The 102,025-nt window shown below is 45.2% G+C and carries 82 protein-coding genes and 1 pseudogene; 38 read left to right on the top strand and 45 right to left on the bottom strand.

The genetic code is table 11. From position 1 onward, the window contains the following. A partial coding sequence (locus tag VF412_RS15980; RefSeq protein ID WP_331340262.1) for an amino acid--tRNA ligase-related protein occupies positions 1-764 on the bottom strand: 764 nt, incomplete at its 3' end. A 57-nt stretch (positions 765-821) separates the two neighbouring features. Further along, positions 822-1,745, bottom strand: a complete 924-nt coding sequence (locus VF412_RS15985; protein WP_331340263.1) for a class I fructose-bisphosphate aldolase — start codon at positions 1,743-1,745, stop codon at positions 822-824. A gap of 195 nt (positions 1,746-1,940) precedes the next feature. On the opposite strand from VF412_RS15985, the gene VF412_RS15990 reads away from it, so the two are divergent. The 5 genes from VF412_RS15990 to VF412_RS16010 all read left to right on the top strand — a co-directional run bounded on the left by VF412_RS15990 (position 1,941) and on the right by VF412_RS16010 (position 9,161). Further along, complete coding sequence (locus tag VF412_RS15990; RefSeq protein ID WP_331340264.1) at positions 1,941-2,489, top strand: NifU family protein; 549 nt, start codon at positions 1,941-1,943, stop codon at positions 2,487-2,489. Next, entirely contained in the window at positions 2,470-3,837 is a 1,368-nt protein-coding gene (locus VF412_RS15995; protein ID WP_331340265.1) for an MATE family efflux transporter, read from the top strand. Before VF412_RS15990 ends, VF412_RS15995 begins: the two co-directional genes overlap by 20 nt. A 32-nt stretch (positions 3,838-3,869) precedes the next feature. Then, positions 3,870-4,433, top strand: coding sequence for a hypothetical protein (locus tag VF412_RS16000; RefSeq protein ID WP_331340266.1), 564 nt, complete (start codon positions 3,870-3,872; stop codon positions 4,431-4,433). Next, positions 4,430-7,834, top strand: coding sequence for a tail fiber domain-containing protein (locus VF412_RS16005; RefSeq protein ID WP_331340267.1), 3,405 nt, complete (start codon positions 4,430-4,432; stop codon positions 7,832-7,834). The genes VF412_RS16000 and VF412_RS16005 overlap by 4 nt, the downstream gene beginning before the upstream one ends. Positions 7,835-7,976: 142 nt before the next feature. After that, complete coding sequence (locus tag VF412_RS16010; protein ID WP_331340268.1) at positions 7,977-9,161, top strand: hypothetical protein; 1,185 nt, start codon at positions 7,977-7,979, stop codon at positions 9,159-9,161. A gap of 10 nt (positions 9,162-9,171) precedes the next feature. Here VF412_RS16010 and VF412_RS16015 read toward each other — a convergent pair whose 3' ends face one another. The 3 genes from VF412_RS16015 to VF412_RS16025 all read right to left on the bottom strand — a co-directional run bounded on the left by VF412_RS16015 (position 9,172) and on the right by VF412_RS16025 (position 13,692). Beyond that, positions 9,172-10,593, bottom strand: a complete 1,422-nt coding sequence (locus VF412_RS16015) for an MFS transporter (protein WP_331340269.1) — start codon at positions 10,591-10,593, stop codon at positions 9,172-9,174. A 107-nt stretch (positions 10,594-10,700) separates the two neighbouring features. Beyond that, on the bottom strand, positions 10,701-12,782 hold the full coding sequence (locus VF412_RS16020) for an AarF/ABC1/UbiB kinase family protein (protein ID WP_331340270.1): 2,082 nt from the start codon (positions 12,780-12,782) through the stop codon (positions 10,701-10,703). 118 nt (positions 12,783-12,900) lie between these two features. Beyond that, a complete protein-coding gene (locus tag VF412_RS16025; RefSeq protein ID WP_331340271.1) occupies positions 12,901-13,692 on the bottom strand; it encodes an MOSC domain-containing protein in 792 nt (263 codons plus the stop codon). Between the two features lie 277 nt (positions 13,693-13,969). Here VF412_RS16025 and VF412_RS16030 point away from each other — a divergent pair, with 277 nt between their 5' ends. From VF412_RS16030 to VF412_RS16040, 3 genes are read left to right on the top strand one after another with little or no spacing between them, the layout of a single operon-like run. Further along, positions 13,970-15,634, top strand: a complete 1,665-nt coding sequence (locus VF412_RS16030; RefSeq protein WP_331340272.1) for an alpha/beta hydrolase — start codon at positions 13,970-13,972, stop codon at positions 15,632-15,634. Further along, on the top strand, positions 15,624-16,724 hold the full coding sequence (locus VF412_RS16035; protein ID WP_331340273.1) for a DUF6765 family protein: 1,101 nt from the start codon (positions 15,624-15,626) through the stop codon (positions 16,722-16,724). Before VF412_RS16030 ends, VF412_RS16035 begins: the two co-directional genes overlap by 11 nt. A gap of 8 nt (positions 16,725-16,732) precedes the next feature. Further along, on the top strand, positions 16,733-18,418 hold the full coding sequence (locus VF412_RS16040; RefSeq protein WP_331340274.1) for a GMC family oxidoreductase: 1,686 nt from the start codon (positions 16,733-16,735) through the stop codon (positions 18,416-18,418). A 50-nt stretch (positions 18,419-18,468) separates the two neighbouring features. Here the strand turns inward: VF412_RS16040 and VF412_RS16045 are convergent, their stop codons facing one another. The 7 genes from VF412_RS16045 to VF412_RS16075 all read right to left on the bottom strand — a co-directional run bounded on the left by VF412_RS16045 (position 18,469) and on the right by VF412_RS16075 (position 24,786). Next, on the bottom strand, positions 18,469-20,160 hold the full coding sequence (locus tag VF412_RS16045; RefSeq protein WP_331340275.1) for a thioredoxin family protein: 1,692 nt from the start codon (positions 20,158-20,160) through the stop codon (positions 18,469-18,471). Positions 20,161-20,201: 41 nt separating this feature from the next. Next, on the bottom strand, positions 20,202-20,627 hold the full coding sequence (locus VF412_RS16050) for a hypothetical protein (protein WP_331340276.1): 426 nt from the start codon (positions 20,625-20,627) through the stop codon (positions 20,202-20,204). A 193-nt stretch (positions 20,628-20,820) separates the two neighbouring features. Further along, positions 20,821-21,792 carry a deoxyhypusine synthase family protein gene (locus tag VF412_RS16055; protein WP_331340277.1) on the bottom strand — a complete coding sequence of 324 codons (972 nt, stop codon included), beginning with the start codon at positions 21,790-21,792 and terminating at the stop codon, positions 20,821-20,823. 57 nt (positions 21,793-21,849) lie between these two features. Further along, entirely contained in the window at positions 21,850-22,911 is a 1,062-nt protein-coding gene (locus tag VF412_RS16060) for a class I SAM-dependent methyltransferase (protein WP_331340278.1), read from the bottom strand. Then, positions 22,889-23,017 carry a hypothetical protein gene (locus VF412_RS16065; protein WP_331340279.1) on the bottom strand — a complete coding sequence of 43 codons (129 nt, stop codon included), beginning with the start codon at positions 23,015-23,017 and terminating at the stop codon, positions 22,889-22,891. The genes VF412_RS16060 and VF412_RS16065 overlap by 23 nt, the downstream gene beginning before the upstream one ends. Beyond that, positions 23,014-23,934, bottom strand: a complete 921-nt coding sequence (locus VF412_RS16070) for a tRNA threonylcarbamoyladenosine dehydratase (RefSeq protein WP_331340280.1) — start codon at positions 23,932-23,934, stop codon at positions 23,014-23,016. Before VF412_RS16070 ends, VF412_RS16065 begins: the two co-directional genes overlap by 4 nt. A 24-nt stretch (positions 23,935-23,958) precedes the next feature. After that, a complete protein-coding gene (locus tag VF412_RS16075; protein ID WP_331340281.1) occupies positions 23,959-24,786 on the bottom strand; it encodes a TatD family hydrolase in 828 nt (275 codons plus the stop codon). Between the two features lie 104 nt (positions 24,787-24,890). Between VF412_RS16075 and VF412_RS16080 the strand changes: the two genes are divergently transcribed. Next, positions 24,891-25,949 (top strand): hypothetical protein, encoded by a 1,059-nt coding sequence (locus VF412_RS16080; protein ID WP_331340282.1) that lies wholly within the window; start codon positions 24,891-24,893, stop codon positions 25,947-25,949. A gap of 73 nt (positions 25,950-26,022) precedes the next feature. On the opposite strand, the gene VF412_RS16085 is transcribed toward VF412_RS16080, so the two are convergent. Next, positions 26,023-26,685, bottom strand: coding sequence for a DedA family protein (locus tag VF412_RS16085; protein ID WP_331340283.1), 663 nt, complete (start codon positions 26,683-26,685; stop codon positions 26,023-26,025). A gap of 98 nt (positions 26,686-26,783) precedes the next feature. On the opposite strand from VF412_RS16085, the gene VF412_RS16090 reads away from it, so the two are divergent. Further along, complete coding sequence (locus tag VF412_RS16090; RefSeq protein WP_331340284.1) at positions 26,784-27,644, top strand: RluA family pseudouridine synthase; 861 nt, start codon at positions 26,784-26,786, stop codon at positions 27,642-27,644. Here VF412_RS16090 and VF412_RS16095 read toward each other — a convergent pair. Beyond that, positions 27,641-28,585 carry a hypothetical protein gene (locus VF412_RS16095; RefSeq protein ID WP_331340285.1) on the bottom strand — a complete coding sequence of 315 codons (945 nt, stop codon included), beginning with the start codon at positions 28,583-28,585 and terminating at the stop codon, positions 27,641-27,643. The genes VF412_RS16090 and VF412_RS16095 overlap by 4 nt on opposite strands. A gap of 150 nt (positions 28,586-28,735) precedes the next feature. Between VF412_RS16095 and VF412_RS16100 the strand changes: the two genes are divergently transcribed. Further along, positions 28,736-29,932 (top strand): endonuclease/exonuclease/phosphatase family protein, encoded by a 1,197-nt coding sequence (locus VF412_RS16100; protein WP_331340286.1) that lies wholly within the window; start codon positions 28,736-28,738, stop codon positions 29,930-29,932. A 77-nt stretch (positions 29,933-30,009) separates the two neighbouring features. Here VF412_RS16100 and VF412_RS16105 read toward each other — a convergent pair whose 3' ends face one another. The 5 genes from VF412_RS16105 to VF412_RS16125 form a co-directional block, all read right to left on the bottom strand. After that, a complete protein-coding gene (locus tag VF412_RS16105; protein ID WP_331340287.1) occupies positions 30,010-30,972 on the bottom strand; it encodes a hypothetical protein in 963 nt (320 codons plus the stop codon). A gap of 83 nt (positions 30,973-31,055) precedes the next feature. Continuing rightward, the gene (locus VF412_RS16110; RefSeq protein ID WP_331340288.1) at positions 31,056-32,243 is read right to left on the bottom strand and encodes an RNA methyltransferase; all 1,188 of its coding nucleotides are present in this window, start codon (positions 32,241-32,243) and stop codon (positions 31,056-31,058) included. Then, on the bottom strand, positions 32,243-33,313 hold the full coding sequence (locus VF412_RS16115) for a hypothetical protein (protein WP_331340289.1): 1,071 nt from the start codon (positions 33,311-33,313) through the stop codon (positions 32,243-32,245). Before VF412_RS16115 ends, VF412_RS16110 begins: the two co-directional genes overlap by 1 nt. Before the next feature lie 15 nt (positions 33,314-33,328). After that, entirely contained in the window at positions 33,329-35,629 is a 2,301-nt protein-coding gene (locus tag VF412_RS16120; RefSeq protein ID WP_331340290.1) for a hypothetical protein, read from the bottom strand. Further along, positions 35,619-36,977 carry a hypothetical protein gene (locus VF412_RS16125; protein ID WP_331340291.1) on the bottom strand — a complete coding sequence of 453 codons (1,359 nt, stop codon included), beginning with the start codon at positions 36,975-36,977 and terminating at the stop codon, positions 35,619-35,621. The genes VF412_RS16120 and VF412_RS16125 overlap by 11 nt, the downstream gene beginning before the upstream one ends. A gap of 124 nt (positions 36,978-37,101) precedes the next feature. On the opposite strand from VF412_RS16125, the gene VF412_RS16130 reads away from it, so the two are divergent. Genes VF412_RS16130 through VF412_RS16140 form a run of 3 tightly spaced genes read left to right on the top strand, consistent with a single transcriptional unit; the run spans position 37,102 to position 40,057 of the window. Next, complete coding sequence (locus VF412_RS16130; protein WP_331340292.1) at positions 37,102-38,142, top strand: glycosyltransferase family 9 protein; 1,041 nt, start codon at positions 37,102-37,104, stop codon at positions 38,140-38,142. Next, a complete protein-coding gene (locus VF412_RS16135) occupies positions 38,139-39,428 on the top strand; it encodes a 3-deoxy-D-manno-octulosonic acid transferase (protein ID WP_331340293.1) in 1,290 nt (429 codons plus the stop codon). The genes VF412_RS16130 and VF412_RS16135 overlap by 4 nt, the downstream gene beginning before the upstream one ends. Beyond that, positions 39,428-40,057 carry a hypothetical protein gene (locus tag VF412_RS16140; RefSeq protein ID WP_331340294.1) on the top strand — a complete coding sequence of 210 codons (630 nt, stop codon included), beginning with the start codon at positions 39,428-39,430 and terminating at the stop codon, positions 40,055-40,057. Before VF412_RS16135 ends, VF412_RS16140 begins: the two co-directional genes overlap by 1 nt. On the opposite strand, the gene VF412_RS16145 is transcribed toward VF412_RS16140, so the two are convergent. Beyond that, entirely contained in the window at positions 40,054-40,350 is a 297-nt protein-coding gene (locus VF412_RS16145) for a helix-turn-helix transcriptional regulator (RefSeq protein WP_331340295.1), read from the bottom strand. The genes VF412_RS16140 and VF412_RS16145 overlap by 4 nt on opposite strands. 271 nt (positions 40,351-40,621) lie before the next feature. Here VF412_RS16145 and VF412_RS16150 point away from each other — a divergent pair, with 271 nt between their 5' ends. The 4 genes from VF412_RS16150 to VF412_RS16165 all read left to right on the top strand — a co-directional run bounded on the left by VF412_RS16150 (position 40,622) and on the right by VF412_RS16165 (position 48,666). Continuing rightward, positions 40,622-42,376, top strand: coding sequence for a hypothetical protein (locus VF412_RS16150; RefSeq protein ID WP_331340296.1), 1,755 nt, complete (start codon positions 40,622-40,624; stop codon positions 42,374-42,376). Positions 42,377-42,526: 150 nt separating this feature from the next. Then, positions 42,527-43,687, top strand: coding sequence for a hypothetical protein (locus VF412_RS16155; RefSeq protein ID WP_331340297.1), 1,161 nt, complete (start codon positions 42,527-42,529; stop codon positions 43,685-43,687). Beyond that, entirely contained in the window at positions 43,674-46,988 is a 3,315-nt protein-coding gene (locus tag VF412_RS16160; protein WP_331340298.1) for a hypothetical protein, read from the top strand. The genes VF412_RS16155 and VF412_RS16160 overlap by 14 nt, the downstream gene beginning before the upstream one ends. Before the next feature lie 13 nt (positions 46,989-47,001). Continuing rightward, entirely contained in the window at positions 47,002-48,666 is a 1,665-nt protein-coding gene (locus VF412_RS16165; protein WP_331340299.1) for a beta-sandwich domain-containing protein, read from the top strand. Between the two features lie 67 nt (positions 48,667-48,733). Here VF412_RS16165 and VF412_RS16170 read toward each other — a convergent pair whose 3' ends face one another. Continuing rightward, complete coding sequence (locus tag VF412_RS16170) at positions 48,734-49,474, bottom strand: helical backbone metal receptor (protein ID WP_331340300.1); 741 nt, start codon at positions 49,472-49,474, stop codon at positions 48,734-48,736. A 122-nt stretch (positions 49,475-49,596) separates the two neighbouring features. Here VF412_RS16170 and VF412_RS16175 point away from each other — a divergent pair, with 122 nt between their 5' ends. Continuing rightward, positions 49,597-50,889 (top strand): enoyl ACP reductase FabMG family protein, encoded by a 1,293-nt coding sequence (locus tag VF412_RS16175; RefSeq protein ID WP_331340301.1) that lies wholly within the window; start codon positions 49,597-49,599, stop codon positions 50,887-50,889. A gap of 6 nt (positions 50,890-50,895) precedes the next feature. Continuing rightward, positions 50,896-51,738 (top strand): MBL fold metallo-hydrolase, encoded by an 843-nt coding sequence (locus VF412_RS16180; RefSeq protein WP_331340302.1) that lies wholly within the window; start codon positions 50,896-50,898, stop codon positions 51,736-51,738. Positions 51,739-51,772: 34 nt separating this feature from the next. Here the strand turns inward: VF412_RS16180 and VF412_RS16185 are convergent, their stop codons facing one another. Further along, entirely contained in the window at positions 51,773-52,480 is a 708-nt protein-coding gene (locus VF412_RS16185) for a hypothetical protein (RefSeq protein ID WP_331340303.1), read from the bottom strand. A gap of 72 nt (positions 52,481-52,552) precedes the next feature. Between VF412_RS16185 and VF412_RS16190 the strand changes: the two genes are divergently transcribed. From VF412_RS16190 to VF412_RS16200, 3 genes are read left to right on the top strand one after another with little or no spacing between them, the layout of a single operon-like run. Next, positions 52,553-53,692 (top strand): phosphatidylserine/phosphatidylglycerophosphate/cardiolipin synthase family protein, encoded by a 1,140-nt coding sequence (locus VF412_RS16190; protein ID WP_331340304.1) that lies wholly within the window; start codon positions 52,553-52,555, stop codon positions 53,690-53,692. A gap of 42 nt (positions 53,693-53,734) precedes the next feature. After that, positions 53,735-54,337, top strand: a complete 603-nt coding sequence (locus tag VF412_RS16195) for an ATP-binding protein (protein ID WP_331340305.1) — start codon at positions 53,735-53,737, stop codon at positions 54,335-54,337. Continuing rightward, a complete protein-coding gene (locus VF412_RS16200) occupies positions 54,337-56,109 on the top strand; it encodes a hypothetical protein (RefSeq protein WP_331340306.1) in 1,773 nt (590 codons plus the stop codon). The genes VF412_RS16195 and VF412_RS16200 overlap by 1 nt, the downstream gene beginning before the upstream one ends. Positions 56,110-56,157: 48 nt before the next feature. Here the strand turns inward: VF412_RS16200 and VF412_RS16205 are convergent, their stop codons facing one another. From VF412_RS16205 to VF412_RS16220, 4 genes are all read right to left on the bottom strand, one after another. Further along, a complete protein-coding gene (locus VF412_RS16205) occupies positions 56,158-57,600 on the bottom strand; it encodes a response regulator (RefSeq protein ID WP_331340307.1) in 1,443 nt (480 codons plus the stop codon). Positions 57,601-57,605: 5 nt separating this feature from the next. Then, a complete protein-coding gene (locus VF412_RS16210) occupies positions 57,606-58,082 on the bottom strand; it encodes a response regulator (protein ID WP_331340308.1) in 477 nt (158 codons plus the stop codon). A 111-nt stretch (positions 58,083-58,193) separates the two neighbouring features. Further along, positions 58,194-58,667: a hypothetical protein gene (locus VF412_RS16215; RefSeq protein WP_331340309.1), complete on the bottom strand. Its 474-nt coding sequence runs from the start codon at positions 58,665-58,667 to the stop codon at positions 58,194-58,196. 33 nt (positions 58,668-58,700) lie between these two features. Beyond that, positions 58,701-60,497: a SpoIIE family protein phosphatase gene (locus VF412_RS16220; protein ID WP_331340310.1), complete on the bottom strand. Its 1,797-nt coding sequence runs from the start codon at positions 60,495-60,497 to the stop codon at positions 58,701-58,703. A 150-nt stretch (positions 60,498-60,647) separates the two neighbouring features. Here VF412_RS16220 and VF412_RS16225 point away from each other — a divergent pair, with 150 nt between their 5' ends. Together VF412_RS16225 and VF412_RS16230 are read left to right on the top strand one after the other, a co-directional pair. Then, positions 60,648-62,801 (top strand): FecR domain-containing protein, encoded by a 2,154-nt coding sequence (locus VF412_RS16225; protein ID WP_331340311.1) that lies wholly within the window; start codon positions 60,648-60,650, stop codon positions 62,799-62,801. A 1-nt stretch (position 62,802) separates the two neighbouring features. Continuing rightward, positions 62,803-64,743 (top strand): ATP-binding protein, encoded by a 1,941-nt coding sequence (locus VF412_RS16230; protein ID WP_331340312.1) that lies wholly within the window; start codon positions 62,803-62,805, stop codon positions 64,741-64,743. Positions 64,744-64,746: 3 nt separating this feature from the next. Here the strand turns inward: VF412_RS16230 and VF412_RS16235 are convergent, their stop codons facing one another. Both VF412_RS16235 and VF412_RS16240 read right to left on the bottom strand, forming a co-directional pair. After that, on the bottom strand, positions 64,747-65,154 hold the full coding sequence (locus VF412_RS16235) for a response regulator (protein WP_331340313.1): 408 nt from the start codon (positions 65,152-65,154) through the stop codon (positions 64,747-64,749). Positions 65,155-65,214: 60 nt separating this feature from the next. Continuing rightward, complete coding sequence (locus VF412_RS16240) at positions 65,215-66,141, bottom strand: ChaN family lipoprotein (RefSeq protein ID WP_331340314.1); 927 nt, start codon at positions 66,139-66,141, stop codon at positions 65,215-65,217. Positions 66,142-66,331: 190 nt separating this feature from the next. On the opposite strand from VF412_RS16240, the gene rpmG reads away from it, so the two are divergent. From rpmG to VF412_RS16255, 3 genes are read left to right on the top strand one after another with little or no spacing between them, the layout of a single operon-like run. Next, complete coding sequence (gene rpmG / locus VF412_RS16245) at positions 66,332-66,511, top strand: 50S ribosomal protein L33 (protein ID WP_331340315.1); 180 nt, start codon at positions 66,332-66,334, stop codon at positions 66,509-66,511. Positions 66,512-66,514: 3 nt separating this feature from the next. Beyond that, a complete protein-coding gene (gene dcd / locus VF412_RS16250) occupies positions 66,515-67,051 on the top strand; it encodes a dCTP deaminase (protein ID WP_331340316.1) in 537 nt (178 codons plus the stop codon). Continuing rightward, entirely contained in the window at positions 67,033-67,695 is a 663-nt protein-coding gene (locus VF412_RS16255) for a hypothetical protein (protein WP_331340317.1), read from the top strand. Before dcd ends, VF412_RS16255 begins: the two co-directional genes overlap by 19 nt. Positions 67,696-67,784: 89 nt before the next feature. Here VF412_RS16255 and VF412_RS16260 read toward each other — a convergent pair whose 3' ends face one another. From VF412_RS16260 to VF412_RS16275, 4 genes are all read right to left on the bottom strand, one after another. Continuing rightward, positions 67,785-70,859: a hypothetical protein gene (locus VF412_RS16260; protein ID WP_331340318.1), complete on the bottom strand. Its 3,075-nt coding sequence runs from the start codon at positions 70,857-70,859 to the stop codon at positions 67,785-67,787. After that, positions 70,849-72,285, bottom strand: a complete 1,437-nt coding sequence (locus tag VF412_RS16265) for a transposase (protein WP_331340319.1) — start codon at positions 72,283-72,285, stop codon at positions 70,849-70,851. Before VF412_RS16265 ends, VF412_RS16260 begins: the two co-directional genes overlap by 11 nt. A 170-nt stretch (positions 72,286-72,455) precedes the next feature. Then, on the bottom strand, positions 72,456-73,193 hold the full coding sequence (locus VF412_RS16270; RefSeq protein WP_331340320.1) for an alpha/beta hydrolase: 738 nt from the start codon (positions 73,191-73,193) through the stop codon (positions 72,456-72,458). Beyond that, on the bottom strand, positions 73,180-74,196 hold the full coding sequence (locus tag VF412_RS16275) for a M14 family zinc carboxypeptidase (protein WP_331340321.1): 1,017 nt from the start codon (positions 74,194-74,196) through the stop codon (positions 73,180-73,182). The genes VF412_RS16270 and VF412_RS16275 overlap by 14 nt, the downstream gene beginning before the upstream one ends. 115 nt (positions 74,197-74,311) lie before the next feature. On the opposite strand from VF412_RS16275, the gene VF412_RS16280 reads away from it, so the two are divergent. Further along, entirely contained in the window at positions 74,312-75,115 is an 804-nt protein-coding gene (locus VF412_RS16280; RefSeq protein ID WP_331340322.1) for a DUF1338 domain-containing protein, read from the top strand. 53 nt (positions 75,116-75,168) lie between these two features. Here VF412_RS16280 and VF412_RS16285 read toward each other — a convergent pair whose 3' ends face one another. Beyond that, positions 75,169-75,816 carry an HD-GYP domain-containing protein gene (locus VF412_RS16285; protein WP_331340323.1) on the bottom strand — a complete coding sequence of 216 codons (648 nt, stop codon included), beginning with the start codon at positions 75,814-75,816 and terminating at the stop codon, positions 75,169-75,171. A 145-nt stretch (positions 75,817-75,961) separates the two neighbouring features. Between VF412_RS16285 and VF412_RS16290 the strand changes: the two genes are divergently transcribed. Continuing rightward, positions 75,962-76,525 carry a hypothetical protein gene (locus tag VF412_RS16290; RefSeq protein ID WP_331340324.1) on the top strand — a complete coding sequence of 188 codons (564 nt, stop codon included), beginning with the start codon at positions 75,962-75,964 and terminating at the stop codon, positions 76,523-76,525. 12 nt (positions 76,526-76,537) lie between these two features. After that, positions 76,538-77,218 (top strand): hypothetical protein, encoded by a 681-nt coding sequence (locus tag VF412_RS16295; RefSeq protein WP_331340325.1) that lies wholly within the window; start codon positions 76,538-76,540, stop codon positions 77,216-77,218. 103 nt (positions 77,219-77,321) lie between these two features. Here the strand turns inward: VF412_RS16295 and VF412_RS16300 are convergent, their stop codons facing one another. From VF412_RS16300 to VF412_RS16320, 5 genes are all read right to left on the bottom strand, one after another. Next, entirely contained in the window at positions 77,322-78,227 is a 906-nt protein-coding gene (locus tag VF412_RS16300; protein ID WP_331340326.1) for a hypothetical protein, read from the bottom strand. Positions 78,228-78,257: 30 nt separating this feature from the next. Then, complete coding sequence (locus VF412_RS16305; RefSeq protein ID WP_331340327.1) at positions 78,258-81,359, bottom strand: S8 family serine peptidase; 3,102 nt, start codon at positions 81,357-81,359, stop codon at positions 78,258-78,260. Then, the gene (locus VF412_RS16310) at positions 81,356-84,709 is read right to left on the bottom strand and encodes a hypothetical protein (RefSeq protein ID WP_331340328.1); all 3,354 of its coding nucleotides are present in this window, start codon (positions 84,707-84,709) and stop codon (positions 81,356-81,358) included. Before VF412_RS16310 ends, VF412_RS16305 begins: the two co-directional genes overlap by 4 nt. Before the next feature lie 263 nt (positions 84,710-84,972). Continuing rightward, positions 84,973-86,022 (bottom strand): hypothetical protein, encoded by a 1,050-nt coding sequence (locus tag VF412_RS16315; protein WP_331340329.1) that lies wholly within the window; start codon positions 86,020-86,022, stop codon positions 84,973-84,975. A gap of 102 nt (positions 86,023-86,124) precedes the next feature. Next, entirely contained in the window at positions 86,125-88,221 is a 2,097-nt protein-coding gene (locus VF412_RS16320) for a hypothetical protein (RefSeq protein WP_331340330.1), read from the bottom strand. Positions 88,222-88,451: 230 nt separating this feature from the next. Here VF412_RS16320 and VF412_RS16325 point away from each other — a divergent pair, with 230 nt between their 5' ends. Further along, entirely contained in the window at positions 88,452-89,174 is a 723-nt protein-coding gene (locus VF412_RS16325) for an FAD-binding oxidoreductase (protein ID WP_331340331.1), read from the top strand. After that, on the top strand, positions 89,167-90,063 hold the full coding sequence (locus VF412_RS16330; RefSeq protein ID WP_331340332.1) for a DMT family transporter: 897 nt from the start codon (positions 89,167-89,169) through the stop codon (positions 90,061-90,063). Before VF412_RS16325 ends, VF412_RS16330 begins: the two co-directional genes overlap by 8 nt. On the opposite strand, the gene VF412_RS16335 is transcribed toward VF412_RS16330, so the two are convergent. Continuing rightward, positions 90,005-91,033 carry a DUF475 domain-containing protein gene (locus VF412_RS16335; RefSeq protein WP_331340333.1) on the bottom strand — a complete coding sequence of 343 codons (1,029 nt, stop codon included), beginning with the start codon at positions 91,031-91,033 and terminating at the stop codon, positions 90,005-90,007. The genes VF412_RS16330 and VF412_RS16335 overlap by 59 nt on opposite strands. Positions 91,034-91,408: 375 nt before the next feature. Between VF412_RS16335 and VF412_RS16340 the strand changes: the two genes are divergently transcribed. After that, positions 91,409-92,347: a hypothetical protein gene (locus tag VF412_RS16340; protein WP_331340334.1), complete on the top strand. Its 939-nt coding sequence runs from the start codon at positions 91,409-91,411 to the stop codon at positions 92,345-92,347. Between the two features lie 20 nt (positions 92,348-92,367). Here the strand turns inward: VF412_RS16340 and uvrA are convergent, their stop codons facing one another. The 3 genes from uvrA to folE2 form a co-directional block, all read right to left on the bottom strand. Next, positions 92,368-94,968 carry an excinuclease ABC subunit UvrA gene (uvrA, locus tag VF412_RS16345; protein WP_331340335.1) on the bottom strand — a complete coding sequence of 867 codons (2,601 nt, stop codon included), beginning with the start codon at positions 94,966-94,968 and terminating at the stop codon, positions 92,368-92,370. A 70-nt stretch (positions 94,969-95,038) separates the two neighbouring features. After that, a complete protein-coding gene (locus VF412_RS16350) occupies positions 95,039-95,536 on the bottom strand; it encodes a Fur family transcriptional regulator (RefSeq protein WP_331340336.1) in 498 nt (165 codons plus the stop codon). Between the two features lie 78 nt (positions 95,537-95,614). Then, on the bottom strand, positions 95,615-96,526 hold the full coding sequence (gene folE2, locus VF412_RS16355; protein ID WP_331340337.1) for a GTP cyclohydrolase FolE2: 912 nt from the start codon (positions 96,524-96,526) through the stop codon (positions 95,615-95,617). 82 nt (positions 96,527-96,608) lie between these two features. Between folE2 and VF412_RS16360 the strand changes: the two genes are divergently transcribed. Both VF412_RS16360 and VF412_RS16365 read left to right on the top strand, forming a co-directional pair. Beyond that, positions 96,609-97,178 carry a nucleoside triphosphate pyrophosphatase gene (locus VF412_RS16360; protein ID WP_331340338.1) on the top strand — a complete coding sequence of 190 codons (570 nt, stop codon included), beginning with the start codon at positions 96,609-96,611 and terminating at the stop codon, positions 97,176-97,178. 21 nt (positions 97,179-97,199) lie between these two features. Then, positions 97,200-97,604, top strand: a complete 405-nt coding sequence (locus VF412_RS16365; RefSeq protein ID WP_331340339.1) for a cytidine deaminase — start codon at positions 97,200-97,202, stop codon at positions 97,602-97,604. 61 nt (positions 97,605-97,665) lie between these two features. On the opposite strand, the gene VF412_RS16370 is transcribed toward VF412_RS16365, so the two are convergent. The 3 genes from VF412_RS16370 to VF412_RS16380 all read right to left on the bottom strand — a co-directional run bounded on the left by VF412_RS16370 (position 97,666) and on the right by VF412_RS16380 (position 100,599). After that, entirely contained in the window at positions 97,666-98,748 is a 1,083-nt protein-coding gene (locus tag VF412_RS16370; RefSeq protein ID WP_331340340.1) for an endonuclease/exonuclease/phosphatase family protein, read from the bottom strand. Positions 98,749-98,924: 176 nt separating this feature from the next. Continuing rightward, a complete protein-coding gene (locus VF412_RS16375) occupies positions 98,925-99,491 on the bottom strand; it encodes a hypothetical protein (RefSeq protein ID WP_331340341.1) in 567 nt (188 codons plus the stop codon). 73 nt (positions 99,492-99,564) lie between these two features. Continuing rightward, positions 99,565-100,599: a SurA N-terminal domain-containing protein gene (locus VF412_RS16380; RefSeq protein WP_331340342.1), complete on the bottom strand. Its 1,035-nt coding sequence runs from the start codon at positions 100,597-100,599 to the stop codon at positions 99,565-99,567. Between the two features lie 189 nt (positions 100,600-100,788). On the opposite strand from VF412_RS16380, the gene mreC reads away from it, so the two are divergent. Together mreC and VF412_RS16390 are read left to right on the top strand one after the other, a co-directional pair. Beyond that, complete coding sequence (gene mreC, locus VF412_RS16385) at positions 100,789-101,820, top strand: rod shape-determining protein MreC (RefSeq protein WP_331340343.1); 1,032 nt, start codon at positions 100,789-100,791, stop codon at positions 101,818-101,820. Continuing rightward, a pseudogene (locus VF412_RS16390) lies at positions 101,817-102,025 on the top strand (hypothetical protein); the annotation flags it as partial. The gene mreC and the pseudogene VF412_RS16390, both read left to right, overlap by 4 nt.

The following is a 102,025-nucleotide window of genomic DNA, read 5'->3' on the forward strand; positions in this document are numbered from 1 at the left end:
TCGTTACGGAAATTTTTAGAGATCTCGTAAACTTTTTCGAAACCGCCTACCAAAAGACGTTTCAAATAAAGTTCCGGCGAAATTCTCATGTAAAGCTTCATATCCAAAGCTTTGTGATGAGTCGTAAATGGAGTCGCAGACGCACCACCATAGATGGGCTGAAGTGTCGGCGTTTCAACCTCCATGAAACCACGAGAGTCCAAGAATCTACGAATTTCAGAGATGATTTTAGAACGAGTTTGGAAAACCTTGCGAGAGTCCGCATCCGTCATCAAATCCAAGTGTCTGTGGCGATATTTAATCTCAACATCTTGAACGCCGTGGAATTTCTCTGGCAATGGTTCAATCGACTTCGTCAAAATTTGGAAGTGCTTCAAGTAAATTGAAAACTCGCCCTTTTGCGATTTGAACACATAACCTTCAACACCTACGATATCACCTAGGTCTACCAATTCAAAAGCAGCACGCTCTTGCTCTGGAAGCTCTTCCGTTTTTACATAGACTTGTACAGAACCTGTTTGATCTTGCACGTTGAAGAAGCAAGCTTTACCCATCGCACGCAAAGTCATCAAACGACCCGCAATACGGTAAACATTTTCTGGCTTCTTTTCGCCCGCTTGCAGACCTGCCGCATGCTTTTCTACGATTTCAGCAATCGCTGTCTTGTTTTCAAAAGCATAGGGATAAGGGTTGATGCCTTTCTCGCGAAGGGCATGAAGTTTTCTGCGTTTTTCAGCGCGTAGCGGATTCTCTTGGATCGACATTTACAATTACTCCAGTTGCGGGGGCCAGGCCCCCTTCACACTGTGCCCAGGGGCACCTTACAATTTTTTACCAGCGAATGCTTCCATAACACCGTGAAGAAGAGCCATGCCCTCTTTCTTAGAACGCTGGAAGGCGTTACGGCCCATAATAGAACCGAATGCGCCACCTTGAGCAAGCTCGCCCACTTCTTTAAGAATCTCTTCAGTGCCTTTTGCTTCGCCACCAGAGAAAATCACGATACGTTTACCATTGAAGCAAGACTGAACAACGTGACGAGTGCGATCCGCCAAAGTGCTGATTTTGATACCTTGTTCTTGGTAAACTTTTGCAGCGGCAGCTTGTTCGATGTGAGCTGTTGGTGGTTTTACTTTTACGATGTGCGCACCCAATTGGCAGGCAATGTGAGCGGCGTATGCGATCACGTCGATAGCTGTTTCACCTTCTTTAGAAAGTTGTTCACCACGGGCATAAGACCAGATGATCACAACAAGACCCGCTTCTTTTGCCAAACGAGATGCTTCGGCGATCTCTTCGTACATTTGCTTACGTTCGCCAGATCCTGGATAGATAGTGAAACCAATACCTACGCAACCCAAACGAAGAGCGTCGTCGATATAAGACGTCAGCGCAGAGATAGGACGCTTGTCGCCATAAAGAGTGTCCGAGTTGTTGATTTTCAAGATCAAAGGAATTTCACCAGCATAGTCACGAGCAATCGCTTCAATCGCACCCAATGGAGCTGCATAAGCATTGCAACCAGATTCAATCGCAAGCTCAACGTGGTAAGCCGGATCGTAGCCATCTGGATTTTTCGCGAATGAACGAGCAGGACCGTGTTCGAAACCTTGATCCACTGGAAGGATCACAAGTTTACCTGTACCCGCCAATTTACCGTGGTTCATCATGCGCGCTAGGTTTGTCAAAACGCCTGGGTTGTCTGCTCCATACCAGTTCAAGATCTCTCTAACTCTAGGTGTCATCGCGTTCTCCTGTCTACTTTCGGGTTTTTCCCGAGTCCGCCGTTTAGAATGTGAAATATATAAGAATTTCGGTTTTTAAAAGCCTGTCTAACGTATTGAACTTTTAGATGATAATCAAGTGCGACGCAGAGATTAACACGCTTGGCAGAAAGAAGCCTGTGATATACTGTGCGAGTCGCTCACAGAGAGGTTCCCATGAGTAAAATTACTTTCGAAACGACTCCAAATCCATCAACTATGAAGTTCTTGTTGCACACTAAAGTAGCAGATCAAGGGTTTGATTGTCCAACAGCTCAGGACGCAGAACGCTCTCCCCTGGCGGCTAAGATCTTTGGCTTCCCTTGGACTAGCGCTGTTTATGTGGGAACTGATTTTATCACTGTGACAAAACAAGACTGGGTCGACTGGGAGCTTTTAGCTCACCCGCTGAGCGGCTTGATTCAAGAACACATGGACCGCAACGAGCCTGTGGTCGTGGAGATGGTCACGACTGACGAAGAATACAACGAAAATGATTCGACGATTGTTCGCAATATCAAGTCTGTTTTGAACCGCGAAATTCGCCCGGTGGTTGCCCTTGATGGTGGCGATATTTTATTCCACAAATTTGAAGGCAATACTCTTTATATTCACATGAAGGGCGCATGTGCGGGTTGCCCAAGTTCCAGTGTTACTTTGAAAGAGGGCGTTGAAGTTCGCATGAAAGAACTCTTCCCGGAAATTCATGAAGTCGTTGCAGTCTAAGACCCTTCACGAATCAAAACTTCTTTTAAAACTTGCAGGCCCCATCATTGTTGGTCAGGTTGGACAAAACCTGATCCAGCTGGCTGACACTTTGTTGGTCGGCGCTTTGGGCCCTGTGGCTTTGGGTGCTTCTGCATTTGCAGGCAGTTTATTCATCGTCTTTTTGATTTTCGGTTTGGGTATTCTTGCACCGACGACAGCATTGTTTGCAAAGATGCAAGGCCAAGAAAATTTCCCTCACGGTGGCGTTTTGCTTCGTCATAGTTTGGCCGTCGCACTTGGCATCAGCGCCGTCTTAATTGCCGCTATTTACCTGCTGATTCCGCATTTAGCTTGGTTCGGTCAACGTGCTGAAATTTTATCTTTAGGAATGCCCTTCTTAAAAATCATTACGTGGTCCATTCTGCCTTCGATGATTTATCAATGTTACAAGCAGTTCACTGACGGCATTGGAAAAACCAAAGTTGGTATGTACGTGATGATTGCCGGCGTGATCATCAACGTGGCTTTGAACTATGTCTTGATTCACGGCTCTTACGGCTTTCCGCGTTTAGGCTTGAACGGTTCTGCGTGGGCCACTTTGATTGCTCGCACCCTGATGGCTTTCGGAATGGTTTTGTATGTCCACTTACATCCAAAATTCAAAGTCTATATGGCAGAACGTTGGATTCACAATTTCGATCATCAAATTTTAAAAAGCATGCTTCGCTTGGGAATCCCAACGGGCTTTACTTATTTCTTTGAGGTTGGTGCGTTTTCATCCGCTGCGGTGATGATGGGCTGGTTCGGAGCTATCCCATTGGCCGCTCACCAAATCACGATCAGTCTAGCTAGCACAAGCTTCTTAATCACATTGGGCATTGGCATTGCCGCCAGTATTCGCGTTGGATTTGAAATGGGTCGCGGAGATTATTCTTTGGCTCGTCATGCGGGCTTCACCGCAATAAAAATCGGTGGCTTTTACATGGGACTTTGTGCCTTGGGATTTTTCTTCCTTCGTCACTGGTTCCCGACTTTTTATGTGACAGATCCCGATGTTATCGAGTGGGCGGCACGGTTCTTTGTCGTGGTGGCTATTTTTGAGATTTTCGACGGCGTCCAGGCTGTCTCAATCGGAGCTCTTCGCGGCATGAGTGACACTCAATGGCCTGGCATTATCGCCTTCTTTGCCTACTGGGTGATGGGTTTGCCCGGAGGCTATCTTTTGGCGTTCCATTTAGGAGCAGGACCTGTGGGTATTTGGCTCGGACTCTTGATCGGTTTGATCTTCGCGTCGGTATTTTTGTCTTGGCGTTTCCACCGGTTAAGTCATCGTTATCTTTCGTCCAGTTCCAGTCCTGAGACTTAAGAAAAGTCCTCTTTTTACCGATATTTCACTCGATGTTTCAAAAAACCATCGGGCACTTTTGTCTTCTTTTGAGTCTGCTATTTTTTGTGGGTTGCTCAGACGCAACTCCACATGTGTCAGCATTGCGTGCCTTAGACCAATTCGAATTCAAAACAACCAATGTTGTCTCTGCGGATTTAAGTGTCGTTCCTCTTCAAGCCACTTGTTCTAAATTTATCTCTTCCGTGGATGTAAGCTTTGATGGCGGAACAACCTGGCAGGCCTCCACGTCTTATGATTCCGCCTCGCAGCCATGCTCGACGGCTGGCAATTACACTTTGACACTTTCAAATTCTAAATCTCCGTGGAGCAGCGAAACCTTCACCAATGGGCAAAATATTTCAGTGAAGTTCCGGGCGTTTTCTCGTGCGGGATATTACGTGTATCGCGAAGTGATTGTGAAATACACTCCCTCAGCGACGATCCGCCAAGAGGTTCTTGCTGGTATGGGTTCATCAAGCAATGGCAGCGTGAAATTAAAAGGCCGCTTGCGCGCTCAACGCCAGGTGAGCTCTTCAGGTTCAGGCTACATTCTTAAAGGAAGGATTGCCGAATGAGATTCAATGCAATCCTAACCTTGATGTTCATAAGCTTCTTGTCGTGTGCGGCGAGCGCGGGTTCTGCGGTGGGCTCACTTTTCACTTATGAGGGCGTTCTAACGGATTCCAGTGGCAATCCGATCACAACTTCGCAAACCGTGACGTTTGAAATTCTTTACAGTTCTTGTGTTTTGTATTCGGAAACTCAATCGATCACCCCAGGATCTAGTGGTGAATTCAGCGTGATCGTTGGTGCTGGAAGTCGCACGGATTCAACAAACAATACGGCGGATTTGATTTTCACGGCTTCTGATACAGCAACTTGCAGCGATGGCTCGACAGTGAATCCGACATCTGCGACAGGCCGATCTTTACATATTGCCGTTAACGGAACTGACTTAACTCCTGATGTGACTATCACGAATGTGCCTACGGCCATTTATGCAGCAAAGGCTTCTAAACTTGGAAGTTATGCTGCGACTGATTTCTTATTGAAAGCGGGTCTTCCAACTTGTACTGCGGGAACTTATTTAACTTATAATGGCTCAACCCTGAGCTGTTCTGCCGTTAGCGGCGCCACAGGAGGCACCGTCACAAGTGTGACAGCAACAGCGCCTTTGAGTGTAGCGACAAGTTCAACAACACCGGCTCTTTCCATCACACAAGCCTCATCCAGCAGTTCAGGTTATTTAAGTTCATCTGATTGGAATTCATTCAACTCGAAGTTAGGCACGTCTTTAACTGCGGGACAAATTCTAATTGGTAACTCTTCGAATATTGCGACGGCAACCTCCCTGAGCGGTGATGCGACTCTTGGTTCTTCTGGAGTCTTAACATTGGCATCCACTGGTGTTTCTGCCGGCACTTATCCGAAAGTCACTGTCGATGCAAAAGGTCGTGTCGTTGCTGGCACAGCTGCTTTGACTGCGGCAGATATTCCTGCCTTGGATTGGTCAAAAATCACCTCTGGCAAACCAACAACTTTGAGTGGTTATGGCATCACGGATTCTTTAGTCTCTAACGGTGGTGGCACTCCGTCGATTACTACAGGAAATGACACTGCCAAGCCTACTTCACCGACGACGGGCGCAATTTATTTTGCCACGGATACGAAAGCTATCTATCAATACAACGGGACAAGCTGGCTTGCGATGGGCTCGTCAGGTTCTGGTACTATCACTGCATTGACAGGCGATGTGACCGCATCTGGCTCTGGATCTGTGGCTGCCACCGTAAATTCTGTGGGTGGATCTACAGCAGCAAACGTTCATACAGCTGAATTAGCCGCTAATGCTGCAACGAACTCAAACGCAGCTTCAACGATCGTCAAGCGGGATGCCTCTGGTAACTTCACAGCGGGAACTATAACAGCAAATCTGACTGGAGCAGCTTCCCTCAACGTCCTTAAAGCCGGTGATACTATGTCTGGAAATCTGACTTTCGCTGGCAATGTCGGCAACATCTACACAGCTGGCAGCGGTGCCAATACTGTGACTTTAGAAGGTCCTTCGAGTGTCATCTCCACAAGCTATATTCTTCGCCTACCGAGCACTCAGGGTTCCTCCAACCAAATCATGATCAACGATGGCGCCGGAAATCTTGCTTGGAGCAACCTCTCAAACTTAGGTGTTACGAATGTTTCTGTGACTTCACCGATTTTGAATACAGGAACAGCGGCGGCTCCTAATATTGGAATTCAAGCAGCCTCTGGATCACAACCGGGTTACTTAACCGCCAGCGATTGGACTACTTTTAACACCAAAATGACAGCGAGTCTGAACTCGGGAAATATTTGGGTCGGCAACGCTTCGAATGTTCCCACCCCTGTCACTCCTGCCGGTGACGTGGCAATGACCAATGCGGGCGCCTTCACCGTAACTAAAATTCTTGGAACCTCCATCGGTGCGACACCGACTAGCACAGGACAGGTCCTACGATATAATGGAACTACCTGGACTCCAAACTTTGTCAGCATGAGTGATTTACGATCTACTGTCACGGGCGCTCAAGCTTTGACCACGGGATGCACTGCTGGTCAAACCCTGGTGTGGACTTCCGCCACAGACAATCTGTCTTGTACAAATATTTCAATTTCTGACTCACAAATTTCTTATTCTTCAAAAACGGCTAACACATTCTTTGCGGCTCCGAGCGGTTCTGCGGGATCGCCAACATTCCGTGCGATCGCTTCTACTGATTTGCCGATAACGGTTTATCAAAATGGCGGGAATTCACTTGGCGCCTCTGCGACAATTGGTACTAACGACAATTATCCTTTGACTGTAAAAACAGCCGGTGCTTCGCGCATGACATTGGATGCAAGCGGTAACGTCGGTATTGGAACAACAACACCGGCGGCACCTCTGGAAGTTCTGGGTACGGCATCTCCGAACATTCTTAACACTCAAGCCTCTGATACTTCACTGGGCGCAAGTTTCTACGGTCGTAAATCACGCGGTACATACGCTTCACCGACAACCGTTATGAGCGGAGATACTCTTTTGGGAATTTACGGCCTCGGCTATAACGGTTCCGCCTACGCCACATATCCAAGTGCGAGCATCGATTTCACCGCCGCTGAAAGCTTTACGACTTCTGCCAATGGCGGACAAATCAATTTAAGAACAACATTGACAGGTGGAACTGTGCCGGCAGTTCGCATGATCATTGGATCTTCAGGACGAGTTGGCATCGGAACAACCACGGCCCCGACATCGGCGATGCTTCATGTTCAATCAAATTCATCTTCTTATTCTGGTTCGTTATTCATGGCCAATTCAGATTTCGCCCTAGGAACTGCAGGAAGCCACTTGGCATTTGGAATGGGAGCCGCCACTGGCTCAACTTATGGACTGATTAATTCCTATACCGGCGGCGGCACGTCAGCTGGAAATCTTATTTTAGAAACTAACGGCGGCTCTGTCGGCATTGGCACGACGACTCCAGCTTACACTTTGCATGTCAATGGTACTGTCGCGGGAACTTCTGCTTATACCAACTTGTCAGATGCCCGTCTGAAAATGAACATCACAACTATTCCAGATGCTTTGACCAAAATCGAATCAATTCGCGGTGTCACTTTCGATTGGAATCATGAAGTCCATCCAGAACTTAAATTGAGCAACAGGCAAGAAATGGGGGTCATTGCTCAAGAGGTTGAGAAGACCTTCCCTCAAGCCGTTAATCAAGAGCCACAAACAGGAATTAAATCCGTCGCTTACTCGATGTTGATTGCGCCACTGATTGAGGCCGTTAAAGAGCTTTCAGCAAAGTGGTCTCACCAAGATCAGGTCATTCAATCACAAAGCCGCGAGATCGCCTCTTTAAAAGAGGAGAATGCAGCGGTAAGAAAGCAACTCGAAGATCAACGTAAAGAGATCGACGAAATTAAAAAGACCCTTAAGGATTCCGCTCGTTAGTGAGATCTTGACAGATCCTTATCTGCTCTATTCTAAGAAATCATCTAAAACTGACTCATCTGTAAACACAATCTTGCAGATTTGTTTTCTGTAACGTCAGAAAAGGTTAATCTAATTCTATATTCACACTGAGGTACGTAAAATGAACACACGCTTATTGCTTTCCGCAATTCTATTGGCGCCGGCCATTTCAATGGCGATGTCCAAGAATATCAAAAGCATTGATCAAAGCCATACTCCTGGCTTGATGGGCAAAATCTCTTGCAAGTATTCCGGAAGAAACAATTCTTCAGCAGCTGTTGGTTCTTACGACTTCAATTCTATTGATAGCAAGAACGTGGTTTGCGATCCCCTTTCGGGCTCCACAGCGACTTCTTCAGATCAAGGGCTGCTAGGTCGTATCATCTTGAGAACTTCCGATATGGGTTCAACAGTGAACAGTGTGATCAGTTACCTCAACCAAGGAAACTGGCTTGATCAAAAGGTTTACTTCTCGAGCGTGAATGTTCCCACTCGAGATTTTACCAAAGGCTTCACGACTCAGAACGGTGATGTTCTTACCGATGAAAACGGTAACAAGCTGATTAAAGATTTTGCTATTGAATACACGTCCGTTTTACAGCTATCTTCCTCAGATAAAGAAGGTGAATACGAAATTGCGTTGCTATCTGACGATGGCGCTCGCATGTTCATTCTAGAAAACAATACTTGGAATGAAGTGATCAACAACGATGGTGATCACGCGACTCGCATGGGCTGTCCTTACCGCACAATTCATATGGATAAAAATTCGCAAATACCTATGAAAATCGCGTACTATCAAGGGCCAGGAACTTCTTTGGCGAATGTGATGATCTGGCGTCGAGTCGCCAAGGCACACACTTGGAAAAATCCAGACAATCACTCATTATGCGGTTACCAAGGTGACAGCTACTTCTTTAACAAAAACGGTGGAATAGCTGTGGGCATGCTATGGTTGCAGCTCGAAGGCTGGAATGTCGTTGCGCCAGCGAATTTTAAAATGCCAGCACAAACAGCAAACCCTTGTGTGACTTTGTCTATCAGCAATTTTGCTGTCGCCTCTTCAGACTCTAGCAGTGCCGTACTCAATTGGACAACCAATCTGCCTGCTTCAAGTCAGTTGACGATTACCAACTTCTTTACCGGTGAACAGATCACGACACCGTATGACTCGAACCTTGTGACAAGCCATACAGTGACAGTGTCAGGACTTGTTTCTGGATCAGTTTATAAAGTTCAAGCGATCTCGAACGATGGCAAGGGCCATACCGTCACAAGTGACGCTATCACCCTTGTGATCAACTAATGGTCTACTCTTAAATTTTTCCAGCAGGACGAGAGGCCGCTCCCCCGGGAAGCGGTCCTTTCGCTTTTGTCGATGGAGTTTCATGCCAGCGAACGTCTCGCGATTCCTTAATTAAAAGCGATCCCACCACGAATGTCATCAAAGCCACGATGACCGGGTATGCGAGACCCGCATACAAATTTCCAGTGCTTGCAACTAGTGCCGTCCCGATAAATGGAACTAAGCCACCAAAGACGCCGTTTCCAATATGATATGGCAACGACATAGATGTGTAGCGAATTTGCGTCGGAAAAAGCTCAACCAAGAACGCCGCGATAGGTCCATAAACCATGGTGACAAACATCACTTGCAACCACACAAACAGCGTTAACATCCCGACATTTGGGTTCACCGCCGTTGCCATAGGATTTGCGGGGTCCCACCCAGAATAAGCAGTCATCGCTCGATAAATAGGATAATAAGCAATCGTCGCAAGTAAACAGCCAGCCATCATGATTTTCTTACGTCCTATTTTATCCGACAAACTTCCAAACACGACAAAGAAGGGAGTTCCACAAAGAAGTGCGATCGCGATAATTTTATTGGCGACAACAAAATCCACTTTCAAAACAGTCTGCAAATAATAGAGAGAATAGAATTGTCCTGTATACCAAACGACTCCCTGCCCTGCCGTCGCACCAAATAGTGCCAATAAAACAAGACGACGATTTTGAGGTTGCATGAAACTGTCTCGCAAGGGGCTTGGCGAGGCCTTACCTTCTTCTTTCATCTTAATGAACAAAGGTGACTCTGCCATTTTTCGACGAATTAAATACGAGGCCACAACTAAGACGACAGACAGCAAAAATGGAATGCGCCATCCCCAATCTTTAAAATCCGCTTCAGATAAAGACAAACGAGTCGCAAGGATCACACCCAGAGAAACAAAAAGTCCCAGCGTCGCAGTCGTTTGAATAAAGCTTGTGTAGTATCCCCGTCTTCCATCGGGGCTGTGCTCTGCAACATAGGTTGCCGCGCCCCCGTATTCGCCTCCCAAAGCAAGACCTTGAAGAAGACGCAATACCAAAAGTGCCAGCGGAGCCACGATTCCGATTTTTTCATAATTAGGTAAAAGACCAATTGCTGTTGTCGCAAGCCCCATGATTAATAGTGTCACCATAAAAGCGTACTTGCGACCAACAACGTCCCCCACCCGACCGAACACTAAGGCACCGAAGGGGCGAACAATGAAGCCTGTCGCAAAAGTTGCAAGTGTACTTAACAGTGCTGCTGTTTCATGTCCCTTAGGAAAGAATTGAGCGGAAATAATTGTCGCCAAACTTCCGAAAATATAGAAATCGTACCACTCAATCAGAGTTCCAGCACTGGATGCTGCGATGATCTTCCAGATATTACTCGGTTTTTCCGTGGTGCTTATAGCGGTCGTGGCCATTCAAGATTCCCTCCTCCGAATAACCACATTGTTGTTGAGCGGTAACTCTACTCTCAATCAATTCCTGCAAAATTTCCGACTCTTAATTTTGATTTGCCAAGAGACAACTAAAGGAAAACACCTTCGCACTTGAGACCAACGGGTGAAATAACAGGGACCGATGTCGGTTGTTCCTTTGGCTTCATGACTTGCACCCAGCCTATTTTAACCAGATCCAATGGAGACATCTTTTCTTCGATCACAAGACGCTTATACACCAAAGACGGATTTTTAAAAGAGAAGTCCTTGATCATACTTATCAGTGACATAGAACTTCCTGCGTCCGCCAAAAGCTTATTGATGATCACAATACCGCGATTCAAATTGATAAATTCATAAGGCAAACGCAAGCCCTGATTCATCGCCCACTTCGTCCAACCATCAATGGATGTTTCGTTAGGATCTTTGATATTAAGTTTCAAACGAGCCTCAACCAGCGACTTCAATTGCACTTCATTGACTTGGTTCGTGGACTTGTTACTGATTTTCCAGAATGCGCGCGCTATAACATCCGCATTTCTAATTTCAATTCCAGCTCCCAACATCATCACCTGACGTTGCATCTCAGGAGAGATCACACCGCCCATACCGAAATCTAAAATATTCACACGAATTTTCTCATCTGTGAGTCGCACCATGAAATTTCCTTGATGCAAATCCGAATGATAGAAACCACCACCAAACAAAACTTCCCAGCTCCACAGCTTTGCAAGCTCTTCGGTGACGGATTTCTTCAACTCTGGTACCAATTCGGACCAAGCGGTCGCTTCTTTATCTAGTTTTTTACCAATCACAAGCTCCTGCACCATGAAGCGAGACTCCCCCCCAGCTGAAGGAAAAATTCCCGGCACATGGAACTCGATAAAGTTCTTATACGTCGGTGTCTTCATCAGCACGGTCTTATCGTAACGTGTGGCCGCCAACTGCTGCCGCTCGATGGTTTCTTTTTGATTAAGCTCTGCCATCACTGTGGCTGTCAGGTCTGAAACGATGGGAGATAACTTCGGTGCTCCAGTTTTTTGGAATTCAGCGTTTGAATCCAAGAGAGTCGCGACTTCTGCAAGAATTCTTGCGTCTTCCTGCACCCGCTTTTCAATATCCGGCTTAATAAAACGAACGACCACATCTTGACGTTGGCCATTCACAAGGATTTTGGCACGATGAACTTGGGCCATGGTGCCAACACCCAGCGGCTTTTGCTCAAAATAAACAAATTGATAGTTCGTTTTTTCGACAGCGATAAGCTCTTGCACTTGTCGCCAGGGTACGGGACGAACAGCGTCTTCTAAAGTTTTAAAAACCTTGAGCATATCCGGATTCAAATCACCTTGGCGCGCAATAATCTGCAATAGCTTTTGCAATTGAGGTCCACTGTTTTGCACCATCAATTCGAATTTTTGCATATCGGTCGCTTGCAGGTCGCTGCCTAAAAAACTAGACACAATCAACTTTTTAGAATCCAAAGACAGGCGCGAGAAATACTCGGTCAGCATCGTCTGCATCATGATGCGCATTGAGACATCCTCTGATTGCGCAAGTCCCGAACTTGCGATTTTCTCGCCGATATGATCAAACTCTTTCAGTTTCTCAGTGAAAAGAGCATCATTTTCTTTAAGTGCCCATTCTTTCACAAGTTCGTGCCCGTTAGGATTTTGCAAAAGCAGCAAACCTTGGCCAATCATATCCGCAGACTGTGCATACTTTGCAGCCAGGGGTTCTGAATCAGCCATGGCCTTCAGTTGCTCCTCTTGCCATTCTGTATATTGATCAATTTGACGTTGCACTCGTGGACTGTCGGATTCAAAAACCGTCATGCCATGAGGGCCGTCTTTTTCAATGTAATTTAAATCCAAAGCAAGGCTCTGCGTATCAGGCCATTGCCCACGGAAACGAGTCATGAATTCCTCAAAATTGCGAACTTTAACTTTTTTGATAGGCAGAGACGCCACACCCATAAAATATTTTTGAGCACGGTCTAAATACTGTTTTTGAACCTCAGGGGTTTGGCCATAGGCCAACATCGCATAGGTCATAGCAAGGCGTTGCTCAAAAGAAAGGTATAATGGTTGAGTCTTCGCAAACGCCGACGATAGACCTCCAATAAGGAAGCTTAAGACAATAAGAATTTTTGCGAGAAACTGTCTCAACATGATACGCCTTTAAAAAGGAACTCTTTGTCCCTTTTTAGATGCACACATCACGCCTGTTTCGTTATCAATTAAAAGCTTTTTTACTGAACAGATTTTTTACATGAACCCAGAACTGTCGCTACCCTAGAACCTGAAGCTTGTCGTCAATTCTGATAGTTCCTTCATTTTCAGGAATCCACAAGGTCCCAAAAAACACATCTTTTCCTTCACGGCGATATCCCGCCAAAGTCTTCAAAGGTTCTGGTCCATTCGGCACACCTGTTTTCTGATCAATGGTGATCATCGTGCAACGTGAACAACGCTTTGGTAACGAAAAAACAACTTCACCGATCTTGATTTTCTTCCAAGAGTCTTCTTCATAAGCAGCAGCTCCTTGGAAAACAATGTTCGCGCGAAAACGATCGACTCCTACAGGATTCGGTAAGCGCGCATTGAGGTCTTCAAGGCTTTTGTTGTTCACTAAAAGCAAAGGTCTGCCATCTGCAAAACGTACTTCGGGTTTCCAATCTGGATTATGAGATAAAACACGACGTTGAGAATAAGGAGCATAGCGCACCAAGCGACAAGGTACACCCAGATACTGCGACAACGCTTGAGAGTAAAGATCTGGCTCAAGAGCCGCCTCTACCGTGTCATTCCAGATATTCACCTTGGCTTTACGTTGAAAAGAATTATTCTTTGAAATTTTAAAGAACATCTTATCAATTCCCACAGTCAAAGAGGTGGGATCACTGAACACTTCCACAGTCGCAAGCTTCGGCAAAGTACGTTGGCTTAAAAACTTTCCGTTTTCATCCACCAACATCCATTGACGATCCCCTTCAGGACCATCAACGTTGATTTTCATTTCCTTAACAGACTGCCCGCGAGCGGACTTGATTGGGTAGATATTCAGTTCTTCGATTTTCATAGCGCCAGTCTTGTTTGAGACGAACTTTCGCGCAAGAGCTTTCTGCTTTAGAAAGCCTTGCGTCCAAGAATTTAATCCTCTGTCCACCGATCAAGGTCTACCCAGCCGTCACTAAGATTTACCGTAAACATGGTTCTCTTTAGAATAAAAACAAACAAAGGAATAACTAGTGACAGCACATCCCATCTCGCTCGAGTTCACAGAGAGAATGGCCGGCCATTTCGTGCCTAGGCAATTCAGTCTTTCTTCGGAAACACCCCTTCAAAAAAATGACTTTGTGCAAATCGAAGCGAGTTCAAACAGGCAGGACTTCGAATTCACTTTGACCATCAAAACTCAAGACATCGATAAGTTTATCACGGATCCCCTTCTGCAGGCGGATGCCTTTGGGGTCGTCAGCGGGTTTTCTTCAGCGGAACCTTTGAAAATCGAAAAAGGCCTGTTCAATCTCTTCGTCCGACCTGATGCCAGCCCCGGCTTGGATACAGCCAAAGAAATGCACTATACGCTGTTCCTACGGGATGCCCAAGGAAAGCCATGGACATTCTTTGGTTTCAAAGAGGTCGTCAAAGAAGATTCCTTTGAAATGTGGGCCGAAACCACAACGCTGTATTACTACCTTTGGGAGGGACACAGCACCTTCGACACCCCTGACATCAAAAGTGTTCGCGGCGTGGGGATCTTAAGAATTTCCGTCAGTGACTTCATCAAACAACTGACCACATTTAAATCCAATGCAGACTCCGCCGTTCAAGAACAAGAAACCATCGTGAAGTTTCTGAATATTTTTGCCACCAATTTATGGCAGGCCTATGCGCCGTTTGTATTTACAACGACGACGTCCCGCTGGAACGAACATCTTTTTCCTATGAACACCACTCAGGGTGTTGCCATGGGTGAAAAAACCTTGCATCCGATCGACACCCAAGACGGCTTAACCATCTCTCTTCAACGCTTTAAAACCAAAGAAACTAGAAATGTTGTTTTACTTTTGCACGGGCTAACAACTTCCACCGACATGTACATCATGCCCGAGCAGCAAAACTTCGTGAACTATCTGCACTCGAATGGATTTACGGATGTGTGGTCATTGGACTGGCGCGGCAGTGGTCGCTTCACTTACAATTTGATGCCACACCGATACAATCTGGATGATATCGCGAAAAACGATATTCCCAAGGCCCTCGATTTCATCCGTCAAAGTTGCGGAGCTGACGTCAAGATTCACGTCGTCTGCCACTGTGTCGGCTCGTTAAGCTTTATGGCGTCCCTTGCCGCAGGTTACGTCGATAACATCACAAGCATCATTTCAAATAGTGTCTCGTTGACACCCAAGGTGCGTTGGCAAGCTTTCTTAAAAATGATCTTTGGGCCCGAACTTCTTGAATATGTTTTCGGCTATGCTTACATCAGTCCACGCATGGCTTATTTCCCAGGACCTGGTTTCGGCAAATGGATCTACTGGATGGAACGCGGCATTCGTCATGAATGCAAAGAGCCCGCTTGTCACTTGGTGAGCTTCATGTGGGGCTGGGGCTATCCAGCAGCCTACAACCATCGCAATATGCATCCTACAACACATCGACGCCTCGTGGATCTGTTTGGCGGCACCAGTTTTCACTACTATCGTCACATTCGCAAAATGCTTTTTGCAAAGGCCTCTGTGTCGTTCGATAAAAAGATCAACTATCTCGAGGAATGCAAAAAGAAACAACTACCACCGACCTTATTTATTAGTGGCAGCGACAACAATATTTTCCCAGGTTCGAACAAACAGACGTTCGAAGCTTTGAACGAGGGAAAAAATGCCGGCCGCGTTCAATATCTAGAGTTTGCAAACTACGGTCACCAGGACACCTTCATGGGACAATACTCGCACATTGAAGTATTTCCTCAACTGTTGGCCTTTTTGAAAAAGCACGAGGTGCAAGATGCAAATTGATTTTCACTTAGGGGTTACCTATGTTCTAGCACGCATGAGTGGCTTTAGTCCTTTTGAAGCCAACACAATTGCCAGCAGCTCGCAGTATGTCGACGATGCCGTCGAATCTGGAAAAATTCTTTTCAGCAACAGGTCTGCATATCAATTCGAAGCCAGCGCTCACAAGATGCTGGACTATCGAAACTTTGAAGAGCTTGCAAATCATCACGTTTGGATTCCTTTCCACTTTATTCCCGGAAATGACGTTCGCAGCAGCCAAGTTGATTCCTTGGTGCAAAAACTGATCTGCCGTCCCAACAGTGCCATCGCTCAGGATATTTTAAAAAGCTGCATCGCCAATTTCGATCGCAACTTCGGATATCATCTTCTAGGAGTAACAACTCACGCCTATGTCGATACATGGGCACATCAAGGCTTCGCGGGCCTGACGTCAGAAGTGAATAAAGTCGATGAAATCTATGACGACGAGGGCGAACTTGATGAGGAAATGATGAGTTACCGCAAAAAATATTTCCGCCGCCGTCCTTGGCGTCGATTGATCGACTGGGTAAAATCATTCTTTGTAAATACCTACAACCCCGTAGGCCATGGCACTGTTTTAAGTTATCCCGATCTGCCCTATTTGCGCTGGCGCTACAAAGACTGGGAAGGTCGTATCATCCGTCGCGACAACCCCGCAGATTACATGCAAGCCGCACAGCACGTTTTGGAGTTCTTCAAAGAAATCCGCCAAAAGCACAACTTGCCGATAGTAAAAATTTTCGACGAGGACATCGCAAAACTTAAAATGCTGATTGAAAACATCACCGACGAGGACGGCCCGACACGCCTTGAAACTTGGAAGTCAGAAATTCGCTGTGGCGCCTTCAAATTCGGAACCGACGTTTGGAAATACCAAGCCGAGGGGCCCGAAAGCTGGTTGAAGGAAGCCTTCGATATCGAATTTAATAGTCAGTTCGAACTAGAAAATGTCACCTACCGTGATTCATTTTTAAAATCCAACTGGAAGATGATGCACGACGCTTTAATTTATTATCGCTTCTGCGTTCTACACGAAGTTTTACCTAAACACGAAATTTGCGTAGCGTAAGGTTTAAAATGAAAATCGACTTTGATTATATTGTGATTGGTTCTGGCTTCGGAGGCTCGGTGATGAGCTGCCGTCTTACTGAAAAAGGCTACAACGTCTGTTTGCTGGAACGTGGTCGCCACTGGAAGATGCACGAATTCCCGCGTCGCCCTCAGGATATTCAAAACAACATGTTCTGGGACCCCGAGGATAAAAAGTTTGGCTTGATGGAATTTCGTGATACGCCAGAAAGTGACGCCATGACCTTAACGGCCAGTGGTTTAGGCGGTGGCAGTTTAATTTACGCCAACGTTCTGTATCGAATGCCCGAAGAGTTCTTTCATGGTTGGCCGAAAATTTTCAATCGCAAGACTCTAGATCCCTATTACGACAAAGTGATTTCAACAATGGAGGCCCGTCCCTATCCATTTGATAGTGAGCCCTATTATCAGAACACCCCAAAAACCAAAGCTTTAAAACTTGCTGCAGAACAAATGCCGCAAAATCCCGATGCCATTTCGAAACAAGAATTCGTACTGCCTCCCCTTGCGGTTCGCTTCGAAGGGGAATTCCCAGGTCATCAAACTTTAAATTCTCACGGTGCCATTCAATCCCGTTGCACAAAGTGTGGCGAATGCGACATCGGTTGCAATATCCACGCAAAGAACACTTTAGACTTAAACTATATTCAGCGCGCCCGAACTTTGAAAGGTGCCGGCAAGCTTGAAGTAAAAACCCAGGCCGAAGTCACAAAAATCGAACCAGTCGATGGTCATTACAAAATCACCTTAGTCGTTCCGGAATTTCCGTTACAAGAAATGGTCGTAACAGCCCATAAGGTTATTGTCTCTGCAGGCTCGGTGGGCTCTTCGTCATTGCTGTTAAAGATGAAAGCCAAAGGTTATCTTCCAAAACTTAACACCAACTTGGGCAAAAAATGGTGTGGTAACGGCGACCTTTTGGGAATGGTCTTTGATGCGAAAAAGCCATTAGATCCCACAAACGGCCCTGTGATCACCGCCGCTATTAAATACTCATTTAAAAACTATCCTGATGGCTTCCCGCATGGAATGTACCTGGAGGACGCAGGATTTCCGATCGGCATGGCTTGGTATTTATCTGGAAAAGTTCCGCAGTTTGATGGCATTAGCGGTGTCTTTAAATTGATTGGTCAAAATATCAAAAAATTTCTATGCAAAATTTTTGGCATTCACATCAATCCGCAGATCAATATCGGAGACGAGTTTGCAAAAGCTTTGGATAAAGCAGATTTTGCTCGTCGTGCCTTTGTACTTTTGGGAATGGGTCGTGATCGTTCCGATGGTCAAATTCGTTTGCGTGAGGACGGTCAAGCTGTCATCGAATGGAAAATGGATAAAAGTGATTTGCACTTTGAGCGTGTGCGCACCGAGATGAGAAAAATCGCAGAAAATGTCGGAGGTGTCTTCGTCGATAATCCTTTAACGTATTTAAAGAAAATCATCGCCGTTCATCCCCTCGGTGGATGTCCTATGTCGGATGACCCAGCACAAGGTTTTGTGAATACAAATGGGGAAGTCTATGGCTATGAGGGACTTTACGTCGTGGATGGCAGCATTCTGCCCACATCCACAGGCCCTAATCCCTCGTTAACCATCGCCGCTGTCGCTGAATACATTGCTGAACAAATTCCGTCGAAAGCAGTTACAGCAACGACTAAGACTTCAGCCCAGTAGTTGATTCACCCCTCACCGCTGGGCCATCTCAGATCTGCTGGCGCTGTCGACTACTGCATGACAAGTGACTTCTTAAGTTCTTCGATTGCAGCAACCGTCTTTTTGTTAGCCTCAAGTTTCGCCTCTGGCAAAGCAAGGGCCTTGTTCAAAGTTTCAGAGGCCTGCTTGTGTTGATTCAAGCCTTTTTGAATCTCTGCCAGAAGTTTCATATTATAAAGTTTCAAATCCTTTGAAAGCTCCACAGCTTTTTCAGAATAAGGAAGGGCTTTATCAAATTCCTTTTGGCGCAAATAGTAGCCAGCAAGTTTTGTGTAATAAACATCAGATTTCGGATTCGCTTCAAGCAGCTTCTTCAGCCAATTCACAGCTTCATCTGATTTCCCTGATTGTTTCATATAAGAAAGAGACGCCAGAAGTTCTCCGGGTCTAACGACAGATAACTTCATAGTTGCCACTTCAGATCCCAGATCCTTACGCGCTTGAGCCAACTTATCTTTGGCGTCTAGAAACTCATAAGTATTCACTAACTGCGCAAGAAGCTCTGCACGTTCAAACCCAGTGAAATCACCTAGCAAAGTGTTATGGAAGAACTCTTTACGTGCGGATTCAGAAGCCAACATTTTCTGAATGACTTCAATATCTTTATCCGCCACCGCTTTCGCTTCTGCAGGAATAACTTTTTGATCACCTTTCAAAACTTTTGCTAACTGCAAACGCCAGTCTAGAACTTCAGGCGAAGACGAATAAGTTTCAATCCATTTTTCGAGAGTCTTTTGATAAGACCCTTTGGTCTTAGGATCTTTTTCAAATGCTTCAGCCGCGATATTCACTTCGCTCGTCGCAAGCATCAAACTGTTCTCGTGCAACGGAGCCAGCCATTTCGCCGCCTCATCAAATTTCATCGCATTAAACGCATTTGTTGCCAACGTCTTACGTGCTTCCTTGTCACCAGCTTCGGCTTTTTTTGCAAGCTCTGCTGAAGAAGCCAGTTTTTTCGATTGAAGATCCGTCAGTTCCTTCGCCAACACATCTGCAGGTCTGAAATCTAAAAGGCGTGCTAGCTCGTCGCCATCACTATTCATCACAATCAATGTGGGAATCGCATGAACATTATATTTGTCTGACAATGCCTGATTTTCCGCCCGATCAATATTGATACTCACTTTGATCAATTTATCAGAAGCTTTGATGAATTCCTGTTTACCGAAAGTCTCTGTCTCGAGGCGAATACAAGACGGACACCATGGAGCATTAAAATCCACCAAAACAAGCTTCTTGCCTTTGGCTGCGACTTTTAACGCCGCATTCAAGTTGTCTTCATAAAAGCCATGCTTATTTTTCTTGAGAGGACCTTCAGAGGCCGCCGTCGCAACAGTTTTCATTGTCTTTTCAGGAGCACCCGAAACAGCAACAAGCTTGTCCGCTTTTACTTGATACTTTTCTTCGTGGGATTCACACACAGTATTTTTGTCGTCGCAAATATAAAAGTTCACTGATGCGACTTGGTCTTTCATTTTTGTCGCATCGAAGATGAACTCTTTGGAATCTTTCTTAAGTGGCTCGACGCTATCCGAACCAATCACCAAAGCTGCCGGAGCATCTTTGTTGAAGTGAAATCCTTGATCGACACTAGCGATGATTTGCGTGCCTTTCAATTTCAGATGGGCTTTGCCATCAGAAAGGCGCGCGAAGACTTGAGAAGAAAAAACGATAAGCGATAAAATAAGTGCTGATGTTTTCATGGAAAACATTAGAGTCCGAGGGACCAGACTTGTCCAGCTCCTTATGCGATTTTCTTAATCAATTCTGTTTGCCCTGCGATAAGAATTCCACTGATCTCATCATTTTGAAAGATAGGCACTGCAATATCGACGCGATTTTTCGCACCATATTGCTTACCCATCAATTCGCGGACTTCATAAGTGCGCTCTTTGGCCAACTCTTGCCCCACCAGGGCCCGGGCCACCAAGCTTTTGAAAACATCAAATCCGTCGTGTTCGAACTTATAAAGGCTTTTCATGTTGTAGTAGCAAAGATCTAAGGGCGAATAGGAGGTGATTTTCCTCATCGCCTCATTATAGTAGATCAAATCGCCATTCGCATTCCATAGACGAATCAGGTGCTTGTCTTGCAGGATTTTAGGAACGACTGGATCCAAAGAAAGCTGACGTTGCTCCAAAAAGGTCAGAAGAGCCTTCTGATCTGACATAAGATATTCCCCCCAAGTACTCTTCTAGGATAGCGAGCCTTTATTCACTTTGCGACGAAATCAATTCTCCTGAATCAAAATAAAAAAAGGGCCTCGCAAATGCGAAGCCCTTTTAGTTTTTCGTCTCAAATTGTGACGGTGCTGCCTCAACGGATGCGACAACCGCCGCCTCCGCTCTGCTCCCGTCCGTGGATTACTGCCCCAGAACGTAAGCGAAGATCAATGGTGCAACGATAGTCGCATCTGATTCAACGATGTACGAAGGAGTCGTCGGAGCCAATTTACCCCAAGTGATTTTCTCATTTGGAATAGCGCCAGAGTATGAGCCGTAAGAAGTTGTCGAGTCAGAAATTTGCGCGAAGTAGCTCCACAAAGGAATGTCTTCGTGACCCAAGTCTTGTTCCAACATTGGAACTACGCAAATTGGGAAGTCACCAGCGATACCACCACCGATTTGGAAGAAGCCCACTGGAGCTTTTTTAGAAGCTGACATGTACCACTCGGCCCACGTTTTCATGTACTCGATACCGCCTTTAACGGTCGTCGATTTCTTGATATCACCTTTGATGATATGACCTGTGAAGATGTTACCCAAAGTAGAGTCTTCCCAACCTGGAACAACCATTGGAAGATTTTTTTCAGCAGCAGCCAATAACCAAGAGTTTTTTGGATCGATTTGGTAGTACTGATTCAATTTTCCAGAAAGAAGGATTTTGTACATGAATTCGTGTGGGAAGTAAGACTCACCTTTTTGGTCGGCTTCTTGCCAGTATTCAAGAACTACGTTTTCAATACGACGGATTGCTTCCTCTTCAGGGATGCAAGTGTCAGTTACGCGGTTCAAATGTTTTTCCAAAAGTTTTTGCTCATCAGCCGGAGTCAAATCACGGTAATTTGGAATGCGCACGTAGTGATCGTGAGCCACCAAGTTGAAAACGTCTTCTTCAAGGTTCGCACCTGTGCAAGAGATCGCGTGAACTTTACCTGCGCGAATCATTTCAGCCAAAGAAAGACCCAACTCGGCTGTAGACATTGCACCGGCAAGTGTCACAAGCATTTGGCCTTTGTTATCGATGTGTTTTTTATAGCCCTTCGCTGCATCTTTCAAAGCTGCGGCGTTGAAATGACGGTAGTGATGTTCAATAAACTGAGAAATTGGTCCCATGAAATCTTGCTCCTTCGGATTTTGAAGGACTGGAACCTAACATGTTTGGGCAAAAACTCAAGCAGAGAATGGCTTTTGTGCAATAACGGCTTTAGAGAAAAATCCTATGTCCTTTCGAAGGCCTACGAAATCTTGGGCCAGGACAAGGTCCTCCATATTGGTCTCGATATAGTTCTTGTAAAAAGGCTCGTGAAAATCCACCGGAAATTGTCGCAAAGCCCACTCAAGCTCCTTATTATCCTGCTTTTGCACAGAGTCGACAAAGCCAAAGAAACCGCCCTGCTTCAAAACTCTATAGGACTCTGCCAAAACTTCGCGTCGAATGTCTTCAGGGAGCTCATGAAAAAGAAAACACGAGTACACAAAATCAAAACGTGCTGATTTAAATGGCAATTCTTCCGCAGCTCCTTGGATAAAATCCAAACGATGAAACTCGGCCAGATTTTCCTGAGCCTTCTTTAAGTAGGGGTCACTTAAATCCAACACCGTGATGCGAGCTTTGGGATAAGCCAGCTTCATAAACCGTGTGAGCCGACCTGTGCCCGCCCCCACCTCAAGAAAGTGCAATCCGTCACCGTCGCCCGGATAAACAGATTTAATCATAGGAATGATCAGGCGGCGCATGGCATCGGCAGATCCCGTAAATAAAACTTCAACCTGATGCTCATAAAGTTCAGCGGATTTTTTTGTCAGATAGCCATCGTTTTGATAATGAAAATTGCGCCGATAATACTCTGGTGTTTCCGGCAAGTACTCGCGGGCTTCTTGATTAAATTCTTTAGCACGATGATCTCGTCTGCGACGTGAAAAATAAAAACTATCCATCAACAACTGAGGACAGCGCCCCATATGCTTGTGCCAAGGTTCTGGTTTTAAAACATCGATGGGATAAAAACCCTGTGTGATGTTTTGTGAATCTTTTTTTAGTAAAGCGTAGAGCTCTTTGTAATAGTGCTTGATGCTTTCAAGCTCGATGGGATGATCTTTAGGCTGTCCCGTCGCTAAAATTTCAAATAACGGAAGAGGCAACTGCTGAGCCGCGAAGTGTGCCGACCGAGCCAGGGAGTATCCTAGGCTCAATTTCTCTTTTAAATTTTTACTTTTCAAGCCCTTTGACATTGGTCACCTTCTTTTGCTGTGCCCAATGTCTAAATGTTAGGCCCAACAAAGTGAATCCCGCAATAATCACAAGTCCAACCATGGTAAACCACATAGCAACGATCATACGTTTGCTCCTTTTGCTTCAGCTTCAGCTTCCGCCCCTGCTGGGGTCACAGCTCTGCCCGCCTGCGCGGCAGCGCGAACTTCATTCACAATATGCGATGCCATCACCAGACCAAATGCCCCCGTCACAAAGCTTGCAGAGCCGTAGATCATATTGCGATTGTCGCAGCCATGGAAGTCATTTGTCTTAGGGCATACACATTTAAAACCCTGACCATTATCGTAATACAATTCCTCTGGCATCATCACGGGTTCGTCTGAGAATACGCAGGTAATTCCGAAATTCTTCTCTGGAAAATCATATTTCTGACGAAGAATTTTGCGCAGCTGATGAGCTAGCGGACAGGTGTGAGTCGCAGCCAAATCTGCTTTTTGAATACGAAGAGGATCCAATTTCGCAGCAGAGCCGGCAGACGTCACAACCGGAATATTTTCTTTCACGCATGTAGCAAGCAAATGTGCTTTCGCAGTCAAATTGTCGATGGCATCAATTACGTAATCAGGCTTATCCGCCAACATTCTTTCAGAATTTTCGGCATTATAAAATTCAGGAATCACAGTCACTGTGGACTGCGGATTGATTTTGCGAAGACGCTCGCCCATGACTTCGGCTTTCTTTTTACCGACCATGCCTTGAACAGCATGCAACTGACGATTCGTGTTTGTGATGCAAACTTCATCGAAATCAACAATGGTAATCCGACCTACACCAGAACGAGCCAATGATTCGGCAGCCCACGAACCCACACCACCGATACCTACGATCATAACGTGGGTGTTCATCAATTTCTTCATCGCTTCATCACCGACCAAGCGCCCCATGCGATCAAAGCGTCTATGCAAAACGTAAGTCGTCTCTGGCGGTTGAGCAAGTTCAGTCGTGCTTGTAGGGGCAGTTGTCGTCGTATTATCCATCATGGCTCCAAAAAATTTTGGCGAATTTCACACGCCTTTCGCTGGAACCAAAATTTCGTTGGTCGAACCGAAAAGACGATGGAAATTCCCAGTAGTGATATCCAATATTTCCAAAGGATCAAGGGATTTTAGCTCCCCTATAGTCTTTGCTACCTCCCAGATGCTTTCTGGTGGGTTTAGACGTCCTTTGTAAGCCGGAGGAGCTTGATCAGGGCTGTCACTTTCTATCAGTAAAAACTCGAGCGGGATCTCTTTCACGGCTTGATGCAGCTTTTGGTTTTCGGGACGACACACCGGTCCCCCGACAGACAAAAACAGGCCACGCTTCAGAAAATCCTGCGCTTTTCCCCAGCTTGCGTTGAACGAGTGTACCATGCCTTTTTGTTGCGGAATTCCAAACAGGTCCATGATCGTAAGACTTTGCTCGTGAGCCTGCACCAGGTGTAAAACCATGGGTTTGCTAGAAATGTGAGCCAGCTCTAACTGTTGCTCGAACATTGTAATCTGCCGGTCTTGAGAGTCCTTCATGATATGAGGCCTGAAATCCAACCCCATCTCACCCAAGCCCATGGCTTCAGGCAGGCGGCGCGCCAGCATATCCAGTGCCTGCTCGCACTGATCCTCGTCGTGATCAACAATCCAATAAGGATGAAGGCCAAAACACAAACCGATATGTTGAGGATACTTTTTATGAAGCTCTTTTTGGCGATCCCAATCTTCAGGGCCGACCCCGCCTTGCATAAAAAAATGAATACCTTTGGTGCGCGCCTCTTCGATGATTGTGTCCTGTTGACCATCCCAGCGCACATCCGCCAAGTGTCCATGAGCATCAATCCATCTTCCAAAGGCCACCATAAATCCCCCAAAACTACCAATCTGCTAGACCTAAAGCCTAATCCATAAACTCGACTCTCACAAGTTTATCAATCAGCCGATATAGGCCCGGTGAAGGAGTGTGTATGAAGCACAAAGGTTTACGTTTGGGTTTTGATGTGACAATGGATAAAGGCACAACATTGAAGCCTTTGAAGGTCCAATTCTGGAGCCAGGAAACTGACTTTAAGAAATTCTCTCCAACTGAGCCGTTCAAATACATGGCTGATGCTTTGACTGGTTTGTCTTTGGTCAAATTGAACCAGTATATTAAATCCCCTGTAGCCACTCCTCACATGGATTATTCTTTTGCCTGTGACGCTTGGAAAGCTTTAGATCCACACGTTGAGCTTTATGAAAGATCGCAAACACGCGTGCGCGCTTTGCAATCTCATTTGGCTGTTGTCGACCCAAAACTTTGTGCTGATTTCGAAAATCATTTCAATGAATCTTTCGACATGGCGATGAAACCTTGGGGTGTCGATTTGACAGCTCTGGGGCCTTTGCTTGAAACCTTCACTTGGTTCGAAAAGCAAGTGGGTTCACCGTTATTGTACAACTTCGGTTTGAACTTTTCTAAACCATTCATGGAAAAGCTTCACTGCTTGTATTCATTCTTGTATCACTTGCGCGGTCTGGTGGCTGTGGACCACAACGCCCATGTGGAGGACCCTTCCCATGAAGCTGTGAAAGTGGATGCCATTTCTGACTATTTGCCACGTGCTGAATACATCGTAAACGATGCCTTGCTTTACTGGAGCTTCAAAAAATACGCGCAACCATTCACGGGTCCTAAAACTCCGGATTCACGCGTTGATAAATTGTTTGCGACTCCACTTGAAAAAGCCTTCCATAAGTACTCTCACAATGCTTGCCATCTGGTAGACAATCTTCCAAAGAGCTTCGTCAGTTCTTTGAACCCTGTAGAGCTTGAAGAGGCTTTGTACCTGGTGCAAATGGATTGGTTGCTTGGCTCCCCTGCTGGTTTGCTATTCAAAATCCGTGAAGAGATCTTCGGTCTGCAATCGGGTTATGAAAAAGTATTCTGGAATGATGTGGAACCAAAACATCATTCTAAACCAGTAAATTTGCATTTGTGCTGCGAAGTGAAGGAAGAGCACGTCTATCACTCGAAGGCAGCTTAAGCCGCCTCAGGGTCAGGTTAGAGTATTTAAATTGTTACAAAATAAAAAACCGCTTCCCTGGAAGCGGTTTTTCTTATTGAAGACCTTCTTGTTTTGCCAAGTGACGCTGGCGCAGTTTCTTGATTACGAAGTAAATCAAAACAACCAGGAGAATGATCGCAACGGCGATCTTAAATTCACGCAAGACACTTAAGACCGCATCACCAAAGTGGGCAATCAAGTAAATCTGTGTCGGCACACTGATCAAAGCAGCCAAGCCATCGATCAATAAGAATTTCCACAGCGGGAAATGCATCATGCCGCAGGCCAAGTGTCCTGGAAAACGAATTCCCGGAGTAAAACGGAAAATACCGCACGCATAAGTGCCGTACTTATGAGTCCACTCTTCCACACGCTTCATCAGGTGCGGCGGAAACATCTTGTGAACACGAGGATGATAAAGCAATCGGCGACCAAAAACGCGGCCGATTGTGTAGATCAACGTATCGCTGAAAATCACCGCCACCAGAGAAATAACTGCAGCATAGTGAACATTCACAACAGGGGCCCCAGGATATGGGGGTTGGTAAACATCAGGATGTTGGCCCACATATGCCAGCATACCCACGCTGATCAAGGTCAACTCTTCTGGAATAGGCAAACCCACTGCTGAAAGCAGCATCATGGCAACGATGACTATGTAGACTGTTCCAGGCTGATAAGCGAACTGGGACCAGTCAAAGTTGAGCAAATCCAAAATGAAAGTTCTCCTAGCAAACTAATATGGAGTAACTTGAACGGCTTGAACACTAACGTCACACCGTGCTAAATACAGTTTTCCACACAGGATTAAGTATGCAGAGCGCAAGAGGATTTGAATACGGAGTAAAACACATTATCAGCCCTCAGTCGGGATTGATCAGTGATGTTTTATTAAGCAATTGCGAACTTGATAAGGCGCAAATTGCCGAGCTTTTCGATTTAGGCGCCATTTATTTGAATGGAGAGCGCCTACGAGAAGATTTCTCGGTTTCAGAGGGAGCTTATCTTCGCGTCCATAGCAAACCCCGTCGGTTCCCTAAAAACGATGGTCTTTGGGCGAAACGAATCATTTTTGAGAATGAGCACTTCCTTATTGTGAACAAAATCTCGGGCCTTCCTGTTCATGCCTCGGTGGATAATATCCGCGAAAATGTTCAATCTTATTTAGAAGAAACACTTTCCAAGCAAGTCTATGTCACTCACCGCTTGGACGTGCCGACAAAAGGTCTGATGGTTTATGGTAAGACGGCAGAGTTTCAAACAGCATTCAATAAAATGCTCATCGCCAGAGAGCTAAAAAAAATCTATCGCGCCACTGTCAAACTCGCACTAGATCAAAAACTTCCGACAGGAATTCTGACGCATTATATGGAGCCATCGCCGCGTGCTCCAAAAACTGTCGACAGTGTCGCACATCCCGGTTGGCAGAATTGTATTCTTGAAATTATAGAAGCAAAAGAGATCGCGCCACAAACCCACGAACTTAAAATTCACCTGCACACAGGCAGGACTCATCAAATTCGCGCGCAATTAAGTTTTGAAAAATGCCCGATCATCGGCGATCACGCCTATGGGGCTGAAAAAATTTGGGATGAGGAGAGAATCGAATTAGAAGCTTGCGAACTTGAGTTCACCAATCCGCTGACCGGTGAACTTCATCATTTTAAAATCTAGAACACGTAAGCATTTGTCATCAATGTGTATTGATTATTGTCTGGCTTGAAGAACGTCACGTCCTGACCACGATAACTATTCAACGGAGTCTCGTTTTGAATACCCAATGTGAAGTTCAAACCACGCATAGGTCGGACCTCTAAAGAAACTCCCAAACGACATCTCGTTACATGACTGCCATCAAGATCTTCCGCCGCAGAGGAGTAATACCAATCTTCAGCAAAACCAGATTTCGTCTGGAAGGTGAAGTATTTATTGATATCCAAGTTCAACTGCAGGTAGTGCTCTAAAGCATATTGCTTTGTTGTTGAGCGCGGATCACGCATGAAGGTGCCATCATCATAAGTCGGAATGCCATCGGGATTGTAGTAAGCCGTTTGTGATTGAATATAGATATCTGGTTTTACGACGTACTCAAGTGAAGAGAATCTGCCGAACTGCCATTCAAAGTAACCTTCAAAACGGAACTTCGCGATTGTCTTCGCGGCCTGAGAATATTGAGATGTCGGAAGATACCACTTTGCAGCACCACCGACATCGATATCACCGATGTAGCCCAAGTCATAGTTTGAATACACAAAGTGAATATCAGACAAAGAGCCTTTAGAAGGAATCTGATCGCCGTACTCATTAATGCCTGCTGAGTTCAACAAAACAGGAACACGCAAAGAAGCCTTTGAATCCTGATCGATACGATAGTTCAAACTAAAGTAATCGTAAGTATCGATCATGCGGCCTGTGACATTTGCTGGTTCTTTGTCTTGAGCAGATCCTGACTTCATATTTGAAACTGAAGCGATAGAAAAAAAGGTCATCGACCAAGCATTCTTTTTTCCGTCAGCCATCGACATCACCGATGCCTCTTGGTCAAAGATTTCCGCCTGTGCTTGCGAAGCAATACACAGAGCAGACAGCGTTATCGTTAAAACCTTCTTTAACATCCAGAACTCCGTTCACAATAATAATACCGAGAGGTTATGCCATAACGCGGAAAGCTGCACAATACTCAAAGTTTAGACACTCGCTGTCTCAAGAAAATCCTAAAACTCTTTGCGCTTGTATCGCTACATCAAACCTTTTACCTTGAGTGAATGAAAAATTTTCGAACTGTACAGACATTTATCATCGCTCTTCTTTTAACAATTGTTACTGGTTGTGCCGTCAGCTTTCAGAAGAAATCATGGGATCTTCCGCAGAAAGCGCCGAATGAAATCAGCATTATGTCCTTCAATATGGAGAACCTTTTCGATACGGTTCATACTCCTGGACATGAGGATTACACGTACCTTCCTCTCGCGCTGAAGCAATCGGATCCAGCAATGCGTGAAGGCTGTATTAAGAGCAACGACTCTGAACGCCGTCGTAACGAATGTTTAAGCACGAACTGGACTCCGGAAGCACTTGATAAAAAACTGACGAATATTTCAAAAGTTGTTTTGGGCGTCGACGGCAATGGCCCAGACAACTTGATGATTATGGAAATCGAAAGTGATGTGGTTCTGAAGCAATTAAACGACCACTTGAAAGAGGCTAAATACATCACACAAGTTATTATCGATGGACCTGACAAACGCGGGATCAACGTGGCATTCTTATCGCGCTTCCCGTTGGTAGGAAAACCTGTTTTACATCCAATTCCCTGGAAACCTAAAAATGATGACGATAAAAAATGGATGGAGCGTTCTCGCCGCATTCTGGAAGTGACTGTGAAAGCTCCAAATGGAGATCCTATCACGTTCTTTATTGCTCACTTTCCGTCTCAGGCAAACCCAACTTACTGGCGACAGCAAATCGCTCAGTACATGGTTGATTTGATGAAGAGCAAGGGCCCTAATGCCATCGTCGTCGCTGGTGGTGATTTGAACATCACTCATGAAGAAGAATCTGACACTCACATCTTCCGCGATATCTTGTCTCAAGGCGGCGCTGTTTCCCACTTTGTCGGTTGCAAAGACTGCCCAGGATCGCACAACTATAAAAAGTCTTGGTCTTTCTTGGATGCTCAGATCTATTCACCAAGCTTGTTGAAAGAGGGCTCTGCAAGCTACGAGCTTGAGCCACAGACAATCGATATCATCCGTTACAACCCAGTTCATCTTAAAAAGGGTAAATATCCTAAGCGCTGGGATTACGATGCACAAGATGGCGTCTCGGATCACTTCCCGCTTTACGCTCGCTTGGTACAACGAAGCGCTGCTAAAGACCCTGTAAAAGATGAAGCACCAACAGCTCCGACAACAAATGCAAAATCTGATAACAGCAAAAAGAAAACAAAGACGTCTAAGTAGACAAAATAAAAAGCCGCTGATGAAGCGGCTTTTTATTTATGCAAGCTATCTGCCTACATTCAAATTTTGATTTGACCTTAATAGACCAACAAACGACTCAAATCCACAACCGGGCGCTTACCACAGGCAGCAAGCTCTTGAGACCATTTATTGCCAACCTTCACAGCCTTGTCGTCGAAAGAGACAGCGATTTTGTTTCTATCAGACGTGATCGTCGAGCTTCCAACAAGCGTGTTACATAGGCCATCAAGATTCAAAGCCAAATTCTTACCACTTAAATTTGTAGAGAAGTCCTTGCCGTTACCACCTTTATATTTAATTTGCGCTGTCGCGCTCAAAATCTTCACCTCTGTGGTGTCCAATGATGCTTTATCAACGACCATCGAAATTTTGAACTCACTGAAGTCGCTAACCGCGCGCTTGCCGCCTGCGGCACCGGCAATGTTACCTGTGCCATTAACTTCAATAACCACTGTGCTGTCTTCCTTCGCTGTCAAAGCAAGATTGTAGGAGGTCTCAGTCAAATTCACATAATATTTATTTGTGGAAGTTTTTTGATTTGCAGCCGAGTCAACAGAGGATCTTACGTTAGAACCACTGATCGTGATCGCTTGAATCTTATCAGCAGCATAAGTGATTTTGGCATTCAAAGACTTAGTGCCTTTGCCTTTCCAATCTCCACCAGCACTTGAATAATTCAATTCATCTTTCGATGAACCAATCGTCAGCTGCTTTGAACCATCAGCCGCATCTGCGAGATCCGTCACCGTGTATTCAGTTTTGATGGCATCTTGTTTCTTAGTCGCAAGCTGAATCAACTCCACCGCTTCAATTTGCTTTTCCATCAGGAACGCAGACATTGAGTAAGAACCCAATTTGAATTCACTGCCAGGACCATTTTTTTGCGTCTTACCACCCTTCTTAGAGTTAATTCTAAGACGAGTTTGATCATCAACGACTTTCACATCGCGAGGTGTGCAGGCCGCAAGACCAAGAACTGAAGAAATAAATAGCGCAGAAACGAGTTTGCTTGTTTTCATGGCTCAGGAATGTAACCGGAAACACCCTAAACATCTAGGGCGGATAGGTAAAAAGATATCGATCCTAACCAATTCCTAAAAATTTACAGGCGTGTCAAAAGAGTGAACAGACAGCGAAGTCCGCCATTATTGATTTTCACTTCTTTTTCAAGGAGATAGCCGTTCGGAACATTTGTTAATTTCTCCTTCTCGGGAAATAGGATTCCGATCTTTTCTGGCTGGTAGCGGCGGCAAAGTTCGTGGGAAAGACCTTTCAATCCTCCAAGCCCCTCACTGGACAACCGTTCGCCATAAGGAGGGTTCAAAATCATCCACAAATGTGAAGTTGCAGGCTTCTCGCCGGTCATTGCATTTTGATGTTGAAGCGTTAAAGACACAGGCTGAAAGCGATCTTTCTCTTGCGCTTTTATCTGATTTTCTACTTCGCCAAAATTTTCTTTCACGACCTTGAGCATTTTCTCTTCGATGTCCATGCCGACAAAAGCTTTAAACAAAATCGAAGGTGGCAGATCATAATTAAAAATAAATGATGGCGATTGAAATAACTTGGGCGTCTTTTTCCATTTCTGAAAAGCATATTCCCGTTGAAATTGCCCTTGAAAAAGACTGCGGGCCTCTGTCAAAAAAGTCCCTGCCCCCATCATCGGGTCCATCAAAGTCACTTCGCGAGTTTCAGCGGGAGTCGCCTCTCCAATCATCTCTTTTAAAAGATAAGCTGCAATGGTTTCGCGAAGAGGGGCTTCGCCTTTCAAAATAGACCAACCACGTTTGTGCAAATGTTCACCCGTAGCATCAAGACTGACAGTGCAAAGATCATCTTCCATGCGCACATAAATGCTGCCACAGAATTCCGCATCGGCCGGTGTTCCCGGAAAAAGTTCTGATAGTGCTTTCTCTGCACTTTCTTGCAGACGCTTTTCATTGTTCAGGCGACTTTTTTGCGCAGCCACTTCCCATTCGACTTTGCCATGAGAAAGATATTCTCTCCATGGAAGGGATTTAAATTTCTGATAAAATTTTGGCAGATCTTTCGTGCGAAACGAAGTCATCCGCAGCAACACGCGATTGGCAGTTTTTAAAAAGAAATTCAGCTGAACCGCTGCGAACAGTTCTGTTTCAAACTCTAAGCCCCCCTGCAACACTTCCACTTCAGGAAATGAAAGGCTGTGTGCCTTCGCATCTTTACCCAGCAGATAAGGCCAACACTCTTTCATGTCGGCCAATGTTGTCAGCTCGTACCCCAGCGGAGTTGAAACAAAAAACTTATTCATTAAAATCTCCAGTAGGCGTCCGCTGTGAAGTAGTAACCATCAACAGGTGACAATTTCATCGACGACACGTTTGTCGAGTTCAGCGAAACTGCAGCATGGAAGCGATCCCAAATCTTCATATAGGTTAAGTAACCACCCACCGCTTTCTTTTCGAAGTTGTAGGTAGGACCTAAAAGAACTCGGTCCCAATTCGGCATGATGAATTCATAACCTGTCTGAAATGAACTCGTACCTAAGGATTTGATGGCCGTTGCATCCCGGGCATCTTCAAAACTGAAAAGTGCCAGTGTAAAGAATGTGTGAGAGAGAGTGCTCTCTGATGAAATCGAGTCCCAATAAAAGTTCAGGTTCAGAGTGGATCTGTCTTCATTGGGAATGCGCACAAAGTTAGGACCCATGGAAATAACCGTCGCATCGGAAGAATAAACTCTAAATTTTGCAGAGGCATTGTAGGCTCCAACCAGATATGCCGGAACGATTGTTTCAACTGTCAACCAGTCTCGGAAACCGTAATCGATCTGGCCATACCATGTGACAAGGTATTCTCCTTCCCACAAGGTCTGTGCCGTCTCACCGACAGAGATCCCTTCGTTGATCAAAGGCTTATACTTCGCGGAAACCAGCGGCGAACGATGGCGAACCATCAAATCCGTACTGCCTTTGTATTTAGGATTGTCTGAGCTTAAATCAATATGCAAAAGTCTGTCGCCCACCTGGATCAGATGTGCACGGGATTGGCGTAGAAGCTCTGCGACGATTTCATAAGAACCGTCTTGGCGGCCAAGGATTGTTTTGATCTCGACGAAGGCAATGACTCCGACACCGAGAGATTGTGATTCAAGAAATACAACTTCTCCGGGATACCAGTCTCCGTTGTAAGAAATGGCGCGAATGTGTTTGCTATCCAGGATGGCTTCGATACGAGCCCGAGAATTCGAGTCCTTAATGGCCTCTGCACGCGGTTCATTTTCCAGCGTCAAAACCACTTCATCGTCGGTATAGCCCCTTGCAAAGGCAAAAGAGGATGTTAGCAATGGCAAAGCCATAATTAGGGATAGGAACAATCTCATGGCCCCGACGATAGCTTACTTCGGTGCCTTGTTCAATTGGTCCTTCAATGTACTGAACAGTCTAATGATATCTTTACGAGTCGCTTCATGGGTTGTAAAGATCTTCGAAACCTGGAATCCGGCAATTTGTGAAGCCGTTGGGATTGAGCCATTGAACACTAAATAGGCAAATCCCTCTTTCACGACGAATTCGTACTTCACGGCACTCACGGACTTAAAGAATGACATGAAACGTGGCGCAGCGGCGTAAACTTCATCTAAAGAAAGGACCTGGTTCTTATCCGTATCGTACATAACCATAATGGACTCTACATAGTGCAGAATCGTCGTCATTGTACGAAGGTTCGCCGTCTCAATCAAACCCACTCGTTGATCCGGAGATAACGATGCGGCCTTCAAGTAACCATAAACCTCTTCAAACTGGGCATCGTTCAGTTTTGCCATGAACGTCGCTAGATTCGGCATATTATCGAAGTACACGGCAAAGTTTTTACGGAACTGCTTCTTGAAACAATTTTCTTCCATGTAGGGATAATCAAAGACGTCTTTTTGAGCAACATTGCACATCCGCATATCCTTCGCGATATCATTGCTTGTCGCAAGACCGGCGCTGAACAGTAGGCTCACGTACTCGAAAGTTTCGCGGTCATCCATCCAGTCATCACCATTACCACTGAATGTGAAGAAGTTTGCCTCAAGGAAGCTTCTTGCACCAGAGTTTCCTGTGCGCGGATCGAAGGCCTTAATGTCGTTACCCAACTCACTGAACTCATCGTACCAAGCAACGAGGCCAGCCTTGGACATTTTAGCTTCGGTTAAACTGCCCGTCGTATTTTCCGCATAACCCAACATTAGCATGCGCGCCACGGCACGCATCAAGTTGGTCTTTGTTAAAGACTTCCAAGTCACGCCAATATTTTGTTGGTTTGTTGCCTCGATAATTCGGCCGTGCTCGTTAAAGTTCACTAGCATCGGTGCCGTCAAAAGATGACCAAACTCCTGCCAAGACTGTTTCAAGGCCATTTGCTCTAGAGCATCCTTAGAGATGCCTTTTTCAATCACATAAGCCGCATTGAATTTGTCATAACTAGCGATCAAGTCTTTTTGCGCAATCGTTTTTGTTTTTTCGTCATATTTAGCTAAATCAATGAAGCTTTGATCCAAGCGCCAAATATTAAATTCTCGACGAAGAGCCGCTAAATTCTGCTTATCGATTCCTAACAAACCACGAGAGTCCCCTTGGCGTGCTGGGGATAACATTCTCCAAACAACGACGCGATAGATTTTCTTAATTGTCTCTGGACGTAATGTAAAACTGAAATTCAAATGCGGCGCCACCTGATCAATCAAGGCATCCAAATTTTCTGTGGAAATATAACCAGCCGTTTGCATCTCTTGGCTGTTTTCAAGTAAATCTAAACCTTGGTTGATAAACTGACTGACTTGACGCAAATCATTGGGGCCATTGAACCTCACGTTTTGAATAACATAGCGGTATTTGAGCGCCAATCCATACAAGTTGATAAAGGTATTCAAACTGTCTTGCCATTGATACAGCTTAGTCAACTGAGCATGCTGCCCCAATAAAACGTTCTTTACCGCTTCGACTAATGGAACATAGTCAGCAACTCTGTCATAAGGTTCAAATGGTTGGGAACCACGCAGGAAATCGCCAAGGCCTGATAAAGCTCTTTTGCCATCTTCGAACGTATAGTCCGAAGATGATAGATTGGTTTTCTCTAGCAATCTTTGCAGCGTAAAGCGCAGCTGCTCTGTCGCATCCGAAACTTGCTCCCAGGTCGTAGATTTATCTGAAGACTGATTCATCAAAACGCGCATATGCGGAGAAAGCTGCACGGCCTCGTCACGAACGATGCTCACGAGATCCACCAGGCGCGTGATTTCGTCTTTCGTTAAATATTTCTCGTTCCCACCAATCAAGGCTTTCTTGATTTTCATAAGCTCGCCAGCGAACTCAGGGGATACATTGTTTTCTTTTAAGAAGTACTTTCCAAAGAAGTTCCGCATTTCATCGACCGTGTAAGCGTTGGGAACGGAACCATAGGTTTTGTCACGGAAATAGATAAGGGCATCGCTAGCACAATTGAATGTATCGCGAATGTCTTTGTCTGCCGCCCGTCCTACCGAGAAATTTTTAAGATTTTGCGGCATGGTTTTCAAACACGTCAGGCGTTGGTTTGAAAATTCAAGGACTTCAGGTTTCTGCTTGGGGCCATTGATAAAATCACTGCAAGCCATGAGTGACATGGAGGTCGCTGACATCAAGATAAGACTCAGAGCTTTTTTAAAGCGCATAAGCCACCCCGAGCATCAAACGATCGTTATTTGCAAATTGAGCAATGTCATTCACGTTGTTTTTATCCGTCGGCCCGGCTTTCAGGATCTGGCTTTCACCAAATAAAGACCACAAGCCCGAAAGACGATAACGTGTGTTAAAGCGGAACATTTGAAAATCATTCTTATCAGACTGTGTGTAGCTAATCTTCGCGAAAAGTCTCTCTCCGTGGCCCAAATTAAAATTGCCAAGAACCGCGATTTGATTCGCTTCCTGGTAAGGATAAAGATTTGTCAGTGGTGTATTCGCTAAGTTTTCACCCACCTCTGTCACTTGGCCGCCAAAAACATCAAGGCGCATGACACTCAGGCCCCAAACGCCGTTATTCCAGTCGACAAACGGGCTGACAAGGATTGCATCCTCGAATGTTGGTTGGCTCCACTGATCGTCAAATAGTTTGTCTTTGGTTGGACGGTCCCAGATACCACTGACACCGAATTTGAACTGCTCGTATCTATAAGTGATGTCAGCACCAGTTAACGAGTGGAAGAAAACTTGAGGTTGCAATTCTACGTTCCCCTTCAGGGTCGCGAGATCCAAACTTCCCTGATAGCCGATGGCCAAAATGTTGTCTGGCGCATACAGATAACTCAATTGAACGTGGAAATCCCTTGGATCACCAAAGGCCACTCTAGCTCCATAAGAGTTTTGCAAAACAATTTGCGAAGTATTTGGCTCGTCAAAATGGTACTGCATGGCCGTGGCCTGATCCCAAATGCGCACACTTTGCGGAGGCTGCTGGAACCACGGATTCCCCTTAGTAAAGTCACCATTTTGAATCTCGAAGCTTGGGCCTTGATCCGGAATGAATAAAGGCGAAGCAAACAACATAAAAGAATAACCTGGTTTATCCACCTGCCAGAAGATTCCAGAAAGCCCCTGCTCTTGAGGATCAAGAGGGTTCCATTTAAAAACCGGCTGCCACACACCCAAATTCCAACGAGAATCGAGCTCATTCCATAGCATTTTCTTACGACCGATGAAGAATGATTCGTGATCGCTCTGTTTACTTTGATAATAAAATTCTGAAATATTCAGATAATTCATCAAGGGCGCGCCCATGGCCACCGCGCCTGAAATGTCCATGCGAAGGTTGTCGTTTGAAAAGCTCTCAGTTTTAAGCTGAGCGCCAACAAACTGATAATTGTTCTTTTGCGAAGCTTCAAATTCAGGGCTTATATAAGAGTCAGAGAATAGCTTCATCTCCGTACGCACTTGCGCGCCGGCCATAACTGGCAGAAGAAATGCTAATACACCTCCCCAAAATGCCTGTAAAATGGTCCCCAAGGGGGAACGTCTGAAAGCCATGGGCCTCCTATCAAAGAGTCTATATATCCAAGGTTCGTGCCCGTTGACCTGGGTTTAAAGGGGGCCTCTGTTTCCATATTTTAAACAAGTGACCTTTTACGGCGCCTTTGGTAGGCTTTTTGGGATGTTTAGCAACTCGAAGACTGCCAAAATTTTAGTCATCCGTTTTTCCAGCTTTGGAGACGTGGTTCAAACCCTCAGCGTGCCATCTGCATTGGCGCAAACATTCCCTCAATCTGAGATTCACTGGATCACTCGCAAGGACATGGCTCCGCTTCTGAAAAACCATCCTCACATTCACCGTATCTGGGAGTTCGATCGCAAAGTGGGGCTTGGCGGCTTGATCAAATTATCGATGCAAATGCGCGCCGAAAACTTCACGCACATTTATGATGCTCACAACAACATGCGCTCGCATGTGATCACTTGGATTCTTTGTCCCCTTGGCATCATCGGGGTCGGACCGATATTTATTCGTAGATCCATTCGTCGTTGGAAAAGATTTTTACTTTTCAGATTCCGCATCAACACTTTTGAGATGCCTTTCAATGGCCAACGCGACTTGCTCGAACCTTTGCAACCATGGGGAGTTTCTAAAGTAGCTCCGCCTGCACCACAAATTTTTCCAAGCGAAGATAGCACGGCTAAAGCAGCGGAAGTTCTTGGCGATTACAAGGGCGCTATTTCTTTGGCTCCGTCAGCAGCTTTTTTCTTAAAGCGCTGGCCGAAAGAGTACTGGAAAGATTTGATAGCGCTCATGCCAACTGAAAAGTTTGTTCTTTTGGGGGGGCCTGAGGATTCGTTTATTGAAGATATTCACGCCGTAGCCCCAGAGCGGGTTTTGAATCTTGCTGGAAAATGTTCTTTGCAGGTAAGCTCGGCTGTTGTGGCGCACTCGAAAGCCGTTGTTAGCAATGACACAGGTCTTCTGCATGTGGCAGAGCAATTAGGTAAAAAAACAGTGGCCTTGATGGGCCCGGCTCCCTTTGGATTTCCGTCTCGTCCTTCGACAAAAATTATGGAGATTCAATTGTCCTGCCGCCCTTGCAGCAAACATGGCCAAGGACCTTGTGTGAATAAAGAGAAATTTCATCAATGCCTCGTGGACATCACTCCTGCTCAAGTGGCAGAGACACTGCGCACGAAGCTTGCGGAGCCTTCATGAGTGTTATCGTATTCTGGATTTATAAGTACCTTGTTACGCCATTGGCCTATGGCCTTTTGCAACTGCTTCGCCCTTTTTTTAGCGGCAAAATGCGCGAGATGATCGAAGACAAGAATAAAGGTTTTTATAAAATCAAAAAACAAGGTGGGGAATCTGAAATCGCAGAGGCCCGTCCATTATGGATTCATGCAGCCAGCGGTGAAATTGAATACGCTCGTCCCGTGATCCGCGAGTATCGCAGGCAACATCCTCATGTTCCTATTATGGTGACCTACTCGTCCCCGTCCGCAAAAAAAATTTTAGAGGGTCTTCATGAAGTCGATGTCTGGGCCGCTCTTCCCTGGGATGTGGATTTTATCCTGAAGGAATTCATTACGAAGTGGAATCCACGAGCTCTCCTTTTTTCGCGCACAGATGTATGGCCGACTCTTGCCAAGGTGACTTCTAAACAAGGTGTGCCGACCTGTTTGTTTTCGGCGACATTTGCAGATAACTCTTCACGATTGAAGGGACTGACTCGCTATCTGACAAAGTATTCTTTGAATCATGTGGCAGAAATCCACTGTGTTTCGGAAGAGGACCGCAGAAATTTAGATGTACTGGGTCTTAAAACAAAAATCTTCGTCAGTGGCGACACTCGCTTTGATCAGGTTTTTCACCGCCTAGAAAATCCAAAACCGCTGAAAAATGAATTAATGCCTACACCGGATGAATTTGTTTTTATCGCTGGCAGTACTTGGCCAGAAGACGAAAGCATCGTGATTCCCGCTTTGGCGAAATTAAAACGCCAGGCCTTTAAAGCCATTGTAGCGCCTCACGAAACCACACCTGCCCACTTGGAAAAACTTGAAAAGCAAATGAGCGAAGCCGGTCTTCCTTTCGTCCGCTACTCGAAAACAACAGAATGGCCTACAGGAAGCATCCTTTTGATCGATCAAGTGGGTATCTTAGCGGAACTTTATACTTGGTCTGATATCGCCTTTATTGGCGGCTCATTTAAAAAACAAGTGCACTCGGTGATGGAGGCTTTGGCAGCCGGGCTGCCGGTGATGGTGGGTCCTTTCCATCAGAACAATCGCGAAGCTTTGTTTTATCAGAAAAAAAATTTCTCTTCAGGAATGATCGTGCAAGTTGTGCACTCCTCTGAAGACCTCGTCGTTTTGATTGATCGCATGAGAAAACAATTCGATCAGATCCCTCACATCAAAGAAGAAATTCGTTCTGAAATTGGTAAGAATAAAAACAGCACTCAAAGAGTTCTTTCGTCACTTGCGGAGCAATTCTAATGTCAAACTTGGCCAAAGATTTTCGCAAACAGTTGCAGACGTTGTCAGATTTAGGCTCCCGGCAAAAATTTTCCGCCCGCTATACTGGTGGCGACGGCTGTTTCGAAGAGTTGCCAGCGGAAGCACAAACGAAGACTGTAACCGCCCTTGAACTCTATAATGATATTCTTTTATCTTGTGAAGCACAGAAGCTGGACTTCACGAATTCCGTTCAGCTTGTAAAGGGCGCTCTTAAGAAACTTCGTATGGTTTTGCCAGATGACCAAATGGCCCTGATTGATTCAAATGATTTTATAGAAATTTACACTTTGGATTTTATCGCGGCTTTTAAAACGCCGAACTTCTGGGGTACAGGATCCTACTCGCTAGATGAAGTTTTCAGCTATCCTTATGATGAGCTTTTTGAGCGCGATGAGTTTTATCAAGCCGCTATCAATCGCGTAGTTCAAAAAATAATGACTGGCGAACAATCATTTATTCAAAATCCCATTCCAACTCATACGGCTCGCGAAAGACGTGGATCGGCTGCGGCTCAGATTAGCTACAAGTACATAGCCACCGTTCAAGATCCTGATGACGGCCACATGGTCGGAGTCATCGTTGTTTGCGACCTAAAACGCGTCGCCTAGACAGACTTCTTTCTTGTATAGAATTTTTCGCGTAGATCCACAGTCAATCTGTTGACAGCTGATTCCAATGTCACATTAAAAACCTCATCTAGATCGACATTGTACATTTCTGCGATGACTTTGAGTGTTTCCACTGGAGGAGCCGACAAGCCACGCTCCCAGTTCGACACAAATTGTGCTGTAGAGTAGCCCAATTTTTCTGCGACTTCTTTTTGTGATAAGCCTGCGCGAATTCTCTTTTCCTTTAGAAAATTAGCCAAGGCCAATTGCTGTTGAACCATCATCCGTACCATTCATTATTGATTTTTCTCGTTGTTCGTTAAGGTTAACTAAATGACTTAATGGACGCAAAGAAAACTCGAGCTTGTAAAAAAATTGGCGCAGCCTTTCAATACAGCGTTTCGTTTATCGGCGGCACGCAATGATCATTCCACGATCAACAAACTTGCCGACCCTTTCTGTTCCTCTGTCTAAATTTGCGACAGTTGCAATTGCCGGATGTGACTTTTATCGCTTCTCAAGTTGAGATGCCGTGGTCCTAATGTTGCAACCTGGTCTGCTATTATGGAAAGAATTAAACGCTCTATTATTAAGATAGTGATGAGTTCGGCAGCTTTAGGGCTGCTTGCAGGCCCTATGGCTTCAGCAGATCCTTCAGAGACGCCAGCCCCGTCTTTTTCTATAGCATTTAGAAATACAGATCCCTCTAAAGGGGTTTGGACAATCCGTAAAGATCATTGGGATGATTCCGATGAACAAGGTTATCAAGCCTTTATCGTGCGAATCGCAAAGTCTAAATGCAATAGCGTTGATTCATGTTTAAAAACTCCGTCTGCAAATCCTTATTATGATCCGAATCAAGAAGCTGATGTCTTCTATTATGCTGACTGTGGACGTTTCCCTTACGTCCTTCGCATGTACTATGCGTGGAAGATGGGCTTGCCATTCTCTGCTGTGATTGTCAGATCGGGAACTCCTGAGGATCTTGCTCAGTGGACTGATCAGCAAATCCAAGCCGGTGTTCTCAATCCAAACACTCGTGATTTTTCTTTAGCGAATAGTCCAAACGGTTCCATCATGAAAATGCGTATGACCGTGCCTTCTGCGACCGGGAAGACTTACAACTTCTTCTCTGCGGCTCGTGCCATTATCAGCAGCGTGAATACGTCGAACTATCGTTATGATTCATCGATTCAAATGCCAGTGGATCCGGATTTCTATCCGGTGAAAATGGATCGCGCTGACATCAAGCCGGGCGTTACTATTTACGATCCGTCAGGTCATGTGGCTATTGTGTCAGAAGTCACTCCATCAGGTGATATCTATTATATAGATTCACATCCTGATAACGGAGTGACTCACAAACTATACAATAAAGCATTTCTTAGAAGCCGCCCTGCTCACGGTGCCGGTTTCAAAGCATTCCGCCCTATTGCTCTTACGAATGTTCGCTATAACAAATATGGTACAATCGCCTCAGGAACTTTGGTGACAACTCCGAATGAACAATTGCCAGGTTTTTCTCTTGAGCAATTTTATGGAACAACTCCAGATCCGGGCGGCAACTGGGCTAAGGGAATTTTCTCTTACCAAGGCCGTGCGGTTGATTACTATGAATATTTGAAATTGAATTTGGCGACTGAGGCCAATACTAAGATTCGTCCTTTGGATGACATCAAAGCGCAAATCGACGAGCTTTGCGGTGGCTTCCAAGATCGCGCGCTTGATGCTCAAAAAGCTATTGACCAAGGCTTAGATAAAAAACCACACCCGGATAATTTACCTCAGAACATCTATCAAGCAGATGGCGACTGGGAAAACTACTCGACACCAGGTCGTGATTTCCGTCTTCGCTCGAACTTCTACGATATCGTGAAAGCGATGAAAGGTTACTACGACCGCATCAAAGCACACGACAATTTGATTGATTACTCTGGTACAAACTTTAAGGCCGACCTGATTGCCATTGCTAAATCAAGCGCAGAAACTTGTAAGATCTCTTACAAAAACTCTGCGGGCCGAACTGTGACCTTTAACTTGCTTGAAGGTTTGATGCGCGTAAACCGCTTGTCTTTCGATCCTTACTTCTGCATCGAAAAACGCATGGGCGCTTCAACACCTCAAGAGCTTGCGACTTGTCAGGACGATGCAACGAAGGATCGCTGGTATAAGGCCGAAAACTTTATCCGCAATCTTCTTGTGAAGGATACGACTGTTGTTTACGGTCAAAATCTGCAACAGTTGGAGGCAGATAACGCGAAGAATCCGACCTTCTATCGCTATGACTTCTTGTACTACATTGATAAATATATCCAGTAATTTACCTTATCAGGCTGTCCCATCTTAGGACAGCCGACGTCAAAAAACGTCACGTGTATAAACTATTTTCCTAATCTCTTTTAATTTTGAAATGAAGGGGCCAAGTCCGCGCACAGCTTTTGAAATGTAGTCCTACGAAACGGGGTAGGAATGAAAAGACGTGCGCTATCAACACTTTGTATCATTTTGGGATTGACCACAAAAGCGTGGGCTCAAGACCAATCTGTTACGACTGCGGTGAACACCACAGCGACGTCTGCTATTTCCGCAAAGAAAGAAAAATCAAAGTTCACAGCAGACTGGCGCTTACGCCTTGCCGGCACTGATTTCCACGATGACCAAAGCCAATCTAAATATGTCGATTTTCGTTTGGATGTTCGCTCTAAATATCTTTTAACTGAATCCCTTACTTTAGACCTTCAGCCCTCTATCCGCATGGTGTCTGGCCAAAACCAAACTATCGATGGCGCTGATAAAATGGAAAACAAGATTCTTTTAAACCAAGCAGCAGCTCACTACACTCCTGTTGAATGGTTCCGCTTATCAGCAGGTGCCTTGAATGAACGAGCAATTCATACGTCATTATTGATTGACGAGTTGGCCTTTCCGGCAGCTCGCACTACGGCTTTGATTAAGTCAGGCATCTTCGAGATGGGTTTCTATCTAGAAACTGCCATCCCTACTTCAACTTCGTTGAGCACAAATACAAAAGATCTTGAACCAACCCCTTCATTGAACACAGCGGCTCTAATCTGGAAGTTTCAAAGCAATAAAGAAACTTTCTGGAAAACAGGTGTCAGCTATTTCATGTACAACAACTTGCCGTCAGCAGTGGCTCAACAGTCTTTGCTTCTAGGAAATACAGTTCAAAACGTCTCGGATGCTCAATACAACTTCGTCTACCAGTTTCAGGGCGAAGAGTTCGGTACAGAGATCCAAGTTCCAGTTTTCAAATACGTGGACTTCGTTGGCCAAGCACAATACATCCACAATGACAAAGCCCCTTCCGAAGATGCCACAGGTTATTTGGCGCTAGCGGGAGCAAAGATCCACATGACCCACAACATGGACTGGACTCTGAAGGGTATGTACTTCTCGATTGCTCCAGAGGCAGCGGTAGCTTACTTCAATGCCCGTGGCTTCGAGACAAATCGCGTTGGTTATGGTGCCGAAACTTTATTCTCATTCAAAAAAGAAGGCTTCAACGTAGGTCTTCAATACAAAGATGCAGAAGTGATGTACGAAAATCCAGTTCAATCCCGCGAAAAGCAGTTCATTCTGAAGTTGGAGACTTTCTATGCAGACATCTAAAGCACTTCTCCTTCTTCTTTTAAGCGTGAATCTGTTGGGGCTTACGGCCTGCAACTTACCGACTCCGAAGAATAAATCTTCAGAGCCGGCGGAAGCTTTGGATGCTGGTGACACAGAAGCGGCGACCTTCACTATTGAAGCGGCACCAAGTCGTTCTACTGTTTTAGAAGCTACAAAAGAGGGTGCATTTGCCCTTCCGACTTCAAAAGTATTTAATTTGTATGCATGCGTGAAAGACGTTTATTACAACAAAGCGATCACTGGTCACAAATTTAAAATCGATGAGGCCAATAAAGAAGTAACGTCAGACAATTCAGGTTGTATCGTTTGGTCTGAAAAGATCGAATATAACTATCTAGCTGACTCTCAATACATCAAAATTGACCGTCATGTGCGTGGTGTGGGCTTGCATAAAGGTGTTCGCACGGTGTCCTTTGCTATCAATCCATGGTCCCACGGTGAAAATTTGGCTCCTGTTCTTGATGTCAAAAATGAAGATGCGATTCCAAACCTAGTTAAATCAGCAAAGGCCTCTTCAATGGCACTGAAAGGTCTCTCTGCAGATAACGTTCAACGCACTCGCCCTTTGTGGTTGGAAGAAGGTCGTTTGTTCGTAACAGAACAAAATCTTACTGCTTCAGGCGTCGACTTGCTTGTCGAACTTCGCGGAACTCCTTCGATTCAAATGACTAAAATGAATGGCGAAGTGTTCCTTCGCTCTTTGACGGCGGGGTCGTTCAAAGTGCGCATGGAAATGATTCACTCCTATATGGACGGCGGCAAAGAGGTTCACCGCTTGCTTTCACAGACTGATGATCTTGATGCAAAAATGGAAAATGGCAGCTTGGCGGTGCGCTCTCCACTTTCACTTTCTGCAATTCCAACTCGTGGTCAGTTGGTGTTAGGCCTGCACCTTGAGCCGGTCGATGGTCCTCAAGGTCTTAAGGCTTTCGATGGCATTTATATCTTGGGTGACTATGACCAAATCAAAGGGTCTTCATTCCTGAAACTTTCGACACAAGTGGCTCAAGATCAGAATTTCCAATTGAATAGCTATGTAAATGCTCAATTGATGCAAGTCATGCAAACAACAATTGACGGGACAACTCAGGCTCCGGCAGAAGACGCTTATCAAAAACCTAAGATTGAAGTCTCTCAGCTAGAATTCAAATACATCCGCATCGGTGAAGAGACAACCTCAACTCGTGAGGTGATCTACAATATCAAAGCCTGTGTAAAAAACGGTATCGATCAAAAAAATGCGCGCGCGGCGACTTTTAAAGTCACGAAGTTCCGTCAAAGCGAAGCGGACACTGCAACAACTGTAGATGTCAGAACGGACAATAATGCTTGTGTGACCTGGGATGAAAGCATCAAATTCAAATACTTCGACTGTCAACGCTATCTGAAAGGTTTCGTGCAGATCGCTAATGAAAATCTTGGAATGAATGAAAAGCTGACTATTATCGTAAATCCTTGGGATAATACTGGTGCCGTAGGTCGCGACATGCGTTACGTCGACCCTACTGAAAAATTGACTTTGGATTGCAAGGCAGAAAACCGTCCACGCACTCAGGTGGTGATGGATTCCTTCAACTATAGCACGACGTCTTATAACTATCAGATCGACAATCTTTTGAACCTCTCTGTTGTTAAGAAAGTTCAAGTCAAGATCGAACCGCGCCTGCTCGTTTACTCGAGCATTTCAAACGGTCGTGGTGAAATTCAAAAACTTCGTGACGGTGTTTATCTTCTTAAGATGGCCATTGTAAAAAATCGCGAATACGACAACGATCAAAACACTTATGTTACCTCTGACGAAAAATTCATCAATGTTATGAGTGGGCAAATCAATGCCGAGATGACTTTCCGTGCGCAAGATTTAAAGGCCCTTGGCAACCGTAACAACATGCTGGTTGAAATTTATCCTGTGGATGAAAGCAAAGTGGTCATGAACGGCAACTCTATCACTTTGAAACAAGGTACTGATTTGAGCACAGCTATCGACACGACTTCGGGCCTTGAATCGCCAACATTCATCGGCCCCGTCGTCTTGAACGCCGACGACACCAACCGTCCTCTTCGTATTTTGGATGCATCAGCTGTTAGCTCTTTCCTTTTGACCGGCAATGGCAAAAACGAATCATCAACAAAAGGAATTGTCGCTCAGGTAGTACAACAAGGCAAATGGGCTCAAGCTGCCAGCTATAAAAAACAATTAGACCGTACTTCTGATGCGGGCTTTGCAAAAGAAAACAACATGGCCTTGGTCAACTTGCATGACATGCAACCAACGACGGCTTTAACTGGGGCTTTGAAAATCAAACCAGTCAACACTCGCTTTGTGCTTTCAAAGGCAGAGCTTCAAGCCATCGTATCAGGCGGCCAGCTATCTCGAACGACGGCACAGAAGCTTTGCTCTTTCTGGGTGAGTGAGTTCTTTCCAACTCAGTTTGCGGCAAAGGGCGGCGTCTTTAACAACCCTCTCCTTGCAACTGGTTTCGGCTCTGACTGCTATCATTCCAAGGACTCTTCACGCTTCTTCCAGGTGGAAAGACGTATGTCTGTGAAAGAGGTTGGTGGATCTCGATATTTGGAAGGATTTAATCAAGGTCTTTCTGTGGGAACGGCCTTCTCGATGAGCCAAGCGCACTCGACTTACAGAACAGAGTCTGTCAGCATCAGCGGCAAACTAGGTCTGTCAAAGAAATTCTTTGACCTCGTTTCAATGGGTGTCGATTTGGGAGCGTCGATCTCATGGTCACAATCAGATTCAAACTCAACTAGCAATGCTATCAATGTCAGTACATCGACATCTTTGATGGTGCAACAAAGTCGCATTAAAATTCGCGTGAATAAATTCGAACAATGCGCCCTGGTAAGCTTGAATCCATCTTTGTTTATTAAAGATACTTCTTGGTTCGGCCGTAAAGACTATTTGTCGATTTTGAATTCATCTTTGACGGATGCAGAGAAAGTCACAGCAGTGACTCGCGGCTTGATGATCTGTGACGGCGAAGTTCACAATCAGCCTGTTGATATAACAGAAAACTATTATGTGATCGCCCAAGAGACAAATAGCACACAAATGCAAGACAACGGTGATGAAAGAAACCGCAACTTCTTTGTTGCTCTTCGCTCAACAAATGATTTCAACCGTTTTGTTTTGGCCATCAAAGGTCAAACCAAAATGCCGGACTCATCTCAAAAAGAAAAAGATTTGCAAAAAGATGCCTCGAATATGATGGAGCGCTTGTTCAAAATGAGCGGCCCTTCTTACCCAGGAATGTACTTGAACTAGATCGGAGTATTTTATGAAGCCCTCTCTTATCGTCAGCTTTCTTACGACAGTCACCTTGCTGCACTCACCTGCCCACGCACAGGTGCTGACGGATTTGCCCGATCCGAGTTCAATGATGTCTTCGGACGATTCTTCTTCCAATACGCAGACAAATACGACTTCAATCAACAATACTAATCAGAATCGAACATCCACTCAAGACAACGGCAACAGTTCTGATTCTTCGATCTCGCAATCAAGCACTCCGCCTTTGAGCATGAGTGGTATCTTCAACTCTACAGCAACAATCCCCAGCGTATCACGCAAAGGTGGCGGCACTGTTTATCATTTTGACTTGCAACCAGCCACGTTCTTAAGCGGCGTTCAATTAACTATTAAGATAGGCAAAGCTAAAATCTATAGCGTGACAGCTCTTACAAGAAATGGCGGGCGCGTCGAGCTGAAGAAAGATTCAAGCAGCTCAGCAATGGATTCGGGGTCTCAGTTACAACTTTACGTTGCTTCAGTTGAGGACATCTCTGCCATCGAAATTCGTGCTGAATCTTTTGGTTCCGAGGCGGCTATTGACCTATCTGCTTATTCTGACATCAATGTCGCAAAATTGATTTTGCGCGATGATTCGCCGGTGAAACCGCCGACACCAGTCGCTCCCCCAGTCGTGAAACCAGCCGTCACTGTCGGTGACCGCGTTTTATGGATTCGTTCAGATGGCAATGCCTTCTACGGGACCGTCCTCGAAATCTTCCAATCAGGAGATGCTCGCGTTCAATTCGATGGCTATTCAGGTATCGATGTGATCAAAGTGGCCGATCTTGGAAAACGAATTAACTGTGCATTAAGCGGCGATCGCTTCTGCACGGGTGAACGTGTACTTCTTTGGACTGACAATTATTATGCTGGAACCGCTATCTCCGTCTATTCGAACGGTTATGCGACTATCGTGTTCGACGGATACGCTCAAGCATCTACAATTGATGTCACGAAGGTAAGTCGTGCGGTACAAAGCTCTTCGGGAATTTCGGTTGGCGACCGTGTGGGATTCACAAATGGCGACGGCAGCTATATCGGAACTGTGAAGCAGATTTATCAAAACGATTTAGCCTTCGTTTTGTTTGATGGTTATACGACGACAAGTGCTATTAAGGCGAAAAACTTATTCAGGCAGCAAAACTGTTCAGACAACGGCATCTGTGTTGGCAGCCGTGCGATTTTCCAAATCAATGGAGCCTATTATCCTGGCGTCGTCAAAAACGCATTCTCGAATGGACAAGTAGCGATTATCGCTGATGGCTATACAGGTCTAAACTACGCCGATGCGAAGAGCATGGGACGTTCTGTAAGCCGTCTTGGCAACTTGAATATCGGCGATCGCTTGGAGGCTCGCGTGGGTGACAGTGATTATCTTGGCATTGTGCGCGAGCTCTTCTCGAACAATGTGGTGAAAATTCAATTCGACGGCTATACGGGCTACAACTATTTGCAAGCGTCCGAAATTGGTAAGCAGGTTAACTGCGAAGGCGCATCGAATATTTGCACAGGGGATCGCGTCGTATGGCGACCTAACGGACAAATTTACACAGGCACCGTTCGCTCAGTTTATTTGAACGGAAAAATCGCCGTTCAGTTTGACGGCTACACAGGCATTAACATCTTAAATGCCACCGAAGTGAGCAAATAAAAACCGTCTTTATCAAACAAAAAAGGCTGTGAGACCCACAGCCTTTTTTATTTGAACGAATCCATTCCTATTTTTGAAGAAGCTGTTCTTTAAGAAATTCAATGCCACGAACACCGAACCATGAATAGGATTCGCCATTCACAATGGCTCCCTCAATACCCAGCGCTTTTAAATCAGAAATCTTTTTTGCAAAAGGATACGGCTCTGATGAAAATAAAAACAAGGCATCGGTGTGTTCTTCCACGTCTAAAACAGGATACTTCTCCCCTTCTGGAAATTCGACAAGTTCAGCCCCGAGTTTCTTCAGAACAGAACCTATGTAGGTGTCCTTGCCTGCTGCCATCCACGGTTTTTTCCAAATCAGATAAACCACTTTGTGCGATGATTCGGTCGGAGCTTTCACCCACTCCATGAATCCAGGAATTTTTTTTGAATTCCAAGTTGGTGTTGGTGCCTCTAATACATCCAAGCATTCGACGGATAGTTCCATCAAATAGGGATTTTTAAGTTCCTCTCCTAATCGCACCAGTTCTTTTTGCAAACTTTCGATCGAATTCACATGGGTTGCAAAGTAAGGAACAGGACACTCCTCTGCCATTTCCAAGGGATTTTCCTCTTGATCTAAAAGAACCAAATCTGGTTTTAAATCTTCTACCAAATCCCACGACACATCTTTAGTGCCGCCGACAATAGGAATATTTGTGATCAATTTCGGAGGATGAATACAATAGCGCGTGCGTCCAACGACATTCACTCCGGCTTTTAATAAAGTCTCCGTCCAAGACGGAACCATGCTCACGATGCGCATTATCCTATTTCCTTCGCAAAAGGCTGCTCTAAGGAGAGTATACACCGAGTCATCCAGAGTCAAAATGTTGACCATAATCTGCTTGCACATGACTATAGTCGCCTAACAATGAGGTGTATTTTATGACGCAAGTCTTCCCACTCCGCGAAAAACCAGCTTTGGCTCCTTACAAAAAAGGCGATGTCCTTGTGTTGTTTGGCGAGCTTTTTTCTCGTGGTTACGCCAATGGTTTGGTTGAAGAGGCTGAACGTCGTGGCATGACCATTGTCCGCGCCACTGTTGGCCGTCGCGAAAAAGATGGCGTTCTTCGTGCATTGACAGCTGAAGAAGCTGCAACAATTCCGCAACCCTTTATCAATGTTCCCCTTGAAGCTGGTTTCGATATGGAGCCCGCATCTAACGGCACGACTCCTTGTGATCAATTAAAAGATGTTAAATTAAGTGACTGGTTGGAAGCGAAATTGGACTGGAAGTCCGTTGAAGAATCTCACCAAAACAGCATCGTTCGTTTTAAAAAGAACACCGAGCTTTTCATTAAAGAACTCGAAAAGCATATTCCTGCAGGTGCAAACGTTGTTTTCGCCCACTTGATGGCTGGCGGTGTTCCCCGTACAAAAATCATCATGCCACTTCTGAACCGCGCGTTCAAAGGAACTGGAGATCGTCACATTCCTTCAAAAACTTTGTTCGACTCTGAAATCGGTCAATTGTGCTTGAAAAACTTTGTAGAAGTCACAGCAGAGACCTTCCGTCATTTGATTGAAATTTCAGCTCCCCTTCGCAAGAAATTGGAGTCTCAAGGATCCCACGTTTCTTACACAGCTTACGGTTATCACGGCACGGAAGTCCTGATTCGCGGCCAATACAAATGGCAAACCTACACGCCTTATTTCCAAGGTTGGGCGAAAATGGATTTAGAAAAGTTGTCTGAGAAATTCGCAAAAGAAGGCGTGAATTGCTGCGTTTACAACTGCCCAGAGATCTTGACGAACTCGAGCTCGGTCTTCCAAGGGGTTGAAGTATCACTTTATCCTTTACTTGCAGCCCTCCAAAAAGACGGCGCTGATAGAAAACACACAGAGCAAGTTCTTGCTGACTGCAAAAAACTTTTGAAAGACGATGTGACTTTCGAGCAGATCATTAAATTCACTGATGACTATCTGACTAATGATATCACAGTGAGCCATAGCAAGTATGATCAGTGGCCACAAAACTCTGATCAAAAGCAAATGGAGTATATGCTCAGTAGCTCTGATCACTTGATCAGCTTGCACAAGGACGAAAAACAATTGATTACTTTTGTATTGAGCGAAGTGGTCTTTAAATCTTGTGGATATGTGATGCTTCACGACGCTTGGAAGCCCAAAGCTCCCGTAGCATGGATCGGTCACGATATCGTTGCACGTTGCATGTAGGTTTTTATGACTGTGATGGCTGGCGAAACTTGGACTTACCAAAAATATAAGTTTCACGGCCTGTCACTTTCGGGAATCCGCACGGCTATTTCAATGCCGGAACTCTCTTTAAGTTTCGACGTGGCTCAAGGGTTTCCCTATCTTTTAAATCTAAAGCATTTCTTTATCACTCACGGTCACCTCGACCATGCCGCTGGCATTCCGTACATTATTTCTCAAAAAGCCATGACCTCTCAAGAAGGTGCTAAGTTTTATATGCCGAAATCCATGGTGGAACCCATGGAACAGATTATGAAGATTTGGGGGCAGATCGAAGGTCACGAATATCGTCACAACTTCGTCGGCATTGAGGCGGACGACGAAATTTTTCTGAATCCTCAGACTTACGTGAAGGTTTTCCCAACTACTCACCGAGTGGACTCTTTTGGCTATACAGTCTTCGAAATCCATAAAAAACTTAAAGCAGAATTTCAAGGTCTTTCTGAAAAAGAAATCGTCGATTTGCGCAGACAAGGCAAAGAAGTGAACGAGGCTGTCCATACGCCGGTGGTAAGCTTCACTGGCGACACCCAAATTGAATTCTTAGATTCTCGTCCCTGGGTGCGTAAATCTAAAATTCTTTTGATGGAGTCCACATATATTGACGAGCGAAAATCTATTGAATCCGCCCGTCAATGGGGTCACACACACTTAGACGAAATCATTCCACGTTTAAAAGATATTGAGAGCGAAAAGATCGTTTTCATCCATCTTTCCAGTCGTTACTCAGACACCGAAATTCAAAGAATTATAAAATCTAGAATCCCCGAAGAGCACCGTGATCGGATCGAAGTCTTCCCGGGCAGATAAATAAAAAAAGCCACCTTATCGGTGGCTTTCATTTTTAGAACATATCACTCATGTCTAACCAAAGCTTGCGACTTTTAGATTTTTTAGCCTTAAAGTGCTCGGTCCATTCAGGACCCGAGTGCTTTTGCCAGTGTTCTGCGAGATTGGCAGCGAAAATCAAGGGCGCATATCCCTGACCAATTTTATCTTTCGGAGGACGGATGGCTGTCAGCATTTCGGGACCATAAAAACCTGTTGGCATTAAACGATCTTTCTCACCCAACTCACCGATAATCAAAGAATTGTGAACCTGACCAAGCACGGTGCGACTCAACGGGCTCGATGTTTCATTCGCCTTTGGAACCCCCGCAGAACCAACAACCACTAAACCTTTATCTGCCTTTTTGTTCAAAGCATCGACAAGATCTTTATTGTGATCATTTACCTTCATGTTGAAATCAAAGAAAACAAAGCTGGTTGTTTCTGGAAGAGACTCTACTCTTTCCTGAAGAGCAGGAAAATCAACCGCACCCTCTTTTGTATATGGAGTGTAGTTAACAAGTTCGCAATTTTTGCAAGATTGACTGTCAAATACAGGCTTCACTTTCTTATCGAAGTCTTCTTGGTTTTGAAGACCAAAATAAACCACTGTGGTTTTACCAGATGGCACCGAGGCATTCGCCGCTCTTGCCGCCCCCCAGCACATTACGCTGAGAAAAGTTACTGCCAATGTTTTTGCAATTTTCTGTTTGTTCATCATCATAGGCTTTAAGTTTGCCCATTGCTTTGCTTTGATGTCGACTTTTTTAATAATTTATTGAACAATGCAGCATATATGGAGCCATGGAGCCGAGTTCAAATATTTCATACGGGCGATGAGTACTTCAAAAATCTCATCGAAGACATTCGGCAAGCCAAAAAAAGTGTCACGCTTGAAGGTTATATTTTTGCTACGGATCGCTTAACCTCCGTGCTGCTGAATGAACTCGCCTATGCACGAAGTCGTGGCTGCTCGGTCAAAATGACAGTCGATGGCTTTGGCTCCTACTATTATATTCCAGAGCTTACAAAAATTTGCCACAACTGCGGCATTGAATTGCGAGTCTTCCATCCGATGCCTTATTGGAGTTCCCTCACCCATCGCTGGCCCCGTATGAGCGAGTGGAAGGTGGCAAGCTTCTTAAGTCGCATGAACCGCCGCAATCATCGCAAAATTGTTTTGATCGATGATACGGTCGCCTACATAGGCAGTCTCAATTTTATCGAGATTCACTGCGAAAAATATGTCGGGGCTCGCGCCTGGCGCGATACGGGTGTGCGCCTTGAAGGCCCGGCCGTCAAACAATTGGTCATCGCAACACAAATCACTTATTTGCGGACGATTTATCGTGGGATTCTTACCTGGGTCGGTCGCTGGAGAATCCCAAGATCTTCATTCTCAACTTCAGTGCAGTTGAATACGACTCAAAAAATGCGTCGCGCCTTATATCGCGATCTTTTACGCCTATTAAACCGCGCAGAGGATCGCATTTACATCACAACCGCTTACTTTCTACCAAAACGCTCCCTCTTAAAAGCATTGATTAAAGCTTCTGAACGCGGCGTGGACGTAAAACTGATTTTGCCGGGAAAGTCTGACGTTTTCTTTGTGAAATGGGCGGCATTTAATCTGGTACGATTCCTACTTCATAGTGGAATTCCTATTTATGAATATCAGAAGACCATTTTACACGCGAAGACCATGGTCGTAGACGATGCGGCATTCATTGGATCCTTTAACTTAAATCACAGAAGCCTGCTGCATGATTTAGAAGTGATTGCTCGATTTGACGACCAGGACAGCCTGCAAAATATGATAAGTCAGTGGGAGGTGGATCTGAAAAACAGTCGTTCCATCAAAGAACTCGAATTTCACTCGTCGTGGTTTAGCCGTTGGATCTATAAAATCGCGTTCAGATTGCGATATATGCTCTAGAATAAGTTGACCTTATAGCTTGTTCTTAAGATCCTAAATGCTATGAATTCACAAGTTAAAGTAGCAATCACAGGTGGTCCGTCCGGGGGAAAAACAACCCTCATTGAAACTCTCAAAAAAGAATTAGGCCAAAAATGTGCCGTTGTTCCTGAAGCGGCCAGTATATTATATCGCGGTGGTTTTCCGCGCTTCAAAGAATCCCAAGGCGTCATCCACGCACAGCGTGCGATTTATTTCATTCAGCACGAGCTAGAAGATATGATCTGCAAGATGAGTCAAAAAAGTCTTATCGTTTGCGATCGCGGGACATTGGATAGTTTGGCGTACTGGCCTGAAGGCGCACAACATTTCTTCGCGGAAGTACAAAGTTCACGCGAAAAAGAACTAGCTCGCTATGATTGGGTGATTCATCTGGATACAGCAGATACGGATTTCTATGACACTTCAAATCCAATCCGTACGGAAAGTTTTGAAGAGGCTTGGACTTTGAATTCAAAAATCAAAGAAGCATGGGCCGGTCACCCCCGTCGCTTGATCATTCCTCACAACGCCGACTTCTTATCCAAGATCACAACCTCTCTGGCTGTCATCCGCGCTATTCTTGCACACAAAAACGCCGACGAAATTACGAAGGAGCTTCTCTAATGAAATGCAGCTTGTTGACCCTTCTTGTCTTGCTTTCGCCGATCGCCTCATTTGCGCAAGGAAAAGCACCGGAAACGAAGCCACTGCTGTTTCCGGCCGACAAAAATAATTTACAAGTCCTGCCTCAACGCTTTGAATATTCTTTGTGGGATGAAAATCGTTTATCAGTAGGCGACGTCTTGATTGACTCGACTCAAGTGACTTTCAGCCTTGAACCTTCCAAAACAAAAGCGGGACAATACAGCATTCGCTTCACTTGGCCTGCAGGTCTTCTTAAAGAAGGTCAGCTTTCAATTAAAAATAACTCTGGTAAGGCCATCTACAGTGCTGATCTCGAAAAAGGCACTGTGAAATATTATCGTGGCAGACCTATGGCCGATCGCGAGAATCTTCGCTCTGACATTGCCTCTTATACGGTGCCAGCCGTTGATGCTCAGACTATTTCAACCATGAAGCTTCTTCCCTTCATGGTCTTCTGTATCTATCGCGAGGCAGAAGGCACTCGCTTGTATTTGTGCTCAAAGGAATTGTATCTAACAAATCAAAATGGTCAGATTGTCGTTCGGCCGCGCAATCCCGCGACTAAGACAGCGCAAGTTGAAATCAACGGGACCGTTGTCGGCAATCAAGGCATTATCTACCTGAACGACCGCAATGAGGCGGTCAACTTCCGCGCTCAAACAAAATCTGGATCGACCCTTGAAATTGAAACTCGTCGTAACGACGTGGATTTCAAAGATGCGGTGGAAGATGGCAACAACATCATCTTAACTGCCTCAGGTGCAGAGCCTGTTGATGAAAACGCCATCAAACGTCTGTCGCCAACAGATTGGCAAGTGGTTCTTCCCAAAGAACGTCCCATTGTGTTTCTCAAGGGTGATGGCGACATTCCAATGCGCCAAGAATTCAACATCAAAGGCCCATTACCACAGGAAAAATTCCGTCCCTTCACAAGCAGTAAAGCGGCGACAAAAACCTATGCGTCCTCTTTGTCATTGCAAGTTTCCGCGCCAGCAGAAGGTCAAATATCTGCAGACCCGTCAGATGCCAATGCTCACTTTGAACAACAAGGCTCCGGATATCGCTGGTCTTTAACTGGCATCCCGTCTGGTGAAGACAGACATTACCTCACGGTTCAAGAAGGCGCGAACACATTCTATGCAGCTTACGATACAAATCGCGGCTCTCCATTTGACTTGTATTTAGGCGCAAGCTACTCCGCTCCCTCAGGTCTTTTGAATGCGGATCTGGGTGGCCAATGGTGGATTGAAAACTTCCTGCTCATGAACTCTTCATGGAGTCATTTGCATTGGGGTCTTGGTGTGGATCATGTTCAACACCTGACGGATAAGGCTGATTTTGCGAAAGTAGATCTAACCACGATAGAGCTTTTATGGAGGGCTCATGCGGGCTTCAACATGATTGATGAAACCTGGGGTTTGATGCTTCCATTCCAAATCGTGAAGGGTGATAGCGATAGCACAACAATGTTCGGCCTAGGTGCCTTCTGGCAAAAGCAGACAAAGAAAAAATCATGGCTTCGCTTCATGAACTGGTCCGAGGTGAAACTTCACTATTACCTTGGTTCTTCCGGAAATTTCAAAGTGAAGAATGCTTACCGCCTCGAAGCCGATGCCTATAAGCAGTTCTCACCAAAATCCAAATGGTATCTGCGATATGGCTTGGGTCTTAGCCAATACAAGTATGACCCGTCAGCTGCGAAAGAAGATATGCAGCTGGATATTAATGCTGCCGCGTTATGGAAATTCTAAACAAAAAAAGAGAGTCATTAGACTCTCTTTTTTTGTTTATCCTTTTAATTATTTCTTCTTAAAGAACCCTGAAACCATTTCCTTCAAATCCATATTGAAGACGTCTTGTTTCTTTGTTTGCGCACTCAACATCGACAATTCTCGACGAGCCGGGATGAACGATGAATCCATAGCCACACTCTTCTCGAGAGATTTACGAGCTCCCACGACATCGCCCTTGGCTTTATTAAATAAACCAATCACGAATGGGAACAAAGCATCGTAACGTTCGTCTGGTGGAACTTGCAGAAGCTCTAGCTCTACTTCCTTCAACATGGCCATCTTACGAGCCGGATCGACCGGCGCCCCCAGTTTAGCCCATGAATTATAGATATGGATCTGATGAATCTGCGGACTCAATTTTGTAATTTCATTCAATGTCTCGAGAGCCTTTGCAAATTGATTCAGTTGCAGTGACTTCTTCACCTCTTCCATCAAAGAACCTGCGCGAAGCCTTGCTTCGGCCTCTGTACGTTGATTGGCTTGGCGCATTTGATCGATTTGATTTGTATCTTGAGCCACGGATGTGGCTTCACCAACAAGTTTTTTAACCTTGCTCCACAATACATGCACTTCCGATGTTGGATCGGCAGGCTCATCGCCAATAACAGTCAGAAACTCTTGTAGCATATCGCCTTGAGATCCCACGCCACTATTATCTAGATATGCCACGACTTGGAAACCTGTTTTACCATCCAAGTCCGCCCAGATTTTCTTCAACGCATTCAATTGCTCTTGTGGAGACTTGAACGCCGATTTCTGAGCAAACACCACCAAACCTTTTGTAAGCAGGAAGTGAATGGCTTTATATACAGCAAGCTCGTTGTAACCTTTTACATCTAATAGCTGATTCAACGTCACTTGATTGTTCAAACGCCCCACAAGGCCGTCCAAAGATTTAATCAAAGACATTTGCAATGCAGGATGATCATCGCGGAAAGTAGGACTTTTCACAATCACATTCCCTGCCCACATCATGTAAAGAGACTTCAACCAATTCACTGTAATTTTCGAAGCAATCCAGTCATGTAGATAGAACGCCAAGGTATCCGCATCAATACTTGGATTTGTCATATCTACTTCTGCCGAGGCAAAGTTCACGCGGATTTTTTGATCCACAATGGTGCGCACCAAGCGAATGTTCATTTGCTCCATCAAAATTAAGTCAAAGGCATGAGGACTTAGTTGATTGTTTTGGATCAGGAAGTTGCCAATGCGGCGATTGTTCTTGTCACGCAAAGCCGCCTGCACGTCCGCCGGAGTCGCATAACCACTTTGAATCAACATCTCACCTAAGAACGTCGTTTTATCATCAACGTCCACTCCGACGATATTGCCATTGCAGAAAGAAATCCCCGAAACAGAACCGTCAGCATTATAGATATTTAAATAGCCACTGCTCTTTGTTTCCACTAGCAAAGAGTACAAGAACGGTAAGTCGAAGCCGCTCACTTCCTCTACCGACTCGATGACTTACGCTTTTGGCGATTCGTCACTTTCGGATTATCAAACATCTGGTATAAAAGTTTACGCGCGCTGGCTTCTTCTTTTTTGGGAGCTTCCTCTTTTTTGACCAGCTTCAAAACATCGGTCATCTCAAATGGCTTCCGCAAGAAAGCAACGGCATTTGTTTTCTGACTCGCCTCTTGGATAAATTGCTTATCCGTGTAGATACCGCTCATCAAAATGACTTTGAAACGATTTTGTGGATAGGCCTGACGCGTGCGTTGGATAAAATCCAAGCCGGTCATTTGCGGTAAAAGACAGTCACAGAATAAAAAATCCAATTGTGTGGAGGAAATAACAGTTGTGGCATCATCAGGTCGTGACGCCAAAAAGACTTCATGACCGTCACGGCTGAAAACTTCCTTCAGTGCCGAACCGACGGTTTCATCGTCTTCCAAAATTAAAATCTTCGATTTGTTACTATCCACGTGATTCTTTTCGGATTTCCCGAAGCATATATAAAGGACAAAACGAAGAAAGCGGGCCATTCACTGGACCCGCCCTTGAAAAACTAGACCTATGTCTTGATGGAATTACAGTTACTTCTTATTTATAAACTTAAAGTATTTAGATTCGATAACATCCATTTCCATATCATTTCCTTCGTCGTCCTTAACGGCCGCCGGAGGAGTCACACCCGAATCTGAAAACTCTGTCCCATAACGGAACAAGACATTCTTTTCAGAACCCGCATCATCGTTGTAGTACGGAACAAAGAACGAAGCCACTTTACCTGTCGCCGGCAAGAAACCATCAACCATGTTGATTTGATCGACAATCACCTTGGGGCAATTGCTGAAAGTAACCGGAGCTGCACCCGCAGTACCTATCCACTTGATCCACTCGCGAATACCGCAAGAGTTGATGCTCTTAATATTCGATAACTCAACTTCAACTGCGGGATTTCCTTGTAAATTGAACTGAGAAAAATCCACGTCTTCGTCAATGGTGCCAGCCATTTGAACAGTCAATTTATCCGCTGCTTTATTCATCTTAACGTCAAGTTTACCCATGCAAATCTCCTAAAAATACAGAACTAATAAACTTTAAATAACACCATCATTTTTTACTACAAAAAAGGTCACGTCATCGATCAAAGGCGCTCCTTGACGATGAGCCTGAAAGCTACCTACGAATGTATCGACAGAGTCCGCGACGCTTGGATAATCCTTATTTGCAGCGATCAGGGCTTTAATGAATTCCCTTTCTCCCCAAGCTTCTTTGCCTGGATTTTGGATGTCAGGGATGCCGTCAGTATAGAAGAAAACAGCATCGCCTGCATCTAGCTTGATACTCGTTTCCTCATACTTGGACTCGCGAGATTGTCCCAACCTGGGATTATTCACTTCATTCAAAGGAATAAGATCTTTTTTCTTAAGTGGTCCGTCGCTTTTTTTCATCAAGAAGGGCGCTTCGTGAGAAGCATTACAATAAACCAACTCACCTGTTTGCAAATCAAAAGATGCCAAGAAGAAGGTCATCATAATGCGACCCTTTGAAACGTCGTAAATAGAGCGATTCAAAAGTTCCAAAGCTTGTGCCGGAGAGATGTTCAATTTCTCGATAATCGTCGAAGCTGATTTCGCCGCACTTGTGATCAATGCCGCCGGAGCTCCGTGCCCTGTTGCATCCCCAATCCACAAGAAGATTTTATTCCCAACTTGACAGTAATGCCACCAGTCGCCGCCGCACTCAGAAGCAGGCTCGTAGTAGCCAGCGATTTCCAACGGACCAATCTTCGCACGAGTCTCGGGGAACAAAGTCTCTTGCACCGTCTTCGCTGTCTGAAGCTCGGATTCCATACGGGCTTTTTCAGCGGTTTGCTCCATCAAACGAGAAACCTCTGCTGCCATGATATTGAAATTGTCAGCCAAGCTTCCAACTTCATCTGTTGAATCCACTTTCACGCGAATGTCGAAGTTGCCTTCAGAAACTTTTTTCGTAGCAGCAAAAAGTTCTGTCAGTGCATGAGTCAAGCCACTTGATGCGAAAAGACTGATAATCACCGTGATGGAAATCAAGATACCGAAAAAGATCAAAGATTTGCGAATCAAGATTTGAACTGCACTTAAAGCTTTTGATTTTTCAACTGTTGTTACAACAGTCAAATCACCAAATCCTGCTTTAGAAAACGACACTAACAAATCTGTGCCATCAGCCCCTTTTACAGTTTCAGCACCTTGAGCCACTTGATTGCCCGTTTGTTGTCCCAAGAATGCCGGCGTCACGATTGTTTGCAGGCGTTGACCTGGCATATTCTCTGGACCAAACAAAACCGTTCCGTCACCTGAAATCAAGTACAACTTCTGCGAAGTCGCCGCACGAAACATCTCAGAGGCCTCGCTCATTTTCACAACAATAAAGAAAATGGTGTTGCGTGTTTTATTTTCGTTACTTACTTTTTCGAAAATGAAAACACGGTCATCGTGGTAAGGAACTCTCATCACACGCCCATTGGCATCTGCATCACGCAAGAATCCTTGGAACTGAGGACCTAGTGCTGTCACCGGCCCCGCTGTCGAACCCTGAACTTTTTCAAGCTCAGCCGCTTTCTGATAGCCTCCATTTTGCGGAATGAACACGCCCACGTTTTCAAGGTTGAATTCATTTTGGAAAATCGATTCAGCAACGGAGGTGAATTTTTGATGAAGAAGGTATTCCTGAAAGATCGGCTTTGTCGTACTCAATACACCATTGAGCTGTGTCTTAATTTGAGCCGCCATTGTTCCTGACATCGTGCTTGAAGCATCAAAAACGTAAGCAATTTTGTCCTCTTCAAAAATGCGCAACGCCAGTAGCAGGTACACCGTTAACGTAATTAATGGGATCGAGGTTAACAACAAAAGGATTTTGTATCTTATTGATATGCCACGTTTTTTCACCTGCTCAGTATGCCCTTTTACAAGAAAAGCGAAAAGAAATTCTAATTTTGTTGGGCCTAAGTCCGTAAATCTTCTGAACTTTCTTGCCGATGAGTGTTCAGTAGAGGTGTTATGTCACGTTTAGGAAAAACCGAGAGAATCATCTTTTCCGTCGCGATGCTGGTGCTGCTGGCATTCTCGTACTTCTTGTACGACGACTCTTTGCTATTCCCTAAATCACACAATGATAAATTGGAACTTATCGGTGACGTGGCTACTTCACAAAATGACGTAAGAAGAAAAAATTTGGATACATTCAGTTGGTTACCAGCGACTCGCAAGGACGCCATCTATCAAAACGACTCGATCTTCACCGGCGACGGTTCAGAAGCTGTTATCAAATTGGCCGACGGGACACAAATTCATATCGCACCGAACTCGCTCATCACTTTGAATATGAAAAATGGCCAGATGAACCTGGACCTTCGCTATGGTAATTTGACTGGTGAAATCGCTCAGGGCTCTTCCCTTGTCGTCAAATCAGGAACCGAAGAGTTCAAACTTGAAGGTTCTGAAAAAGCCAAAATCAATTTCAAAAAAGCCCACACCGGAACTGTGGACTTAAAACTTCTTTCCGGTAAGGCTCGTGTTACGGATTCCAGAAAAGCAGCTAAAACAGAGCTTACAAAAGATACTGTCGTCGCTGTCACTCAAAAGGGCGAAGTTAAACAGGTCGAAAGAACAAAGATCGAAGTTTATACGGCAGACACCTTCCTGTCCTGGATGAGAATCAATCCGGAACAGCCAATGAATTTCCAATGGGATAGCAAAGGTGACGTCGCTCGCTATGAATTCGAGATCGCACCGACTCAAGACTTTGGCACAACAGCCGTGACTAAGCTTTCTTCTGAAAAGAAAGTCGAAGTCACTGATCCTTTAGAGCCCGGTGATTACTACTGGCGCGTTAAAGCTTATGACCGCGGCGGTGAATTGGCAGCGACATCTATTCCTAGAAAAATGTCGATCAGTCATTTAGGCCCTCCTGTGGTTGTATCCCCAGCCAAAGCTTCAGAAATCAGCCTCGAAATGAAGGTCAAATCAGAAGCCGAGCTTGTCACAACAACAGAAATCAAATGGCAAGCACCTGCTCAACTGAAGAATTTCATCTATGAAATCGCTCAAGACTCTTCGTTCACCCAAGTTTTGAAGCAAGACAAGACAACAAACTTGAGTGCTTTGACTCCCCGCTTGCCAAATGGAACTTACTGGGTGCGCGTGATTGGACAAACTGCGAACAAGGAAAACTCTGCGTGGTCAGAGGCAATTCCGTTCACAATCAAATTGGTAGCGAAGCAAGCTCCTGCACTAGAAGCTCCCGTTCTTGTGGCAAAACGTATTCAGTTTAAAGTGCCATCGGGCAAAGATCGCAATCCAGCGGCAGAACAAGCTCCGAAAATGGAGTGGAAACCTGTGGTTCAATCACAAGGTTATAAAGTTCAAGTTTCTAAGGACATCAACTTCTCGAAAGTTGAAACATACGATGTTCAAAACACAAAAGCATTGTGGAGTCAGTTTAGAGGTGGCCACTCTTACTACCGCGTTTTTGCTAAAGGCGAAAATGGCGAATTGAGTGAGCCAAGTGCTATCGGTTCTATCAATGTAGAATTGAATGCTCCGACACTCCAGCCCTTAAAACCAATCTATGGAATTGGCGAGACTGCAACTCCGCGTGAAGCCAATGTCTATTGGTCCGAAGTTCCAGACGCAAAATCATATTTGGTTCAACTAGACAAATCAGATTCGTTCGCGACTCCACAACAGTACGAGTTCAAATCTGCTTCGGGTCGTTTGACAATTCCAAATCCAGGCGAATACAAAGTTCGCGTGCAAGCGTTGGATGAGCGCAACAAACCTCTAAGTGATTTTTCGAACGTCGAGGGATTAAAGTATACATTCCATTCTCCTCTTTTAACACCTCTGCCTCTTGAGCCGTACAACAACGTTTCTATCTTTTTGCAAAAGACCACAGAACCATCCATTTGGGTCGAGTGGAAGAAAGTGCAAGGCGCAGAGATTTATAAAATCGAAATCTCTGATAAAGAAGATTTCTCTCGCGTATTGATGACTTCAGCAGTGACTGGCAACCGCTTCCTTATCAAAGACAGAGTTCCACTTGGTAAATTGTATTGGCGTGTTCGCGCTCAAACAAAAGACGAGAGCGAAATGTCCGAGTGGACTGAAAGACGCGAATTCACAGTTTATCATCAGAAGAGCGAGACATTCTAAAATGAAGATTCAGTATTCCCTCTTCGACACCCTGCTTGAACCCGTCTTCGTTCTGAATGCAGAACAAAAAGTCGTCTATTGCAACGAAACAGCAGCCGTTGTCTGTGATTTGTCGATCCGTAAAATCACAAAGGGAATGAAGTTTCTCGAACTTTTCGAGTTCAGCGAACCGTTGGATGGATTAAACGACCTGATCAGCGTCACGGATCCAACTCCATATAAAGAAGTCACTTTTAAAACTTCCCAGGGCGGCGAAGGTAAAGTGCAAATCACTTTGCAACCGATCTTCGATTCCATGGGAGATAAAAACTGGATTGTTTTCGTCCGCGACGTAACTTTGGAAGAACGCCTTCAAAAGAAATATCGTGCGGAACTCGAGCAAAAAGAGGACGTCATCAAGGACCTTGAAGACGCCAAGGCTCAATTGGAAAACTACAGTAAAAACCTCGAAAAAATGGTAGCGGAACGCACGGCCGAGATTCAACGCATGAATCAAATGATGACGGCCCTGCTCGACAGTCTTCACCAAGGTTTCTTTATCTTCAATTCAGAAGGAAAAGTTTTGCCGGTTTCATCAAAAGCCTGCGAAACAACAATCGAGTGTCGTCCTCAGGGACAAAACATCTGGGAGGTTTTGAAACTTCCAGAAAAGAAAGTCGATGGTTTCCAAAAGTGGATGCAAACTCTTTTTATGGAAATGCTTCCATTTGAAGACTTGGCTCCGCTCGGTCCAGAGTCCTATCCGCACAGTGAAGGTCGCAATATCGCCCTTGAATACTTCCCGCTTCGTTCCGCCGAAGGCACAATGGATGGCGTGGTGGTTGTGGCATCTGATATAACATCACTGGTTGAAGCCAAGAAACAAGCGGAACGCGATCGTGAGTATGCAAAACTCATCATCAACCTTGTACAAAACAAAAAGGAAATCGGTCGTTTCATTCGTGAATCTCAAACCCTGCTTTCCGACTTGCAAAGCGGTTTGAAAGCCTCATGGGACCAAGCCGACACGGAATTCTTATTCAGACAGTTGCACACATTAAAAGGTGGCGCGGCATTGTTCTCGATCCAAGACATGGCTGAGCACTGTCACACATCTGAAACTTTGCTTGCAAATTTCAAAGAGGCCTCTTCGGCCGAAAGCTATGCCGCGATCCAAGCTGAAAGTGTGCATGTCGCTGAAACCTTCCAGAAATTCATCGCAAAAAGCGAAGAGGTTTTGGGCGGCTCTGCCCTTTCTTCAGAGCGCCAAATTGAAATTCCGGTAAGCAAATTCCAAAGTGCCTTGGAAAAAATCGACTCTGCTGTGAATAGCTCAGTTCCATCGCAAATTCTTTTGAATGAATTCGCAATGGAATCCGTGGGCTCATTCTTCTCTGGTTACAACGACGTCGCTCAACGAGTCGCGGAAAACCAAGAGAAGATGTTAAATCCCATCGAGTTCACAAACGCAGACCTTAAAGTTCTGCCAGAAATTTATTCGAGTCTTTTCGCCACATTCGTTCACTCATTCAGAAACTCGGTCGATCACGGTATCGAAATGCCGGGAGAGCGTGAAACAATGGGAAAACCTGCTGCGGGTTCTATCAAAGTTAGCTTCAACATTGCGGACTCTCGTTTGCTAATACGAGTCGATGATGACGGTGCCGGTGTGAATCCAGAAAAGATCCGTGAAAAACTTGGCAAAAAAGGCATCGACACAAGCAAGGAATCCGATCATGAAGTGATTCAGCATATTTTCGATAGCCAATTTTCTACTCGTGATCAAGTCACTGAAACTTCAGGTCGTGGCGTGGGCATGGATGCAATCAAATATGCGGCCGAAGAACTTGGCGGCAAGGTGTGGGTTGATTCCACATACAAAAAAGGGACTTCGTTGTTTGTTGAAGTCCCTTACATCACTGAATTTAATCCAAACAAATCAAGAACACTCAAAGCGGCGTAGTCACTACGCCTTGTTGTGCTTCAACCAGGCCGCTTTCAACTTATCTTCGAAAATTTTTGCAGAGAATGGTTTCACGATATACTGAGAAACACCGGCAAGAACTGCCTCAGTCACCTGATCGCGCTCTGACTCAGAAGTTAAAAGAACAAAAGGAAGATTCGTCCATTCTGCTGTCGCACGGACTTGTTTCAAAAGATCAAGCCCCTTCATCTTCGGCATATTCCAATCTGAAATCACCAATTGAATTTGCGAACCCGCAACATTGTTTTGCAAAAGAACTTTCAAACCTTCTTCACCATCGCCTGCTTCAACGATGTTTTTAAAACCCATCGCCTTTAAGGTGTTCTTCACAAGATCACGGATAGAAGGCATATCATCGATGACAAGGATTTTGGTTTCTGAAGGGAACATACCGAGTTACTCCTGTTGTTCCCCTATTCTAAAAAAACGCCCAAGAATCTCAAAGGTTCTTTATTGGCCTGGACTTTGAGCGGGAGCCAGCCACAGATAATTCGCACGGCTTCCATATTCGCCTGTAGGATCAATCTCGCTATGGATGTCCTCATCCGTTAAACCAGACGTATCCACTTGCGAGAACGTTAAAACGGGAGTCCCCGCCGGCACCCTGGCACGAATACGATCCGGCAAACCACCGCCGTACTGAACATGGAACTCACCCACCACGATCACAAGAACTTGATTGGGATGACTTGTAATAAAATTACCGGCATTCCAAGCCATCGTATCATCCCAAATAGACTGAGCCACAAAATAGCGGTCGCCCATATCAGGCGAAGGTAAGTGATGCCCCATCGATTCCAAGAAACGTTTCTTATAAGAATCACGGCCTAATGAAAACTGCGGAGGCAACAACGCCTTCTCTTCATCCGTCAAAGACTCAAGCCCCGACTTCGCCACTTTCCCCGTCAAGGTTCTTGGCGCATTCAAAGCAATCGTCTCGGCCCCTTCAGAAAGATTTGGAAACAAGGCTTGCTTACGATAAAAGTCGTAAGATGGAAGACCCCATTGGATCTTTTTAAGGAAGTCCGCTTCAGCCAACTGCCCCGCGCGGTATTGATTTACGAGAGGCTGATCCGTATATGTAAAAAATTCCAGTCCCACAGAAACCGTCAAACCCTTATTGCGCAATGCCTGCATGATAGAGACTTGCTGGTCTTGATGAACTTGAAGCCCATGGTTCTCGCCAATCACAACAATGGAGCCCGGCGACACAGAATTCAAAGATTCCTCTAAAGAGATTGGTTGAAGATCACTTCCACGCAAAATGCCCGTCGTTTGAGCATTTTGAGCCACGTCTCTCTGAACTTGAGCGTATGCGCAGGCTGAAAGTAGGATAAAAGCGATGGAAAGTCCGGCAGACTTCTTAAGTGCTCTCATTATTCCTCCAGAAGGAAAGGGAGAATCCCCGAAACTTGAAATTGTCTGTTGAAGTTTCGTTTTTCCTTTGATACCTTGAGCCCCTTTGAAAAGGTATTGTCATTTTTTCCGTATTACGCATGGCGATATTATTTCAATGAATTTAGGAATTTAGGCTCTGAGAAATCAGGGTGTTAGACAGGGGCATACAATGGCTAAAAAATCAGGAAGAATCATCATCACTCTCGAGTGCACTGAAGCTCGCGCCGAAGGCAAACCGGTTTCTCGTTACACTACAACGAAAAACAAAACTAAGACTCCAGGCCGTCTTGAGAAAAAGAAGTACAATCCAAATCTTAAGCGCCACACAATCCACCGCGAAACTAAGTAGTCTATGATTCTTACGGATCAGCAGATTCTTGAATTCATGGAAGAAGGCTCCATTAAAGTAGAGCCTTTCCGCAGAGAGTGCCTAGGAACGAACTCTTACGACGTTCACTTAGGTAAAATACTTGCAGTCTATGAAGACAAAGTGCTGGACGCAAAGAAGCATAACACAATTCGCACGTTCGAAATTCCTGAAGAGGGATTCGTCTTAATGCCAGACACCCTCTATTTGGGCGTAACTTCAGAGTACACAGAGACTCTGAAGCACGTTCCATTCTTAGAAGGCAAATCAAGCGTCGGTCGCCTTGGCATTGATATCCATGCTACAGCTGGTAAAGGCGATGTGGGTTTCTGCAACTATTGGACTCTTGAAATTTCTGTTAAACAACCCGTCCGCGTTTACACTGGAATGCCAATCGGTCAGTTGATTTACTTTGAAGTTAAAGGAAGCATCTTAACACCTTACAATGTTAAACCTTCTGCGAAGTACAACGATAAAAAGCCGCTCCCAGTGGAATCAATGATGTGGAAAAATTCATTCTAAGATTTCTTAAATTAACGATTTTCGCGACATTCGCATTTTCTGCGGTCTCCTGCTCGCCAGGAACCACAGATGACATTACGGGCCTTGATCCCTACCTAGTCAACTCGGGATCTTTCTCTCAATCAGATTCAAATACACTTGCTGGAACTGGAGCCGTTCGTTTTACCAATGTTCTAGGCGGCATTTACACGAACAATTCCTTTGCGTTGAAGGCGTCGTTAGATAGCACAGGTAATTCAGTGACTGTCATCATGAACTCTAGCAATATGGCGATGACATCTTCTTCGGGAGGGGTGGCCATCACATTCACTCGCTCTGGAGCAAACGTCGTTGGTTCTATCGCCGTGAATGGCAACTCGGCAGTCACTTTAAATGCCTCGAATTTATCTTTCTATGTCCCTACAGCGCTCGATGTGATCATCGACGTTCACAATATCTCTTCAAGTCGTGCCCATGTTTTGATTTGGCGTCGTGACGCTACAACAGTCTATACGGCAGCCAATGCTGATATCGATACCGATGTTTCAAGTGATTACACTGGAACTTATCCCGCAAGTGCCGGCGCCGGAGTTTACTACGGCCTGAACATCAATGGCGCCACTGTGACAGCGGCTCAACTGGGTGCAGCCCAAGTCGCTGAATAAAGCTTTCATAATCCAAATAGCAGGAACGAGTTCGAACGCCTTCCAACAATGGCTTAAAGTTTAATTTTAATTCTGAAGATCCCAACCCATTATGGGCTGGAATCATTTGATGTCACTGGAGGTGGAAGATCTTGATCGATATTTGGAACTTCCGCTGTTGGCTGTGCAGCTGTTTTATCCGCAACGTAACCAAGGATCTGCGCTAAGGCCGTACGATCAGCCCACACATCCATCTTATCAGCAGACTTCCCTTTCCACCTGAAGAAGTAGACAATTTTTTCTTTGAGCGTTTCTGGCGGTTTTCCGTAGTGAAGCATAAAGCAGAAGATCGACGGCAAATCGTCCTCACTGATAGATCCACTCTTAATTTGGTCTGCCGCAAACTGCATCAACAACCCTTTGAACAGTGGGAATGCTTTCAAAGCTTCGTATGTTGAAATGTAGCCGTCTTTATTTTTATCATAACGGGCAAACAACATCTCAACATACTGAACAACATGCGGAGCCAAGGTAATATCACCCAGTTTCGCCATTTTTTTAGAGTTCGGGACATAGCCCGCAGCTTTAAAGGCGTTTGTGATGTAACCATCCAAATCACCACTGGCGTTCGCTGTTTTCATGTACTTTAAAAAGTCTGGCGTCGCCACCATGTATTTAGCCATGGATCTTTTGTACGAAGACCTCGCACAATCAACTTTTACAAGCGTGGCATTTGTCGCATCGGCGGCATTGCCAAGACAGTCCTTCAATAGGTCCTTTTTCAAATCGCTATTGATATTTAATCCAGACCAGATCATTCCAATCAAATCTGTGATTTCCTGGTAGGAGGCCCATTGATCGCCGTTCGCATGAGCCGTAAATAAGTTTGCATCACGGAAGCGAGAAGATCCAAACGTCAAATTATTCTTATCCAAAAGTCCCATTTGCACAAAGATCACACGAAGCTCATTAAAGGCACTTTCAACTTCTGCCTGACTCGCCCCTTTATAAGTATTAATGCGATCCATGTCTGTCACAAATGAACGAATGGCCAAGCGAGAAATCGCACGATCAATATTCAGTTGCTGCAAACTTTTTTGGTTATACAAAGGATTCAGTTTGTTCGAGATGTACAAACGACCCGCGCTATCAACCACGGCTGGCGAAGGTGTATCCACCGATAACGCCAGTTCCTTCAAGCCGTCAGCCAGATGAACTGTGATACCTAAAGTCTTCACACCTTTGTTTATCACCGCAAGCAAATCAGAGCCCGAAATTCCATCTGTCGGCTTCCAATTGACAGAAAGATTCGCGATAAAGAGCTGCGTATCCAGCCAAACTTGCAATTCCTTGCGCAAAATCTCGATTGATTCAAAGTTCAGGGCATTCGGAACTACCCCGGCAATACGATGCTCGGGCGCAATTAAAACATTGTTTACAACAACTTTAACCAACTGATCCGCAGCATCTTGATCGATACCACTTGGCAAAAGATCGATATCAATCAAATCCTTCGCTACGGCAGAAAGCTCTGTACGAGTGATCTTATTGCCGTCTTTGATCTGCAAAAGATCATGGGCGATGTTCAAAGTTTGGTTAGCCATCACCGACAAATAACCGACGGGCTCAGGTTTATTCCACTTCTCATTTTTCAAGAAGTAGCTGTAGTACATATAGTCTGTATAGAAACGCGCCCCGAAACTCAAAACGATACTCCAGTGGCCTTTATTCAAAACAGAATCCGTACCACCCAAGATAATCTTTTTCGCATCGATCACCGTCGGCAAATACTTCTCGACCATCTTAGTGATCGAACTATCTTGATCCTTCGGCGGATAGAGAGCTTCAAATTCTTTCGCCAGACCTACGGCATCTTGAAGGTCGTAAGAGCCCTCAACCAAAACACCCAATTCACGCCCTGTGGCTTCCAAAATAAACTGGGAATCCATGAACATTTTTTGCGCATCATCGGAGCTGTAGAGACTCTTGTCCCAATCACCACCATAGATCGGCCAATAAGGCATAAAGCGTTCAACTAATGTCTTCAGACGACTGACTTTTAAACGGGCCGTATTGAAGTCAGCTGTTGTAAAGGAATCAGTGCTTCCTCCAAACAATAACTTTTTAACCTTCATCGCCTCAAAGACCAAACCGTCTGAGATTTTAAAGTCCGGCCAGATCTTAGATAATGTCAAAAGTAAATCAGTCACCTCGGCGCGGGAAACAATGCCTTCAGGTTTTTGTGCCGTCAAATCTTGAAAGACCGATAAAAGATCTTCTACAGTACGAGACACATAAGCCAAGCGATAACCCGAACCCGAATCATCTGTGGATTTAATAAAATAGTAATAGCGAAGATATTGAATATATCCGCGAGAGCCTAACAACGCAAAACGGCGCCACTCTGTGGGTGCCACAGAGTCCTCGTTGCCACCGGCTAAGGCCTTTTTGACCTTCTTAACCGCAGGCATGTACTTTTCCAGAGTGTGAGTGAACGCCCAGTCTTCTTCAAAAAACTTCGATAGTTCCTTCATCAAGCTGACAAAATCAGAAAGCTCGTAAGTCTGCCCGTTTTTTTCAAACAAGTCGGCCAATGTCTTACCGGCAACTTGAACTGCACCATTGGCATCTTCAAAATAGTTCATATCCGTTTGGATATTGTTTACTTTGCTAACAGACCAATTCATCGCAAGCACTTTCATGTAAGGATTCAACCCTACGGTGACCTTGCGAAACACTTCGAATGTTTCTGCAGCTGTATCTAGTTCTGAACGAGTAATATAATCGCGACCGCCACCGACAAGAAGCTGCTTAATCTTCATGAACTCTAATTGAAGTTCCGGAGAGATTTTTGTCTTTTTAGTCTTATCAAAGAAATTTGCCTCTAGGAAAGTCGCAATCTCTTGAGATGTATAACGGTCTGCCGTTTTACCACGAACATATTTTTTAAACTGGGCAACTGCGGTTCCTACGCAATCCCACAATGCATTTACGTCAGCCTCTTTGGCATCACCTAACACGTATTGCTTAACTGTCGGAGAAGCACCAGACAAACACTGGGTTCCCGAAAATTCATAAGCTGCCGTTGGAGGAGGTTGCTCTCCGACGCGGGCATCGCAGGCCGCAAGAAGCATCGCTGACAATCCCAAAAGCGTGATACTTTTGACTTTGAATTTAGAAAACATATGTCACGCCTCCGTAAAAACGGTCGTTGGCACGGAATTCATTCAAAAAACCCGATGTATCGTAGTTTTCATCCTCAACCCCAAGAACGTCTCCACCAACCAAAACGGCCCATTTTTGACTTGGGTAATAGAGGAACTCGGTGTTGAGCAGAGAACCTTTTTGATCATAATCGTATAGATATTTAAAGCGAGTCACAAATGGACGATTGAAGAACGTCGCCACTTGTCCTTCTAATTTCACTTGAACAGCGTCAGTAAACTTCAAACGCGAATCAAACATCGTAAAAGAATCTGGTGAACCGTTGGAGGTGATGTCTTGAATCCCTCCGCCCACAACTTTTAAATATTCAAACTGCACGGTAATAGGACGAACCAAGATATTCGCCATAGAGAAATCAATAGCTGTAGAATAAGCCTGAATCGGTTGCAGCTTTTGAATTGAAAGGTCACTATCGGGAAGAATCGTTTTGGGATCGTCTTGAAGATACGACATCACGGCCTTAACCGATCCATAGGTATAGCCCACGTCCACAGACCCCACCGTGTGATAAGTCACCTCTGGTGTCACAGTCACATCGACCTTATCTGCAGAGATGGCCTTGTAAGCCGCACGTTTTAAAAGCAATTCATTCACAGGCAAATAGCCGCCAGAAACAACAACCCATGGACCGCGCTCTTTGTTACCGATTCGACCCATCATTGCGGCCCCGCCGTTTTTCACAAGATCCAACTGATCCGGAATATCTAGCTTGTACGAGATGGTATTGATGTTGTTGTTAAAATCATAATTGCGTGAAGGGGGACGATACCAACGACTGTCAGAAGCAAGCCCCCCATTGTCTTCACGGATATCAGGTCCCATGTTTGGAATATTCACTGGCGTTGCGAAGCCAACGATCTCCCACCCCTGTGTGTTGTAATCGGCAAACAATCCCGTCAGACCTTCCTCTTCGGGACGAAGAGCATCGAGAGCATAAACAGGCTGCCACAAACCCAAATTCCAGCGGTGATCCATCTCACTCCAGTCCTTCTTTTTACGACCTGCAGAGACCGTAAAATTCTGACCGTTCGTTGCCACATAGGCTTCGTGAACCATGATGTGAGACTGTCCTTTACTAAAGAACGTCCCCGCCGCAGTGTCTGCTGCGAAATTCAAATACTGAGTTTCTTTAAGAACTGAAAGACGAGCTGAAAGAAGTTGTGAATACGTCAGCCCCGGTTGGTCCGGAACTGGCGTCAGATACTGCATGCTTTCCATGCGAATCTGTCCATAGACTTGCGCGGGCTTGGATGGCTTTTCCAGGGAAAGATCGCTCGCACTGATGCCTTCAGCCTGAGGTAATTTCAAGCTGGTACTTTGTGCTTTCGCTTTTTGTGTAAGCACCACGCTGGCTAGCATGGCCGCAAGATATGTCTTTCCCCTCACATAATCCTCTGGCTATAAGTCCAGGGGATAGAGAATAAGAAAAGGCCTCTTGAGTCAACGGAGCCCTGTGTCCAATCAGCCTCAGTTCGAATATATCGCACCTGAGAGTAAAAAAACGTCACCCCATTTGAAAAACTTTCTGCACTAAAATCTGCTATTTAGCATGCGTTTTAGAGCAGGTGCTCAAGGACCCATTCCGGGTCGTCCACGGGGATATCATGCCCTGCCCATGAGTGCATGTTCGGATGAAGGCCCCAGTGTTCGGCAATTTTGATGGAACAAGTCGGCGACACCAAGCGATCTCCATGACTCCCAAGAATCACAACATCGCCAGGAGCTTGTTCGGGGAAATGATAACGAGCTGCCGCCGCCAACTGGCGCAGTACGTTTTTCACCTGCACCGGATTTTCATGAGAATATGTTGTCATCGCCGCAAGCTCAGCCTCACGGCGTTCATGATTGTTGGTCACCATCGACAAAATGCCTTGCTCCCATTTCTTCGCGTCTCTCACCATAGCAAGTTTCAACGACGGCAAATAGTTATGCAGACCGTAACGATTATAAAACGGAGAAAAATTCGAAGAGCTCGTGCAAATCAGAAAAGCTTTCTTCACTTCATGAGGGTACTCTCGCATCCATTCGACCGTGACCATGGCCCCCAAAGAAATCGCAAGAATATTAAAGCTATAACCTTTGCGAACAAACTCGGAACGCGAGCGAAGATCTTGCACATACTCTGGCACTGACAACGGACTTGTCTCCGCGTAGCGCTCGCCATTTCCTGGCAGATCTAAAAATTCAAATTCATCATTGGGAAAATGCTCGCGAATTTTTTGAGCAAAGCTTCCCCAGTGTCCGCGCCCCCGCGCCAAACCACGAAGTAAAATCCATCTTCTAGTATTTGGCATACCACAACTCCTGAGCTTTATTTTCATATTCAGCGCTACGTTGCGGAGTCAGCTGCGCCCACTCCTCTGGCGAGCTCACAGCACGAATTAAAAATTCCATCAAAGTATTATGACGACGCAAAGTTCTTTTATGACGATGGCCAATTAATGGATTGAATGCTCCGTCGCTTTTAAAAATTTGCCATGGATTTTTCTTAAGCCACATCCACGACCCCATTTCTAAACACAATGGCAAAAACGGTTTGTTGCGTTCAACGCCGTGATGACGTTCGTAAATATAATCCCACAAATCACCGTGAGTCGTGTAGGTCCCCGCTTGTGGTTCCACACGATAAAAATGATGAGGATATGTACGTTCTAAAAGCTGATTAAATGAATAAACCAAACCAATTTCCGGGAATGGCTTTAACGTTTTTGCATAGGGAAACCACAACCGATCTTGCAGACCAAATCCAGAGTGTGAATCCACGGTGATCGCCAAACGACTTTCTGCAATTTCAGATTCCACGCCACGTACCATAGCCTCTGCTTCCAATTCAAGAGGGGCACCCAGTTCTCCGCGATACCAAGCGATTTTATTTGTGTAGCGATGACCTCCCAGAAGACGCGGCGGATGATCTGCTTCCACTGGAGCATTTCTCATCAAATCCACCCCTCGTGGGTTGGAGCGGGTTTTTCTATAAATACCGATGGGATTCACGGTGGGAATAAAAAACACACGCATATGTTCAAGCGTTCGCTGCAAACCTTTATCCCACGTGACAAGCTCTGAAAATGAATTCAGTAGCGCCACGGTCACTTGTGCGCCGATACGTTCAAGACCATGAACGCCCCCCACAAAGCCAAGCACTGGTGCTTGCGGATCCGTGGTACCAAAACTTAGTTTGTAGATGGGAAAGCGCAAATCGCGGGACTCACTGTAAGCCAACACTTCAGAGCGCACTGCCGAGCCAAGGCTCGCAATACGTTGTTCAACTTGTTCAATCTCAAGAAGTGATGGCATGAAAAACATTGTTGGCGAATTTTCTTCCAGCTCCAAACATTAACGCTTAAAGCCAGACCTTCCATTTGATCCCCTCCTTTCAAAAAGGTAGGCTTGCTTCAACAGGAGAAATGATATGATGAGTCTTGATACTCTTTTGGACAAAATGTGGGTCGATTATTGCCAATTAAATCCATCGGCAAAGCGCATTTACGATACTTTCGTCGGTGAAGGCGAAACGGTTATTAATGATCACATTGCTCTTCGTACATTCAACCATCCACGTCTAGGTATTGCTTCACTTGCTAAGCAATTCAAAAAATATGGTTACGTTGAAGCCCCGAATGAATACATCTTCACAGAAAAAAAACTTTACGCGAAACATTTCGAACACTCTGACGAGACAAAGCCAAAAATTTTCATTAGCGAACTTGAGCTTGAAAAAGTATCACCCTTTGTTCGAGAAACAATGACTAAACTGATCGAGAAAATTCCTCAGTCTGTCATCGACAGCGAAACATTCTCAATGTGTGGTCGTCCTTGGGAGATGACCTATTCGTTGTATTCTGATCTTGCAAAGGAAAGCGAGTACGCTTCATGGGTGGCTGCCTATGGTTTCCGTCCCAATCACTTCACAGTCAGCATCAACCACCTTAAAAAGTTCCAAGACATTCGTGAACTGAATGCTTTCTTGAAGTCAAAAGGTGTAACACTAAATGCTTCAGGTGGCGAAGTGAAGGGCACTCAAGCGGACTACCTTGAACAAAGCTCGACGATGGCCTCGGAAATTCCAGTACAATTTTCTGATGGCACTCACAACATCCCGGGCTGTTACTATGAGTTCGCAAAACGTTATCCAATGAGCAACGGCAAGCTCTATCAAGGTTTCGTCGCTAAATCAGCAGATAAAATTTTCGAGAGTACGAACAAAATGAAATAATAAAAAAGGCTCCGTCACGGAGCCTTTTTTTATTTTCAATTTTTAAAATTTCCTTACGCGACTTTTTTGATGAGGTGATGAAGAGTATCTTGATCCACAGGTTGGTCTTCCCAGGTTGGATGAGCCTGTAGAAACGTCGTCACCAACTGTGAATCGAACTGTGTCCCTGAACAGCGTTTGAGCTCTCCGTAAACAACTTCGTTCGGTAAACCTTTACGATAAGCACGAGTTTGCGACATTGCATCATATGTATCTACGACAAGAATAATGCGAGCAAGCAGTGGAATGTCATCTCCCCGTTTTTTATCAGGGTAACCCGTTCCATCGACGCGCTCGTGATGGCCTCGAATACCAGGTAAAATCTCGCTGAAAAACTTGTGAGCCGCCAAAGGCTGAACAATTTCTTCACTTAAAATCGGATGGCTTTTCATCACGGCCAATTCTGCCTCATCGAGCTTTCCCGGCTTTGCGATAATGGACTGGGACACACCCATTTTACCGATGTCATGAAAGAGGCCAGCGAATTCCGCCAGTTTTTGCTCATACTCATTAAGGCCGGAGTCACGGGCAAGCTTACGAGACATCTCACCCACGCGACAACAATGCGCATACGTCACCGGATCGACGATTTTCAATGCCTGCATTAGAGCTTGAGCTGAATCATAAGCCCAGACAGGAATATCTCCCCAGGTTGAAGACATTAGTTCCCCTTTCATTCCCTAATACACTTGTCGGACTCCCACTAAACAAACTTAAACGTGAGCAATCCATTCGCCTCGTCTCGGGACAACTTCAAGTTGACAGCGTCCCTGCCCATTGAAAAACTTTAGTCTAGCGAGGATCACAATGAGACATAAAGGATTTTTGATTTCTTTTGCCACTTTAGCATTAGCCTTCACCTCTTCAGCATTTGCAGATCAAGGCTCGAGTGTAGACCCTAGTCAATTTTGTGACGGGGGTGGCTGCTCTACCCCGATGATCGCAATTGCAAAAGCTTATGGAGAAGGATTTGCTGATTTCGCGCAGAAAGACATCTCGGGTTTTAGTGGGAAATGCTTTCACCTGGATAACATATACGACCCTAATTATGCCCACTATGGCGCTTTCACATTCGCTCATGAGAAAAACCAACTTTTCATCAACGGCATGTTTGGATTTTTCTACGAAGAAGATCCTTACTCGGGATTGTCTGCAGTCGATCTTCGCAGTGCTCTTGAAAAAAATGGATCAAAAGGAACGGCAGGCGTTGTACGCGCCGATCATATTGAGCTGGCTTACATTGAACCTTCTTCGGAAATTCGTTATTGGTATCGCAGTGACAAAATAAAAAAGACTTTGTTCGTGATTGGTCGCCAGATGGCGGCAGGCTCCACGACATCTTTGGTTTTCTGTAAATTGCTTGCCCATTAGGAAAGGAATCTTATGAAGCACGGATGGCTTCTAGCTGCTCTACTCACCTTCACTTGCGCTCTGGCTCAAGCTCAGAAAATTCGTGTGCGCAAAGTGAAAGGCAATCAAGCCCTGGTTGAAATCACTGGCAGCACGTCTTTACGTCAAGGTGCCAGCTACGATCTTATTTCGCCGGATGAATTTGGAGACGAGCAAGAAACGAATAATCGCAAATACGTTATCGGTTTAAATTTTGCCATGACTAACACAAAATCTGATGCGGCAAACTCAGTCAGCACCACGATGATTGATTTTAGAGGACGCTTCGGCTGGAACTTCGGCAACTTTGAATTAGGCCCTGTTTTATCTTATGCAGGAAATATCGCGGATGTTACAGCAACAACCATTAAAGGCGGAGCTTTTGCGGATTGGAATATTATTTCCAATATCCCTGGTGAACCTTTCATCTATGGCCTAGGAGCCGTTGGACAAATTGGTCAATACGACCCCGGTGTGACCTCAACGACAGCGAGCTATAAATATGATTTGATCGAACTTTTCGCAGGTCCTTTTGTAAAGTGGTTCCCTACTGGTGGACCTTATGGCTTCCGACTTGATGTGGGATATTTATATCAAAGACAAAACACTCAATCCCTCGGAAACTTTGTAGTCAGTGGAATGTCGGCCTCTGCTGGAATCTTTGCTTACTTCTAATTTCGAAAAAGCCAACACTTAAAATAAAAAACCCACATCCATTTCAGATATGGGTTTTTCTTTTAGGTTTATGCAAACTTCGCTTATACGAAGCCGTCGGCAATTACCAGTTGAATGAACTTTCGTCGTAACCCCAACCAGCCAATGCTTTTTTGTACATACCTTTCATGAACTTTTGAGCTTGGTATGGTTTCAAACCAAGAGCCGCCGCAGAACGGTTTGTCATGTCTTGCATACCGGAGCTGTCACCAGCTGAAAGGTCTTTCACTGCTGCCAAAGCGTCAGAGAACTGAACACCGAATACAGCCTTGAAAGTTTTGTCCATGTCTTTTTCAGAAGTTGTACCGCGCTCAGCAGCAGCAACCGCCCAAGAATTCAATGCAGTCGCAACTGCAGTGGCTTTGTCTTGTTGGAAACCGTAGTCTTTAACAAGCTTGTCAGCAGCCATTTTCACAAGTTTTTTATTAGCATCAGAATTCAAAGCCGCGAAGTTTGAATCAGAAGCAGAGTTTGAACCTTGTTCGTTGATCGCTTGACCGTAGTTCCCTTGGTAAGTGTTTGCAGAGTAAAGAACTCCGTTTTTACCTAACCAATAAGTTCCGTTTTGAACGTTCTCCCAATAGAAACCAGTTGTACCAACACCGATAGACGTACCGCCCACGTAACCTGCGAATTGACTTACGCTTGCGTAGTATTGGAAGTGGCCCAAATCGTCGTAAACAGCGCCTTGACCGTTAGAATCGAATTTTACATACCAAAGATCGTTTGAACCGTAGCCATACTTGTTGTAGTCAGGATCAGCAGTCACTTTGATTCTTTGACCAGTTGAAGTCGAGAATGTGCAACCTGGAGTTGCTTCTTGAGTTTTACAAACATCGCCGTAAACAGTCTCGTATGGATAATAAAGAACTTGGCCGCCACCGCCGCCGCCTCCATCACCGCCGCCACCGCAGGCTGCGAATCCAGTAACAACTGCTGTCGCCAATAAAGCACGAATAACATTTTTCATTTGTGGTTCCTCCCCCAATTATTCCTGTTTTTAGTAACTTAATTTAACTCTGAGGATTTTATTTCCGCAGAAGTAGTCAAACGAATGGGCCCCTTGTACGCCTTCAAACACCGGAGTGTCTAGTGGACGACATCCCGCAGAAGACTTAAATCTCAAGCGAGCAGGTGACACCAGTTCAACCGCAGTTCCATCCTTTGCAAAAACCGGTACCAACATTTTGACACCACGGCTGAGGCCAGAGGTCTCTGTCGTAAACAATGCTGGTAGCTTCGTTGTCGCATCGCGCGAATCGATGATCGTCAACGGGTTGTAAAGCGCGGTCATAAGACTGTCAGGGAAGAAAGTATAGCGTTCCATACTGGTGCTGAGAACGGCACCTCCCTGAAGGTCATGGTATTCAATTTCCGAGTTCGTTAAAACGAACGCACCCTTGCGCTTCTCGCCCGTGAAGACAGCTCTTACGCGCAGTGCGGAGTCAAATTGGGACCGTTGTGCGCCCAGTTCCTGATCGATCAAATCCCAATTCTTATTATCGAATACCGACAAACGTTGCTGACGATTTAACCCTTCTCCGAACCAGAAGCTACCTGCATATTCATCATTGCTATAATCTAACGATTTCACTTCACCAACGAGAGTATCCAAAATGTTTCTGTACGTGTCGTTATTGGCGAAAAGATTCATCTCCATAAAGTTTTGAACTTGGCCATTCACCACTTCTGCCACGGCAAAGCTATACAAATAAGATGGCTTCGCTTCAGTACCTTGATTTTTCGCAAGCAATACTGGAACACGGCCCGCTGTCGCCTGCTCTTGGCGAGGTTGAATGACATCAATGATTTTGTAGCCCTGATATTCTTCGATGGCTTTTAGCTGATTCTTTTCATCCAGATAATAGAAGCGAACTTTTGAAGCTTCTTTGTTATCAGGATTTTCCCAACGATCACGAAGCGAGCGCGTCTTGGCCGGATCTTTACCGCTGCCGACCCAAGCAGGGCGTTTTGTGTTTCCAACTTTTTGCCAGAACACTTCGAACGGCATTTGCGCCATAACGCTGTCATATTTAAAGCTGTCAATCAGCTTCATTTTATTATCAAAGACATAGAAGCTTGTCGGCGAACTTTTCGCATCGTCGCTTTCGCTGTTGTCTTCAAGAACCCCCAGAACGTAATCACTAATGCCGTCACCGTTCATATCCATACGAGCCATCACCTGCTCGTTGAAATTGTCAGAGTCGCCATCAATACGAATCTTTGTGCCACCGACAGCTGCGTAAGAGTCATTGCCCTTGTTACCTACGAGCCACAGTTGCCATTGATTTTTATTCTGAGAAACTGCCACATACTCGCGAAGCTCTGGATGAGCATCTAAGTTTTGATCCACTGGCATAAACGTTGTGCGCACGCCTACAGGCATATTCGCAACATCCAATGATTTGATATCAGAGGCCTTTGTGTCAGGACCGATGGCGACAGTGACTTCATTTTCAAAAACATAGCGACGTGCCGCCTGGCCGTTCACGCTCACATCAACTGTTAAATCTAGCTCGCTTGGAATACGAGATTGCGAAGGGTCCGACGTATCGTTGATTACCATTGTAACAACGTAGTTTCTTTCCTCGCCCATGTTCCAAGACGCCGGGTATGGTGCTGCCTCTTTAATACCTGTGATCCAAGGACGAACCGCATCTGGATGAGGCTTGATGAATTGCGCATTCATCTTCACTTGAGAAATATCCACGGCCTGCCACTTGTTCACGAACGTGATTTGGTAGCTCAAAGTTTTGCTTTGGCGATCCCATGGAATTTCAGATTTTTCTTTCACAGCAGGTACGATCAACGGCTGTGGTTGAACTTTCAACGAATTCTCCACATCCATATTTCCGGCTAAAGTATATTTTTGATAACTTTCCTTTTCCGGTTTGAGACTTTCAGGTGTCGTATTAGGGAGCCCCTCTAGCAGGTTCATATTGGACTGAAGCGGACGAGCCCCAAGCACCAAACGTGGATAGATTTCTTCAGCTGGAACACCACGCGCCAACATTTCAGCCACAGCGGCTGTTACGAAAGGAGTAGCCTGAGATGTCCCAGACAAGAACTCGTAACCTAAAGTTGAACGGAAACGAACCGGACGGATGCTTTCTGGATATGTACTTAGGATATTCACACCAGGCGCAACGATATCGACGCCACTTCCGTAGTTAGAGAAGTGCGCCATGCCGCCGTCTGGACCGCTGGCGCCTACACAAATCACGTTCTTGTAAGCACAAGGACGAAGAAGTGCGCGAGTCGAGTCATTGCCGGCAGCAGCCACAATGATCACGCCGCGCGCTTGTGCTTCTTGAATAACCTGTCTCATGAAATCAGAATCAACAACTTGGGGCCACCCCATAGAGAAGTTGATCACCTTTGCGCCCGAGCGCATCGCATAGATCACGCCACGAGCAACCATGTCACCAAGACTGCGATTGTATTGTTCCTTACCGTCTTCTGTTGGTGAATCTGTCACAGACAAAGGCTTCATCGGCTCACTGGGTTGAACACCAATCACTTGCACCGGCAAAATTTCGACGTTCTGGCTTAAACCTCTGACTCCGATATTATTATCAGCAATAGCACCAATAATACCCGCTACGTGGGTTCCGTGACCTTGAGTATCATCAAAGTCAGGACGCCCCATGATGTTGGCACCATTCACGCCACCCAACAAGCTCCAACCTTGGCAATCCAAAGGATAACCGTTGTGGTCTTGATCCACTTCAGGATTACTCAGATCCATCCAGATTTTTTCGCAAGTTTTGCGGTCTTTTTCTTTTAGACACGCGTTGAATTTTTCAAGAGCCTTACACTCGGATTCATTGCGATGAATGATTCCTTGAAGATCCGGATGATCTTTCTGAATGCCCGTATCAAGAACCGCCACAAGAATTTTCTTAGGCGCTTTCACAGGTGTTGGCAAATGCACGTCTTCGTGAGCACGTGCCTGAATTTTATAAATATGAAGAGGATCCAAGTCGATAGTTTGCGGAATACCTTGGTTGTTCAAGCCCCACTGCATATCGCCGAATGGATCTGCAGCATAAGCCGTAAACGACAAAGAAACTAAAAGGATTGAAATTCCAAATTTCATCATTGGAAACCTCCTTGCGTGCGATCCAACTCGATCGGAGAGATGCGTGTTTTCGTCGCAAACATGCTGATTAGACCGTTGGCATAATCGATATTCTCTTTAGGATCACCCAATGTGTTCGAGAAGTATTCGATATCGCCATCCTCATCGCCTGTGCGGAAGCCATTGATACGAACAAAGAAGATATAGTTTTCTTGCCCCAAAAACTTCAACAACTGCGGCAATGGGATCTGCTCATCCAAGATGTACAGAACGCCTGTCATCCATTCTGTTTGAAGTTTTTTGTCAGATGGATATTTGGCAGACATGTCCAAAAGTTTTGTTACCCATGGCATCAAACAGTCATAGTAAGTTCCGTTTTGCCAGAATCCACTTGAAGTCTGCGCAGTATTGCCGTTGTGATTTTGCTGCTCACGAGCTTGTTGGCACATGGTATTGAACTTCGCAAGACCCGTATTGTAGTCTCCATTACCAAAAATACTGACAAGGTCGTTGAACATCTCACGATCATTCGCACGAGCACCGTGCCCCAGCTTTTCGCTTAACTTCTGGAACAAACGTCCCAGGAATTTTGCTTTTTCAACAGGTTTGCCGTTTGCATCTGGTTGCAAGATCAAATCACGAATACGATCCAAACCACCTGGCAATACAGATAAATTTGCTGTGATTCTATAGAAGTCCACAGCGGTCACAGTGGAGAACGCCTCCGGCTCGATCAAACGATATGATGCCACCGGAGTTCCTGCGAATTGACCTTGAACATCGTCAATCAATTGCAAGAAGGACTTGCGATTCAAATGCCATCCACCCCATACGTGCTGCAAGATCGCAACAGATGGATATTGTTTTACGTTGGCACTTAGATCAGCTTCTGTTTTTGCCGTACGCCAGTAAGCCTTACCAAATGGAGTGTTCGCAGGATTTGGGTCATTGCTGTCAGCAAGACTGACACGACCTTTTGGCCACCAGTGATTCAAGATGCCAGTAATCCAATCCATCGCAAAACCTAAAAGGTCACGACCGACAAGTTCACCACGTTTGTTCGAGAACAATGTGATCTCTTCATCTTTAGGATCTAGATTTGGAGCATCAGGACTGCGCGGGTAACGGATTTTTAGAAGATGATCTTCATTCAATCCATCCACACGACGAGCCAGGAATCTTGTGCGAAGCTCATTAGTTTTAAGATCATGGTCAATTTCGAACTGCTGGTATTTAAATTTGGAATACAAAAGTTCTGGATCATTCTCTTTGAACAGGGCACGCAAGGTCGGTTTCAAATTCGCACGAGTATCCAAGAACGTCTTAACATACTTGTTATCCGTTTGAGTTAAATCCAACTGATCTGCGAGCTCTGGTTGATAATCGATAACGAATGCATCCGTGTGCAAGTTCGCCATTGTTGTCGTTCCGCGAACACGCAAAAGATTGATGAAGTAGTTCACATCAAGTTCAAGACCAAACGCTGTTGAGCCTTGTGATCTTACATAAACTTGAATACCCTCTTTCGTACGCATAAAGCTTGTTTGACGAAGGATGGCTCGTGAACCGTCTACTCCTAAAGTCACGGTGTTCATAAAATCAAGAGGAGTAATACCGATCAAAGTATCGATAGAGGCCGCCACTTGAGCGTAACCCGCCAAAGCCACTGAATCCGTGATTGTGAAAACCTCACCTTCACGAAGGTCTGTTAGGAATTGATCCAGAGGAATTTTCGCGGGCTTGCCGTCAGTTGTTTTCGCAACCGCAGCACCCGCCTTTGGATCCGGTTCATCCAGAATCGCAGAAATATTGCTCATGAACTTAGGAAGAACTAAATCCTTCCACGGAACTTTCGTTCCTTCCGTAATAGAAAGAAGAGGACGTACGTGAGTGTAATCACGTGTCACGACGATATTTGCACCGCCTACTGGCGAAACCTTAGGAACACCGTCAAGAGCCATGAAGTAACCTAAGTTAGCAGACACGGATAGGTCATCGACCAACTGAATAGCCGCAGAGCTTCCGTAGTATGTGCCTGTCGTAACCTGACGACCGCCATTAATAGAGAAGCCGCCAACGGGTCCACCCCATGCTTCGATCGGCTGATACAAGGGCTCTGTCGGATCATGGAGGATATGATCCCAAATGCGTTGTTGAATTTGTTGACCGCGTTTGGTGTAGAGGTCCGTTGTATTCAAGAGATTCAACTTGTTGTTCAATTGATTGATCGCCGTTTGCACCACAGCGGTGCGACCACGAATACCCAAGTAACGTTGCAGGTCACCGTCTTGGAATGGAGATTCACGATCACCGTGAGCAAAGCGTTGTGGATACCCCGGAGCAAACTCTTTCATCACTTTACCGTGTTGAACAAGTCCTGACGGAGACGAAATATCCAAAGAAGGTCTTGGCCAATTTGCTACATTTTTAAGATTGAACAACTCCAAACCGTTTTCAGCACGGTAGTACAGCTTCGCTAGAACCAAAGGTTCAAGTTCAGCAGGCAACGCTCCTGCTTTTACGATGTCAGAGAAATCTTTCGCCGTCAGAGTTTGCAGACGACGCATCAACCAACGTCCGTCTTCGTAAGTACAGGCCTGGAAAGAAGCCGCTGAAGGATGAGTCAATACGACGTTACCTGAAAGAACCGATCCCAATTTCGGCGAGAAACGGTTCACACTCTCTGGGACGTCAACCAATGTAAATGGTAAGATCAATGCACGGTAGGCACGATATTTTGAATAGCGTTGAACCGCAGGCAATTGATCCGGGAAACTTGGATCTGGAGCAAACCCCCAATGAATATCGAAATACTCATCAGAAGCAGGTTCAAGAACCGCGTCTGAAAAAACCAAGCTGTGGTTCGTTTTATTATCTTCGATGATCCAACCACGGCTCGCCATATCGACGATCATGTTAGTTTCAGCATTAGTCTGGAAAGTCTTCTTTTCGTCTTCGCTTGCAAAGAACACACGCAAGTTTTTATAATATTTTGGCGATTCAACGAAATAGCCTAAACGTCTTAAAAGTGCAGCACGCATCAAAGCTGTGTGAGAATAACGACTCAGACTGAAGCGATAGAATTTTCCCGGATTTTCTACGGATTGAACGCGAGACATGTAAGTAAAGGCTTTAACGATACCAGCTTCTTCAGAAAGGAATTTAACACCATTATTCCCTTGAGGATAAGCACCCGGTTTTTCTTCAACCGCTGGATACGAGCGGTTTTGCCACATCTTATTGTCTTGAGGGTTGTAAAGGCTGAGATCTGTTCCCTGCCCCGCCATAGCTGCGGCTTGGCCGACATCGATAGGAGCTCCGGCGCTTGTAATCAAGTCGGCCGCGGGTTTTTTGACTGAGTTTAAAGGCATGGTCACGCTGTCGGCACTGGCTATTGACAGCACCATTAAACATAAAGCACAGACTAAAACTATACGTAAAGACATCCGGAACCTCGGGTTTTGGTGTCAAAAAAGTCCCATTTGGGCCACGGAGGCCATTCAGCAAGTACTGCGCCAAAAATGGGCATGGCAAATTTGGAATAAATAGATCTTTAAACAATTGTGGAGTACTACAGAGCACAAATGCCCTGATCTCGCAGGGATAGTTTGCAACTTTTACGTGGTTGCTCAGTCTATCTGCAAGCCTGTTTATAGTATTCTACGAGCGCATTTTCGAGTGGACCTCGTTCGTCTTCACTCACGATGAAAGCCCCTAGGGAACCTGTACCGCCAAAAGCACCCATCACATCTGGGGCATAAAATTGCTGATACTTACTGCTGTAGATAAGATTTTGATCAGCCCTAAATTGATTAGAGTCGTAGACTTTAAAAAGGATATTGCCGCTGGAATCTTTAGTGAAAGACTTTACCATCACGACGTGTTGATTCGTTTGATTCACGCGAAGATTTACTAACGTCAGACGCTTACCTGAAATGTTACGAACGAGTTGAGCTGCTGTTTCAGCATTTCTTCCCTCGCCGCGAGAACCAGATCCCACGGCCATTCCAATATTTCCTACACGGAAGAAGTGATAAGCTTGATTCACTTGTACGTCGCCGCGGAAGTTTCTGTGCAGAAAACTGCCTCCTGGAAAACGTTGATTGAGCCCAACCATCAGATCTGTCCAAAGACCTTGACGGCCATAACGATAGTCATCACTTAGAGAATCTTCCGCAACTTTGAAAACGGCAACCTTGGCTGGGCCTTCGCGAAGCTGTTGTGTCTGAAGATTCTCCCCAGGTCTTCCTGGGTACTCATTGGATGAGGCTTCATCTGGGTCAGACCGACGAACCATATTTAAAACTGCAAACGTACGATCGTAAGATCCGTGAGCCTGTGCCTCGTTATAACGAGTCATATATGAAAACATGCGCTGAGTACTAGAAAGAGCCCAACACCCAGCAATCGGAAATCCACCACTAGAGAAAGACCAATTCTGAATAGGCATATTTCGCTTCTGATCGAAGGCATCTTCACGAATTGCGGCATAGATCGCATTCACACCGATTTTGCGACAACTCAGATTACGGACTAAGGAGTCCGTAACCACTTTTGAAGATATACTTACTGTGGCACTAGGTTCGTTTTTTGAAAATGACCATGCATAGGCTTTTTCAACACCTACCAATAAAAAAGAAATGAAACTAAGAACAAACAGCCCAAAAAGTAAAATTGCCCTCATGGAATGCCCTTTCGCCAGCATTCCTGAGAGCAATTTCAAAACCACTCTAAAACATCGTTCAATTCTTTTTCAGATGTTCAGATCTTAGACAGTTGACCTTTTTTAGAAGTTCAAACCAACGCCGACAGTTCCATAAAAGGTGTTCAACTCGGCTTTTTGGTTCTGAACAGAGTCGGTAAACGCATAACGTTTGTAACCGAATCCAGCCTCACCGAACCAATTATCTGTCCACATCACCTTACCGTGGAAGTTCAGAGCCATGGAAGAGTTCAACGTCACGTTACTATCCATCGAGGACGTGTAATAAATGAACTCTACATCCACCCATTTTGGGTGTCTCATAAAATCGAGAACATTAAAAATATCATCCAAAGCCTTCGGCATCGAACGCGCCCAGAAGATACCACCGCCTAACATCGGCGCTTTCAACTGATCAAACTTCACACTCTGGTAAGAGCCCAAAAGACCTACTGATTCGTCACGATTCCACAGACCTGGTGTTAGACGATATTTCAAATCTACCGTCAAAACACTCAATGGAGCTGTGTTTCCTGCTTGATCCACTTTCAACTGATTGAAGGATTGGAAGTACTTCGCAGAAAACCCCCAACGTTGGCGAGAGGCCCAATAATTCGTCCAACCAAAAAGATCTTCAAACCATTGGTTGTAGGCAAGCTCTCCGAGAATGATTAAACCGCTAGAAGATCCAACACCTGACAAACGTGCTGACAACTCGCGAGGAAAACCTTTATAGATTTCGTAATAAGATCTGTAAGTCTTGCCTTCGAAATTTACATTCAAATAAGAGCGATTGATCTGACCACGCTCTGTCGCTTTGAAGCGCCAGTAAAAATGTGCGGGGTCCTTCTCGTCGTTTTCAATTGAATTCTGAGTTGAAGTGACTTCCGAGTTCGGCTGCTTACGACCTTCGAGCTTTATACCATCAATATAGGTTCCATTCGGAGTTCTATTATTAAGAAATAAGCGTGATTGACGACGAGGAATCTCTGAAAGCTCAAGACGTTGCCTGAAGATTCCCCCACCTTGACCTGGCAAAAAGATTTCCGCCTTATCCACCGGCAAAGCCGCAGCCCAGAACTTGCGAGGATCACCGATCGTCGACTCAAAACCGATCATGCGAGTCAACGCTGTATACTGATCAGGATTCAAGATCACCGAGCGACCAATCGGTCTCGTATCGTAGCCAACGATACGCAAAACTTTTGGATTTGCAGTGTCTGCGATATCCATCAATTGAAGCTTGTTAGGCTGAACGATGAACTCGTAGCTTTCGCCTGTCATTAACTCTGCATAAAAACTGACCATGGCATCAGCAGCCACCGGCTTTGTTGCTTGAAGCGCGACTTGTTCGCTGTTCACTAACACGCGTGGCGGAATCGCATCGACGCGAACTTTCCCCATGGATATCGTGTTATTTGCTTTTTTAATCGCGTAACGTGCCGAACAGATTTTTGTAGAATTCTTGCCCTTTTCTTCACTTAAGCAGAAGCGGAAGGACTCGTTGACGTTGGCAAATACGCCTGCTGCTTCGGCATTCAAGATCGCGTATTGCGTTCCAAAGATTCCACTGCGAGCGACATCTTTTGCAGGAACTCCCGCTTTAGTCAGAGATCTCCTCCAGGCATCCAGTTTTTGATTCCAAACTGTGATGTCCGCCGGGGAAATACGCGCATGCCACAAAACAGCTCCTGTCTTAGAAATCATTTCTAGATTTCCATTTGGAACCATTTTGTCGGGCCACTCCATAACGAGAGCCAACTTGCCTGCCTGTCCCGCCGGCAAAACTCTGCTGAGTTGCGAATGAGTTTTTCCCAAAGGCAATAAACTGAAGAAGAAATTTTTGTCACTCATTGTGACGTTGCCGACTCTCAATTGCTTTCCATTTTGCGAAAGATCGTAATCAAGTTCCAAAGGGGGAAGAATAAGTCCGTTATCCAACTGATCGAAGAACAATGGTTTGTTGAACTCTTTTGTAGCCGCTGTTTTAAGCAGTGAGGTTGTAGGAGCTGGCACTTCTTCAGGCGCAGAGGTCGTTACAGGTTCCTGAGAACTTTGAGCAGGTGCTGTTTCTGTAGCTGAAGGTGTTTCTGGAGCTGGCGTTGGATTGACTTCTTGAGCCCGTACCGAAGATCCCAAAAGAATTAAGAGAGACAAAACCAGATGCTGCGCAATATTCACGATGTTACCTCGTCAGTTGCCATAATTTTAGTGAATGCGAGGTTTCGTAACAAGCTAAATTGTTGGACTGTCTGGGATTTTCGGATTATAGCTTAAGTCACAATTAAGCCCGTTTTAGAGCCTGCTTGAAAAGGTCAGATGCAAGGCGCGCCGAGGAAGTTGTCCACCTCGTGCCGCGACCAGAAGCAACGCCGCCAGCTGGTCTTTCCAAGCAGGCTCTAAGGAGTTTTATGTCTTCCGCTCGCACGATTTATCACATGAGAGTTGAACAAATCATCGATCACACCCCCTCTGTCCGCGAATTGGTCCTGAAAACAGAAACCCCCGCAGAGTTTAGCTATAAAGCGGGGCAATTTGTGATGCTGAACGTGCCTCAAGGGGAAGCGAAGCCGATTTTGCGTGCTTACTCCATCGCCTCTGATGACCGCATCAAAAATGGCTTCCGTTTACTTTTCAAATTTGTTGAGAATGGCGTCGCCTCGACGTTCGTGTGGAATCTTAAAGGTGGCGAACTGTTAAACTTCACAGGTCCCTTTGGAAAAGTTTTTTTCCAAGAACCTCCGACAGAACAAATTCTTTTCCTCAATACTGGAACGGGTCTTTCACAGCACATTTGTTATCTACTTTCTAAGAAAGAGCTTTATCCAAAGCTGAAGTATCGCATGTTGTTTGGTGTACGTTCTGAAAAGGACATGTACTACAAACCGGAACTTGATGCCTTGGTGAAAGAGCTTCCCGACTTCAAGTATGAGTTTGTCTTAAGCCGCCCTTCTGAAACTTGGACAGGCAAAAAAGGCTACATCCAAAACTTCCTGTCTGAATACGACTACAAAAATATTCCGACGACATTCTACATGTGTGGTAACGGCGGCATGATCAAGGAAATCAAACATCAATTGATCGAAATTGACGGCATCGACAAATCTCGCATCTGGGCAGAGGCTTTTGACTAAAAATCGCGCCGTTCTTGAATTGATCTTTGCTGGAGTCCTTTGGGGCTTCGGCTTTGTTGCCACAGTCTGGGCCATGGCAGCCTTCACTCCAACAGAGACTTTGGTGTATCGCTTTATCGCAGCAACGGTGATAGGTGAAGTCCTTTATCTCATCATCAAGGGGCCGGCACTTCGCTCTGCCAAAGAAGACTTCCTGCGGGCAATGCCTGCAGGCGCTATTCTAGGTACGATGCTGCTCTTGCAAGCTATCGGTTTGAAATTCACTACGGCTACGAAGAGTGGTTTCATTACAAGTCTCTATGTGATCCTAGTTCCACTTTTCAATGCGTGGTTTTTTAAAAACAAGAGCAGTTGGAAGAACTATGCTTTAGCGGGTGTAGCTTTGCTCGGCACATTCATCTTGATGGATGCAAATTTAAGTGGCATCAACTATGGCGATCTTTGGACTGTGGCCTGCTCGATCCTTGCGGCATTTCATATTATCTATATCGGAAAGATCTCTAACAAAGTCGGCAATGCATTTCGTTTTAACAACTTTCAATCTTTTTGGAGCCTGTTAATTCTGACTCCCCTGCTCTTCATGCAGGATCATGTCACCTGGAGAACTTCAAACACAGAAGCCATTGCCGGACTTTTAGCATTGGGCTTAGGTTCAAGCATTATCGCATTTTACCTTCAGGTTCGCACACAAAGAATTCTATCTGATACTACAGCGAGTATGTTGTTCCTTTTAGAATCACCATTTGCCGCTATTTTTGGTTTTTTTATTTTGAATGAACGCCTGACGGTGTTTCAAACCTCAGGTGCGGTGATTATCATGATTGCTTCGGTTATGCAGATTCTTTGGGACCCTTCCTCAAAGACGCCAGAAATGAAACCGCCACGATAATTGCTCCGACAAGTCCAGTGATCCATTCTGGAATATGCAAGAAGGGATCAGTCAACATAATGACCGACAACACCCCGATGGCATAAAAAGCACCGTGCTCGAGATAAGCAAACTTCGTTAATGCCTCTTTTTCAACAAACATGATCGTCAAACTTCTAACGAAGAAGGCTCCGATACTTAGACCGATCATGATGATGAAAAGATTGTGTGTGATGGCAAATGCACCAACCACGCCATCAAAACTGAAAGAGGCATCCAGCACTTCAAGATAAATAAACATTCCGGCACTGGCGCGATGAATGTCTTTCATTGTATCCTCAGAAGCCTCCATGAAGGATCCGATACCATCGACTGCGACGTAAGTGACTAGACCCGCAAGGCCCGATTTTAAAAATGACAGTGCGTCTTCGTGGCTTGGCAAGAATGCGGAAATTGCAATGAGAATCACAACACTGAAAGCCATTTCGACGGCTTCGACTTTACCTAAAAGACTTGCAGGCTTTTCGAACAATGCAATCCAATGCTCGCTCTTATTTTCATCATAAAAGTAATTAAGCGCCACCATCAACAAGAACGTTCCACCAAAGGCCGCCACTTGCAGATGAGCTGACGTCATCAGTTTCGCATACTCATCAGGATGGAAAGTCGCCATAACAAGCGCATTCCAAGGGTCAATATGAGCCACTACAGCAACGATCAGAAGTGGAAATAACAGACGCATTCCAAAAACAGCGACAATCATCCCCCATGTCAGAAAGCGATGTCGCCATATTTCTGACATATTCTTTAAAATAGAGGCGTTCACGATGGCGTTATCGAAAGACAAGGAAATTTCCAGTACCGCAAGGACGCCCGCGATGAATAATGCTTCAAGAGCTGCTGACGTTGTTCCTCCATAGTAGTGTCCTATGAAAGCTGCAAGCGCCAATCCAAGAATTGAAAAAACAAAAGAGCCTCTGAAGTATTTCATATTCCAATGATGTGCGCCAAACCTAGGGTCTTGTCAAATTTGAAGTCATTCTTTGCGAACTTCGGAGCAATCGTGAGTCTATTTTTATGTGCAGTCATTCCTTCCGCGCCTCATTTCGCTCACCCTGTTTACAGTTTCATTTAACTTCTGTGAACAAAAACAAAAAGCTTCCAGAAACTCTGCATTTCTAAAGTTTGGTAATTCGACTGAAACTTCAGCAGCGCCAGCAAGTCGACACTTTAATGAAAATTCATCGAGCATCTCTGATTGAGAATCAAAATAGCTTTCAAATACTTAACTCAGCTTCACCTCATATTATTCAAGGAAAAATACTTGGTATCACTCTTGCCTTGTTACCAGGAATCGGAGGAATCTATGAGACGCATGATGCAAGCCCTATCAGCACTTTCACTTTGCCTCGCCGCTTGCGATGGTCAAGTGAAGTTCAGCAGCATGGATTTGGGCAGTAAGCAAACCGTCACGGACCCGACGACTCCGACAGTTGATCCTGTCTATAAGAAAACATCTGGTTCTTGCTCGTCAGACAGTTCGACAGCGGTAGTTTCGTGCATGAAGTGCGAAATTCCAGCCGTTCCTCCGGCAGAACCGCCAATGTCTTTAAAAGCAAAACAACTTATGAATATTATGGCGGCCGTATGCCCTATCAATCGTGCTTATTATGGGAATAAATATGCTGCGACAACGATCGCGGATCATTTGGCAAAGTTAAATCGCTGTAGCACCGCTCTTTATCCTGACAGTACGCCTGATGCTGGACAGAATGACGTCGTACAAAGATTGCTGAATAACGACACTGCTTTGCAAAATAAAATGTTTACTGGCTTATGGTATAAGCCACCTTATTCAGACTATTTTGAAACCTATTTCGGTCTTGAAGTCGGTCAAGCCATTCAAGTGTTCTGCGAGCAAAGTGTCGCCAACATCAGCGGCATGCTGGTTCCTTCCTCTACGGCACCAAATCCTTATGGCCCTGTTTGGGAGTATCCAGATCCAATGCCAGATATGTATGTGAAAGCCAACGATTACCGTGATGGTTTGTCAGCCTGTATTTCCTTGAGCAAAACAAGTCCATGGCAAGCTCCACCACCAGTGGCAGCGAAAGCATGTAACTATGAAACCTTGGCCGGAGCCGCAGGTGATCAGATCAACTCACAGGTATCTTCTTGGTTAGCCGCGGGATACACAGTCGGTGCCGACATGGCAACAACAGGAGTCTGCTCATCAGTGAAATCCTTGGACGACATCAAGTCCTACCAAGGAGACATCACCGTGGGGGCTTATATCTGTAAGTAGCTTACTTCGAGGACACCAGCCTACTTCAAAACCGTCTTCAGGAATTTTCCGGTTTCGCTTTCTTTGACTTTCGCAACTTGCTCCGGAGTTCCTGTGGCGACGATACGTCCTCCACCTTTTCCTCCATCAGGCCCCAAGTCGATCACGTGATCGGAGGCCTTGATAACCTCCAAGTTGTGCTCGATGACTAGAACCGTATTGCCTTGGTCTGAAAGCTCTTGGATAAGCTCAACCAACTTACGAACGTCATCAAAGTGAAGACCCGTTGTTGGTTCATCCAAGATATACAAGGTTTTTCCCGTTCCACGACGAGATAATTCTTTAGACAACTTCACACGCTGTGCCTCGCCACCCGACAATGTCGTCGAGCTTTGCCCCAACGTCATGTAGTCCAAACCTACACGATGCAAAGTTTCAAGTTTGCGATGGATTTGACTGTGATTACGGAAGAATTCTAAAGCTTCGCCAACATTCATATCTAGAACGTCAGAAATCGATTTGCCCTTATATTTAATATTTAAAGTTTCACGGTTGTAGCGCTTACCCAAGCACGTATCGCAAGTCACAAACACGTCACTTAAGAAATGCATTTCCACCTTGATCTGCCCATGTCCCATGCACGTTTCACAACGTCCACCTTTAACATTGAAGCTAAAACGGCCCGGTTCATAACCACGCAATTTTGAATCCGGCAAATTCGCAAACAGATCACGAATCATTGGGAACAAGCCGACATACGTCGCCGGCGTTGAACGTGGTGTGCGACCGATCGGTCTTTGATTAATATCAATGACTTTGTCGATCTTATCCAAACCTTCAATTTTTTTGAAAGGCGATGGTTGCGCCATGGCCTTATAAAAATGCTGAGCCAAAATTTTATATAATGTATCAATGATCAGCGTACTTTTTCCAGAGCCGGAAACACCCGTCACTGTCGTGAAGGTTCCCAGAGGAATTTGCAAATCCACGTTTTGCAGATTATTGCCTGTCGCCCCTAAAAGTTTGACGAAATCGCCGTTACCTTTGCGTCGCTCTTTAGGAATTGGAATGCGCACATCACCGGAAAGATAACGACCCGTTAAAGAGTTTGGATTTGCCTCCAATTCTTTCGGCGTTCCCTGGGCCATCATTTCGCCACCAAGGCGACCCGCACGCGGACCTAAATCCACGACAAAGTCAGCGTAGCGAATTGTGTCTTCATCATGTTCCACCAGCAGGATCGTATTTCCGCGATCTTTCAACTCGCCGATAATATCAAGCAAGCGATGGTGATCGCGCGGATGCAAACCAATGCTTGGTTCGTCCATCACATACAAAACACCGATCAATGATGAACCCACTTGCGTCGCCAGACGAATACGCTGCGCTTCTCCACCCGAAAGAGTTCTTGAAGAACGACTGAGTGATAAATACGCCGTCCCCACACGGATCAAATAATCCAATCGGCCCAAAATTTGTTTTACGATTTTTTCGGCAACCAATTGGTCTTTTGAACGCCATTTTAGATCAGCAATCCAATCACGCAATTCACTAGCACTTAAGTCAGATAGTTCTGCGATCGTGCGACCACCCAAGCGAACATTCAAAGCTTCTGGTTTTAAACGAGTGCCATGACAATCAGGGCAATCATTCAGAATCATTTCTTCGCCTTCTTCATCATCTTCGTCAGAAGCTTTTTTGCCTTTGTATTTGTAGATGACTTTATCTAACTTTTTGCCGCCCACTTCACCGTCAGAAAATTGTTCTTCCTCAACCAAGTCGATAGTACCAAGGCCATTACATGTCGGGCACGCCCCACGAGGGTTGTTGAAACTGAAAAGTCGCGGTTCGATTTCTGGGAAGCTGTAACCACACTCAGGACATGCCGAGTGAAGCGAATATGATGTGCGCTCGCCGCTCAAAGTTTCAATGATCACGCGGCCATTTGCCATAGATAAAGCAGTATTGATACTTTCAGACAAACGCGGACGAAGATTGTCTTTCAAAATCAGTTGATCAACAACTAAGTCAATATCATGGGTTTTCGTCTTCGCAAGTTTTGTAGCCTTATCAAGCTCGATCATCTTGCCGTCGACTTTGGCTTTAACAAAACCTTTCTTAGCCCAACGTTGGAATTCCGCTAGAAACTCCCCTTTTTTTCCCGAAGCCATTGGCGCCAAGACATAGAACTTGGCCCCCGCAGATTTTTTCAAAACATCATCGATGATTTGTTGCGGAGTTTGACTTGTCACCGGGATGTGATGAGTTGGACATTCAGGAACACCGACTTTGGCGTAAAGCAGGCGCAGGTAATCGTAAATCTCTGTCACGGTTCCAACAGTTGAACGTGGATTTGTGCTCACCGACTTTTGATCGATAGCGATTGCTGGGGACAAACCGGAAATGGAATCCACTTCTGGTTTTTTAAGTTGTTCAAGGAAGTTTCGTGCGTATGCTGACAAGCTTTCGACGTAACGGCGTTGTCCTTCCGCGTAGACGGTGTCGAATGCCAGCGAAGATTTTCCACTGCCACTTAAGCCCGTGAACACAGTGATTTTATTCCGAGGAATAACGACACTGACGTTCTTCAGATTGTGCTCTTTTGCGCCTTTTACTATGATTCCATCTTCAGTGTGCGACATAAGCCCTCATTCTAGGACGAGGGCAAAAAGTCCACAAGGGACGCCGTACCTTTTTCCGGTGCGTGCAGGTCTACAAGCCCTTGGACTGACAGTCTGGGCAAATACCGTAAAGCTCAAGAATGTGATGGGTCAGTTTAAAGCCAAATTGGTTGGCAACTTTATCTTGAAGACTTTCAATCGCACGGTTTTCGAATTCGCAGATCTTCCCACATTTTACGCACGTTAAATGGTCATGGTGACCTTTGGGAGTCAGTTCGTAACGAGCAGGCAATCCACCCATACGAACTTCAGTCACAAAATGACCTTCCGTCAAAGTGCGAAGGAAACGATAAACCGTGGCAAAACCGATATCTGGATGATCTTTATTGAGTTTCTCGTAAAGTTCTTGAGCTGTGACGTGACGACGACCTTCATGAAGAGTCTTAAGGATCGCCATACGCTGACTTGTGACTTTTAGATTGAGGGCGCGGATGATCTTTTTAAGTTCCGCCTCATCGAAAGAATCGTGATGAATCACAATATCTTCGTCATGTTGGCGCGGCAGAACTGGTACTGATTCTCGACCCATATAAGTCACCTCTGGGGCAGTTATAGGGTCAAGGATAATAGAATGTCACCAATTCTAAGAACTATTATCAATTAGATTTCAAAAACCTCGCAAATTTAGCCCTTTAGAGATGCGGGAAACGGCATTGTGTGGATGCAGGCTCTCGACATGGCTGAATTCAGCCACATAATCGAGGATTTCTCCTTTTTTATCCAAAGCCTCTTTCACTCTGCGAGCCGCGTCTTCACAGAACATCAAGTTTTGCCCGTTGCGAAGGGCAAACTCTTGTTCATCCTCACGTTTTACAGCGCCTTGAACGGCGGTTTGCAGCGCGTCCTCAACCACATCAATCAAATCACCGTAATTGAAGGTTGAGCCCACTTCCACTTTCACACGAGCAAAACTTCTTTGCGCATGTGGAGTCGCTACGATCCCTTGAGTTGTTCCTAACCAAGAATGAATCACGTCGAAATCAACATTCTCATTCGAGAATTGTTGCTTGAAATTATCTTGGATCAATTGACGAGACAACGCTGCAGAAGCTGGGCATGTGCTTGAGTAAGTAACGATCACTTCCACGAAGTATTTTTTGACTCCATTTTCATTGAAAGATGCCAAAACCACGGGGTAAGAGCGCCAAGCTTGGTTCGCGCTCTTCAGAGCTTTGCGCACTAAAGGTGCTTCGAAGTTCACTTGAACTTGGGCTTGAGTGGAAAGGTCTTCGTGAGTTTTCAAAAACTCGTCCGTTGCTGTTCCCAAAAGGCCTAAGCTCATTTCGTTTTTCGTCAAAACATCTTGAGTGATCAAATACAAACGCGACATGTGAATACCGCGAGAGGGTTTCTTATCCAAACTCACCTTCGCATCCACGCGTGCAGGAATACGGTACACACCGTCTTCTTGTTTTAACAAAATCGGAAGCTCGATAGAGCCCATGCCGACCCAGTCAATGGGAGCGAATTTTTCAGATTGAGTTTCTTTAGCTACGTCAGGAAGATTTTTGTTAGTCATGATTGGAGCCTTTTACCGTAAATACCCTGCTGTGACTCTGTTTTTATAGTTTTTACAGCGATTTTGAAATATAACTGATAGCATGAAAAAGCAACTGATCCTCGCCAGCACGTCTAAATACCGACAAGAACTTTTGCATCGTTTAGCTGTGCCTTTTACAGCCCTTGCGCCTTTGATCGACGAGGAAAAAGAGAAAGATCCTAGTCTTGCGCCACGCGCCTTGGCCGAAAAACTAGCGTTCCTCAAAGCTCAAAGCCTGAAAGGCCCGGGTAAAATCGTTATCGGTGGAGATCAGCTTGTGTCTTTTGAGGGCCGTATCATTGGTAAAGCTCATACGACGGAACGCGCCGTAGAACAGCTTCTTTCCATGCAGGGCAAAACTCATGAACTTGTGACGGCGATTTGTATTTTCGACGGAGACAAGGTCCTCCCCTACACTGATATCACACGCATGCATATGAAAAAGCTCAGCCGTGAACAGATCGAACGTTATGTGAGCCTGGACAATCCGATCGACTGTGCTGGCAGTTACAAGATCGAAAAACACGGGATTATGCTATTTGATAAAATTGAAAGTGAAGATTTCACAGCCATCCAAGGTTTGCCCTTGATTGCGCTAAGTAAGTTGTTAGAGAATTGTGATCCGCTTTAAATCGTAAAAAAGAGGTCCACTATGACAGACATTCAAAAGAAACTCTTCGATGCTGCTTGTGTTGCTCAAAAAAGAGCCCACGCCCCTTACAGCCACGCCTTGATTGGCGCTGCGGTTCTGATGGCAGATGGTCAAATTTTTTCTGGATGCAATGTCGAAAATGCCTCTTTCGGTGGGACAGTTTGTGCTGAACGAGTCGCGATTTTCAAAGCTGTCAGCGAAGGTGCTAAGAAAGATATCAAAGAAGTTCTAGTGGTTTCAGACGCTGAAAAGCCATGGCCACCCTGCGGATTCTGCCGCCAAGTAATTGCAGAGTTCGGTTCTGAAAACACACTGATCCACACCGCAAATCTTCAAGGCAAAATGAAAACTTTCAAATTCGCCGATATATTCCCCGAGGCCTTCGGCCCAAGCCATTTGGACTAACCGAACCTCACCTTAAATATCGAACTAAAAAGGGACCCTTGAGGTCCCTTTTCTATTTGTTCTAGTTGAATTTTTCAAAATAGCTGTTGAATTCGCCCTGGCGAGTTGCCAACTGCGCTTGATAATTCCTGGCTTTTTGTAAAGCCGGTGCGAAATCAGCCTGTTTTTTCTGTGACGACAGAATCTGAATAATTTGATCAAACAATTTCAAAGCTTCCGTGCGACGCTGTTCAAGACTGTTAGAATCGACCGCGTTAGAAGATGGCTCCATAGCAAAGTTGATGCGAAGACCATAGTGATCTGACAGTGGATGGCGAGGGGTTCCGCGCATATTGATGCTTCCATCTAAAGGATGTAAATGCGTTGCCGAGCCACCAACGTTCGAAAAGAAAATATAATCAAGAATATGATCGCTCCATAACCAGCTGAGCGGATTATCTTTGCAGTACGTGCAAAGACCTTTTGGATATGTGCCGCCCAAAGTTTCCAACAATGAATCATGCAGACCCATTGTGTACATCATCACGGACCTTTCCAAAGAGTGCTCGTCACCATTGAAGTCACCCGACAGAAGCATTTTCAAATCTTGATGAGCTACACGCCAATCAAGAAGCTCAAGAATTTGTGTTAAACGCACGGCCTGGCTCGTTGGATGAAGGTGCGTATTCATAAAATACAAATCCTCATCGACACCGACAGAAGCCTTTACAATATGGAAAGCTTTCTTAACGTTAAATAGTTCCCGGCCGCGATCTAAAATATTGCCATCGCTATTGACTTTGAAGTCGTGGGTCTCGGTGGAAATGATGTCTCCCATAAACAAAGACATTACGCCGATTTTTTCTTTACGATTGGGATCACTGATATGGTACATGCCGCGAAGAGCATCTTCGACGATGTTGATCTGCTTATCATTCCAAACCTCTTGAAAGTGAATCACATCACAACGAGGACGCCCCTCAAGATCTGCCATCATCCAATCCGTACGCTCTTTCATGTGCAAGGCATAGGCTGGGCCATAGGCATTGAAACTCTGCATGCAAAATCGCGGAGGTCCCGGATCCGCAACAAAAGCCATTTCGGCTTGGGCGGCCCAAGATGTTAAAAGCAATGTCGATGCTATAACGAAGTGCTTAAATGCCATAAGTTCCTCATAGTTTGGGAGACGGACCTCCCCAACGCTGCTTACTTCAATTCTTATGCATAGGAAAAATGAGCCCTAGTTGATCCAATTGGATTTAGACTGTCAAGAGGTTCGACAGGACGACAAATGACTGCTACCGAATTCTTAACGGTGTTCCGGGGAATTTCAGGAATAAATCAAACTTCGACGGAATACCTGCCGCCAAGATGATGCACCTGAATGGACTCAAGAAAGCTTCCACTAGCTAACTTTGTACCTATCTTTTCTTTAAGTAACCTGTGCAAATGCCCATGATCTCGCGGCACCAATGGCTTCAGAATTTTAAAGTCCTCATGGTGGAAGTCGGCTTCGCAGTTTTGCTGACGACGCCATTTAAACTCAATTTTCAGCAGATCAAATTCGGAAGCAGTTAAAGGAAAGGCTTCCATGAAGTGATTGTACTTCATGGATAACTCCTCGGCAGGCATCTGGTGATTCCAAGAAAAAGACCAAGAGCGCTCTTCACGGAACTCCAAACTTATTAATGTCGCACTTTCTTGGACTGCCTTTTCAACAAGACTTAAGCGAGCGATCGCCATAATTTCGGCAAAACTAGCATTTAAGTTGTCATGAGTGGAAATAAAGGGAGCGCTTTCAAGAGCCTCCTTAAGTTCTTTGAGCCACTCATCAACCAACATCAGATTGACGGTCATCCCTGAAAGCGGATTCACTTCTTTAGAAAAACCGACAGCAAGATAAAACAAAAAGCCCCGTCTTTCCGACGAGGCCTTTTGGATGAGAATTCGAATGGGAATTTCTCGAACGAACTGCAACATCTTACTGTTGAAGAGCTTGGGGATTCATCGTGATATTTGAGTTTGCACGGAATTGATTGATCCATGACTCGAACAAACCGTCTGCGCGACGTTTTTGTGTCATTTCCACAGTTGTTGGTTCTATGCTTTTCGCTTCTTCAACTTTCGTCTCTTTAAGCTTCAAAATGTATTTTGTGTTACCGTCACGAACCAAACGTTTCAACAAAGGTTGCGCCTTCGTCAATTCGAAGATCGCTTCGTTAGCAACTTGGCTTGTGATTTTTGGAAAACTGTCAGCACCAATTTCAGTGAAACCAGTTTCTTCCCATGAAGCTTTGATCTCTTTTAGTTTCGCGTTAACAGCGGCTTCGTCGCCTTTTGCCAAAGCGTCATCAAGATCTTTCAATGCAGCTTCCGCTTTCTCTTTCGTCATTGCTTTAGAGATCGCCTCTTGATCGATTTTCACAAATTGAACGTTGATTTTGTTGCTGCGAAGATCTTGAAGCTTCTTCAGTTCAAGCGCAGATGGTTTACCTGCAAGCTCAAACAAGTGACGGATGCGAACATTCGCAATGTCCTTGCGCACTTTATTTTCAAAATCACCCGCAGAAGAGTGAGTAGCTTCCAAATAGCGAGTGTAGAATTCGCGTTGGAATTGGCCATTTTGTTGGAAGAATGGAATATCTTTAACGATAAAATCGCGAACTTCTGCGTCAGTCGCCAAAATGCCTTCTTTTTTTGCAGATTGAGAAACCAATTCGCTGTGCACCAAGTTTTCTAAAGCTTGTTGACGCAATAGTTGACGCTGAGAGCTAAAATCTACAGAAGAACCGAATAAGTTTTGGTAGTACTGCTGAACACGGTTTTCCTCTTGTTGGAAGTCCGCGATAGAGATCAATGTGTTGTTCACGCGAGCGACAGAACCGACACTTCCTCCCAACTTACCTTGATAGCCAAAAAATACGAAAACAAGAATGATGGCACCAAAAAGCACGATCGCCGTCGCGTTCTTCCCAGAGAGTTTTCTTCTCATTGAATCTGCCATACTGTTGCTCATAAAAATTCCTTCCCTCTAAACAAGCTGCGAGCCCGAGTGAAAAGATCAGGCTCAATAATGTCGGCTTCATTACCCAACGATTTTCTTATTTTTTCAAGGGGAAATTGTTGAATTCCTTAACTCTTTTTAATAGCGTTGTGATGTTGGCGTTCGCTGAACGCTCGTGCTGACAGCTTAGGTAGGTGCTATTTGAACTTTTTCAACTTTGATCTCAAGAAACTTGTACTCATTGGAATCGTGCTGGCTTTGCCACTCCTTTCCATTAACATGCAGCAAAGACCGCAAGAGTCCCACTGGTTGGTCAAACCATTCAGTCTTCTAGGTAGCGCCGTGTCCGAAACTTTCTATAGTTTCAGCCATGGAGTTAAAGATACGACCGCAATGTACATAGACTTGATCAATATCAAGAAACAGAGCGCGGATCTGCACAGTGAAAACAACGAGATGCAAGCACGCTTAGAGAAGATGAACGAACTTCTTCTTGAGAACGATCGTCTTCGCGATCTTTTGAACTTCAAACAACAAACGAAAATGGTTTTGACGTCAGCTCAGGTGATTGGCCGTGACTTGGTGATTGATCACAACACTATCACGATCAACAAGGGAACTGTGGATGGCATCAAACCAGGACAAGCTGTTATCACAACAGGCGGTGTGCTTGGTTACATCTTTAAACCAGAACCGTTTACCTCTCATGTGATGTTGATCACAGATCGTTATGCTGTTGTTGACGGTATCGTTCAAAGAACACGCGCCCATGGTATCGTGGAAGGTAAATCACAAAGCAGCTGTGCTTTGAAATATGTGGAAAGAACAGAAGACGTTAAAGAAGGCGACCTTGTTGTCACAGGCGGCCTTGATAACATCTTCCCGAAAGGTTTCCCTGTTGCGATTGTTCAATCCGTTGAAAGAAAGACATTCAGCGTTTCTTTGAAGGTAGATCTTCGCCCTATCGTTGATCCTTATAAAGTAGAAGAGGTGTTTGTTGTCGTAGATGCCGCGAAACAAGATTTCGGTGATAAATATGCACTTCCGGGCACAACGCCAACCGCTGAGGGAACAACTCCTGCAACAGGCTCGGCCCCTGCACCGGGCTCGGCTGTCGCAGTTCCTACGGCTGGCGCATTACCTGCTCCGGTTACAGCAAAACCAAATGAAACAGCGACATCTGCGAAACCAGCTCCTGCCGCAAAGAAAACTTCTGAGGAGAAAAAACAGTGAAATTGCGCTGGAACTTCTTGCTGAATTTTTTAATTCTATTTGCGGTTTTGTTTGTCGTAGCTGGATTTCAAACTACTTTTTGGTTCCAGCTTTTTGGCAACGTCCCCGCTCCACTTTTGTGGTTGAACCTTATTGTGTATGTGACTCTTTATCGCAAACCCGTGCCGGCGATCTTTACGATTTACGCTATGGGCTTTATTCTCCT

This window comes from Bdellovibrio sp., from assembly GCF_036384735.1.
Lineage (GTDB): Bacteria > Bdellovibrionota > Bdellovibrionia > Bdellovibrionales > Bdellovibrionaceae > Bdellovibrio.

Bases quoted from the DNA above. Each gene is read 5' to 3' on its own strand.
- VF412_RS16335 (WP_331340333.1), bottom strand. From the start codon at position 91,033: ATGAAATACTTCAGAGGCTCTTTTGTTTTTTCAATTCTTGGATTGGCG.
- VF412_RS16340 (WP_331340334.1), top strand. From the start codon at position 91,409: ATGAGACGCATGATGCAAGCCCTATCAGCACTTTCACTTTGCCTCGCC.
- VF412_RS16080 (WP_331340282.1), top strand. From the start codon at position 24,891: ATGAAGCACAAAGGTTTACGTTTGGGTTTTGATGTGACAATGGATAAA.
- rpmG (WP_331340315.1), top strand. From the start codon at position 66,332: ATGGCTAAAAAATCAGGAAGAATCATCATCACTCTCGAGTGCACTGAA.
- VF412_RS16285 (WP_331340323.1), bottom strand. From the start codon at position 75,816: ATGTCTTCAACCTGGGGAGATATTCCTGTCTGGGCTTATGATTCAGCT.
- VF412_RS16090 (WP_331340284.1), top strand. From the start codon at position 26,784: ATGCAGAGCGCAAGAGGATTTGAATACGGAGTAAAACACATTATCAGC.
- VF412_RS16045 (WP_331340275.1), bottom strand. From the start codon at position 20,160: ATGAAAACATCAGCACTTATTTTATCGCTTATCGTTTTTTCTTCTCAA.
- VF412_RS16315 (WP_331340329.1), bottom strand. From the start codon at position 86,022: ATGAGGGCAATTTTACTTTTTGGGCTGTTTGTTCTTAGTTTCATTTCT.
- VF412_RS16000 (WP_331340266.1), top strand. From the start codon at position 3,870: ATGTTTCAAAAAACCATCGGGCACTTTTGTCTTCTTTTGAGTCTGCTA.
- VF412_RS16150 (WP_331340296.1), top strand. From the start codon at position 40,622: ATGGAAAGAATTAAACGCTCTATTATTAAGATAGTGATGAGTTCGGCA.
- VF412_RS16190 (WP_331340304.1), top strand. From the start codon at position 52,553: ATGGAGCCATGGAGCCGAGTTCAAATATTTCATACGGGCGATGAGTAC.
- VF412_RS16280 (WP_331340322.1), top strand. From the start codon at position 74,312: ATGATGAGTCTTGATACTCTTTTGGACAAAATGTGGGTCGATTATTGC.
- VF412_RS16145 (WP_331340295.1), bottom strand. From the start codon at position 40,350: ATGGTACGGATGATGGTTCAACAGCAATTGGCCTTGGCTAATTTTCTA.
- VF412_RS16300 (WP_331340326.1), bottom strand. From the start codon at position 78,227: ATGAAAAATGTTATTCGTGCTTTATTGGCGACAGCAGTTGTTACTGGA.
- uvrA (WP_331340335.1), bottom strand. From the start codon at position 94,968: ATGTCGCACACTGAAGATGGAATCATAGTAAAAGGCGCAAAAGAGCAC.
- VF412_RS16165 (WP_331340299.1), top strand. From the start codon at position 47,002: ATGAAGCCCTCTCTTATCGTCAGCTTTCTTACGACAGTCACCTTGCTG.
- VF412_RS16260 (WP_331340318.1), bottom strand. From the start codon at position 70,859: ATGTTTTCTAAATTCAAAGTCAAAAGTATCACGCTTTTGGGATTGTCA.
- VF412_RS16305 (WP_331340327.1), bottom strand. From the start codon at position 81,359: ATGATGAAATTTGGAATTTCAATCCTTTTAGTTTCTTTGTCGTTTACG.
- VF412_RS16060 (WP_331340278.1), bottom strand. From the start codon at position 22,911: ATGTCAAAGGGCTTGAAAAGTAAAAATTTAAAAGAGAAATTGAGCCTA.
- VF412_RS16130 (WP_331340292.1), top strand. From the start codon at position 37,102: ATGTTTAGCAACTCGAAGACTGCCAAAATTTTAGTCATCCGTTTTTCC.
- VF412_RS16230 (WP_331340312.1), top strand. From the start codon at position 62,803: ATGAAGATTCAGTATTCCCTCTTCGACACCCTGCTTGAACCCGTCTTC.
- VF412_RS16350 (WP_331340336.1), bottom strand. From the start codon at position 95,536: ATGGGTCGAGAATCAGTACCAGTTCTGCCGCGCCAACATGACGAAGAT.
- VF412_RS16365 (WP_331340339.1), top strand. From the start codon at position 97,200: ATGACAGACATTCAAAAGAAACTCTTCGATGCTGCTTGTGTTGCTCAA.
- VF412_RS16175 (WP_331340301.1), top strand. From the start codon at position 49,597: ATGACGCAAGTCTTCCCACTCCGCGAAAAACCAGCTTTGGCTCCTTAC.
- VF412_RS16170 (WP_331340300.1), bottom strand. From the start codon at position 49,474: ATGCGCATCGTGAGCATGGTTCCGTCTTGGACGGAGACTTTATTAAAA.
- VF412_RS16040 (WP_331340274.1), top strand. From the start codon at position 16,733: ATGAAAATCGACTTTGATTATATTGTGATTGGTTCTGGCTTCGGAGGC.
- VF412_RS16065 (WP_331340279.1), bottom strand. From the start codon at position 23,017: ATGATCGTTGCTATGTGGTTTACCATGGTTGGACTTGTGATTATTGCG.
- VF412_RS16095 (WP_331340285.1), bottom strand. From the start codon at position 28,585: ATGTTAAAGAAGGTTTTAACGATAACGCTGTCTGCTCTGTGTATTGCT.
- VF412_RS16010 (WP_331340268.1), top strand. From the start codon at position 7,977: ATGAACACACGCTTATTGCTTTCCGCAATTCTATTGGCGCCGGCCATT.
- VF412_RS16005 (WP_331340267.1), top strand. From the start codon at position 4,430: ATGAGATTCAATGCAATCCTAACCTTGATGTTCATAAGCTTCTTGTCG.
- VF412_RS16025 (WP_331340271.1), bottom strand. From the start codon at position 13,692: ATGAAAATCGAAGAACTGAATATCTACCCAATCAAGTCCGCTCGCGGG.
- folE2 (WP_331340337.1), bottom strand. From the start codon at position 96,526: ATGACTAACAAAAATCTTCCTGACGTAGCTAAAGAAACTCAATCTGAA.
- VF412_RS16155 (WP_331340297.1), top strand. From the start codon at position 42,527: ATGAAAAGACGTGCGCTATCAACACTTTGTATCATTTTGGGATTGACC.
- VF412_RS16185 (WP_331340303.1), bottom strand. From the start codon at position 52,480: ATGATGATGAACAAACAGAAAATTGCAAAAACATTGGCAGTAACTTTT.
- VF412_RS15990 (WP_331340264.1), top strand. From the start codon at position 1,941: ATGAGTAAAATTACTTTCGAAACGACTCCAAATCCATCAACTATGAAG.
- VF412_RS16115 (WP_331340289.1), bottom strand. From the start codon at position 33,313: ATGAGATTGTTCCTATCCCTAATTATGGCTTTGCCATTGCTAACATCC.
- VF412_RS16290 (WP_331340324.1), top strand. From the start codon at position 75,962: ATGAGACATAAAGGATTTTTGATTTCTTTTGCCACTTTAGCATTAGCC.
- VF412_RS16140 (WP_331340294.1), top strand. From the start codon at position 39,428: ATGTCAAACTTGGCCAAAGATTTTCGCAAACAGTTGCAGACGTTGTCA.
- VF412_RS16120 (WP_331340290.1), bottom strand. From the start codon at position 35,629: ATGCGCTTTAAAAAAGCTCTGAGTCTTATCTTGATGTCAGCGACCTCC.
- VF412_RS16200 (WP_331340306.1), top strand. From the start codon at position 54,337: ATGAAATGCAGCTTGTTGACCCTTCTTGTCTTGCTTTCGCCGATCGCC.
- VF412_RS16050 (WP_331340276.1), bottom strand. From the start codon at position 20,627: ATGTCAGATCAGAAGGCTCTTCTGACCTTTTTGGAGCAACGTCAGCTT.
- VF412_RS16295 (WP_331340325.1), top strand. From the start codon at position 76,538: ATGAAGCACGGATGGCTTCTAGCTGCTCTACTCACCTTCACTTGCGCT.
- VF412_RS16240 (WP_331340314.1), bottom strand. From the start codon at position 66,141: ATGAGAGCACTTAAGAAGTCTGCCGGACTTTCCATCGCTTTTATCCTA.
- VF412_RS16215 (WP_331340309.1), bottom strand. From the start codon at position 58,667: ATGGGTAAACTTGACGTTAAGATGAATAAAGCAGCGGATAAATTGACT.
- VF412_RS16105 (WP_331340287.1), bottom strand. From the start codon at position 30,972: ATGAAAACAAGCAAACTCGTTTCTGCGCTATTTATTTCTTCAGTTCTT.
- VF412_RS16360 (WP_331340338.1), top strand. From the start codon at position 96,609: ATGAAAAAGCAACTGATCCTCGCCAGCACGTCTAAATACCGACAAGAA.
- VF412_RS16370 (WP_331340340.1), bottom strand. From the start codon at position 98,748: ATGGCATTTAAGCACTTCGTTATAGCATCGACATTGCTTTTAACATCT.
- VF412_RS16055 (WP_331340277.1), bottom strand. From the start codon at position 21,792: ATGGGACCAATTTCTCAGTTTATTGAACATCACTACCGTCATTTCAAC.
- VF412_RS16075 (WP_331340281.1), bottom strand. From the start codon at position 24,786: ATGGTGGCCTTTGGAAGATGGATTGATGCTCATGGACACTTGGCGGAT.
- VF412_RS16015 (WP_331340269.1), bottom strand. From the start codon at position 10,593: ATGGCCACGACCGCTATAAGCACCACGGAAAAACCGAGTAATATCTGG.
- VF412_RS16110 (WP_331340288.1), bottom strand. From the start codon at position 32,243: ATGAATAAGTTTTTTGTTTCAACTCCGCTGGGGTACGAGCTGACAACA.
- VF412_RS16325 (WP_331340331.1), top strand. From the start codon at position 88,452: ATGTCTTCCGCTCGCACGATTTATCACATGAGAGTTGAACAAATCATC.
- VF412_RS16160 (WP_331340298.1), top strand. From the start codon at position 43,674: ATGCAGACATCTAAAGCACTTCTCCTTCTTCTTTTAAGCGTGAATCTG.
- VF412_RS16125 (WP_331340291.1), bottom strand. From the start codon at position 36,977: ATGGCTTTCAGACGTTCCCCCTTGGGGACCATTTTACAGGCATTTTGG.
- VF412_RS16270 (WP_331340320.1), bottom strand. From the start codon at position 73,193: ATGCCAAATACTAGAAGATGGATTTTACTTCGTGGTTTGGCGCGGGGG.
- VF412_RS16020 (WP_331340270.1), bottom strand. From the start codon at position 12,782: ATGTTGAGACAGTTTCTCGCAAAAATTCTTATTGTCTTAAGCTTCCTT.
- VF412_RS16195 (WP_331340305.1), top strand. From the start codon at position 53,735: ATGAATTCACAAGTTAAAGTAGCAATCACAGGTGGTCCGTCCGGGGGA.
- VF412_RS16070 (WP_331340280.1), bottom strand. From the start codon at position 23,934: ATGATGGATAATACGACGACAACTGCCCCTACAAGCACGACTGAACTT.
- dcd (WP_331340316.1), top strand. From the start codon at position 66,515: ATGATTCTTACGGATCAGCAGATTCTTGAATTCATGGAAGAAGGCTCC.
- VF412_RS15995 (WP_331340265.1), top strand. From the start codon at position 2,470: ATGAAGTCGTTGCAGTCTAAGACCCTTCACGAATCAAAACTTCTTTTA.
- VF412_RS15985 (WP_331340263.1), bottom strand. From the start codon at position 1,745: ATGACACCTAGAGTTAGAGAGATCTTGAACTGGTATGGAGCAGACAAC.
- VF412_RS16275 (WP_331340321.1), bottom strand. From the start codon at position 74,196: ATGCCATCACTTCTTGAGATTGAACAAGTTGAACAACGTATTGCGAGC.
- VF412_RS16100 (WP_331340286.1), top strand. From the start codon at position 28,736: ATGAAAAATTTTCGAACTGTACAGACATTTATCATCGCTCTTCTTTTA.
- VF412_RS16035 (WP_331340273.1), top strand. From the start codon at position 15,624: ATGCAAATTGATTTTCACTTAGGGGTTACCTATGTTCTAGCACGCATG.
- VF412_RS16380 (WP_331340342.1), bottom strand. From the start codon at position 100,599: ATGAGCAACAGTATGGCAGATTCAATGAGAAGAAAACTCTCTGGGAAG.
- VF412_RS16225 (WP_331340311.1), top strand. From the start codon at position 60,648: ATGTCACGTTTAGGAAAAACCGAGAGAATCATCTTTTCCGTCGCGATG.
- VF412_RS16310 (WP_331340328.1), bottom strand. From the start codon at position 84,709: ATGCCTTTAAACTCAGTCAAAAAACCCGCGGCCGACTTGATTACAAGC.
- VF412_RS16180 (WP_331340302.1), top strand. From the start codon at position 50,896: ATGACTGTGATGGCTGGCGAAACTTGGACTTACCAAAAATATAAGTTT.
- VF412_RS16235 (WP_331340313.1), bottom strand. From the start codon at position 65,154: ATGTTCCCTTCAGAAACCAAAATCCTTGTCATCGATGATATGCCTTCT.
- VF412_RS16135 (WP_331340293.1), top strand. From the start codon at position 38,139: ATGAGTGTTATCGTATTCTGGATTTATAAGTACCTTGTTACGCCATTG.